This window comes from Natronohydrobacter thiooxidans (assembly GCF_001884735.1).
Classification (GTDB): domain Bacteria; phylum Pseudomonadota; class Alphaproteobacteria; order Rhodobacterales; family Rhodobacteraceae; genus Roseinatronobacter; species Roseinatronobacter thiooxidans_A.
In genome coordinates, this window is record NZ_MJAP01000010.1 from 1 (window position 1) to 108,262 (window position 108,262).

A 108,262-nucleotide genomic window follows, 5' to 3' on the forward strand; every position below is an offset into this window, starting at 1 on the left:
TCAGCAGCGACACGCTCTAGCCCCATAATCTCAGGGCATAGTGAACTTGGTCTATCTCGGGCGGAACCGGCACAACGCACGACGTCTTTTTGACCGCAACTCACTGAAAACTCGCTTGAAATGTCGTCGCAGTCAGTGAGACATGGGCATCAAGGGGCGGGTGCAGTTCGAACGCCTTCGGCTCGCGTGAGAAATTCCACAGCCGGAACAGCCGCCAATCCGACCGGCGCTCCTCTGCCACGGCCAGCTCGTTGCGTGTGATGTGGAAGGGTGTGCGCTCCCAACCGTTCGTCGTCTTGACCTCGATAAGCCGAGGCAGACCGTCCGGGGCGAAACTCGCAATGTCATAACCCGCGCCGTCGCCATCCTCCTCCGACACCCAGCGCACTTTGCGCGCCAGATCGTCACGCCCCGCCGCCCGCAGCGTGGACCGTTCATGCGCCAGCACGCGTTCCTCACCTGCACGGCCGAGGGCTCGGTTGCGCTCGTCTCGCCCAGCGACATCGAACTTTCGGGCGATGTGCAGCATCTGCTCCAGCTCCTGAGGCGGCGGCTGGTTCGAAAGTGTTGGCGGCGGCCCGGTCCAGATCTGCGCCGCTTCGCTGAAGCCATATGCTGGACGCAGACCGGGCTGACGGCTTAGCCAGCCCGGGTTCAGCGCCAGCCAGCGGGCCACGGCATCGACAAGCGCCATCTGGAAATTGAAGGCGGGCTTGTATCCGGGGATCCAGTCCTCGCCGAGACCCTTCAGAACCGCGCTGATGTTCTGGTGCTTAAACTCGATGGAGCCCTCGGACCGCTTGTTCAGCCGCGGCAGCAGCGCGCGGCGGTGCTCGGCCTTGTTGTAGGGACGCCCAGAGATGTCGTCGGCCAGCATCGCGAAGTAATCCGCGACGATCAGATCGTTTTCTTTATCCGTCCATGCACCGTTCGTCATGGCACCAGGCTATGTGCCTCGACGCTGTTTGTCACCTACGGTTTGGCGCAGCTTGACGGTACTTTACGCTGGAAACCGCTGCCTTGAGGTGGCCCATTCTTTCAACATCGAAGAAGAAGTGTCATTCATCATGCTTGTAAACAGGTTGTTTCTCAGGCGTGTCACGATTTCTTTGCTGTTGGCCACATCGACGCTTGCGGTGTCGATCAGTGTATCGTGTCCGGTGATCCTGAACTGCGTCTGAACGCCCTCTTTTCTGCCGAGTCCTACATGATGGGGGTAGAGAAGAGTTAGCCTCGGGGGCTTATAGAGATGAGCATAGGCCATCATCTGATAAATGTCGCTCTGTGACACGCCCTGTTTCGGATCATCGATCCGCGCTGATATCCGTTTCCATTTCGTGTCGATGACATGCACCACCTGACTGTCGCGCCTGATCAGGATGTCCGGCTTGGTCTGGAACATGTCACGGTTGTCCTCAATCGCTGTCAGGCAGAACAGTCGTCCCCCCTGCAGCGACACGCGGAACTCCGTTCCGGCAAGGGCCCGCACGACAAGGCGGCCAACATATTCCTCGAAAAGCGCATTCATCTCGAAGAGGAGCGCCGTGCCTTGCCCTGCGCCGCTGCTCGTTGTCTGATATCTGCTGCGCAAGAACAGTTGAGCCATGCCGAACAGATCCTGCCAGGCACGGTTCGTTCGGTCGATTATGACGTCCTCCCACTTCAACGCGGGCACGGCAATGTCGGTGATGTCGCCATAGACAAAGGCCAGTTCGCGAAGGCGTTTCTGGTTGGCGGCGCTTCTACTCATTCTGAACAGATGCGCAACGGCGGCTTTCATGATGCGGTTCAGCGCGATATCTTGCGACAGGTCATCGAAACGGCAGGCCAGTCGGCCGGGGTTGGCGGCATGGCGGGTGAATTGGCGCGGCACATCCAGCGTGCCGCGCAGTGCCGGAAGATCATCCTCATGACCCAGATAGCGACGTGGCAAGCCACGGCGCACGGCTTCGGTCAACTTGTCACAGAATAACCGGATCAGGATTTCCAGAAGCGTTTCGCGCTGCCAGTCAAGTTCTGTCACCTGGCCCATATCGATTTTCAGGTTCAGGGCGACCGCGAGCATATGCACCAAGCGTTTGCGGATCGCAGCGTTCTGTTGATCTTCCTCTGCCGCCGGGAGGATGTCAATTTTCGGTAGAATTTCGAGACTGCACCCCTGCGCAGCGATCACGCCCACAACGCCGCGCGCGCGCAACTCGGTGCGCCGATCCTCCAGCACACCGCCCCCACCTTGCCCAGCAAAGGACGATGCCTTCGCCACATCAGCCAGGCGCTTTGCCAGATGCTCCGGGATTTCGCCATCGTCGTCGCCCAGGGGGAGTCTCGCCCATTCCCGCAATGTGTAGGCAGGCATCAGACCTCGAACTCCGAGAAATCGAACTGGTCCTTTACCCGCCAGCGTAGCCTTTCACCCGAAAAATCGTCCTCTGCCATGCCGTCAGGACGCTTGAGAGGCTCGGACGCTATAAACCGTGCTTCACCTTTTCCGGTTTCGCCCAACACGACAGCGACCTTCGACCAGTCCTCATAAAAATACTCGGCCAGCAGCGGAATGACCTTGTAGCGCATCACATCCGCAATAGCGCTGCGGGTCTTGCACCCTGTGAAATAGGCGTGCCCGATCTGATGCTCGCGGTCAAAAAGATACTCGATCCGATCGTTTATCGTGGTCAGAAGCGCCCGCAGGTTGATCCCCTCGATATTTGTCGAGAGGACAGTTGGATCAGGCATTAGTTCACGGAACGTAAAGCGGCGGCGCAGGGCCGTGTCGAGAAGTGCGATTGAGCGGTCGGCGGTATTCATTGTCCCGATGATGTGCAGGTTCGCGGGCACGCCAAAAGGTTTTTTGGAATAGGGCAGGACAAGGCGTATCTCGTTTTCCATGCCCAGCCGCTTGTCGGGTTCGAGCAGTGTGATGAGTTCGCCGAAGACCTTCGAGATGTTCGCACGGTTGATTTCGTCGATGATCAGGACATGGTCGCGCGCCGACCTGCTAGCGTTCGGTGTCATATTCCCGAAAACAATCGCCTCCAATGCATCCCAGTCGATGATTGACTGGTTTAACTTGTAAACTGAATGGCGTCTGAAACCATTCGGGTAGAAACGACTTCTTTCCGTTCCAGTGTCATCCCGCCACAACCATTCTACCTGACGACGATGCGGGTGGTATGTTGCTTCAGAATCGTAGAAATATTCGCCGCTCACTCGTCCAACAGCCTGAATCCGGTCCCGACCATCGGACACGACAACATAATCCCCAACCTGCATATCGGCCCTGAAGGAGTAGGTGACCACGATGTTGCCATCGTGGCCGGTAGCATCGGCATCCTTTTTTGCGCGCCACTCCGAAAAGATTTCGTTGAAATCGTCGAAGCGTTCGGCTGACCAGTCAATATCCCCGCCCCAGCCCACATGGATTAAACCATGGTCAAGGCCATGGCGAATACGATCATCTTCAACCTGACGTCGCCCCAACGCAACCTTGAACACGCGCGCTGAGCGATCAAGCCTCGCAGACGAACCGCTGTCCGCCCGATCCAGTCTGGCACGTTCGCTGATGCGTTTGAAAACGCCGTCATGGGGCTTCAGACGAAACCCGCCGGTGCTTGTTGTAACGTCTTCCGGCCCCTCGGCGACATCGTCACCAGTGCTCGGTCGCAAACCTTCGACGAATTCCTCGTAGGATATGGACTGGTGAAACGTCGTGAATTCGATCAGGCCCTCGCTGACGAGGCGTCGATACTCTGCCATCAACGCATCACGCTTGTCGTTGCCCTTGAGTTCAGCCGCCCTCTGCTCCCCCAGACATAGCCGGACCGCCTCCCATGCTGTGCGGTAGGTCTTGCCAGTGCCGGGAGGGCCGTAGAGGATAAGGTTTGTGGCCGACCGGGGTGAAGGCGTCGTTTCGTCTGTCATGCTTTGGGCCTCTGCCTGTGTTGCAAGCGTGTAAGTGAAGATGGTCGAGCTGCTCGGGTTTGGCCCGGTATGGGTCGGTGGCGGCACTTGCGCCAGTTGCTGAAATATCTTCCCACCTAGGGCCTGACAGATATTGGGAAAGGCGTCTTGCAGCCCCATTGCCGTAGCAAGATCGCTTGCTCGGATTGACACTTCTGCCTCGCCTTGTTCGCGTGCTGGTTCGATGAAGTAATTCAGCGCGCAGAGGCGAATGCGATCAGCGTCGCGGATCAGGTGGTCGTATTTCTCTGGTGGCGCGACAGGTGCATCATCCTCGCCTACGATAATGAAACCAGCGTTGTGCAATCGTGCAGCGGCGTCTGACTTTTGTCCCCAGCCACCGTTGAGCTCTGTCTTGTTCAGGATGAACCCGACAATCGGCTTTGTGGGGTAAACACGGTTGTCACGGTTTCGGCTGGAGCGCACCCAATAGTCCCGCGGATCACCGAAATGGCGGAATATTTCGCTTTCCTTGCCGTTCTTTTTGTAGCGGTCAAAGGCATCCATCGCCTCTTCGATCTCTCGCCTAGTGAAACGGCCTCGCGTTTCGACCTGTGTGGGAAGGCTCATCGTTGCGGGTTGCCAATGACTACCATTGCTATTTCCGTCGATAACCACGCCCGCTGCACGGCTCTGACTGTTGAACACATGATCTACGCTGAAACGGAAGAGTGCCGGATTCCCATCGGGGACGAGAATACCCTGCTCAACCAAACGGTCTCGTTCGGGCCTGTCGCGTTTCTTGTTTGGGGAGCCTTCCCGCATCGCGGTTGACCCTTGGCGAACAACGAAGCCAGATGGCACTGGCTTGCCGAAGGCTAGTGCCTGCTCTTTCTTGATTTGAAGCCAGTCATCTTCAGATTGTGTCATCTTTTTTCTTAAGTCCTGAAATCCATAACATTCAATGCACACAGCGTGTTCACCAGGCGCATCTGCTCGACCGTCTCACATTTCGCCTCACGCAGACGCGGGGCGCCGAAGACCAAGGCCAGCCCCTTGGCGCGGGACACGGCCACGTTGATGCGGTTGAGCGAGAACAGGAATTCCATGCCGCGCGGGCTTTCCTCGGCTGATGACGCGGTCATCGAGACGATGCAGACCGGCGCTTCCTGTCCCTGGAATTTGTCGACCGTGCCGACCCTGATCTCGTCCGGCAGGGCTGCGCGCAGCGCGTTGACCTGCAGGTTGTAGGGCGCGACCACGATGATGTCTTCCCGGCGCAGGCGACGCGTCTGCCCGTCCTTGCCCGTCCAGTGGCCTTTCAGCAGATCGTCGCAGGCGCGACGGATCGCCTCGACCTCCTCCGGCGCCATCTGGGCGTTGCCCTCATGCGCGACAGGAACCCAGAACGCCCCGGCTTCGGGGAAGGATGTGCCCGTGACGCGCTGCCTTGCCGTGTCTTCATGGCTGGCAAGCCGCCCTTCATAGACCTGTTCCGAGATGAAGTGGTTCACATCCGGGTGCATCCGCCGCGTGACGCCCAAGAATATTCCCCGATCCGGCGGGATGGTCGCATGATCGCCCAGCATCCATTCCAAGCAGGACAGGTTCGCGGGCGCTGGATGCGCGCCTTGGATGACCTGCGGCAGTTGCTGCGGATCGCCTACCAGCACGATGTTGCGGGCGGCCCGGCCCATCGCGACCATGTTGGCCAGCCCCACCTGACCGGCCTCATCCACAAACAGCCAGTCATAGGCCTGCACATTCTCGTCGCGCGCGAAGAAGAAGGCGGTGCCGCCTACGACATGACCGGATGCAGCGGCAGTTGCGTTGTCATTGGTTCGGGTCACGGCGCAGCCCTCAGGATAGCCGTCCTGATCCCCTGAAACCTTGTGAACAAGCTCCAGGTCAATCGGCAGGTCCTGATCCTCCAACGCCAACAAGCAGCCCATTAGGACATTGCGGATTGCCTCATGGCTGTTCGATGCCACGCCCACACGATACCCCTTGCGCACCAGCGCGAGGATCGCCCGCGCTGTTACATAGGTCTTGCCGGTTCCGGGCGGCCCTTGCACGGGCAAAACCGTTTCATCCATGCGCGAAACCGCGTCGATCATGCCCGCGACAAGGTCATCACCTTGCAGGATGTCCCGTTGCGGCCCGGTCAGACGCGGCGCTGTGCGCGACAACAGGTCATCCACAGCGCGGAATGCAGGGCCTTCGCACTGATCGCGGATCACATCGGCAATGGCCGCGCGCAGCACCTTGGTGTCCAGAGGCTTGTTCGGGTGCAGGTTCAGGTGTCGCTGCAAGATATCGGCGCGCGCATTGCCGACCTTCAGCGTCACCTCGCCCGCCTCCATGTCCAGCTCTTCAACCGTGATGGTATCGAACCCCTCGGGCGTGGGCACGCTTGCCGAACTGCCGCTGCGCAGTTTCGTCTGCTGAGGCGGAAAGCGGTAGCGTTGCGCCGTGGAGCGTTTGATGGCAAACGGCTTGCCCGTGGCGACCAACCCGCCCAAGGCATCCAGATCGTCGATCAGCTCCTCGTCATCCTTGCCCAGACTGTCGAAGATCGCCCACCAGGCGGGCTTCGCTTCGCGCGCGTGGAATTGGGCAAGGTTGAACAGCATGTCCTGCCGTTCCTCGGGTAGTCCAGAGCGCGCCAGCGCCTGCCGCAGGGCCGTGGTTGCCTCGTCCTCCTCGACCTCCTGTTCGCGGGCGTCCTTCTCAAACACCGGCCAGGGGCCGTCAGGGCGGATACCGACCAGCCAGTCGCGCAGTTTCTCGGTCGAGATACAGTCGATCCGGTTATAGTCCTCGATCTCGTCCAGAATGCGCTGCTCGCGGGTTTCGCGCCATTCCTCATAGGCCACGACCGACCCTCCGCCGCTTTTCACATCGCCGTCGCGGGTGATGTCATAAAACACCTCCATCGACTTGATCGAATAATTCCGCTCCGACGCGATCACTCCGCCGCGCACCACGGCGTAAAGGTCCACGAAGCGCCGCTCGCGCAACAGCCGATCGAGGAACGCCTCGCCGATGCCGTATTTCGTGGTCAGGCGGCGCAGGGCGGTGATCTCATAGGGGGCGTAGTGATAGATGCGCGCCTCGGGGAACGCATCGAGCCGGTCGCGGAAGAACTCCAGCAGGGCGGCCAGCGACTGCGCCTCCTCGGCATGGTCATGCGCCCAGAAGGCGCGGAACCGTTCATCGAACCAGACGCCATGTAGGTATTCCAGCCCGCCCTCGTAATGCGGGTCGCCCTCGATATCGTAGAAGAGATCGCCCGGTTGCGGCTGCGGCAGCAGGTCGAAGCCCTTGCCGGGGAGCGCCGGGCGCAAATCATATGTCGGCGGCCCGGATTTGCGGGCATGTTGCAGCCGGGCCTGCGCGCGCAGCTTGTCGAGGGTAGGCGCGGCCATGCCCCGGATGGGGGCGACATGACTGGCCAGCGCCTCCATAGTGATGATCCCCGCGCCCTCCAGCTTCTTGACCTGTCCGCGCGCGATACCGGCGATGTTGAACAGGCTGTCCTGACCGTCCCAGACGCTCTGGCAATGATCGGCCCAGCGGCAGAGCGCGCAATCGGCGCAGGGGACGGGGCGGGTGTCCGGCGGGTTTGCGACGAAGGCTTCCAGCCGTGCGCGGGCCATGCGGGCATAGGCAGCATAATCGGCCAGTCGCAGCGTCGTGCGCGTGCCATCGCCCAACTCGACATGAGCGAATTCCGGCGCGACGCCCTGAACCTCTGCCAGCAGGTCTGAATAGAGCACCAGTTGCAAGACATGCTTGGGGTGTGGACGGCGTTTCAGCTTTGTGTCAGCCACTTCATAACTGAATGAGCCTAGCACTGAGGGGCGCTCCACCCGCTCCAAAAAATCCGACCACCCACCCCAGTTACCAGACAGAAAAGCGCCCTGAAAGACAACCTCAGCCCCTTGCCTCAGCATATCGCGCGTTGTTGCAGCATCCGTAGGCAGATCGCTGCGCTCAATCTCAACCACAGAACGACCCGAGGATTTCAGCCGGTTCAGATGTGCAATTTCATGCGCATCGCCTTGTTTCTGCAAGAGAGCTGCATCTTCGCTATCGGCGCGTGGTTCTGGCCCCTCGCCACGCAGGCGCATCAGGTCCAGCGTGGTTGCATGAGCGCAGCCCATGAACCGCATCAAATCGGTCGCTGAAAAAAGAATGCTGCCATTCAGGTTACGCATGGAGGCCTTTTCAAATAAGAGCGCAACCCAGAGAAGAGTCGCTTCGCAATATCATCAAGTTGCTCAGTTATCTTTGTGGGTGTCAATTGCTGTCAGACAGGGCTGGTCATCGCCACAACCCGCCCTGTCCAGAGCTTTCGACGATCAGTTCGCCTGAAGTACGTTCTCTCGAATGATGCGCAGGCTCTTGGGCGCGATCAGGGAAGCCGGCTTGCCCTGCGCACCCATGCGCAAAGAGAAACCACGCGCGATCAAGGCAGCGGCTTCATCCAGCGACTGCACATAGGTCGCATGTTGGGCATGATGCTTGTGTTTGCCGTGGGCGGGATCCGCGAGCTGATAGCCTTTGGCTGTGAATACGGGTTCTTCGGTGACGCCGCTGCGCGAGGTAATTCGCTCAATTCTGATGACACGTCCGCTCATTGTCAGTCCTCTTGCTGATATGGTGCGCCTGCCGGGCCAAGAAACTGGTCCTGAAAATCACTTGGGAATCGGCTCGACAGGACGCATTTCTGTTTTTAACCTGTCAGGGTGACAAAAGCTGGCAGGTTTGCGGGGCGCGCATGTCTTTTTCCAAGGCTCAGGATCTGATCCGCCTCGCACAGATGGCAGCATCCCGGCGCGGGGGCATCAGCCTCGAGGAGATTTGCGAGGAATTCGCTGTTTCACATCGTACGGCGCAGCGTATGACCGATGCATTGCATGAGAGCTTCGCGAATGTGCAGGCTGAAGATGGCGAAGACCGCAAGCGCCGCTGGCGCCTGATTGATCCCGGTCTTGCGCGACTGCAACTTCGTCAGGAAACCGGTGTCGAAGCGCTGGAGATCGCGGCGCGCACCGCGGCCGCCGATGGGCGTTTGCGTCATGCGCAGGCCCTGAATGATCTGCGCGAGGGTTTGCTGATGAAAAGCCCGGCACGGGCGCGGGTCGAGGCGGATGCAGAGGCCGTTCTGGCCGCGATGGGCCAAGTGACACGGCCCGGTCCCAAGGTCAGCGTCGCGCCGGACATTCTCGATGCGATCATTGAAGCCTTGCGTGGGCCATTCCGGCTGCGGGTTCGTTACAATCATGATAGCCGGATGCGCATTCTGGAACCGCATGGGGTACTTTTGGGTCATCGCACTTATCTTGCCGCCCGCGACCCAGCGAAGGCCGACGAGGTGCGCAATTTCCGCATTGATCTGATCCATGAGGCCGAAACACTGAACGAGAGCTTTTCGTTGCAGGAGGGGTTCACGATTCAGGATTACGCAGCGCAAGCTTTCGGCGTCTGGCAGGACCCCGCGCAATATGGCGAGGTGATCTGGCGTTTCACCCCGGAGGCAGCCGATCGCGCGGCGGGTTTCCGTTTCCATCCCCAGCAGGTGTTGGAGCCGCAGGAGGATGGTAGCCTGATCGTGCGATTTCATGCCGCGGGTTGGCTGGAAATGACCTGGCATCTGTATCAATGGGGCGACAAGGTCGAAGTGATTGCACCGAAGGCATTGCATGACATGGTGGCCCGGCACCGCCGCTCAGATTTTGCGGCCATGCCGTAACCACAGAACGAAGGGAATTTTCAATGGTCGCGCAGCTGACATTCGACGCTCTGAAAAACAAGCAGCGCGCCATTCGTGCGGATTTCCCTGCCACGATGGGCTTACGGGTGCATCGGTCCATCAGCTGGATCGGCCGCTCTGAGGCCTGCGGCGAGGATCACGACGCACGGTTCATCTTCCTGTGGATCGCCTTCAATGCCGCCTATGCCGATGAGCGGGACTTCCAGTCAATATCACTCGGTGAACGCGCGGCGTTTGCCGAATATTTCGGAAAGCTGGTCGCGCGTGATGCGGATCAGCGCATCTACAAGGCGCTCTGGCAGCGCTTTTCCGGCCCGGTTCGGGCGCTCATGGAGAACCATTTCGTCTTCAACCCGTTCTGGCAGCATACCAACGGGATCGAGGGGTTCGCGGATTGGGAGGACAAGTTCCGGCAGTCCTCGCGCAGTTTCGCACAAGCCTTTCAAAGTGGCGACGGTGTGAAGGTGCTCAGCTTCGTTTTCGACCGGCTCTATGTGCTGCGCAACCAGCTTGTGCATGGCGGAGCGACCTGGAACAGCAGTGTGAACCGTTCGCAGGTGCGTGATGGTGCTGCAATTCTGGGGTTCTTACTGCCGGTCTTCGTTGATCTGATGATGGATCACCCGCAGGAAGATTGGGGACGCCCATTCTATCCGGTGGTCGCATGAGCAGAGGATAAAAAGAGATGGCCTTTCGATTCTGGCGCCGCATCCGTCTGGCCCCCGGTGTCACGCTGAACCTGTCGAAATCGACGGCCTCGCTGTCGCTGGGCCCGCGCGGCGCGAAATACACGATTAGCCCGCGCGGCAATCGCGCGACGGCAGGTTTGCCGGGGACGGGCCTGTTCTACACAGTTCATGATCGCAACCGCGCCGGGCGCGGTGGGGCGGCGCCCGCACCATCCGTGCCGCAGCGCGACCGGCTGGGGCTGGGGTTCTTCCAGCGGCTGATGACACCGGCCGAGGAAAAGCGCTTCATCGACGGAATTCGAGCGCTGAATGACGGCGATCAGGACGCGGCATTGGCTGCTCTGGAAGATGCCGGTGATCTGCCTGATGCCGCCTGGATGGCGGGGATGATCCGGCTGCGTCGCGAGGAACTTGACCGCGCAAAAGCACATTTCGAGCACGCTCTGGCCAGATTAGTTGATTTGGGCACGCTGTTCAGCAAATACGAGATCGCCGCGCAGGCCAGCCTGCCGATCACGAGCGACATCTTCGCCCATGTCTTCCCGCGCGAGCGTGGCACGCGTCTGGCGCTGGTGGAGATCGCACAGCTTCAGGGCCGCCACGCCGATGCCATGGGCCACATCGAGCGGCTGCTGGAGATTGATACCTCCGATCCGGTGGTGCTGTTGTCTTTCGCAGAGCTGGCGCTCGACACCCCGGATGACCGTGCGCTGATGGACCTCGTGGTGCGCGCCACAGTGCATGTCGAAAACGAAACCCCGGTCGACACCGCTATTCTGCTCTATCGCGGCCGAGCGCTGGCCGCTCTTGGCATGCCCGACGCGGCTATCGACGTATTCACACTCGCCAACCGCCGCCGCAAGGATCGACCTACGAGCTTGTTGCATCAGATCCGCTATGATCGTGCGGTGCTTCATGAAGCAGGCCAGCCCGCCCGCGCCCGGAGCGAATTCGAGCGAATCTATGCCGCCGATCCGGAGTTTGAAGATGTGTCGAAGATCTTGGAGGTCTGACTATGGGCAAGGCGATCGGGAACGTGCCAGCGATGAAGATTGCCAGCGCGATGGCCAAAAGGCGCGGCTGGGATCATGACGTCATGTCAACCCACCAGATGTTCCTGGTTCTTCCGTCGGAGCAAACCAGCCGCGGTTATTATGCCGAGTTCATGTTCGCTCCGGATTATTCTGCCTGTACGATAACTTTGCGTCTTCACAACGAACTGATTGCCGAACGAATTGGCGAAGTACAGAAAGTCATCGAGAGTACGAACAAAGTTGCGGTACCTGCCAGATTTAGCCTGATCGACGAATATGGACATTTCCTGCTTTACCAGGTGGAGATCGTGTTTTCCGAAACAGGCGTTTCCGCAGATTTGCTTGAGGCAAAAGCCAACGAAGCGGTTTCGCGTTTCGATTGTTGCGCGTTGGCCGTCATGCTTGCAAACTTGGGCGACAAATCTGCAGAAGAAGCTCTTGCCTGCGTGGAAGACAAACTCGGGCGTAATTGCTGACTATCTTTGACGACACTCAGTCCGTTGGGGGCCATAAACCAGAGTGGCGCATGATCCTGGGATCGACCTCCGGCGCGTCCCATTTTGAAGCAGCAACCATCCATCGCTCAATCTGTGCCTGAAGTCCGGGGTCGTCCGCGTGCAGGTGAAACGTGTAGAGGCGATTGACGATGTCGCGCATCAGATCACGCATCTCATCTTCGTCGACATGCGAGACATCCGTCCAGGGGATGCGTCGACCGTCTGCATCTGTGACAAAGACATCCGAATAGTCGCCGATCCGGGTGACAGGGGTCAGTCCGGAATGCAGTGTTTCCAGCTGGGTATTGCGCACGCACAGCATCGCCATGATCTTTGCGAGATTCGCAGCGACGCGTTTTTCATCTTCGGGTTTCATGCGGTCAGATTAGCGGGGTTGCGGGGCGCACGCCATCAATTTGGCGGATGATCTGTCCTTTCACTCGCAAGCTCGCGCCTGCTCTCTCAACACCGCATAATCCGCCAGCCATTCAGCAATCAAGGTGCCTCCTGGCAGTGCTGCCAGCTCCTCGGCCACGCGCGCCTGCGCGGCCTGGCTATACTCGACCACGGGCGGGCAGGCGCTGCGCGCCGTGTCAGAACTCACCCCCGCGCAGGCGGTCAAGAAGATCATCGCGGCTGCGAGGGCGGTTTGAGGCCGCTTCCAGCATCTGACGTTGAATTGCATGTGTACGCTCCAAAGTTTCGAGTCGCTCGGTGGCGCGGCCTGCGCGCTCGGCCGTGCGGCGAAGGTTGATCAAAAACAACGCGATGGTGAGCAGGGCGAGGGCGAGAGCCGCCACTCGCCACGCCCATGGCCGGGCGAGCAGCATGACCACGAGGCTGGACCACATCAACGCAGGCCCTTCTTCCAGTCGTCGAGCCGCGCCCAGACGGCAACCGCGATCCCGCCCAGCGCCAGCGCGATGAACAGCCAGCGTAGCGTGTCGAGATGCGGCACCAGTGGCAGAACGACCCCTTGCGCCTCGGCCAGAACCTCCTGCGCCACCTCGACCCCGGCGGCACCTACTGTCGCAACCCCGGCTGCGCCAGTCCCTTTCAGCGTGCGGCTTTGCGCGATGGTTTCGCGCGCGGGCGGCGTTTCTGCCGCAAACGCCACCGCGCGCACCGGAAACCGCTCGCCCCAGACCCGAGCCGGTCCGAGGTCGATATGGATGAAGCCCGAGCGGGGATAGAAGCCAAAACCCAGAAACCCCACCTCGCGTGCAGCAGCTTCAAACGCCACCGGATCATGGTTCGACATGGCGATATCAAACGCCGTGCCATCCATGTGCTTCGAGCGCGCCGCGCCCCCGACATTGCGGTTATGCTCGGGCGAGCGATAGGCCGAGCGGACGATCAGCGGCTTGCCCAGCCGGTCGCGGAGCGCCTGCAGCTTGTCGAGCGCCTCGGGGTGCAGCTTCAGCTGGCCGGTGCCACGACAGGCGATCTCGGCTGGCGAGAAATTGCGCCAGCGCCAGAGGCTGTCGGGCACATCGCGGAAATGGCGGAAACTGCGGATGGGGTCAGACATGGGGTTGCTCCTGTGGGTGATGGGCATGCGAAATGGGCCGCAGCCCGAGAGGGCAGCGGTGGGGATGTGTCGGGCGTCCGGGGTCGTCAGCGTGCCAGAATGCTCTTGCGCGCTGGTGTCTTGAGCGCGCGCTGGGCGCTGCTGTCAGATGGCAACAGCCAGCAGCTGTCAGTCGCCATCCCGGCGCTGGAAGGCCGCAAAGATCAGATTGCGCATGTCATGGATGTCGCGCTCGATCCGGGCAAGGCGGTCATGATCGACGCGCCGGTCCTCGTCACGCCGCTTCTCGATGCGGGCGCGCTCCTCGGCCAGCTCCTGCTCGAGCTTGTGCAGCAGCGCCTCATTGGTGAATGCCTTTCTCGTCACGGCCGTCGCCAGCCCGGCAATGAAAGTGAACCAGACTCCGATGGCGGCTGCGATGCCATGGTCGCGAAACGCCTGCAGGATCTGGTCGGTCAGTGAAGAGTGCTGGCTCATCCGAGTTTCGCCCCCCAGAAGCTGGTCTGCTCGGCCGCGAAGAAGCCGTCATGGGCGCGGAAGAAGCCCTGCAATTCGACCGTGTCGCCCGCTTCCAGCACGGCCATGCTTTGGAGCCAGAGCGCTGTGGCCTCGGAGCGATGCGTGGCCGAGCTTTCGCCGTAGCTGCCGCGCAGCACGTCGGTCCCGTTGATCACCAGCCGCCCGCTCATGCGCGCGGAGGTGCTCGCATTGACCTTGAACATCAGCGTGGCCCCAAAAAGATAGGTGCCATCCACCGGGGCTATGAACTGGTTGTTCGCGGCATCAAACGCGCCCTGATCATTGTACTCGATGACATTGATGCCGATCTTCGTCCAGGAACCGACGCCCACGTAGTTGTCGTAATTGGTATAGCCCTTGAAGCGCGGCAGGCGGGGCTGATCGAGAATGCCGCTGGCCGGGTCAGCGCGCAACGCATCAAAAAAGGTGCTGCCATCGGGTGAAACTGCGAGCCGGAACGTGTCCGAGCCAAACAGCCCCAGAAGCGCGCGGGTCGAGAAGCCGGTCTGGAACAGGAAGCCCAGATCATTCGCGCTGGCCTCCTTGTTCAGGCTCTGGATCAGGCTGCCAGTGCCGCCGGCACCTGTGGCCAGCGCTGTCCACAGCGCCGCATTGATCTGTGCAAGGAAGGGGTTGTTGGCATCGGCCGTCGCGCCAAGCCCGATACGCGTCAGATCCTGCAGCGCGCTGGGCGTGGTGCCGATCCAGCCTGCACCGTCATAGACGAGCAGCACGGCTTCAGCTTCGACCCAAGCCCGCCATCCCACGCGCGGTGGCAGGCGTAGCCAGGCCCCGTCGGTCCAGAGCGCGACATTCAGATCCCAACCCGCCCAGTCGCCTGTGGCCCCCGAGGCCACGATATACCGATCTCCCTCGCTTGGGCTCGCCGGAGGGGCTGTCAGATCGCGCGCAAGCACCGCAAGCTGGACCAGCCCGTCCAGCAGGCGCAGCGCCTCGTTATGGGTGACGTGCTTCTGGGCCTGCGCGGCCAGAATATAGGGCAGCAGCAGGTTGCTGGTGGTGTCGGACATGGAAAATCCTGTGGTTTTGGTCAGAAGAAGAGCGTGACGGTCCGCGCGGCCCCGCGTCCGATCAGGGCGGAGAGCTGTGCGATACGGATGCTCAGCGGGTCGCCGGGGCCGAGCAGCGCGCCCCAGTCGGCGATCTGGTCAGTGCTGGAATAGAGCGCGCTCGTCGTGTTTGTACTGATCGTGCGTTTCACCGATGCGCCATCGAGGATATCGACTTCGTAAGCCTCAAGCTCTTCCCCGAGCGGCACATCGCCTGCGCCCCAGTTATCTGCCGAGAGTGCGCGCGAGCGGCGCACCCATCGGATTGTCAGATCGCCGGGGCTCCGCGCTCTGCGCCAGGGCTGCTGGACATGGGCCACCGAGAAAGGCCGCAGCCCGGCGCCTTCCGGCGTGAAACTGGCCGCCACATAGCTGTCATCACTGGGCGGGCGCGCGGCGGGTCCGATGCGCCAGTTCCATGGCAGGCCCAGATCGGCCTCGGAAATCGGCAGTGGTGTGAGGCTGTCATCAAGGACGACCACGCGCGCACCTTCCGGCGTGGGATCGCCCATGGCGCTTTCCGTGCCACGCTGGCCGCGCAACAACCGCGTCAGTCGATAGCGCCCCGGCGCGATCAGCTCGGCCGTGCCTGCCTGCACGATCTCCCACTGGCCAACGCCCGTTTCCACTGCCAGCGCATTGGCCCCGCCATAAAGGGCAATGTCCGTGACACTTTCCAGCGTGCCTGCGAACAGGTCGATGATCAGGTCATTGCCCAGATCGAAGCGGGAGGTGGGCCCAGCATGGAAATCTGCGACCAGCAGGCCCATCCGTGCCCGACTGCTGAATATGGTCAGCAGCTCGAACCCGTCGCTCGCGGGGCTGCGATAGACGGCCATCTCGCCGGGCCATGGCCGCGCATGGGCGGCGATCAGCGGGCGGTGCGGGGCAATCTCCTCGCGCAGCTGGGGCAGGTCGAGAAACAGCAGATCGGGTGTGCCAAACACCATGGGCGTGGCCAGTGTCGCGGGCCGAGGATTGCCGGGGGGCAGATCGTAGATCGCACGGTCCTGCCGCAGGGCCTCAACGCTGCGAAACGTGGAATCTGCCAGTGAGACGAGCCGCAAATCGACCTGCCGTCCGTCATGGTCGAGCGCGATCACATCGCAGGGATCAAGCGCAAGGCGCGACGGCGGCAGCCGAAACACGGCTGTTTCGCGCCCTGACCAGGCTTCCATCAGCGCGCGGCGACAGCGGCGCTCGGCCTCTTCGGGCGGCACGGCCATGGGGAAGCTCTCAAGCGCAATGCGGGATGTGTCCACAGTGATGCGCTGCGCCTCAACCTGTGCGGCGTCATAATCCTCATCGGCGCGCGCGACCTGCCATTTGAGGGCTTGCGGCAGCTCGGTTTCCTGCGCGCGGGTGAGTTCCAGAACTTCTGCTCCGGAGGCACCATCGGCGCCTGCGCCGGTTCCCGCAGCGACCATATCGTCACTGCTGATCACGGTGACGGCAGCGCGACCACGCATGACAAAGCGGATCACACCGCCCGTCTCGACGGCATCAAAGCCGAAATGCCGCGCGAGGGTCGCGATGGAACTGCGCGGGCTTTCCAGTGCTGCGATCACATAGCCCTCGACAGCGCCCCAAAGGCCCGAGACATCGATGCGGTCCTCGGGCAGCCCAGCGCGCAGGCAAAGCTGGCGGACGAGGGCGGCCAGCGACACAGAACCCAGCCGCCCGGTCAGCCAGTGCCCGAGCCGCCAGTTCGGGCCATCGGTCCAGACACCGGTGAGCGCGGGGAAAAACGGATAGGGCCGGGCATCCCATGTCCAAGCGGCGCATTCGGGGACATGCACCATCCGGTCGCCATAGACGGTGGACACCGGGTTGTTGTCTGCCTCGCCCCACCAGAGATAGCTTGCCTCCAGATAGGCGCGCTGGATCGCATCATCGCGCCAGCCGCGCGAGAAATAGGGGACAAAGCTCTCCGAGGATTTCGGGTCGAAGAAGACATTCGGCTGGTTGGTGCCGCGATCGACAGCAGGACAGCCCAGCTCGGTGAACCAGACAGGTTTCGACTGCGGCAGCCATGCGGTGGGTGTGCCGCTTTCGACCCCGCCGGGGCGGTTGAAATGCGGTTCGGACCACCAGCTGTGCAGATCCTTGTAGCGAAACACCCATGACTTGCCATGTGCGCCGTCAGCAATGGCCGTGCGTAGTTGCGCCGCGCGATCACCGGCGCTGGCATAGAACCACTCAAACCCTTCACCGCCTGCGATATTGGATTGCAGATAGGCGCGGTCATGGATGGCAGGCCAGCCAGTAAGCGCGTCGGCATGCGCAAACCCGTCGCGCCAGTCCGAGAGTGGCATATAGTTGTCGATGCCGATGAAATCGATGTTCGTGTCGGCCCAGAGCGGGTCGAGGTGGAAAAACACATCATTGCTGCCATCATCAGGCTGATGGCCGAAATATTCCGACCAGTCGGCGGCATAACTGATCTTCGTCCCGGACCCGAGAATGGCGCGGATATCTGCGGCCAGATCGCGAAACGCCTGCACCGCCGGATAGGTGGACGCGCCCGAGCGGATTTGCGTGAGGCCGCGCATCTCGGTGCCGATCAGGAAGGCGTCGACGCCCCCGGCCACAGCACAGAGATGCGCATAATGCAGGATCATCCGGCGCAGACCCCAGTCATTGGCAGGGCCGGTCCAGATCACACTCTCGCCCAGAATGGCGAAACTGCCCGGCGTCGCACTGCCGAAGAAACTCGCGACCTGCGCGGCGGCATTCGCAGTCTGATCGGCGCTGCCTGCAAAACCTGCCGCTGGCGAGCAGGTGATCCGCCCGCGCCATGGGAATTTGGGCTGACCGATATCGCTCGCATTGTCGCTATAGGGATCGGGCAGCGTGTTGCCTGGCGGCACATCCATCATCAGGAAGGGATAGAAGGTCACGCGCAGCCCGCGCGCTTTCAGCTCCCGGATCGCCTGCACGACGGCGAAATCCGCAGGCGTGCCACCATAGACCGGACGATCTTCGGAATCACGGCTCACCAGCTGCGCCGTCAGCCGCGTCACGCCATTCACGGTCCAGCTTGCATTTGGCGTGGATTTGTCGATGAATTCGACCTTGGGCCGGATCGTGCAGTTGCCTGCGCGCAGATCATCGCCGAACCAGGACACCACGAGGCTGACGCTTTCGACGCTCGGCACAATCGCCTGCAAGCGGTCCAGCGCCACGACCATATCGGCGGTGTCGGCGACTGCATTGGAATTCTCGGCGCTGCTGGTGCCGCCAAGTGTCATGCCGAACAGACCGGAACCGATATTTCGCCCACCCTCCACCTTGCGCACGACATCTGTCGCATAGGTGAACTCGCCTGCCGAAGGAATCAGCGTCACCGCGCGGGTCAGCCCTTCGGCCGTGTCGGGATCCGCGAGCGGGCGGAACACTTCAAAGGTCAGCTGCGGGATGCGGTTTCCATAATCGCCGAGCGGCAGGTCTTCGAACATGACATAGGCTGTGCCGCGATAGGCGGGCGTGTTGGCGGCCCCCATCCGGGCCACAATATAGGGATCAGGCTGCTGCGCGTCATCGCCTGTATACCAGCGCCTGGTGATGCCAGAGAGATCGAGCGGCTTGCCATCGGCCCAGATGCGCCCGATGCCGGTGATCTCGCCCTCACAGAGTGCAGCGGCGAATGACGCGTAATAGAGATACTCTGTCGTCCTGACCCGTGGCCCGCCGCCCTTGCCACCGCCGCGCTGCGTGGTCGTACGCGTCTCCTCCCGAAAATCCGTGGCCCAGATGATATTGCCGCCGATCCGCATGCGCCCATAAACACGCGGGACGACCGCCCCTTCGGTTGAGGAGGTGATCCGCAAGCTGTCGAGCCGCGCGCCCTCGATCCGTTGCGCAGGTGCCAGCGAGGAAATCAGCCAGCTGTCGATGGCCGAACCCACTGTCGCGCCGATCATCCCGCCGATCGCGGCACCCGACAGGCCAAGGAAGGCTCCACCAAAGCCCAGACCTATGCTGGAGCCGACAGCGCCGAGGACAAGGGTTGCCATTTGTGGAGCTCACTCAGGATTGGGGTGATCGGACGCGATAACCGGAAACAGGAAGGCAAAGGCGATGCGCCGTTGCCAGGCAGGGCTGAGCGGCTGCTCGATCACGCCGAGCCGCTCATAGGCATGGATGAAACTGTCAGGTCCGGTGAGGATGCCGACATGTTTGGCAATCGCGCGCGGCATCATGCAAAACAGGAGCAACGCGCCGGGTGGGGCATCAACCACCGGCACCTCGATCATCATCCTGCGCGCGCCCTCGGCCAGCACCTCACGTGACCCGGTTTCGCCCCAGTCCCTGCTATAGGGCGGGATCGGGAAAGGTTCGGGCCCCACAACCTCGCGCCAGACCCCGCGCGCCAGCCCGAGACAGTCACAGCCGACCCCGCGCAGGCTCGCCTGATCATGGTAGGGTGTGCCGAGCCATCTTCGCGCAGCCGCAATGACGCGGTCGGGATCAGCCGGTGTCACAGTACACCACCCTCATGCCCACCATCGCGCGAAGCGTAGCGCAGAATGGTGTCCTGACCCGGAATGTGGGGAAAGCCCCGGAAATTCGCGACATTCCCGAATTTGGCGCTGCAAGTCTCGATCCGCTTGTCGCAGCCAGCGTGGATGATGAAACCGTCGCCCTCGGTGACAGCGCGCACAGGTGCTTCCAGCAGGGTGAGAACGGCCACGCCATCCACCAGATCATGCGCCAGCACCTCCGCCCGCCGCCCGGCATTGGCACCGCTGGTCCAGTCAATCGTGCCGAAACTGAACCAGCCCGCGCTGAACCCCGCCAGCCCCGCCGCCGTGAAGGCCCGGTCACGCAGCAGGTCGATGACAGCGCCGCTTGCCTCGTAGGCCGGGTTCTCCAGATCGACGCCGCAGCGCGTATCGCCCAAGCCCGCATCGCAGCCCGCCTGAAACGTCCGCCCGACTGTCTGGCCCAGAACATGCGCGAGGCTGCGGACTTCGGCCACAAAGGCCATGCGCCCGCGCCGGATTTGCCCGACTGCGCCTCTGCGCATCAGCACCCGCTGGCTGGTATCGGCCCAGTCCACGCGCCAGAGCTCGACTTCGGCATTGTCCCAGCGCCCGTCGAGAATATCCGTCTCGGTGATCCGGTCAGAGGACAGCACGCCCTCGGCATCCTGCGCATCAACCGACAGGTCCGACCCGGCGCGGATTTCCGAGGCGGCAAAGCCGCTCTCGGGTTCAAACTCGGTGTCCTCGAACACCAATGTGCAATCATGATCAGTGAAGCCAAAGCTGACGCCATCGGCGCGGGTGATGCGCCAGCACCAGGCGAGCGTCGTCGTGCCATCATCAAGATGCGCCTGCAGCGCAGGGTCGATCTGTTTCATCGGTTTACCTTGCTTTTCTATGGCTATTTCGGCAGGTTTGGGGCCGTGACGTCGTGCAGCGAGAGTGCATTGCCATGCGGGAAGTTCCGGATACTGAGCCACGCTCGATGGCCAAACCTGCGGATGATCCGGGCATCAAGCGCGTGGACGTGCTTCAGCTTGAGCGGTTTCTGGCGGTCCTGCAGCGCGCGACACAGGCGCAGGACGGAAAGATCATCACATTCCCTGCGCGCAGTGCTGACGGCAAGTGACGCACGCGCTCGGCCTGTCTTGCGCGTCTATCGCCGGATCTCCAGCAGGGGAATGGAGGTGATCGAGCCGAGCCGTTCGATATCGAGGGTGACGTCCAGCGTGTCGCTGTCGAAGCGGACGGGCACGTCGAACTCGAAGCCTGCGGTGATGCTGACACCTGCGCCGGGCGCGGTCCCGAATGTCACCACGCCGGTCGTGGCATCCACTGACCAGCCAGTGGCCTGTTCAACCCCGCCCAGCGCGATGCGGACGGTTCCCGCGACCGGCTTGGTGATGGCGCGGGTCCAGATCGCGCTGCCGGACGTGTAGCGTTTCATGAGCGCGAAACTGGTCACGCTGCCATTGCCGGTGCCGATGGGCTGGTCCAGCGGCCCGGGGGTTTGCGAGGGCGCGCAGGATTTGTAATCCGACCAGTCCTTGAAGCGAAACCCGTGCAGCCGGCCATTGCGCGCCTCGAAGAAAGCCACGACAGCGGCCAGATCATCGGCGCGTCGAATGCCATAGGCGACATCATAGCGCCGTCGCGAATTGGCCCAGCTGGCATTGCGCTCCTCGTCACCGCTCGCCAACTCCACCACCTGCGTGCGCCGCTCGGGACCACCCCGCGCACCACGGCTGATCGCGTCCGGAAACCGGACCTCGTGAAAGGACATCTGATCCTCGTCTCAGGAAGTAGGGGTTTGCTCAGGAACCGGCTCGACTGCGGGGCGGCTATGCGGGACCTTGCGGTCATTCGCGAAAGGCGTCACCTGCTCGAATTTCGTCCAGCAACGAAATAACAGCCTTTGCCCCGCCGTGGCGGTCAATCCAATCAATCACCAGACAGGCTGAAGCCGTATAAATCGCCTCCGCCTCGGTAGCGCCAAAGCGTCGGAATGCTCGCTGATCGGAAGGCGGTTGCGGCCAATTCCCGGCTTTGCAGCCCGTGACCACGCCATTTTCTACGTCCAGATAGCGGGTGTCATGGGAGATATAGACGGCGAGGCCCTCGTCAAACCATGTTGGAACAGCTTGCGAGAAGAACCGACGATTGCTGCCGACCCTTTGGTGCAATTCCGTATGCGCAAGCTCATGCGCCAATATGGTCGTGGTTGCCCCTTCAGGATATACGAATACGAACAGGTTCATATAGGCCATCGCAAGCGGCATGGGCGATGTGCGCACTCCACATTCACCGGACAGGCAAAGTAGCCAAACAGCGTCTGACCTACGCTCTGGATAGAAATCGAGGACCAACCCTTCCGCCGTCGCAAGGTCCTGCAACGCTGCGCCTATTTGTGCATCAGTCGCCTGCTGATCGACATAAATGCGTGGCGCAACTTGGCGAAACCCCGAACATGCCGGGCAAAGATACGTCCTTACATGCGGTTCGGAATACAGGAACCATGCCAGCGCAATGCTTAAAAATACGAAAACAAATGCAGTCAGGCGGCGTAGTTTCATTGATGGCACATCAGACATTGCGCTTCCTGCGTCGGTTTCTGCGCCAGACCAGGATCAGAATACCGATGACCGACACGAAAAGCAAAACATCGACAGCAAACGACAAGATTTTCATGAGACGAGCCCGACAAACAAGCACAGCAAGGGTAGCTGCCGGTTCTATCTGGGCACGCTCAGCTCTTTCGTCAACTTCAGGGGCGACTGACCGCTTTGGGCTCCTTGTGACAATACTGCGCCGCCTCACCTTGCACCTACATCCCCCGCCGCCCGAGATTGACCGCACGGGCAATGTCTGCTGCCACTTGTGTGCGCGACTGCCGGAAGCTTTCCGCATCGCGCGCCATGATCGTGACATTCACGGTCGTGCCGCCATCGCCACCGCGACCCCCATAGCCCGCAGCCTCTCTCCGCGAGAGCACGCGCTCCCCGCGCTGCAGGATCGCGGGCACTTCGTCTGGCTTGAGCCCGGCCCAGCCGCCGGAATGCATCCGAGGCGCAGCTGCGAAGGCCATGGCAGGCACCATGCGCCCCGGGGCAGGACCGCCGACCACACCGCCTGCATGGAAGATATTGGCGAAGAGCCCGCCTGCGCCGCCCAGCACGCCAGAGAGCAGCCCTGCCAGTGGCCCAAGGATAAAGCGCCGCGCGGCGAGCCGGGCGAGATCAGCGATCATCGAGGTCACCAGATCGCGGAAGTCCAGCTTCCCCTTGCGCACGAAATCTGCCACCGCGTTCTCGGCAGCCCCGAACGCGCCCACCAGCGCCTGACCGATATCCGCAACGATATCGCGGGCCTTGTCGGCATACTCGGCGAGCGCCGCCGTCACCGCTTGCCAACCGGTCAGCGCCTCACTCGCACCGCTGGCCGTATCCGATCCGGCCTGCCGCCCCGCAGCGCCTGCGCGTCCCGCTGCTGCTTCGGCCTGATCGAGCGCGTCACTCATGCGCTGCGCCCCAGCCGTGGCCGTATCCAGCGCATCTGCGCTTTCCTCGCCCGACCCGCGCACTGCTGCGAGAAGCGCGGCCATGGCGTCGCGCGCGCCGTCAAAGGTGCTGGCAAGTGTCGCATCCGCCCGCGCGCGAAATCCCTCGGCGGAGCGCTCTGCGCGCATGATGCCTGCGTCGAAACTCGACACCCATGCCTGCACGCCCAGCGCGTCGATCTGGAAACCGGCGCCGATCACATCTGCGATCTGGTTGAAGCCCGGCGCGATCCGGCTCAGGAAATCCGCCCATGTCTGGCCCAAAAACCGCATCAGCCGCAGCCAGAGCGCCTCGATATCCGCGCGCATGGCGCGAAACCGGTCGCCAAAGGCCGACATCGAGGCCGCCATGCCATCCCAGACCGCGCGCGCGACATTTCCCATCAGCTCCAGCGCGGCCCCGAAGCCACCGGCGCCAGACACCAAGCGCCCGAACTGATAGACCAGCTCGCCAGCGCCGACGATCAGCGCACCGATGCCGGTGCGGATCAGTGCCCCGCGCAGGACGACCAGAGCGGTGGCCAGCCCGCGCACCGAGAGCGCGGCGGCGGCCAGCCCGGCCACCCAGCGCCCGGCCATGAAGGCGGCGAATGTCCCTGCGATGCTGACGAGGCGTCCGAGATTGTCAAAGAGGCCTCGGATTGCCTGACCGAGCGGGCCCGTGGTGCGGGCGACAGCGGCCATGGCATCGGCGATAGCTTCGAGCGCAGGCGCTGCGGCCACCGCCAGCTGGTTCGAGAGCCCCCGCCAGATAAGCCCCAGCCGCGAGATCGCATCATTGGTGCGCTCGATCTGCGCTGCGTCCTGATCAGACACCACCACACCGAAATCGCGCACGTCCTGTGTGGCCTGGCGCAGCGTCGCGCTGTCGATGCGCCCGAAGACCAGTGCGGCGCGATCCCCAAACAGCTGCGAGGCGACAGCGGCCCGCTCGGCCTCAGGCACAAACTGGCCCAGTGCCGCCTGAATGGTGGCAATGCGCGCATCCAGCGGCAGGCGTTGCAGCTCCTCGGCAGACAAGCGCAGCCGACGCAGCGCCTCGACGGCAGGCCCAGTGCCAGAGGCCGCCTGCGACAGACGCCGCGTCAGCTGGATCGTGGCCTGTTCGACTTGACCCATGGACACACCTGCCAGATCGCCTGCGCGTTCCAGCACCTGAATGCTGGCCACAGTGGTGTCGAGCGATGCCGCAAGCTTCGCCTGCGCGTCGACCGTTTGCAGGCCGGAGCGGATCATCGCGACGCCCGCAGCTGTGGCGGCTGCGACTGCCGCAGCTGCCGCCACCTTTACCCGACGCGCAAACCCCGCAAGCCGCCGGTTTGCCACCTCCATCTCCTGGCTCAGCCGCCCGAAGCCGCGCTTGCCAGCTTCGCCGACGCCCTCCAGTTCCGAGCGCACCTGACGCCCGCCCACAGCCGCAAGGCGGACGCTAACCCGTTTTTCCGCCATGATCTGCTTCCATCTGTTGGTTGAGTTTGGTGACCATCACGGCTTCAATGCCGGGCAGGAGTTCCGCCAGGACCAGCGTTGACACGCCCAGCGCCTGGCCCAGTGCGAGTGCCGCGCCCATGTCCCAGCCGATCACGGCACCCGGCGCGATACGCAGCTGGCCGCCAAGGCGGCCCACCAGATCCCGGACCTGCCAGCCTTCCTGCGTGAGGGGACGGTTCAGCCGCGCGGGGCAGTCCGGGCACGATCTTTCGCGGCCCTCGCAGGGTTCGCAGGCGTCGCAGTAGCACGCGCCCCCGCCGAATTCCCACTCGGCAAGGGCGCAGAGGCGTTTTTTTCCTGTTCCAGCAGCAGACCTTTCGAGACATAGGTCAGCTGGAACGCCTCGAAGATGGGCCAGATATCGAGCAGGGCGTCGATGGCCTCGGGGCTGGGGTCTATGGGCACACCATCGGCATCACCGATGCCCTCCCAATCGAGCACGGCCCGCCTTGCGAGGGCCTTCGCGAAAGCCATGGCGCGGGTCTCATCTGTGGCCTCGTCGGGCACTGCCTCGACCTCCGGATCGGCGCGTGTGGCGACCATCAGTGCGGTGGTCAGGGGGCGCAGCTGCACCCGCACGCCGGGGGCGAGATCATGCCAGCGGGGCGCGTTGGTCAGATCGAGGGTCAGCATCGGGTAACCTCATGGAAAGATACTTGTGTCATCATGGCCTCAGACAAAGAGGATCGGGTGTGTCGAGCGGGTACGAGAAGGCCGGGTGGGAGACTGTCCCAGAGCTGGGACAGTCTTCGCTGGTCTGGGACACCTTCGTGCCACCTGCCGTTGACTGGATCATGCTCACCTGCGGCTACGCGCTGAGTGGCGTCATTGTCCTGACCAGCGCGCAGTTTCTGCTTGGCTGAAACCCCTGTTGCGGTGGGTCAGTAGGCATCGATGCTGTTGACCAGCGTTGCAGTGCACATTCGGCCGACAGTCGGATCCCGCGCCGCCTGCCAGTCGAATGTCGCCTGCACGCCTTGCGGTCCCGCAATCTCGATACGCGGGCGGGGCAGATAGACCGCGTGCACGGTGAAGGTGAAGCTCTCGCCCGAGGGCAGGACATAGGCGAATTCCATGGCGCAGGGATCGCCATTGATGGCTTGCGTCACCAGCGTCTGATCGGCGAAGCGCACCTCGATGCGCCCCGTCAGCGCGGCGATGCTGGGATCGGCCCCGTCGATGCGCCCATCGGCACGGATGGTCTCGATCCGGTCGAGGTTGTTGGCATAGGTGATCTCGGCCGAGACGACATTGCCTAGATCCACGCCATTGCGCTTGATCGATCCGTTGAAATGGCCGAAGCGCTGCAGGTCCAGCGTGGCGGCTGTGCCAGCGGCGGTGGCGGCACCGACAGTTTCACCCTGTGCCACCAGTCGTGCCGTCGCGGTCAGCAGGCCCGAGCGCTGCATCTGCCATGAGAGCTGGTCCAGCACGCAGCCGGAATACATCGCATAGCGCGGTACCTCGGGCATGCCGGTCTCGATCGACATGCTGGGCAGCGCCCATGCGCCGGACTGGAATTGGTGGGTGTAGGGCACTGATGACCCTGTTGTCGTCGGGTTGCCAAAGGCGGCCTTCAGCCAGAAGCCGAAGGCCTGCGCGTCAATCGGCACCACCACATCGCCATCCGAGGTCACCGCATCCTTGATCGGCGGTAGCGGATCGCGGCCATAGCCCAGAAGCTCGCTGTTCAGGAGCGGCTGCTCAACCCCCAGCGTGGCGCTGGCGAACGGCATCCGCACAAAATCGCTCGCGGGCGGCGTGCCATAGGTCGACTCGAACGCCAGCGCCATCTGCGCCCGCGCCCCTTGGGCTCGTGCCATCGTCTCGTCTCCTGTGATGTTGGGGGTCAGGCCAGCGGGTCGACCGTGGTGTAGTGGAGGATCACCTGGATCACGGCGGCCTTCAGACTCGCCGCGCCCTCGACGGGCAGATCGGCGGGCCGTGGCGCTTCCGCCTCGATCCAGTCGCAGAGGCCGCCCAGAGTGCGGTCGGCGGCGAGCGCCGTGCCGATGCTGGCGCAAAGCGTGGCAAAGGCAGTGTCGCGATCACTGCCCTGAACCACAGCCTCGATCTCGGCGCGGTGCTGGTAGTGGTACCGCAGCGGCGACAACGTCATCTCCGGCTCCCCCGGCTCGCCGTCGCGCAGGATCAAGAGGCCAGCGGCGGGGACGCGCTCGGGCAGCACCTCACCGCGCAGCACCGGCACATGCGGCACCGCGCGCAACAGGTCCGCTAGGGCTGTGAGGATGGTTTCGCGGGGGCTGGGCACTTGCTTCTTCTCCGACGGTACAGGTCGTGCTTGCGAGTAGGTTCCGCCTCTTCTACCTTCTGGCGAAGAGTTAGTTCTGGATTGGCTTCACATGAGCAACGGTGACGAAAAAGTCTGCGAAACTGTAAGAAGTGCGCTGGTTGCGCACAAAATGGACTTTCAGGAGGGCGACATTCAACACGCAACGAAATTTACCCTGAAGTCCGGTGCCCTCTCAGCCTCGGTCAACGTCTTCAATTCTGGAAAAATTCATGTAGAAGGCAAAGCTTCAGAACTCAAGACTTGGCTGGAACAGCTCAAAGAGAGCATCGAAAAAGGCTCTGGCGGGCCCATCGCTTTGCTCCCAGCTGAAATTGAAAAATTTCCACAGACTCTCCGGGAGAGAGTCCCAGACTGTGATGACGTGGTTTTGTGGTTCTTCCAGGAGGCACTGAAATGCTACAAGGCTGATAGCCCCGCCGGTGCGGCTTTTATGCTCGGTGCCGCAAGCGAGAAGGCAATTCTCTTGCTGATAGAGGCTTATGGCAACGCCATTATTGACGAGGGGCACCGAAGCAGCTTCTTCTCGCGTGTCAATCAAAGGATGATCTCCAAGAAGTATGACGAGTTCAAGGCCTCCTACAATGGCTGCAAGAGCAAGCCTGCAGATCAAACCCTTGCGCAGGACCTCACTCAGCTACTGGACGGTGCCTTTAACTTTTACCGACACACTCGAAATGCAGTCGGCCACCCACAGATAATTCCTGACCTCGAAAAAGGTGTCATTTTGGCCAATCTTGGACAGTTCATTGTATACGTGGAACGGATCTACAACCTGATTCGGCACTTCGAAAAGAATGGCGTCGTTGTTTAGCCTTTATAATCCGCCCGCCCATCAAGTAGGAAATTTCAGGCCGCTCGGACGACACCTAATTTCCTTCGACGCAGCAATACGGCGTCTATCTCAGCCTCTCCATCACCCACTTCGCCACGATCAGCCCCGGCAGCGCGTCATGCGCCCGCTCGGCATCCCGCGCCAGGTCCAACCGCTTCGGCAGCTTGACCTGCGGCACCAGCAGGAAAATCGGCACGGTAGTCACGCCGCGCCCGGTTCTTGACCGTGACGCTACAGCGCGGCCGCGCGCGTTCAGCCGGCCCTCAGCCACCAGCAGGCTCGGACCTGTCCTGCGATAGACAAAGCGCAGCCGCAGGCCCGTCCGGCGTTCCCATTCGCCGGGTGTGATGCGCCCGCCCCGCGCGGATTTCCCGGCGGCTGGTGTCGGGATCGTCAGCCAGAAGCCGGACCTCGAGCGGATCAGTGGTCCTGTGTCATGCGCACCGACGATGACAGACGCTTTCGACCAGACCAGTGCCGCGGCATTCAGGCTCGGTTTGCGCTTCGGATACTGCTCCGAGCGGATGGTGCGCGCGAGACGCTGGCCGAGACCCGCGCCGGTGATTTGTGCGCGCCAGGCGGACTTAAGGCCGTTGCCTGCCTCGCGCGTGGCAGTGGAAACTGCACGCTCGCCCGCCTTGATTTCAGCGGCCATCATAGCGACGAGGTCCGGGGTGATATCGAGTTTCAGCTTCATGCTGGCCTCAGATTGACAGTCCAGACCAACCGCTCGCGGTCGCGCATTGGCTCACCCTGAATGTTGAAGGCTTCGCCCTCGATCTCGATCCGGTCCCCGGGCCGGGGCTCAAGCACCTCAGCCACGCGCAGGTCGATGCGGGTGGTCTCGGACCAGATCCGTGCGTCGCCGAAGCTGGCGACCTCGTCCGCGCGGCGGCTGACCACGCGGACGAGCTGGGGCGCGCCGCCCTCGGCGATGTAAACAGCGTCCCGCGCGATGTTGCCGTCAGCAAACAGACCGTCGATGGCCGCAGCAAAGGCGTTCATCAGGTCCGCCTTGCCGAGCGCAGCACCTGCGGCCGGGTGCAGATCGGCAGCGGGTTGCTTTCGATCTCCAGCCGCACCCATTCGTCGCGGTCGCGGTCGGGGATCATGCGCGCATAAAGCGGAAGGCCCACGGTGTTGACCGTTTCAAACGTATCGGCGGGGGCGTAGTAAATCTCGAACAGACCCTCGACCCCCTCGGGGTAGAAATAGGCCTTGTCGGTCGGCACGCCGAAACCGAGACCGCCCCGGTAGCGGCGGAAGGTGATGCCGCCGAAGCTGACCTCCTCGCCCACGCGCCCGCGCAGGTCGGCCGCCGCGGCCGTGTTGAGATAGGTCTCGCGCACCTCCTTATGGGCGACCAGATCGGCGAAGAAGGCCGAGCCACATTCGGCGCGCAGCTGCACCTGACCGGCGGCCAGCCCGCCAAGGCTGTCCTCGACGCTTTCGATCATCGCCTGGCAGCGCTTGCGCAGCGCCCCCGACGCGGGCGTGGCATTGTCGAGGTCGAAATCCACCTCCGCCGCCGGGGTGATGTTGAACTCGGTGTAGTAGTTGATCACCGTCGCCCCGTCCTTGGGGTCCTTCACCACGCCTTGAATGCCGTTGAAGAGGTGGAACTCGAAGGTCGCCTCGGCGTCATTGCGCAGGCGGCCCATCTTGCGCGCGACCTCGGTCTGGACCTGCTGCACGGCAGTTTCCGAGCCAAAATCGCGGATGCCCTGAATTTCCGAAGCCCAGAGCACGTCCTGCTTCTTGAACTGACGCACGACAAAAGCGCGCATTTCGCGGCGCTCGGGGATCTGGGACTCATAAGCCGAGCCGCGTTCCGAGAACGGGATCAGCTGCAGCGTGCCGTCACGGCTTTCGATCATGACGGTGCGGGTGCGCACGCCGCGCGATCCAAACAGCCCCGCGCCAGACAGGATCGCGGGCTTGAAGGGGATGTTCTCGAGCGCGCGGGTCAGCTCGATGATGGAGAAGGCATCGCCTTCAAAGATGTCCATGGTGGCCATGGGGATGTCCTTTCTTCTGAAGGGTCAGCGCTGGAGGATGCCAAGCGCCATGAGCGCCGCGATGGCGGTGTTGGTCTGGCCCTCGGTGATGCCCTCGGGCCAGATGATCTCATGGCGGTTGACGATGGCGGGGCCGCGAACCAGCACCACAGCGGGCGCGTCAGCATCCGTGGCATCGGCCTGACCCCAGAGGATGCCAGCGGCGTTCTGGCTGCCGTTGGAGGCGCCTGGTGTGAGCACAGTGTATTTGCCGCCCGAGGTGATCTTGCCCAGAACGGTGCCGGGGGCGAGCTTGCCCGCTCCGGAGGCGATGGTAACAGTTTCGCGGGTATAATCGCGCAGGACTTCCCAGACGAGGAAGCCACCGGGATATTGGCCTTTCACAAGCGTGGTCATGGGGTCTTACCCTTTCAGTTTGAAGGTGCGGGCGATGACATCGCCCCAGGGGCGCGCGGTCGGGTTTGGCCCGGGTTGCGGGTGATGGGAGGTGATTGGCGGGGATGCCTCGGCCTTGGCGGCCAGCAGTTTGGCGCGCACGGCATCCAGGCCGACGTCCTCTTCCAGAAACTTGCCTGCCATCTGCGGTTGGCCTGCCAAACGGCAGAGGTCGATCACGGCGCGGGCATGCGCCATGGCCTCAGCGCGGATTGCGCTGGCGTCAGGGGCTGCGCTGGCGCTTGCACCGCAGCTTTCCGTCGGAGCGCCCGATGGGAGGGTGTCGGCATCTGCAACACCCCCGCCGCGCGCGTTGGAACCAGATGGGGCGTCGGCTGCTGCCATCGGATCAACGTTCCCGGTGGGAACCTTGGTCGCGGGATCGGGTGCAGTGGGCGGATCGTCCCCCGCCGCGCCATCGCCCGCAACTGCGCTGCCTTCAGGCTCTGCTGGCCCGCCTTCTTGCTCAGCAACCGCCTCGACCAGTTCGGGCGGCGCATTGCGAAACCGGGCAATGTCGAAACTTGCGGCAATGCGCACGGGCTTTTCCATGCGCGTGGCGAGGCCCAGTTCCAGCGCTTCCTTCGCGTCAAACCATGTCTCCGCCGCCATGAGCGCGGCAATCTCCGCCTCGGGCTTGCCCGCTTTGGCCGCATAGCCACGCGTCATGCTGGCGGCCATCTTGTCGAGCGCACCGGCCATGTCGCGCATGTCGTCAGCCGTGCCCATGACGATGCCAGAGGGATCATGGATCATCAGAAAGGCATTTTCCGGCATGACGATCTCGTCGCCCGCCATGGCGACATAGCTGGCGGCCGAGGCCGCGATGCCATCGATCCACACAGTGACAGCCCCTGCATGCCGGGTCAGCGCATTGTAGATCGCCACGGCATCGAAGACTGACCCACCGGGGCTGTTGAGGCGCAGATCGATGGGCGCATCATCCGGCAGCGCGCCGAGTTCCGCCAGAAACCCCTTGGCGCTGACGCCATAAGCGCCGATTTCGTCATAGATCAGCACTTCCGCCCCGGAGGCCCGGGCGCGGATCGTGTACCAGCTATTCATGGTGTTACTCCTGTGAGGTCGGCTGTTCCGAGCCGTCGCCGGGATCCGGCCGTTTTGCGGGCGTCGCCCGCGCGCCTTGGGTCTCGCCGGGGCTGGTGCGGTAGTGCAGCCCCAGATCGGCGGCGCGTCTGGCGTCCACCGCATTCTCGCGGTCGACTTCCTCGACATCATAGCCTGTGCCCTCGACCACCTTGCGCCGCGAGGTGATGCCCGCTTCCATGGCGAGGATTTGCGCCTGAATGTCTTTCAGCGGATCGACCCAATCCCAGCGCGGCGGGATCCATTGCACTGCGCGCGCGCCAACCGGATCGGCGAGGTCCAACCGGCCTGCCAGCTGCGCCATCTCCAGCCAGCGCGCCCAGACAGGGCGGCAGAGCTGATGCGCGATGACTCCATGCTGCAGTTGCTGCACGCGACGGCGGAATTCGACGAGTTCGGCGCGCAAGCTCGAATAGTTGGCCTGGCGCACATCGCCCGTGACCAGATGGTATGGCAGCCCCAAGGATGCCGACACGGCCAGCAAGGTCCGGTACTGGAACGCTTCATACGCGCCGCCCACATCCGCTGGCGACGAGAATTTCACATCCTCGCCCGGCAGCAGCACCTGCATCGTGCCGGGCTCGAGGCTCGCGATGGCGGCACCGTCTGGGTCCGCCTCGCTTTCACCCAGCATCGGCTCTTCCGGCGCTGTCTTGGTGATGAAGCCTGCGAACATTGCCGCAGTCTTCTTCCGGTCGAGTTCCGCATCATCGTACTGATCGAGCAGGAACAGCCGCACCATGGCAGGTGCCACATGCGGCAAGCCCCTGATCTGGCCTGCATCCAGCGGACGAAAGATATGAAGCACATCCTCTGCTGGCACGCGCACGGTTTCAGGCACGGCCACACGGCGATCCGTGCTGTCGCCGGGATGGCTGCGGCGGAAGTGATACGCGACACGCCGCCCGATCTGGTCAAACTCGATGCCACAGCGGATGCGGTTGCCGTTGGCTGCCGTCTCGGTCTTCTCGAAGGGCAGCATCTCCGATTGCAGAAGCTGTAGCTGGAGCGGCACTAGCAGCCCGTCCTCCGCGCGGCGGGGCCGCATCCGCACAAAACACTCGCCCGCCACAAACATCTCCCGCGCGACCATGGCCTGCAGGCCGTAGAAATCGGTCAGCCCGTCCGCATCCGCCTCGTCGGTCCAAGCGAGCCAGAGCTTCTGGACACGGTCGCGCAGGGTCGTATCGTCGATCAGCGACGAGGGCTTGATCCCGTCGCCCACGAGGTTCGCGGCAAAGGCCTCGCAGGCATTGGCGGCATAGCCATTGGTGACCACCAGTTCCCGCGCGCGGGCCAGCAGGCGCGGGCCGCCCGAGGCCACCAGCGCGTTGATATTCTCCAAGGGCGGGTTCCAGCCGCGCAAGCGACGGCGGGACATTGCGCCTTCCAGCCGGGCGCGCACCGCATTGGCACCGCCCGACACCGGGCGGCGAAACCTGTCGAACAGCCCCATGGATTACAGTCCCTTGCTGGTCGTCACGCGGACCTGCCGCACCATCCGCCGCCCCTCGGCTGCGGCGATCTCGCGATCCAGCGCCTCGAGCGCACGGTCAATCTCCGCCACAGAGCGATAGTCGACCATCTTGCCGTCATAACTGACGCGGGCCACGCCCGAGGACCGCTGCGCAGACAGGGCGTCGCGGCGGGCGCGAAGGTCAGAGATTGTCGGCATGTGGGGTTTTCCGTTAAAGTGCGGCGATTGCAGCAGGACTATTGCCAGAGCCCATGATCGAACCCATCGCCCGTATCAGGATCGAAATCGAAGACACGAACCCGCTGGTCTGGCGGGAACTGGATGTGCCGCTCTCGACCACCATGGCCATGATGCACGACATCATTCAGGTCGTGATGCGCTGGTGGGATTACCACCTGTACGAATTCGAGATCGGGAACAGGATTTACGGCGTGCCATCGTCTGATGACGCTCTCTATGAGCGCAAGGTCTACAAGGCGAGCGGGCTGCGTCTTGCGACCGTGCTTAATCGGGGCATTCGGGAATTCCTCTATGTTTATGACTTCGACGACAACTGGCGTCACCGGATCACGGTCCTCGACGTCCGGCAGGGGGAAGCCGATGTCGAATATCCACGTTTCATCGCCGGTGCGCGCCGCGCGCCCCCCGAAGATGTCGGCAGCATCAGCGGTTTCGAGGAATTTCTTGATGCGGTCACAGATCCAGAGCACGAACAGCACAAGCGGATGCTGGAATGGTACGATGGGCCATTCGATCCCGAAGACATTGATGAACAGCGCCTGCATATGATCATCGGCGATTTCGCAGCGCGGCGACGTGGGCCCTTGATGAGCCATCGCGGCACAGGTCGCAAAAAACCGTCGTGACCGGGTTCGTCTATGTCCTCGGCAGCCAGACCTCCTGCGGCTATCGCACCTATGTCGGATGGACCCTCGATCTTGACCGCCGCCTGGCCGAGCATAATTCGGGCACCGGCGCAAAATCGACGCGTGGCAATGCATGGTCCCTCCTCTATGCCGAACGCCTGCCAAGCCGGATCGAGGCGATGCGTCGCGAATGGTATCTCAAGCGGGATCGCCGTCTGCGCCGCCAATTGGCATCATCGGCGCAAGGATTTGATCACCCCATGTAACTCGACCGCACGGTCCGCCGCCGCGCGGATGGGCGTGCCGACGCTGCAGCAGCCGTAACCGCGTCGGGCGCGGATGGGCCCGTGTTCACGGCCAAGGACCTCGCCAACTCTGTCCACCGTGCTTCCGGCCAGCGATCTGCCCCGGCGATCCAAGCTGCCGCGCGTGCATAGACCCGGCAGTCCAGCGCCTCGTTGCGCTCGCGCAGTTTCTGCCATTCAAGCTTCGAGAACCCGCGCTTGCTCTTCACGGTGATCAGCTGCTCTGCCGTCAGCTGCTTCAGCCATTCCCCGTCGGCCCATGATGGCAAATGCACTGTTCCCGCCGGGAACGCGGCACCGGCAGTGATTTCTTCCGGCGTTGGCCGGTCCTGGCGCAGAAAGCGATAGGTCTCAGTCTTGAAGGTCGCCGTGGCAACGGACCAAAGCCGCGCCCCGCGTCGCAGCCGCTTGCCGCCGATGGTGGCGTCGACATAGGTCGGGCCAGTGACAGGACTCGCCCGATTGAACCCTTCCAGACCCTTGACCGGGGCCACCTGCGCAAACCCCACCTGCCGCGCCCATGCGTAAACTGCGCTGGTCTCATAGCCGGTGTCGATGGCCAGCTTTGCGATGGTCAGGTGCTGGCCGCTCTCATGCTGCCATGTCCGGCCCAGCAGATCGGTCAGCTTCTGCCAGCATCCTGGATCGCCGGGGCCGCCCTCGATCACGATATGGTCAATCAGCCAGCTTTCCAGTCCGCGACCCCACGCCCAGACATCAATCTCGATCCGGTCCTTCTGCACATCAGCGCCAGCGGTCAGAAACAGCCCGCCTGCAGGCACAGTACCCGGTGTCCATGTCTCGCGCCGCTCTGCCAGTCGCTGCCAGTCCGGGGCTTCGCCGGTTTCGAACCAGGTCTCACCCAGAATGGTGTTGCGAAACGCGCGCATGGCCTCGTCATTGCCTTGTGCTGCCTCCCACGCCCGCGCGATCCGCGCCCAGCTGAGCCAGCCGATGGGCGAATAAAGCGCCGAGAGGTGATAGCCGACCGTGTGCGGGTCCGCGGATTGTGCTGTTGCGCGCCATTCGCCCGCCGCCAGCATGGCTGTCTTGTGGTGCTCTGCGATGGGAGTGTCGCAACCCTCGCAATGGTATTCTGCCGTCTCGGGGCGGCCCTTGTCCCAGCGCAGCCGCTCGAAGCGCAGCCATTGGCGATGGCCGCAATGTGGGCATGGCACGACATAGCGCCGCTGGTCGCTCGCTTCGAATTCCCGCTCGATGCGGCTCAGGCCCCGGATGGTCGGCGTCGAGATCAGAAGCGCCTTGCGGCGGTGCGCGAAGGTCAGCGACCGTGCCTCTGCCAGGGACACTGGATCGCCTTCCTCATCCGCAGAGGCCGGATAGGCATCGACCTCATCGAGAAACAGATAGCGCGCTGGCGTCGAGCGCAGACCCACTGCCGAATTGGCCCCGGTCATGATCAGAATGCCGCCTGCGAACTCTTTTGAGAGCATCGTGTTGCCTGCATCCCGCGAGCGCGCAGGCTTGATCCGCTCGCGTAGTTCCGGGCTTTCCTCGATCAGCGGGTCGATCCGCTGGCGCGAATTGCGCTTGGCCAGTTCCACTGTCGGCTGAACCGCCAGCATCGGGCCTGGCGCGTGGTGCATGACAAAGCCGATGAAGCAGTTGCCCGCTTCTGTCGCGCCCACCTGCGCGGCTTTCATGAACACGACGCGCTGCACCGGGCTCGCGGGCGAAAGTGCATCCATGATCTCGCGCATATAGGGCGTGCGCGCCGTGCGGTACCGCCCCGGCTCTGCCGAAGCGCGCGAGGACAGCCAGCGATGCCGGTCCGCCCATTCCGACACGGTCAGGTCCGGATCAGGCCGGATCCCGCGCGACCAGGCGCGCAGCAGGTCTTTTGCGCCATCGAACCCCGCAACATCGTCATCCAAGACCAGTTCTGATCTCGGCAAGGCTGTCGAGTTGCGCGCGGACATGGGCTTCCAGAACTTTCTGCATCAGCGCCGCCTCCACTGTGACCTCTTCTCTCAAAGCAGCGGCCAGTTCCGAGGCCATCAACGCGGCCACTCTGGCAGGCCATGTCACCCAGGCATCGCGTTCCTCGCGCGCCAGCCGAAACATCAAGGTTTCCGCCCGCGCGCGATCCACCAGCTCACCTTTAAGCTTTTGCAGCCGAATGCGGCGTTCCTGCGCTTTCAGCACCTCATTGGCGGTCTTGGCCTGCAGGAAGGTCGTGCCGCCGCTGGTCACAGGGGCGGCGAGTCCTTCTTCGCGTAGTGTCTCGCCGACAGAGGCGACGGCCGCCTCAGGGACGGGTTTCAGTTTGGGCTTTGACGCCGATGTTGATTTCGGCGCTGCACGAGATTTGGCCGGGTCGGTCATCGCGGCGCGGCGCTTGTCGGACGCCTCAGCGTCGATGCTGCCATCTGCATGCAGGACCAGCCGCCCGGCTTCCTTGGCCTTCTGGATCGCTCCGCGCGACAGGCCCACGCGGGCGGCATACTGGCGTTCGCTCAGGCCCTGCATTGCGCGCTCTCGCCCTCGATAAAGCAATGAAATTGCTGCGATTTCAGTTGATTACACTCTGCCCAAGAGCGATTCTGTGGATGACGCAAACGGGTGCATCGCGCCGCCCCAAACCACCGCAAGGAAACACAGCCATGACCATCGCCATCCCCTCCGACACGACGCGCATTTTCATCGACCGCAGCCGCTTTGTGCAGGCCATGACCACGGCTGCGCTGCAGCGCCATCTCAATGACCAGAGCCTGAACGCCGAGGTCTTCGAGATGGCAGGCCGGGTCGGGATCGATTGCCTGACCATCGAGCTGGCCGATGTTGTTCCGGTCCTGAAACAGCACGGGCTGATCTGAGCACGCGCGAAACCACCCACATTCACCCCTGAAAGGCCAGCATCATGACCGCCATCTCCACCATCCGGATCGACTGCGACGCACTGCCGGACCCGCTGAACCTGAAAGCCCCGGACGCAGCCGCCCGCATGATCGCCGCCGCATTGCGCGATGAGGGGGTGGAGGCGGAAGCCTCACACGTCACCTCGCAGATCAGGATCGAACTGCCGACCTCCCAGCTTGTCGCTGCCAGCACCATGCTGGCCAGTCTGCAGATGATCTGAGGAAGTCATCCATGACCTTATCTTTCAACTGCCTCTCCGAAGGCGAGACCCTCGACGATGTGATCCGCCGCAACTGTGCCATTGGCTTCGATCTGCGCTTCTGCCGCAGTGTGGCTGTATCCGAGCATGACCGTGACACCGAAACTTGCGATCCGTCCGAGGCGGAGTTCGCGACGCTCTATGCGCTGACCGATCTGGGTGAGGCGATTGCCATCCACGATGCCAATCTGACCAGCGCCGGGGCGGATGAGGTCGCCGCCGTCGCGCGCGCGCTGTTTGTCGCGCTCGTCAATGCGCGGCGCGACCCGCCCGATGCCGCCCAGCGCCATGAGGCGGAACAGGCCGCGCTGATCGATCCGGACCGGATCGAATGATCAGATAGCAACATTATGGCTTTGATTTACCTACACTTTCCGGCGCGCTCGAGCGATTCTGATTACACAAGGACGATGCAACTCACCCCACGGAGCCTCCGCCATGACCACGCCCGCCATCCTGCCCAGCCGCAACCCTGACCACGGGTTTTTCGGGACTCTGACGACTTGCCCCGAGCGCGACCGGCGCAGCGTGGAGGTCTGGGCTCTGGCCTCGACCCTGATCGCCAAGGCGATCCGCGCCTCCACCGAGGAAGAGATGATCGGCATCCGCGACTTTCTGGACAGCCGCATGGGCCGCCATTTCGCCGATGATGTCGTGGGCAACATGGTGGGTTGCAAGATCGACAGCGAGACCGCGATCAGATCCGCGATCCGCCGCTGGCAGGACTGGCGCATCTCGCGCCAGCTTGAGCGCGACGAGGGCATCCCCGCAGGGCTGCCCTACCTGACCGGCTGGGTTCAGCATTTCGCCATCGCGGCAAGCATGGCTGAAAGCGACTGATCCCTCACCGCCCGGTCAGGACGGCCCGCCCTTTGGCGGGCTTCACCCGGTAGAAGCCTGCGCATGTCGCGCGAGCCGAAACCGGAGACCAACCATGACCCAGATCCAGCTATCCGACGCCCAAGCCGTCATCCTGTCTGCCGCCTGCGCGCGCGAGGACGGAGCAGTGTTTCCCGTCACGGCCAGCCTCAAGGGCGGTGCTGTTGGCAATGTCTGCAAGAGCCTTCTCAAGCGCGGGCTGATCGAGGAAACCTCCGCCAGCGACCAGACCACTGTCTGGCGGCATGACGAAGAGCGCGGACCGCTGACTTTACGCGCCACGGCACTGGCCTGTGCCGCCCTCGGGATCACCGATGCTCCGGAGGAACAAACGAACAGCCAGCCCGGGACCGAAGCAGTGCCACAGCCCGCCCGCCGTCGCAGCGGCACCAAGCAGGAGGCCCTGATCGCCATGCTCCGCACTGAGGGCGGCGCGACCATCGAGGAAATCGCCGCGGCCCTTGAGTGGCAACCGCATACCGCGAGGGGGGCCATGTCCGGCGCGCTGAAAAAGAAGCTTGGCCTGATTATCACCTCCGAGAAAGTCGAGGGTCGAGGGCGCGTCTATCGCGCCTCAACACCAGATTAAGATGCTCTGCGGCCCAAGGACACAAAATATAGTTGTTTCCGTATTGCAGAATCGGTGGCGCTCTGCAAATCTTCACCGAAGATCAGGCATTCGCTGTCGATCTGCTCTCAGTCGGCACTTGCCTGCGCCGACTTGACTGCCTCAAACTGGGCCAGCCATGTGCTGGCCCGTTTTTCATTTGCCGATCTGGCGCTGCTCAAGGTTCTCGTCATCGCCGTCGGATTTCATGACATTGGCGATGAGATGGTTCAGGGTCTCATTGAAATAGCTGGTCAGCTCGCGATGCAGGGTCTGGAACTCGCGCGCGATGGTCTGCTCGAAGCGCGTCTGCTGGACACGCACCATGACCGTCGTGCGGCGCTGGCGCGGATAGCGATAGGGTTTGACGTCATGCTTGCGGCACAAGGCAACGAACAGCCGCACAGCCCAGAGATCGGGCAACGAGTATTGCAACTCGATGACCGGCTCATCCTGTGACGGGGCATCAATATCCAGCCGGGATTGCAGCCGTTCAAGCGCAGCGCCTGCGGCGGCACGTTCACCTGCTGTCGCCCCTCTGGAAAACAGCGCTTCCAGCTTCGCAAGTTTTTCCCTGATGTCGTCCTGGTCGCGCATCCCGTCCGTCCGCCTGATCCGATCTGCGGCGGCGTAGACCATCCTGCCCGCGCGGGGTCAAGCAATCCGGCCTCAGCGCAGGCCCTCGAACAGGCGTCGCAAGGCATAGCCACGTGCAATCGACACGACAGTGAAAACCAAGCCCATCTTCAGGTTCTGCGCCAGCGTGGCGTGCAGCCCGAAGACGGGGAAGATCAGGATCTGCGTGATCACCGCCAGCGTGTAGCCCACGATCACGTTGGCAATAGCCTCGATCAGTGACATTTTGCGTGTCTGTTTCATCACACGCCCTCATCCATCGGCCAGCAATTCAGCCGCGAGAGTTCGCAGCGCATGCGCTGCAACCAGGGGGACCACGCCGTTGCCACAGAGGCGAAGCCGGTCCACCCGGTGGGCCAGCCCATCAGCGCCTCGACGAACAGCGGGTTCAAGGTCCGGCGCACATCGAAGGTACCGCTCCCAGCCATCGGCGTCACCAGGACCTGGCGGCCAAGCAGGCCGTTCACCGGGGTGTTTGCAAGTCTCGTGGCTCCGTCCTTGTGATCGCGAGCCGTCGGGGTCATCCATAGCCCCGCCGAATGGGTCAGGTCGGCCGTGCGGCGGTTGCCCGCGCTCGGCTTGCATCCGTCGTTGGCCATCGGCGTCGGCCACATCGCGGCCGTCGTTGCGAGATTCATCCCGTGCTGCCCCGCTGCCTGCGACGGCGTCGGCTTCGTCTGTCGGTTCTCGTTGGCGCTTGCCCTCGGCGTCGGCCAGAGCCGCAGCAGCTCCGTCCGGTTCCCGCCACTCGACCGGGTGCCAGAGCAGGCGCGCGGGGTCGGCCAGCTCGTCGCCCTCGCGGATGGCGAGGATGAAGAGCCGCTCACGCTTGTGGGGTGCGCCGACTTCCGCCGCTGTGAAGAGGCCTGCCGCAAGGCGGTAGCCCATGCCGACCAGTCCGCTGGCGACGTCGGGGAAGCCGAGGCGGAGATGATGGGCGACATTCTCGAGGAAGACGAAAGGGGGCTCGACCTCACCGATGATGCGCGCGACATGCGGCCAGAGGTGCCGCGGGTCGTCCGCGCCCCGGCGCTTGCCCGCGACGGAGAACGGCTGGCACGGATAGCCCGCAGTGATGATATCCACCGCGCCGCGCCATGGGCGGCCGTCGAAGGTTCCAACGTCGTCCCAGACAATAGCCTGATCCATGGACGCGTCTTCCATCCGCGCCACGAGAGTGGCTGCGGCGTAGGTTTCCCGTTCGACATGGCCCACAGCACGATATCTGGGGATGGCGATGGCGAGCCCGAGGTCGAGCCCGCCCGCGCCAGAGCAGAGGGAGAGGCCGAAGAGGCATGCGTCTCCGGCCCCGGAAGCGTCTCCGGAGGAAGGTAAAGCCAGGTCATGCATGTCACGCGGCGGCTTCGGGGAGGGTTTCAGGTTCGGCCGGGGCTTCGCCCAGCCGCTCGGCTCTCACCTGCGCGAAGGTGCGACCGTCGCCATCGAGGATCGCTTCCTTGCCGGTCTCGGCCTGCCAGCGCTCGACGGCGACGTCGACATAGGCCGGGCTGATTTCCATCGCGAAGACGCGGCGGCCGTTGGCTTCGCCCGCCATGATCTGCGAACCCGAGCCCGAGAAGGGCTCGTAGCAGAGGCCGCCCCGCGCCACATGCTGGCGCATCGGGATCCCGAACGCGTCCAGCGGTTTCGGGGTCGGGTGATCGGGGCGCTCGTCCTTGGCGAAGGACGGCATCTCCCAGGTCGATGGCAGCGTCTGCTCGGCCACCTTCGGCGGGCGGTTCGGGCGGCGCCAGCCCATGAAACAGGGTTCGTGCTTCCAGAGGTAGTGGGACCGGGTCAGCACGCCGCGGTCCTTCACCCAGATGATCTGTTGGTGGACGAAGGCGCCCACCTTCTCCCAGCAAGCCTCCAGCATCGCCTGGCGGCGCGAGGCGTGCCAGCAGTACCAGGCGGCGTTCTCTGCGATCGCCTCGGCGACGGCGGCGGCAATGAAGCCGTCGTAGAGTTCCGCCCCCTGCGAACTGTCGTCCCAGGTCGTGCCGTAGGACGCGGACCAGTCCTTGTTGCGGGTCGGATGGTTCGAGCCGTCGTAATCGACGAGATACGGCGGGTCGGTGGCGAACAGGATCGCGCGCTCACCATTCATCAGGCGGCGCACATCGGCGGCGCTGGTGCTGTCGCCGCAGAGCAGCCGGTGGTCGCCGAGGATCCAGAGATCGCCGGTGCGCGAGGCCGGATTGCGGGGCGGTTCGGGGATGGTCACCGGCGGCACGGAGCCTCCGGCGCCACCTTCTTCCCCGTCCCCTTCCGGCACGAAGGCCAGCAGCTTGTCCAACTCGCCGTCGGAAAACCCGACCAGCGACAGGTCGAAATCGTCCGCCAGCAGGTCGTTCAGTTCCGCCGACAGCAGCGCCTCGTCCCAGGTGCCGAGTTCGGTCAGCTTATTGTCCGCGATCCGGTAGGCCCGGCGCTGCGCCTCGGTGAGGTGACCCAGCACGATCACCGGCGCTTCGTTCAGCCCGAGCTGCGTCGCGGCGAGGACGCGCCCGTGGCCAGCGATCAGCTCACCATCCTCCGCAACGAGGCACGGCACGGTCCAGCCGAACTCGGCCATGCTGGCGGCAATCTTCGCGACCTGATCCGCGCCATGCGCCTTCGCGTTCTTCGCATAGGGCTGCAGGCGCGACAGCGGCCACGTCTCGATCGCGTCCGGGGCGAAGCTCAGCGTCATGGTCGGGTGGTTTCCGATGTGATGGTGGATGCCGGTGGCTTCCGGACTCCGGATGCCGGGCTGGACTCCGCGAGGGGGCCAGCGGCCACTAGCGGTGTCCGGTCGGAAGGCCAGCGTTCATTGGTGTTTGCGCAGGGCGCGCGCGGCTCCGGCTTCCAGGTGGCTTCCCAAAAATCCGGCCCTGTCGCTGGCGATGTCCCGCGCTTCGCCCGCCAGCATAGGAATGTCGCCAGGAAGGAACCGGAAACTCCCCCGGCGTGGACCCCGGCCGGACTCTCGGTGGATACCGGGGTCCAGAAGGCCCCCTTCAACGCAAAGGGGAGAGCGAGCTTTCCAGCGCACTCTCCCCATCTTCCCTTCGGAATAGCACGATCATGTTGCAGATGTCGAAGGAAAAAGTGTTGCAACACATTGGAGTCACTGCGCATTCAGGCGCGCGGCGATCTTGGTCAGTGCCAGCTGCCAGCGCCGCCACGCGGTCGTGCGGTCGCATCCGAGTTCCCCGCTGATCTGCTTCCACGGCACGCGGGCCGCGCGCGACCAGACGAGCTTGCGCTCCGCCTCCTCGATCCAGAGCACCCAGTCGAAGGTCTGCTCGAGCCGGGTGATCGCGGCGGCCGAGGGCCAGACCCGCCTCGGCTGCGGCTCCATCGCCGCGATCTCGCGGCTGGTCCGCACGATGTCGGGCCAGGTGTTGAAGTAGCCCTGTGCCTTCACCGGCGGCAGCCTGCGCAGGGTGCGGAACGCCTCCTCGAAATGATCGGCGACGCAGTCGGCGGTCCATTCGCGATCAGCCATGGCGTGCCTCCCTGTCGGAAGGTCGCGGGCCGTAGAGCTTCTCGCCCAGCTGGCGGACCAGTTCACGCTCGGGCCAGGTGAGGCGGTCGTCATCGGCGGAGACCGCGAGGACGCCCTGTTCCCGCCAGCCCTCGCGCTTGACCTGTTCGGGATCCCGGCGCCGGCCGCCGTAGCCATGGGGGTGCCATCTCATGCGACACCCCCGTTCGTCTCGATCGCCCAGAGCAGGATGGCGATGGCGTCGGCCTCGTTGTCATCGGCCGGGCTGAAGCCGCGGGCGCGGGCGGCGGCGACCATCGCGGCCTTGTCGGCGTTGCCCTTGCCAGCGGCGTGGCGCTTGATCGTGCCGACCGGAACGCCCTCGTAGGGCACACCGCGCAACTCGGCCCATGCCGTCAGCGTGGCCATGAGCCCGCCGTAGATGTGGCTCGCGTCGGTGCCCGCGTGGCGGCGCACCTCCTCGAACCAGATGGCGGCGACGGGCCCCGACAGCCGGTCGATCTCGGTCAGCCAGTTGGTGAAGCGCAGGTAGCGCATGCCGCCGCCGTCGAAGCGGCCCGGGCGGAGCGAGACGGTGCCGCTGGTGATCAGGCCGTCATGGCCGCGGATCGCCCAGCCGGTCGTGGTGCCGAGGTCGAGCGCGAGGATGCAGGGGAGCAGTCCGCCACCGTCCTCTATCCGAACCGGAGGGTTGGTGACGGGTGTGACGGATGTGACGGATAGTTCCCTATCCGCTCCATAGGCGCGCGCATGCGCGCGCGTAACGGCCTTATAGGTATGATCCGTCACATCCGTCACACTCTCTGAATTCATTGGCATTTCCTATTCTCCCGAGAAAAGGTCAGAGTTGCTGTCATCGAGGGCGATGCCCCGGAATCCCTTCGCGGCGCGGGTGTTGTGACGCTCGAATCCCCGGACGATCAGGGCTTCCGAGAAGCGCTTGACCGAGCCTGCGAACTCGCCGTTCGCATCGGCCCACGCCTTCCAGTCGGCGAACATCGCTGAGGTGGTGGCGCTGAGGTGCAACCCGACAGAGCAGCGCTCGTCGATCCAGCGACCGATGGCGTCTTCCGCCTCGAAGTAATCCTCGGTCGCGGCCATCACGGCGGGCGGCGGGCGCAGGCCTGTCCGCTGCCATTCGATGCAGCCCTCGAGCGCCCACGCGAGGATCCCGTCACGTTCGGCCAACAGCCTGTCCGCCAGGTGCTTGTCGCGCCGCGCGGGCGGGATGGTGACTGTGAACGGCACCATGTGCAGGCGCCGCTTCATCGCCTCGTCAACGTTGCGGCTGGAGGGCTTGTGGTTGCCGACGATCAGCAGCTTGAACTGCGGGATGAACTCGAAGAAATCCTGCCGCATGAAGCGGGCCGTGATCTTGTCGCCCCCGGTCAGCGCCTTCAGCTTGCTCTCGGCCCAGCGGCTGCCCTGTTCCGTTTCGATGGACGTGACGATGCGCGCCCCGCGCAGGCCCGCCATGTCGGTCGGGTGGCGATCACCCTGCGTGGCCATGAACATGTCCATCGGCGCGACGGTTGCGTAGTCGCCAAGGATGGCGGTCAGGGTGTTGGCGAAAACGGATTTCCCGTTTGCGCCGGTGCCGTAGAGGAAGAACAGCGCGTGCTCGGTGGTCACGCCCGTCAGGCAGTAGCCCGCCATGCGCTGCAGGTAGGATTGCAGTTCGCCGTCCCCGCCCGTGACGGTTTCGAGAAACCCGAGCCAGACCGGGCAAGCGTCGGCGACCGATGCCCCGGCGATGCGAGTCATGAAGAGGCCGGGGTCGTGCAGCAGCGACGCTCCACTACGCAGGTCGACCACGCCGCCGGGCGTGTTCAATAGCCAGGGATCGCGATCCCACGGCTCGGTCGTGGTTGCGTGGCGACGGTCGGAACGGGCAAGCCGCTCCACGGCGGAGACGGTCGCGGCGCTTGAAAGCTTCGCCTTCAGTCGCGCAGAGCCGGCGCGCGACGCCGCCTCGCGGCAGATCATCCGGGCCAGATCGAAGGCCTGCAGCGTCTCCTCGCGCCGCCAGAGCTTGCCCGACCAGGTCAGCCATTGCCCCCAGCCGGCGACGTAGCGCCATGTCTCGGCATGTCGGGCTGCGAAGGTTGCGGCGAGCGCATCCTCGGTGAAGCTCACCGGCACTGGCCCATCATGCCCGCCGCCAGCAGGGCCGCCGCCATCGGGACTGTCATCCTCGTCACCGATCTCGCCGTTGCGGGCGGCGTCGCGTTTCCAGAGGCGCTCGGCTTCCTCGCGCAGCCGATCCTCCGGCCAGGGAGGGGCAACGCGGGCCGCGTTGTAGGAGACGATTTCCTCCCACGCCTGTTCGCGCGGCACGTGGCCTTCGCGGGCACGGCGGATCCAGTAGCCGATCACGCGCGACAGCGCGTCGAACCGGGTGGTGCCATCCACGCCGCCTTCGCGGACCTGGCGGCCGAACAACTCGGTCACGCTGCCGCGCTCGGTGGCGGCCATGTTGAAATCGAGCCCGTTCTCGCTTTCGAGCGGCGGCATCGCGATGATCGCCTCGAGCAGCTCGCCAAGGTCGTGATCGCGAGGATCGTGGTTCAGGATCTGCACCAACCGCCGAAGGCCCTGTTTGGCGTGGATCGATCCCGCCACGCGGATCGGCTGGTGTGCGGACCGAAAGGAAGGATCACCGCCGACCTTCGCGGCGATCATGTGCCGGGCGCGGCAGACCGTGGCGATGTCGTCGCCTTCGGCAGGCTCGGTCAGACGCCAGTAGAGGTGCAGCTTGCGCTGGCCGTCGGCGGTGACACCACCGGACGCGACTTCGAGTGTCGGGCAACCGAGGTGCTGCACAAGATGGTCGCGCTTCGCGCCGATGTCGCCATGGTCGAGATCGACCAGCACCACCTGCGTCTGGACGATGCTCTCCGCACGCGCGTCGCCGGGAGCCGCGACTGTGCCGGGCGCCACGAACAAGGCCATGCCAGCGTCGCTCGCCCATGTCGCCTGAAGCGCGAGTTTCGCGGCTAGCGTGGCGTCCGCTTCGATGAAGGGCACATGCGGCGGGCCATCGCCCGCGCCTTTCTCTGCGAGCGCACGGACCGGCACCCAGCCGTCGCAGTAGCCGAACACCACGTCGGCATAGATCGCGATCATTTCGGCGTCGGGCGCGACGTCGTCGGGCGCGATGGTGTCGGATGGGACCGTCATGCCCAGCACCGTTCCCGCCATGCACAGAAGCGGCATTCGAAGTGGTCGGGGTCGGCCGTGTGGCGGGGAAGAAGTTCGCCGGCATCACAGGCGCGCAGGATCGTCACCGCCTTGTCGCTGGCGGACTGGGCGAGTGCGGCATCGAACGGCACGAGTTCGTGCCAGATTTCGCACGTGTCCTTGTTGATCGCCGTGAAGAACGCGGGCGCCTCGGTCAGGCCGAGATAGGCCTGATAGAGCGCGATCTGCGCGGCGTAGACCGGCTTGGCCTTCCCGACGCCGTGCTTCGCGATCTCGCGCCAGTTCTTGGCGTTGGCCGACTTGCACTCCCAGAGCGCCGGAACCGTCATGCCGTTCGGCGCGGCGACGACCACACCGTCGGCATGCCCCTGGACGCGCCCACCAACGACCGAAAAGCCGAACTGATCGCCATGGCGATTGCGCGTGCGAAGGTCGAACCCGGCCTTGCGCAGCCAGGTGATGGCCAGGTCCTCGAGAACGTGCCCGAGCGCGAAGATCCGCAGGGACTTGCCCGAGAACCCGGCGCCCGAGTCCTTCGGCGTCTTCAGGTATTCGTATTGCAGCCTGCGCTGGCAGATGTCGCCCAGCCGGCTTCCCCCGAGATAGTCGCGTTGGGGACGTTCGGCCTGTTCTGCCACGAGGGCGGTGTCGATGCAGGCATTTGTGGTGTCCGCGAAACTGGGCGGCTTCTCCCGATGGTTGAAGTCGAAACCGGCGCCCATCAGAAAGGCACCTCCGGATCGGGCCGGGGCGCGCTGGTCTGCATCGCCTCCTGGAACCCATCGACGGCGGCCGTCGCGAGTGCGAGCGCCTGTTCTTCGCTGAGATCGGCGAACCGCGTGGTCCATCCGATCTCTGCCATGAGTTCGGCCATGTTGCGGAGGGCGGCGCGCAGGGCTGCCTGTTCGCGTTCGTCGGGATCGATCATGCGCCCACCCCGAGGGAGGGTGACGCTGGCGTGAGGGAATGCGGGATGGCGCGGCGCGCCGGGTAGATGCTGTTCATGGGAGAGCTCCAGATGCTCTCCTCACCTACCGGCGGGGGTGGCGGGCTGTCGGATGGCGCGCACAGAACCTTACGGGAACACAATCTTGTGGCGAGCGAGATTCCTACCTAATCTTGCTGACCGTAACAATTTCAGGAGCAGCGAGGCGGATGCCAGCATTTAACCCAAGGATTTTCAGCAACCCGGATCGCCTCAAGCAGATCGCGCCCGCGCGACTGAAGGCATTTCTTGAGCCTTGGAAGGACTACTTTCAGTCCCGCAAACTCGACCTCGCCGCATGGTCGACAGATGACATGCCGCTCGAAGCCATCGCGGGTGTCCTGATGAATCCGGACGCGTCGGTGCCCGAGGACATGGTCAACGCGCTCTATTACGTGCACGAAACCGCGTCCCATGAGGCGATGGACGAACTGCTCGACCGTGCCGCAGCTGCCGGAATCGAGATCGACAAGGATCACGAGGTCTCGGTAGCCGATGTCTCGGTCCAGATCTGGCTTGCGCAGCCCATGCTGCTGCAGCGCCAGCATGCCGAAACGGTGGCGTTTCAGCGTTCGAATTTCATGTATTTCGCCGGTTCGCGCCCGAAGAAAAAGGCCGCAGAGCTCCCGTCCATCACGGACGCCATTGCGAAAACCATGCAGGACCGGATGGACAACTGGTTCGAGGTGAAGCGACGCGGCCGGAACAGCCGCATATTCGCGTTTCCGCGAGGCGAGAAGATCTGGCTGCTCGTACGGCACGGCATGCCGATGCGCCGGGAAGGCAAGCACCAGGACGACGGTGAAAGCGGGATCGCGTTCTATCGGCCACAACAACATGACGTGCTGATCTACGACAGCGTGACCGACGAGATCGGCGTAAACGCTGGCACCAAGGGCGAGCGGGAACTTTACCTCAAGGTCTTTGGCGAGGCGTTGTTCGGCAGCGAAGATTACTTCGATCGTTCCGAGCGTTACACGCTGGATCCGCTGCGCGAACTCGGTCCGGATTCGATGGCCCATGGCGATGTCGAGGGTATTGCCGGCGTACGTTTCGTGGAGTTTGGCCGTCGCTGGCCGGGGAAGATCTCCGAAATGGAGATCCGCAAGTGCGAGGATCTGTTCAAGTCGTTTGACGAGAATTGGGAGAAACGGCTTTCTGGCGGCTCGTTCACGCACGCGACTTTCAAGTTTGCGTTCAAGGACAGCAAGAAGGAGCGGTCCGTGACGATCAGGCCGGCGAACATCGCAAGGTATGAACGGGACTCGGACGAAGAAGTCATCGAGGCCTGGCTCAAGGCGCGCGGGTTCTGGGCGATTCCGGCAAGGGCGGATGGCGATGAGGATTTCGAAGTTTTGGAAGACGCTTGACGCGCTGACCGACGCAGCGACCGACCGGCGCGAGTGGGCCAGCCTGTTGGGCGATGAATTCGGCTGCGTGGTTGTCAACGAGCCCGGCTGTCCTCTGCCACTGGTGCGATCGACCGGAACGCCAGCGACGAGCATCGCCTGTCCTTCACCGGGCGGCGAGGGTTGCCCCCGCCGAGTCGTGCACCACGAGGACGGCACCATCCGCGCAGTCTGTGGTGACAGCCCCAAGGCCTGCTCCGATCTCGACCTGAACAAGAACGACATCATGATCTACGGCCTCGACCGTGTCGGGTTGGCGCGCAGCATCGCCGCAGCATTCGACCTGTCCGACCGTCCTGCAAGTTTCGACCGTCGACCGGTCTTCAGGATAGGCTCACATGATGTGTTTGCAGGCCGGGGTTTTCCTGTCTTCCTGACGGTGCCGGGGCCGCTTGCACGCGAGGACGTGGCGCAATTTGACGAGTTGATTGCCCACCCGGGACCCAAACTACTGCTGGCCCCGACCTCGTCATCAATCCCGCCGCAACTTGCCGCCGCTCTGGATCGCGAAGGCGTCGTACGCATGGCGCTTGAGGATCTGGTCCACCTTGATGACCGCGGGCAATTGCAGCCTTGCCAGCCATCGACCGTCGTGTTCGCCGATCTCCGCGCACAGATTGCGAGCGGGATGGATAACGCAGTGTCCAACCTTGCGTGGGCGCTGCCGAAAGACGCGCGATGGGAAGAGATCGGAATCCGCTTCGTTGCGGATGAAGTCGTCAATGTCAGCTTCCGCAGCGAGACCCGAAGGTTCGAGCCTGATGGTCTCGGGATGAAGAGCGCTAAGGACGGCAAGCCCAAAGCGGCGTGGACTTACCTGAAGGCGTTCGCGATGCAGGGCGGCAGGCTCCCCGTCCATCATGCCAAGAGCGCCGAGACCTCGAGGCACCAGAAGCAGAAGCAGGCGCTGTCCAAGGCGCTGCGTGCCGCCTTCGGGATCGCCGACGATCCGCTGCCCACGGTCGGGGCCGAGTATGTCGCCCGTTTCGTGGCGAATGCTGACGACCTCCAGCAAGGCAGACAAGGCCAGTCCCGACGAAAATTCGCTGACTGACCTCAACAATTTCTTCGAAAAAGTTCGCCGCTCAAGCCGCTGAAATCCAACCCGGGTTTCAGCGGCTTCTCTTTGTGCTGAGCCCGCCAAGGCCGCCGCTCCAACGAATTTTCGCCGGTCCCGGTCACTCGGGCCGCGTGCCCGTCCACCTGGACGAAGGCGAAACTTCATGGAGCGTTTCCACCCCATTTGCGACGCGCGCTCGCGCGTCTCCCGCAACATCATCATCCGGGCCGAACGACTTGCTCGATCAGGTTCGGTCCCCGGCATGGACGCCGAGGACATCAAGCAGGACCTGCGTCTGCACCTCTATCGCCGAGATGACAGGTTCGACCCCTCCCGCGGTCAGTACGACACGTTCGCAGACCGCGTTCTGGCGAACCGCATCGCCACGCTGGCCGCGCCGACCGAACGCCTTCGGGCCGAGCGGGCGTGGGTCGACTTCGAGACTCCGTCCGAGGGTCGCGGCGATGACGAGACGCTGCCGCTCGCGGAGACCCTGCCTGACAGTGTGGCGCTGCACGCCGCCGTCGCGCGTGCACCGGACGAGGCGTTGGGGCTGGTCCGCGATGTCCGGCGCCTTCTCGCAGGGCTGACACCGACCTGCAGGGATGTCGCGCTGGCGCTGATCGACATGTCGCCGACGGAGGCAGCCGAGGCCCTCGGGATCCATCGCAGCACAGTCTACGCCCGGCTCGGCACGATCCGGAAGGCGGCCGAGGCGCTTGATCTCGCGGCATATCTCGGTGCCGCCCCGACAGTCTCGGAGGCCCGCCGGTAGGTGACAACAGGACCGGCGATGACCCGGTTCCACCAAGTTTCATGCCGGGCCCTCGGAGGAATGCAACACCCCCACGCGGGGAAACACTCCGACCGCAAGCTCCAGGGCGGCGTCAGGCCCGGCAGCAGTCTTCCCGACGATCCCTGGACACCAACCGACGAAACCACGGAGCACCACCATGTTCACGACTTCCCCCCTGAAACGCCTGCGCCAGTCGAGCTGGATGGAGGCGATCCCCGACACGATCAACGTTCCGGCCCTGTCTGACAGGCCGAATCGCGCGGTGCAGATCGAGCGCGCCACCGTGGACGACATCGAGTTCGCGCTTGTCGCCCTGGCGCGGCAGCAGTCCGAGCTCTACCGGCTGACGAGTGCGCTTGGCGACGTGTTGAAGATGTCGCGCCGCCAGGGCGCCTGTGGCGCGGACATCGCCATTTCGGCCGCAGTGCGGGATCTGGAGGGCGGCAAGTGAGCGCTCCCTTCGGCGGCGGGCCGCTCCGCATCATCACGGCCGACGAACGCCTGCGCGAGGCACGCGGCATCAAGGGGGTGCTCACGGGCACCTCCGGCATCGGCAAGACCACCCAACTGCTGACCCTCGATCCGCAGCGAACGCTTTTCCTGAACCTCGAGGCGGGCGAGCTGGCCGTGCAGGGCTGGCCTGGCGATGAGGTCCGCATCCGCGACTGGGAGGTCGCCCGCGATCTCGCCGCCTGGATCGGCGGCGCCAACCCGGCGATGCGGGACGACCAGTCCTATGGGCCCGGGCACTTCGCGCGGGTCTGCGCGGCCTTCGGTCCCGCTAGCCAGCTCGACAAGTACGACACCGTATTCGTTGACAGCATCTCCGTCGCCTCGCGCATCTGTTTGCAGTGGTGCAAGGGCCAATCCCAGGCGCAGTCCGACCGCACCGGCAAGCCCGATCTCCGCGCGACCTACGGGTTGCTCGGCCAGGAAATGATTGGCTGGCTCACGCATCTGCAACACACACCCGCCAAGAACATCTGGCTGGTCGGTCTGCTCGACCGCAAGCTCGACGACTTCGGCAAGCCTTTCTTCTCGATGCAGATTGAGGGGTCGAAGACCGGCCTCGAATTGCCCGGCATCGTCGACGAAGTCGTGACCCTGACCGAACTGCGCCCCGAGAAGGGTGACCCCTTCAGGGCATTCATCTGCACCACCATCAACGATTTCGGCCTGCCTGCGAAGGACCGCAGCGGCCGATTGTCGATGATCGAGCCTGCCCATCTCGGGCGGCTCATGGCGAAGATCCGTGGTCCGCGCCCCGATGGCGCTGCCCGCCTGAACTTCGATCTGCCCGCGGCCGCCACCGCACCCAATCCCCCGACGACGAAAGGAGCATGACAATGGCGAGCGACATGGATTTCAACGGCGCGGACACTCAGGACGCCGCTTTCGACCTCATCCCGGCCAACACCCTGGTCAAGGTCTGCCTCACCGTCCGCCCGGGCGGCGCGGGCCCTGAAGGCTGGCTTACCCAGAGCAAGACGAGCCCGGCCCTCTACCTCAACACCGAGGCAGTCGTGATGGAGGGGCCGTTCGCGCGGCGTCGCATCTACACGCGCATCGGCTTTCGCGGAAAGGCTGCGGGCGGTCCCGGCGACGACACCTACGGCAACCGCGGGCGCGCCATGATCCGCGGCATCCTCGAATCCGCCCGCGGCGTGCGTGCCGATGACCAGTCTAACGCCGCCCGCGCCGCGCGGATGATCCGCAGCCTCGGCGAGTTGAGCGGGCTGGAGTTCGTGGCGCGCATCGGCATCGAGCGCGACAAGGACAAGCCCGACGACACCGGGCGAAACGTCATCAAGGCCGCGCTCGGCGCCGACCATGCCGAATACGCTCGGGTGATGGGCAGCGTACCCCAGCCGCCGCAGCAGGGTCAGTTCACCGCCTCGGGCCCGCAGCTTGCAGGCAACGGCACGGGTCAGTCGGGCGCGCCGTCCTCCGGCTCCGCGCCCTTCTGGGCACGCTGAGGGGGACGGCCATGATTCCGCGCGACTATCAAAGGGCGGCGGTCGATGCCGCCCGCGACCGCACCGCCGCACATGGCAATACCATGCTGGTGCTGCCCACCGGGGCGGGAAAGACCGCCATCGCCGGTTTCTACATCGGCGAGGAACTGGAGCACCGCAGACACGACCGCGTCCTGGTGCTGCAGCACACCGACGAGTTGATTGATCAGAACCGCAGCGCCATCGGCGCTGTCACCGGACTGGCCACCTCGGTGGTCAAGGCCGAGCAGGACGACTGGGAGGGCCGCATCGTCTTCGGAAGCGTCCAGACCCTGGCGCGCGCCAACCGGCGCGAGCGGATGGCGCCGGTCTCGCATCTCGTCATCGACGAATGCCACCGCTCCGCGGCGCAAAGCTATCAGTCCATCATCGACGAGGCCCGGGCGCTCAATCCGGAGATCAAGCAGCTCGGGCTCTCGGCCACGCCGGGTCGCGGCGATGGCCGCAGCCTGCGCCGCACCTTCAGCAATGTCGGCTATCACCTCAAGATCGGCACGCTGATCGGTCGCGGTCTCCTGGTGCCACCGCGCACCTACACCATCGATCTCGGCGTCGAGGACGAACTGGCGGGGCTGGGCGCCACCGCGGGCGATTTCGACATGCGCGCGGCAGACAAGGTGCTGAACCGCTCGGTGCTGAACGAGGCCGTCGTCGAACACTGGCAGGCGAAGGCAGCGGACCGGCGCACCATCTTCTTCTGTGCGACGGTCGACCATGCCGATGCGGTTGCCGAGGCATTCCGCACGGCCGGCATCACGGCCGAGACGATCTCGGGCGAGATGCCATCGCGGACGCGCGCCGACCTTATCGCCCGGTTCGACCGGGGCGAGGTGCAGGTGCTGACGAACTGCATGGTCCTGACCGAAGGTTTCGACAGCCAGCCTGTCGGCTGCATCGGCATCCTGCGCCCCATGCTGCACAAGGGCACCTTCATCCAGGCAGTCGGTCGCGGCCTGCGGCGGGTCGATCCCGCGCGTTTCCCAGGCATCGTGAAAACCGACTGCATCGTGCTCGACTTCGCGGGCGCAGCGCTCCGGCACGGGTCGCTCGAACAGGAGATCACCCTCGACGAGGACGATCCTGAGCCCGGCCAGGCACCGTGGAAACTGTGCCCGACCTGTGAGGCCGAATTGCCGCTTGGAGCATCGGTCTGTGATTTCTGCGGTCACGTCTTCACGCGGGAACGGGCAGAGGCCCGACTGCTGACCGCCTTCGACATGATGGAGATCGACCTGCTGGAGCGGTCCCCGTTCGCCTGGTGCGATCTGCATGGCGACGGCCAGGCGATGATGGCGAGCGGGTTCAATGGCTGGGCCGGGGTGTTCCATGATGGCGCGCTCTGGCACGCGCTCGGACAGCCGAAAGGCAGGGCGATCCGGCCGCTCGCCATCGGCACCCGGGTGCAGGCGCTCGCCGCCGCCGACGATTTCCTGCGCGCGACCGAGACAGGGACAGCCTCGATCAAGAGCCGTCGCTTGCTGAACGACCCGGCGACGATGAAGCAGATGGACCTGCTGCAGCGCGCGGGGCACGAGGCCAACGGGCTGGATTTCAGCCTGTCGAAATACGCCGCCAACTGCCATCTGAACTTCCGTTGGAACCGCGGCGCGATCACCGCCGCCGTTCTTGGCCGTGCGGATCGGTCAGCCGCATGAAACGCCCCAATCCGCTCCCGCCCGACCAGATGACGCCCGCAGAGCGCCGCACCGAGCTGTGCGGCCTGCTGGCGCTCGGGCTGGTTCGTTTGAGGATGCGGGAGATGGGCAAAGTATCTGACGATACTGGAGAAAGTTGCCTACACTATCCGCCCGACCAATGCCGTCATGCAACTCCAACTCACCGGAGAGATGCATGAACAAGCCCGATCCCATCCCGGCGCGCCTGGCCGCGCTCAAGACCACGCCGACGCCGGCGCTGAAGCAGCAATGGCGCGACCTGTTCGACAGCGAGCCGCCGCCCTTCAACCGGCGCTACTTGGAATCCCGCCTGGCCTACCGCATCCAGGAACTCGCCTATGGCGGGCTGAAACCGGAGACGATCCGGCGGCTGGAAAGATTGGGCGAAGAACTGGACGGCGGCGACAAGAAGAAGCGGGGCATCCGCGCCGATCGCGACCGTCCGATCACCGGCACGCGGCTGCTGCGCGAGTGGCAGGGCGTCGAGCAGATCGTCACCGTCACCGCCGATGGCTTCGAATGGCAGGGGCGGCCGTACAAATCGCTGTCCGCCATCGCACGGGCCATCACCGGCACGCGCTGGAACGGCTGGACCTTCTTCGGGCTCAAGAACCACAGGGGGCGGACATGACGAAGCCGCCCGAAAAATCGAAAGTCGTCAGCAAGCTGCGCTGCGCGGTTTACACCCGGAAATCCTCCGAGGAAGGGCTGGAGCAGGAGTTCAACAGTCTCCACGCTCAACGCGAGGCCTGCGAGGCATACATCGCCAGTCAGCGTTCCGAGGGCTGGGTGCTGGTCCGCGATCAGTATGACGACGGCGGCATCTCGGGCGGGACGCTGGAGCGCCCCGGATTGAAGCGGCTGCTGGAGGATATCGAGGATGGGCTCGTCGACGTGGTTGTCGTCTACAAGATCGACCGACTCAGCCGCTCTCTCGCCGACTTCGCCAAGCTGGTCGAGGTGTTCGACCGAAACGGCGTGACCTTCGTCTCCGTCACCCAGTCCTTCAACACGACCACGTCCATGGGCCGGCTGACGCTGAACATTCTGCTGTCCTTCGCCCAGTTCGAGCGCGAGGTGACGGCTGAGCGAATCCGCGACAAGGTCGCCGCCAGTCGGAAGAAGGGCATGTGGATGGGCGGTGTGCCGCCCTTCGGCTACCGCGTCGAGAACAGGAAGCTGGTGGTGGACGAAGAGCACGCTGAGCACGTTCGCTGGGTCTTCGACCGCTTTCTCGAGATCGGGTCCTGCACGGAACTGGCGCGGGAAGTCGGCACGCGCGGCCTCCGGACGCCGCGCGGCAACCGGATCGACAAGAAATACATCTACCGCATGCTCAGCAACCGCGCCTACATCGGCGAGGCGGTCCACAAGGGCGACAGCTATCCCGGCGAGCACGACGCCATCATCGATCCCGAGATTTGGGACCGCGTCCACGCCATCCTGCAGGAGAGCCCCCGCAAGCGCGCCGCCCGCACCCGCGCCGAGACGCCCGCGCTGCTGAAGGGCCTGCTGTTCGGACCCGACGGCGCGGCATTCTCGCCGACGCATACTCGGAAGGGGGATCGTCTCTACCGATACTATGTCAGTCAAATCGTGCTGAAGCATGGTGCTGGTTCGTGTCCGGTCGGCCGCGTGTCTGCGGGCGAGATCGAGGCCGCCGTGATCGGCCAGCTTCGCGCCGTGTTCCGCCAGCCCGAGATCGTGGCGGGCACATGGAAGGCGGCGCGTGCCCACGCCAACGACATCATCGAGTCCGACGCCCGTGCGGCCCTGCAGCAGCTCGACCCGCTGTGGGACGAACTGTTCCCCGCCGAGCAGGCGCGCATCGTGGCGCTGATGGTCGAGCGCGTGGATATCGGCACGGACGGATTGAACGTCCGGCTGCGCGTCGACGGCCTCGGCGGCCTCGCGCGAGAGATGTTGGCTGGAAACATGGGAGCGGCTGCATGACCTGCGGCACGCCGATCCCCGAGACGGTGACGCTGCACGTCCCGTTCCGCATCGTGAAGCGTGGCGGGCGGAAAGAAATGCAGATGCCCGAGGGCGCCACGCAACCGCGCCGGACCGACAACTCGCTGGTCAAGGCGCTGGCGCGCGCGTTTCGATGGAAGAGGATGCTCGAATCTGGGGAGTTCGCCACCATCGCCGAACTGGCCGAGCGCGAGGGGATCGCACCTTCCTACATGACCCGCCTCCTGCGCCTCACGCTGCTCGCGCCCGACATCGTCGAGGCGATTCTGGACGGCACACAGGGCCCGGAGGTGACACTGGCGCGGGTGCTGGTGCCGGTTCCGGTGGAGTGGTCCGAACAGAGGGGACACCTTCTTTGAGGGACGAACCCAGTTCGGCTACGGTGTGTTGCCTTGCACGCAGGAGCGGTGCAGCCGAGAAACACTCTCAAGAAGAGGATCAGATATCGACAAGCCGACCAACTTGGTGCACTCTGGTGCGAAAGGGTGCGAAATGAGCAGGACCGTTAAAAAGAGACGCTTTTCGATCTCGCTCGAGGTGGATGACTACGATGCTTTGCGCGCACTGGCCGAGGGTCACCGCCCGCCACTTTCACTGCAATACGTAGTGAATGTTGCCGTCAAAGATCTGCTTGAAAAGCACGCTGCGCGCCAACTCACTCTTCCCCTGGACAAATAGGACATGGGAAATCTGAAATTCGCAGATTTGTTTGCAGGCTTGGGTGGGTTCCATCAAGCTCTTGAGGGGCTCGGCCACACATGCGTGTTTGCCTCTGAGCTCAATAGTGGGCTCGCCGACCTTTACGAGAAGAACTTCGGCATTCGTCCTCATGGCGACATCCGCGAAGCGATTGGGGATGTGCCGCCCCACGACATTCTATGCGCTGGGTTCCCGTGTCAGCCGTTTTCGAAGGCAGGCGATCAACTAGGTTTTGATTGTCCGCAATGGGGCGACTTGTTCAACTATGTCCTAGAGATTCTCGACACTCACAAGCCTGCCTACTTGCTTATCGAGAACGTGCCTAACCTATTGCGGCACGATGGAGGTAAGACATGGGAAAAAATCAAGGCACGACTTGAGGAATTGGGGTACACGGTCGACAAGCAAAAGCTCTCACCCTTCATGTTTGGCGTGCCGCAGGTGCGAGAGCGCGCAATAATCGTTGGGGCGAGGGCGGGCTTAGACCACTTTTCTTGGCCTGAGCCAACTCACCAACTCGATCAAGTCACAATCCGGAGCGTCCTTGACGAGAATCCGAAGGAAGCACGGCCATTAGGTCCTCGATTTATTGAGTACCTTGAGACTTGGCAGGCGCTCATTGATGCGCTGCCGAAAGACGCCCACCTGCCTTCCTTCCCAATATGGGCGATGGAGTTCGGAGCAACTTATCCCTATCATGATCAGACCCCGCACGCGATCGGCTTCGATAACATTACAGCCTTCAATGGTGCACTGGGGCGGTCTCTCAAGGGCATGAACGGCGAAGAGGTAAAAAAGACTCTTCCTGCGTACGCAGTAGATGAGGTCACCAGCTTTCCCGATTGGAAAAAGAATTTCATTCGGCAGAACCGTGAATTCTATATCCGGCACAAGGCCGTAATTGATCCATGGCTTCCAAGTATAACGGATTTCGCTCCGAGCTTCCAAAAGCTTGAGTGGAACTGGAAGGGCGGCCCACGCGATCTTTGGCAAGCAGTCATTCAGTTTCGAGCATCCGGGATTAGGGCAAAGCGTCCGACCGCTGCACCGTCGCTCGTCGCCCTCACAACAAGTCAGGTACCGGTCATTCCTTGGGAACGCCGGTACATGACAATGCGTGAATGCGCACGCCTCCAGAGCATGGGACAGTTGAAGCATCTCCCAGAGAATCAGACTGCGGCGCACAAGGCGCTTGGCAACGCCGTGAATGTCGAAGTCATCGCAGCCGTCGCTGCTGCTTTATTGCCTAGGCCAGAGTTCAGCAGCGAACAGCAGACTCCTCCTCTAGCGCGGAATGTTGGGGACGGGCAAACTGCTCAGGAGCTCATACCGGCGGCCTAAGTGTTTGAACTTTGAAAGAGGGGCCGCCAATTGTCGGTGAACACAGTCGATATTCGTCCTGGGGTTAGCGTCCTCGCAGTACTGCGCCACCTGAACTACAAGCCATGGTATGCGCTTGCTGAGTTCGTTGATAATGCCGTCGAGAGTTTTTCGCGTCATCGTGACACTCTGCGGCAGCATCAGGGCGAAGGCTGCAAGCTCGTGGTCAACATAGACGTCGATACGACATCTCCCGCACGTATCTCTATTCGCGACAACGCAGCGGGCATCGCGATTTCTGAGTTCGGACGCGCCTTTCGCGCTGCAGCGATTCCGGCTGATCGGACTGGCCTGGCGGAATTTGGAATGGGCATGAAAAGTGCTGCCTGCTGGTTTGCACCAAAATGGCAGGTGCGTACGTCAGCCTTCGGAGAGCCACTGGCACGCACAGTGCGTTTCGAGATTGAAAATATTGTTAACGATGAAATCGAAGAACTCGAGATTGAGGAAGAACCGGAGGCGGTCGACCATCACTACACCGAGATAATCTTAGAGAATATTTTCCACATTCCGGTTGGACGCACTGTAGGAAAACTCAAGGAGCACCTGACTGACATCTACCGTGTGTTTATTCGAGACGGAGTTCTGGAACTCCGCTTCAACGGCGATGTGCTTGCTCCCCAGCAGACCCCAATCCTGGAAGCACCGTACTTTCGCGACACGGATGGCCCAGCAAAGCTCTGGCGCAAGGAGATTCAATTCGATTTCGGGGATGGCCTGTCTGTTCATGGCTTCGCAGCTTTGCGCGAGACTGCGAATACCGCCAAGGCTGGCTTCTCGTTGTTCCGGCGTGGACGTGTGATCCAAGGCAGTGGGGACGAGGGGTACCGACCAGCTTACATCTTCGGAAGTTCAAACAGCTATCGTTACCAGCGCCTTTTTGGCGAGCTTCATCTCGACGGATTTGAAGTTAGCCACACCAAAGACGGCTTCCGGTGGGATGACAATGAGCAACCCTTCCTCGAATTGCTTCGTGACCACCTAGACAGTGAAGAATTGCCTTTGCTAAAGCAAGCTGAGGGTTATCGTGTGCGCATCGCTCGCACACAACTGTCCAACTCTGCAACGCTAGCGGTCGACAACACTGCGCGTGCGATCCAAGAACGGCTGCCCACGGCCCTGCCATCGATTTCAGATGCCCCACCGGTCGACACACCGGACGAGGAAGCACCTCACGCCGGTACGCTAGCACGCAAGCAACTTGAGATCCGCTTCCGCGATAAGGATTGGCGCATCAATATCGAGCTGACAGAAGACCCATCTGAGAGTCAGTGGCTTGTTCTGAGCGACGCAGCCGCTTCGACCGAGCAGCCACGGAGCCTCGATATCAGGGTCTCGATGGTGCATCCATTCATGGTGCGCTTTGCTCAGTCTGACAGTGAGGACGTGGAGGCTCTATTGCGAGTGGCAGCAGCGCTTGCGCTGGCCGAGGTGCTAGCCCGAGACTCAGGGGTCCGCCATGCGGGCACGATTCGGCGCAATGTAAATGACCTCATTAGACAAGCGTTCTCCGATGCTTAAGCAAAAGGTGATCCATGAGTGAAGATACGCCAATGATTGTCGAGCCAGTTGGAGATGATGCACGGGGTGGTCGCTGGCAGCCCGTTGTTGGTCCGGAGACACATGAATTTCTTGATCACGTCGTACCGGAGGCCAGTCGCGACAATGTGCGGGATGCTGCTGTCTCGATTCTCGCACACGGGCCGTCTCCGGTAGGTGGTGTCGGCGTCGAGACGGGCCTGGTCGTTGGCTATGTTCAGAGCGGCAAGACGATGTCGTTCGAAGCGGCTGCGACCCTCGCGCGGGACAACGGGTTCCAAATGGTCATTATTGTGGCCGGAACTTCGAATCCACTACTTGAGCAATCGACGGGGCGGGTTCGCCGCGATCTGCGGCTCGACGACCCCGATCGCGCACGTAGTTGGATACATTTCCAGAATCCTGAACGCGACGATTCGACTATTCAAACCTTGCGCGACGTTTTTGAGGATTGGCGAGACCAAGGTACGCCGAACGACTACAAGCTAACAATTTTGGTCACCGTGCTGAAGCATCATCGACGGCTTGGCAACCTGACGGAACTACTGGATGCCGTTGGTATGAATGGTGTGCCAGTGCTTATCATCGACGATGAAGCCGACCAGGCCAGTCTAAACATGGAAGTTGCGCAGGGAGAGGAAAGTACCACATACCAACGGCTTATGGAGCTTCGCGGCGTCCTGCCACTGCACAGTTATCTGCAATACACTGCAACGCCCCAGGCCCCCCTTCTGATCAGTATAGTAGACTCGCTCTCTCCGAATTTTGTCGAAGTGCTTACGCCGGGCGAAGCTTATGTGGGAGGACGTGATTTCTTTGGGAACAATCAAAGCCTCGTACGCACGATCCCTCCTGCCGATGTGCCGACCAATGCCAATCCGCTGCCGGAGCCGCCCGAGTCGCTGCTTGAAGCGCTCCGGATCTTCATGGTTGGGGTCGCGGTTGGTCTTATGCAGGGCGGAAATCGCGGGAACCGTTCGATGCTTGTGCATCCGTCGCACCGAACGGCACAGCATCAGGAATACTACAACTGGGTCCGGGATATCTTCGATGAGTGGAAGCGCGTTCTTGGCTTACAGGACGCCGATCCTGACAAGCAGGAACTCATCGAGGAACTGCGTCTAGCTTATGAGGATTTGGCGCAAACTGTTGAAGGCGATCTTCCGCCATTTGCTGAATTGGCCGCAACGTTCCGTTTTGCCTTTCGGCGCACGAGACTCCTGGAAGTTAACGCGAGGGGCGGACGTACACCGGACGTCGACTGGGGTAGCGCCTATGGTTGGATCCTTGTCGGCGGACAAGCGATGGATCGTGGCTTTACGGTCGAAGGTCTTACAGTCACCTACATGCCGCGCGGGATTGGGGTCGGCAATGCTGACACGGTTCAGCAGCGGGCACGCTTTTTTGGCTACAAGCGTAGCTATCTTGGATTTTGTCGTGTTTATCTAGAACAGGGTACGCACCGCGCCTTCGAGCGATACGTTCAGCACGAAGAGGATATGCGGCGTCAGCTCGAAGGGATTCGGGACCAAGGGCGCTCGCTCAATGAATGGAAGCGCGCATTTCTGCTAGATAGGGCTCTTCGGCCCTGCCGCCAAAACGTACTTGAGTTCGACTATATCCGCGGGCGGTTTTCTGACGACTGGGTTGCACCACGCGTAGTTCTCGCGAGCGACTCTGTCATTCAGGCTAACCGCCAGACGGTCGCGGAATTTCTCGCAGCGACTCAGTTTCTACCGGATGCCGGTCATCCGGACCGGACGGACACACAGCGCCATGAAGTCTCAACCAACCTGTCGCTTCGCGGCGTTATGGAGCAGTTGCTGATCCCAATGCGGATTACCAGCTCGAGGGACTCTCAGCAGATCACCGGCCTTCTTTTGCAGCTTAGTCGTGCATTAGAAAATGATCCGGATGAACGCTGTACAGTCTACAGAATGAGTCCAGGCACCGGGCGCGAGCGTGGTGTCGATGGTGGAGGTGAAGTTACCAACCTGTTCCAAGGCCAGGCACCGGTGCACCCGATTGAGCGGCGTGGGGAGGTATATCCGGGCGACCGTGCCATTAGAGGAGATGGTGAGGTGTCAGTACAGATTCACACGCTTGATCTGACGCGAGGCGGGGCGGTTGTGCAGCGCGACGTTCCAGTGTTGGCTGTTTGGGTTCCTGCCCGCCTGGCTGTTGGCTGGATCAATCAGGACCAGCCCGCGCAGGTCCTATGACAGGCGGGACGCTGTTCACGATGTTTGAGGGGGTGACGGTCCCTCACAGCGAGAATTCGGAAACCCCGATCTTTGCAGTCAGGTGTGCACCCGGTCATGATGGCTACTTCGTCGGAAGGGATGTCATCGGCCAAGCTTGTTTGCTTGTGGAGACGCAAGATGAACCGGGGCGCAAGCCTCCGCCGATCCGGCTGGAAAGTCTCGATGCGCAGTTCGAACTCGAATGCCAGGTTTCAAATGCCGACAGTACTACAAGGTTAGGACTGTTCACGGTCATAAGGTGCCGGTCGCCTGAAACTGAGACCATTCGGTATTTTCTATCTGTTTGCAGCGTCATTATGCGGCATTTGGGCTCTGAACCTTCGCGAGCCAACTTGGCGGCAGCGGTTCGCCGGATAGCCTCTATCTTTCAGAGCATCAAAAAGCCGCCAGTACGTTCGCTCACTGGCCTATTCGGCGAACTGTTTGTAATTTCACGAAGCCGTTCGCCAATGCGGACCGTTTCTGCATGGCGAGTGGATGAGATGTCGCGTTTCGACTTTTCTGTAGGAGATATCCGCATCGATGTGAAGACTAGCGCGGGCCGGGCCCGCAAGCACATCTTTGCGTACGACCAGTGCAACCCTCCGAGGAACACTCATGCGGTCGTCGCGTCACTCATGGTTGAGCGCGTTCCTCGCGGGGTGTCCATCGACGATCTTGTTGGGTCTATTGAAGCACGCCTCGCTGGAGATCCAGAGTTGGTTCTAAAGCTGCATGATATCGTGGCCTCCACACTCGGTGCGGAACTCACGACGTCATTGCGTGTGACATTCGACAACCGTCTCGCCGAAAGCTCTCTACAGTTTTTCGACCTTCGGACGATCCCAGCGGTGCGAGACCCAATTCAACCGAGAGTATCGGACGTTCGCTTCGCAGTCGATCTTTCAGGACTTCCGCCACTGAGTTTTCAGGAATTGACCGATCAGGATCCCTACTTCTGGGACTTTCTTCCAGCTGAGTGAATGTTGGAGAATGTTTTGTGGCATCTTTTGGCCGATGGAACTGGGATCGGACTTCATACCGCCGCCGGGGGAAAGCATCTTAAAAACAGCCACTTAAAGGCTATTCACCAAATCGGCGCAGTCATGAGGTCCGGAGAATATCGACCGAGAGAGACCGCTTCCGAGCCGCTTGGCGCGGGGGGCCAGTGCTCAGCCCCACCCTCATAACCCTCGAAAACCACGAAAAAATCCGGCCGCAGCCAGATCGGGAGAACGCTTTCGCAAGGGCAAGTGGCGGATGGGGTGGGATTCGAACCCACGGTAGGCTTTCACCTACGCTGGTTTTCAAGACCAGAGCCTTAAACCACTCGGCCACCCATCCGGCCCGCCCCTGCTAGCGTCATGCCGGAGCAAGTTCAAGCGTCCAGATGCGGGTTGGGGCGAAAGCCGTGGAACTGGGCGGCGGGACGGAACTGGCTGGCACGGCACGGCGGCAGGTCAGCGCTCCCGAGATCGCTCCAGGCGGGGCATGCCAGCAGTTCCGGCGACCAAAGCCATGCTTCCGGGCGGGTCACCCGGCAGGGGCGGTGGTCAGGCCGATGCCAGTTCGCTTACGCGCGCGACAGGCCGTGCGACGGGCTTGCGCGCGCTGCGTTTCTCGACGGGTTTCAGCACTTGCTTCATGGCTTCCGCTTCGCGTCCGAGGGCTGCCGAATCCTCATGCGGGATGGTTTCTGCCATATTGCCCAGAAACTGCAGGTAGAAGTCCTGTTGCTGCTTCAACAATCGGATCCAGACAAGGCTGCTCTGCATCCAGAGTGTCACGGGGTCAAACATGCTTCTTCCTCCCAGTTTTCTCTGGCGCATCAATCCGCGCCAGTTGCGTTTGTCACGCAGCACCGTCGTTGAGCGCCAGTCTGCTACATGGTTCAAGACGGAACCTTGATCTCGCGCAACTGCATCAGAATTATGACAGGGTCAACACAACCCATAGGTGAGGGACATATCAAATCCTAGCGAGGGGCACAGGGCTTTGTCAAAGACCCATGCGGCTAATCGGAGGATGTTCGCGCAAACGCTATCGCCTTGCGCAGTCATGGCGCCGAATTCATCAGTCTCGGGGTATATCGGCCCATGCGCGCGGCGCTGTCCCGCCGCAGGGTGCGGGCAGCGCTCGCTCAGGCCCTTCGCGGGTCTTCAGCGGAGCACGATCTCATCCGGGCGGGCCATGCCCAGCACGTCGCGGGCGCGTTCGTCGAGCAGATCCAGATCGAGAAAGTCATCGGAAAGCCTGCGCGTGCGGTTTTCCAGCCGTGCGAGTTCCACCTGTCTGCGGTCGCGCTGCGCCTTGAGCGTCGTGATTTCGGCTTCGATCTGGACGCGGTTGAACAATCCGAAATCGCCCTGAACCGCGGCGAAGACGAAATAGAGCCCCAGCACCATGGCGGTGCCGAAATAAAAGAGCGGGCCGATCGACGGACGCGAACGCTTCATGGAAAATGCCTGTCACTGCTGCCGTTTGCGGCTGTTTCTTGACAGGACTATCGCATAACCTGCGGGCTTTGTGAATCCCTGCGCGGCGGTTTTCGCAGCTAGCGCAGCACGATACCCATGATCACCATCATCAGCCCCAGCGTGGAGATGGCAAGCGCTGCGAAATTGACCAGAACGGCCTTTTGCATCCGCGCGCGCATCTCGGCATCTTCGAGTTCCGCCCGGCGCAGGCGCATCACATAGATGACGCACCAGGCAAGCCCGATCACCCCGAGCAGCGAGACCATGGCACCGATCCAGACCAGCATTCCCATGCGCGCTTACTCCTGTTCCAGCGCGGCGACGCCGGGCAGGGTCTTGCCTTCCATCCATTCCAGAAAGGCGCCGCCCGCAGTCGAGATATAGCTGAACTGATCGCCCACCCCGGCCTTGTTCAGGGCCGCGACCGTATCGCCCCCGCCTGCGACCGAGACAAGCGCGCCCTCTTGCGTCAGGCGTGCGGCTGCCTGTGCTGCGGCGACAGTTGCGGTGTCGAAAGGGGCGATCTCGAACGCGCCCAAGGGGCCGTTCCAGACCAGCGTCTTGCACTGGCCGAAAATCTCGGTGATCGCGGCCACGGTTTGCGGGCCGGCATCGAGGATCATGGCGTCCGCAGGGCAGGCGTCAACCGGCAGGGTTTCGCTGGCGGCCCCGGCGGCAAATTCACGCGCCACGACGATATCGACCGGCAGATGCAGGCTGCAGCCGCCCTCTGCGGCCTTGGCCATGATCTCGCGCGCGGTCTCGGCCATGTCGCGCTCGGCCAGCGATGTGCCGATCTCAACGCCCTGCGCCACCAGAAAGGTATTGGCCATGCCGCCGCCGATGATCAGGTGATCCACCTTGGTGATCAGGTTCGACAAGAGGTCGAGCTTGGTCGAGACTTTTGCTCCGCCCACCACAGCGGCCACCGGGCGCTCGGGCGTGCCGAGGGCGGCCTGAAGCGCCTTGAGTTCCGCTTCCATCAGCCGCCCGGCGCAGCAGGGCAGCAGATGCGCCAGCCCTTCGGTCGAGGAATGTGCCCGATGCGCGGCGGAGAAGGCGTCATTGACATAGATATCGCCCAGAGCGGCCAGAGAGGCCGAGAACAGCTTGTCGTTCTTCTCTTCACCCTCGTGGAAGCGGGTGTTTTCCAGCAGAACGACATCGCCCGCAGTCATTGCCGCCACGGCCTTTTTCGCAGGTCCGCCGATGCAGTTCTCGGCGAAAGCGACAGGCTGGCCAAGTGCTGCTTCCAGCGCGGGGACAAGCTGGCCCAGCGACATCTCGGGCACCGGCTGGCCCTTGGGACGGCCGAAATGTGCCAGCAGCGCGACCTTGCCGCCCGCCTGGGTGATATGCGTGATCGTGGGCAGGATGCGTTCGATTCGGGTGGCATCGGTGACCTGCCCCTTCTCGACGGGCACATTGATATCCACCCGGACAAGTGCCGTCTTGCCGTTGAACGCCATGTCGTCGAGCGTCTTGAAGGTCATCTGCATACCCCTTTGGTCACTTTAGCGCTATCTGGCGTGAAAGCGGGGGCAGGGTCAATGGTCGAAGCCCGCGAATGGGGTTTTCCTGCCGGTCCGGCTCAAGTAGGGTGACGCGGAATTCAGTTGGAAGGAGCGCCTTATGGCCGAGATCAAAGACCCCGAGAACACCATCCTGATGGAGCTGAAATCCGGCACTGTCGTCATCGAATTGCTGCCCGATGTGGCCCCCGGCCATGCAGCGCGGATGAAGGAGCTGGCGCGCGCCGGGGCTTATGACAATGTGGTGTTTCACCGCGTGATCGAGGGTTTCATGGCCCAGACCGGCGATGTTGCCAATGGCAACACGGAAGTGAATTACAATCCGGGCCGCGCAGGCACCGGTGGCTCGGACCTGCCGAACCTGAAGGCCGAGTTTTCCGGTGTTCCGCATGATCGCGGCACGCTGGGCGCGGCACGCTCGCAGAACCCCGACAGCGCGAACAGCCAGTTCTTCATCAATTTCAAGGACAATCACTTCCTGAACCGCCAGTATACGGTCTATGGCCGGGTGATTTCCGGCATGGAGCATGTGGATGCGATCACCCGTGGCGAGCCGCCTGCGAACCCCGACAAGATGCTGAGCGTCAAGGTGGCCGCCGATGCGTGATCGTGTGATCTTCGGCGGGCTGTTTGCGCTGGGGGTCGCGATCCTTGGCGCAAGCTGGCTGAATATTGCCGGGGCCAATGCCGATACCGAGGTGCCCGCCAATCACAGCGGTCCGGTCATGGTGATCGAGGTCGCGGGCGAGGCCAATGGCGCGATGCGCATCGCGCTGCGCGACGATCTGGCACCGCAGCATGTCGAGCGGATCGTGACGCTGGCGGAACGCGGCGATTATGACGGGGTGGTGTTTCACCGCGTGATCGACGGGTTCATGGCGCAGACCGGGGATGTCGCCAATGGCCGTGCGGGGGGCAATCCGCGCATGTGGGGGACGGGCGGATCGGATCTGCCGAACCTGCCTGCCGAGTTTTCGGCGCAATCCTTCGAGCGCGGGGTGGTCGGCATGGCCCGGTCGCAGAGCCCCGACAGCGCCAACAGCCAGTTCTTCATCATGTTCGCACCTGCGCCGCATCTGGACGGGCAATATACCGTGGTCGGACAGTTGACCGATGGCTATGAGGTGCTGGACGCGATCAAGCGTGGCACAGGCGGCAATGGCGCGGTTGTGGGCGAGCCCGATCGCATGGAGCGCGTCACCATCGAGTAACCGTCTGGGCGGTACAGAATAAAGCCGGGGCAGCGCAGGCTGCCCCGGCTTTTGCCTTGGCTGATGAGGGAGGGTCAGCCGTCGGCGTGGGCTTCAGCAAAGCGCGCGTCGATCCGCGCGGCCAGTTCCGCGTCGGTGGTGGCGGCTTCACCGATGGCGATATACTCTTCCACGGTAATGCCCTCTGCGGCCTCGACCACTTCAAGGATCGCGGCATCTGCGGCCTGCACGATGGCCATTTGCTCGGCCTCGTCAGTCGTGGCCTCTAGCTGTGCCACATAGCCCTGACGGGTTTCGGCTACGGCCAGCGCTGCTTCGATGAAGGCATCGATCTTGCTGTCATCCGCCGCGATTGCAGCCCCGTCGATCTGGGTACCGGGTTGGACTCCGGTCTGGGCATCGGTCTGGGCCTGAAGCTCGGCCTCGCTCTGGGCCTCGGTCTCGGCCCCGATCTGGGCCTGAACCTCGGCCTCGGTCTGGACTTCGGCCCCTACCTGAGCCTGAGCCTGCCCGGCGAGGAAGGGGCTCACGGCGAGCGCGGCCATGAGGGCGGTGGTGGTCAGCAGGCGGTTGAGTGTCATAGTCATCTCCTGTTTGCACTCACGCAGCGGGCCAGGGGCCCTGCGCTTGGCACAAGACCTAAGGGCCATGGCGCAGTGGTGCAAACAGGGTCGGCATAAATCCGCTTTTATTGCTATGGCTTAGGGGGCGAATCTTATGCGCTTAACGCCCCAGCGCCTTGATTCCGCGCGATATTCCTTCCAGCGTCATCGGCACCATGCGCCCGTCGAGAATCTGGCTGATCATCTGGATGGACTGGGTGTGGCGCCAGTGGCTTTCGGGGGTGGGGTTGATCCAGAGATGGTCGGGCCATTGCGAGCAGGCGCGGCGCAACCATGTCTCGCCGGATTCCTCGTTCCAGTGCTCATTGGCGCCGCCGGGATAGAGCACTTCATAGGGCGACATGGCGGCGTCGCCGACAAAAATGCATTTCCAGTCGCTGCCATAATGGCGCAGCACGTCCCATGTCGGCATGCGTTCGGTCCAGCGCCGGGCATTGTCGCGCCAGACGAATTCATAGAGGCAGTTGTGAAAGTAATAATGCTCGAAATGCTTGAACTCGGCCTTGGCGGCGCTGAAGAGTTCCTCGACGGCGCGCACATGGTCATCCATTGATCCGCCGATATCGAGGAGCAGCAAGACCTTGACCGCGTTGCGCCGTTCGGGCCGCGTGCGCACATCCAGCCAGCCCTGTTCGGCGGTCGAGCGGATCGTGCCATCGAGATCAAGCTCCTGTTCGGCCCCGTCGCGCGCCCATTTGCGCAGGCGTTTGAGGGCGACCTTGATATTTCGCGTGCCCAGTTCCACCGTGTCATCAAGGTTGCGGAATTCGCGCTTGTCCCAGACCTTGACCGCCCGCCTGTGGCGCGATCCGTCCTGCCCGATGCGCACGCCTTCGGGATTGTAGCCATAGGCGCCGAAAGGCGAGGTGCCTGCCGTCCCGATCCATTTATTGCCGCCCTGATGGCGGCCCTTCTGTTCCTCAAGCCGCTTGCGCAGCGTCTCCATCAGCTTGTCGAACCCGCCCAGCGCTTCGATCTCGGCGCGTTCTTCGGGCGTCAGGTGCTTTTCGGCCAGTTTCTCCAGCCAGTCGCGGGGCAGGTCCACGGCGTCCAGCACCTGATCGAGGCTGATCGCCTCGATCCCTGAGAAACTGGCGGCAAAGGCGCGGTCGAAACGGTCGAGATGGCGCTCATCCTTCACCATCGCGGTGCGGGCGAGGTAATAGAAGCCGTCAATGTCATAGGTGACAAGCCCGGCCTGCACCGCTTCCAGAAAGCTCAGATATTCGCGCAGCGAGACGGGCACCGCATGTTCGCGCAGGCTTTGGAAGAATGGCAGGAACATTACACCCTCAGAGCAGTTTCTCCAGCCCGATCGTCGCGAAAAGCCCCACGAGTGCGCCGATGATCGCGCCCACAGCGGCATATTGCGCGCGGTCTTTCAGGTCGCCTTGCGCCTTGCGCGCGTTTTGCAGGCCAATCAGCGCCCCAATGATGGCTCCAACAATCACGATCATCTGCATATTCCTCGTTTACTGCCGGATCAGCGCCGCGATTTCCTCGCGCCGGTTTGTGGCCGCTTCCACCGATCCGAACCCATAGACGGCAAAGGGCACGGCCTCGCGCCGCAGCCGTTCTGCCTCGGCCTGCCGTCCCATACGTTCCAATGCCTGCGCGCGCAACAGCATCAACGAGGACAGGAGCGCCCCGTTTTCCGAGCGCCGCGCAGGGCCCATGGCCGAATCGCTCAGCCGCAGCACCAGCGGGTATTGCCCGGCGCCAAGCGCCTGCGCGGCCAGATGCAATTCGACATGCGCGCGCGGCACCTGCCCGCCGGGGCGGCTGGCATAGATGCCTGCCGCCGCGATCAGCGCGTCCAGTGCCTGTTCGCCGTCGCGGGGCGGCGCGAAGCGCGCGGCGAGAAACAGGCTGAAAGCAAGGCGTTCGTCCTGCCAGCCCTGCAGGAGCGCGATGCGCAAGGCGTTTTGGGCATGGGCGAAGCTGCGTCGGCGTGTCGGGCTGGCAAGCGCGCCTTCGATGGCCATGGTCCAGGCTGCGGGCGTCGGGATCGGGTCCAGCGGCAGGGTGCCGCGCCGCGCGCCCTGCGGGTTGAGCCGCGCAAGGAGGGCGGGCAGGCGTGCGCCGACCTCTTCGCGGGTCATGCCGGGGCGCAGGTCCGGGTGGTTCCAGACGCGCAGCACCAGCATGTCGAAGCCGGTCAGCGAGGTCTGGAAATTATCGTCATTCCAGACGGTTTCGCCGATCCGGTAGAGGTCATTCAGCGGCCCCAGCGCCTGCGCGACTTCCTCATGCAGGCAGTCGCGCATTTCCTGCACGGTGCTGTCGGCAGGGGTGACGACGAGGACTTTCTCGCGCTGCACGATGCGCGTCCAGTCCAGATGCGCGCCGCGCGGATTGGCGCGGAACTCTTCCCAGCTGGCGACATTCGGGACCACGAAACAGGCCGCATCGGGCACTATGCGGCGCATCTGCGGGCGGGGCACGAATTCGACGGTGATCTGCGCCGCGCCCTCGGTCTGGCGGATATCGAGCCGCGCCTCGCTGCGCAGCCGTGCGATCAGACGCTCGGTCTCGGTCGCGGCGAGGGGCGGCACGGCCCCGGCCAGCCGCAGCGCGACAGGGCCTTCAAAGCGCGAGAAATAGGGGATCGCGCGCCCCGATTCCAAGCGGAAGCCCAGTTCCAGAATATCCTGCGCGATCTGGGCATTGCTGCGCTCGGGCGCAAAGGGGCGGGGCGTGCCGAAAAGCGCTGCCGAACTGATCGCGCGTGTCTGCACATCCAGCGGCGGGGCGGAACTGCCGGGATCCTGCTGCGGTGCGCCACAGGCCGCAAGCGTGAGGGCCAGCAGAAAGGGGCCCATGCGCCTCATGCCGGGCGCACATATTTGATGAAGGGGGTTTCGCGCCCGATCTGGTCATAGAGCTTGCGGGCGGTGGCGTTGAAATCCTGCGTCATCCAGTAGACATCGGGCACGCCGCGCGCATCCGCGGCAGCATAGACCGCCTTGATCAACGCGCGGCCCACGCCCTGCGCGCGGGCCTGCTCGCTGACATAGAGATCCTGCAGATAGCACACCCCCGCCGGTTTCCAGCAATGGGCGTGAAACAGGTAATGCACCAGCCCGACGGGCCGCCCATCGAGCCGCGCCAGCAGGCCGGAGGGGCTGTAGGGGGCGTCCGACAGAAGCGCGTCGAAGGTCGCGCTATAGACATCGAGCGGCAGCGTGGTCTGGTAGAAATCGAGATAGGCATACCAGAGCTGCGCCCATTGCGGCTTGTCCTCGGGCGTGAGCGGGGAAATCGTCACAGTCATGTCAGCGCCCCTGTCTGCGGGCCATGAAGGCCAGCCGCTCGAACAAATGCACGTCCTGTTCGTTCTTGAGAAGCGCGCCATGCAGTTTCGGCAGGGCAGTGGTGCCGTCGCGCCTCAGATCCTCGGGTGCCAGATCCTCGGCCAGCAGCAGTTTCAGCCAGTCCAGCACTTCCGAGGTGGAGGGTTTCTTCTTCAGCCCCGGTGTTTCGCGGATCTCGTAGAATTGCGTCAGTGCCGTGGTCAGAAGCGCGGGCTTGATGTCCGGAAAATGCACATCGACGATGGCGCGCAAGGTCTCGATCTCGGGGAAGCGGATGTAATGGAAGAAGCAGCGTCGCAGAAAGGCGTCGGGCAGGTCTTTTTCATTGTTTGAGGTGATGATCACGATGGGGCGCTGGCGGGCCTTGATCGTCTCACCCGTCTCATAGACGAAGAACTGCATCTGGTCGAGTTCCTGCAGCAGATCATTCGGGAACTCGATATCGGCCTTGTCGATCTCGTCGATCAGAAGCACCACGCGCCCCTCGGCCTCAAACGCCTGCCAGAGCTTGCCCTTGCGGATGTAATTCTTCACGTCATTGACGCGCGCATCGCCCAATTGGCTGTCGCGCAGCCGCGACACCGCGTCATATTCGTAAAGCCCCTGCTGCGCGCGGGTGGTGGATTTGATCGACCATTCAATGATCGGCAGGCCGAGCGAGGCCGCCACCTGCCGCGCGAGTTCCGTCTTGCCGGTTCCGGGCTCGCCCTTGACCAGGAGCGGGCGCTCCAATGTCACCGCCGCATTCACTGCGATCTGCAGGTCGGTACTGGCAATATAGCTGTCGGTTGACGTGAAACGCATCCTGCTCTGCTCTCGCCTCTGGCTTGCACTATCTGACGTTGCAAACTTCCCTTTTCCGGCAACTTAGCCCGAGCACAGGCGCGCGACAAGTCAGCTTGCACGGGTGACACAACAGTTGATCAAATGACGGGCCGAAAGCGCGTGACAATTCCGGGCGCATCCGGTATCCGACGCGGCAGGGACGGGATGTAGGTGAGTCCAGGATGAAGAACCTCAACACTTATGTTTCGGATGAAACCGAGGAGCGGGGCATGAAACCAGAAATTTTCCTGCCGGAAGACTACCAGCCGGCAGAGGATGAACCCTTTATGAATGAACGCCAGCTTGAGTATTTCCGCCGCAAGCTGATCATCTGGAAAGAAGATATTCTCAAAGGCTCGCAGGAGACGCTTGCGGAACTGGCCAATTCCAGCCGCAATATTCCCGATGTGGCGGATCGCGCCTCGGAAGAGACCGACCGCGCGCTGGAACTGCGTACCCGCGACCGTCAGCGCAAGCTGATTTCCAAGATCGACGCCGCGCTGCGCCGGATCGAGAATGGCGAATTCGGCTATTGCGAGGCGACGGGAGAGCGCATCTCGCTCAAGCGTCTGGATGCCCGCCCGATTGCCACGATGACGCTGCAGGCGCAGGAAGCGCATGAGCGCAATGAGCGCGTGCATCGCGACGACTGAGCGCCGGGGCGGAATGAGACTTGTTTCAACACCGGGCGCGGATCAGCGCCCGGTGTTTTTCGTTTGGGGGCACTGATGAGTGTGAAGGGTCTGGACGTGCTGGTCGTGGGCGGCGGTGTCGCGGGCATTGCGGCGGCGGGCGCGCTGGCGCAGCGGGGCGCGCGCGTCACGCTGCTGGAACAGGCGGCGGGGTTTCTGGAGCATGGGGCCGGGCTGCAGATCAGCCCCAATGGCGCGCGGGTGATCGCGGCGCTGGGGCAGGGGGGCGCGCTGGAGCGGCTGGGCACGCGCAGCCGCGCTGTTGTCCTGCGCAAAGGGGCAAGTGGCGCGCAGGTGCTGCGGCTTGAGATGCCGCAAGACGGCGCGGGGTTTCATCTGATTCACCGTGCCGATCTGATCGAGGTCTTGCGCGGCGCGCTGGACGGGGTGGAGACGCGGATGGTGGCGCGCGTGACCGCTGTGGCGACGGAGGGCCCGCGCCCCTCGGTCACGCTGGAAGATGGTGCGCAGATCAGCGCCGATCTGGTGCTGGGCGCGGATGGGCTGCATTCGGTGATCCGCCCGGTGCTGAACCCGAATGGCGCAAAGGCGCCTTTCTTCACCGGGCAGGTGGCCTGGCGCGCGCTGATCCCCTGCAGCCCGGAGGAGCCCCCCGAGGCGCAGGTCTTCATGGGGCCGGGGCGGCATCTGGTCAGCTATCCTTTGCGCGGCGGAAGGTTGCGCAATATTGTGGCGGTCGAGGAACGCCGCGACTGGGCCGCCGAGGGCTGGAGCCATCCCGGAAGCAAATCCGAGCTATGCGCGGCCTTCGCGGGGTTTGGCGGCCCGGTGCCGGGCTGGCTGGCGCAGGTGGAAACACTCTGGCTCTGGGGGTTGTTCCGCCATCCGGTGGCAGAGCGCTGGCATCGTGGACAGGCGGCGATCCTGGGCGATGCGGCGCATCCGACGCTGCCTTTCATGGCGCAGGGCGCGAATATGGCGCTGGAGGATGCCTGGTCGCTGGCGCGGATGCTGGATGCGGCCCCCGGACTCGCGGCGGGACTGGCCGACTGGCAGGACGCGCGCCGGGGCCGCGTGCTGCGCGTGGTCGAGGCCGCCAATCGCAATGCGCGCAACTACCATCTGCGCGCGCCGCTGGCCCCGCTCGCGCATCTGGTGCTGCGGGCCTCAGGCCGGATCGTGCCCGATGCGGCCCTGCGCCAGTTTGGCTGGATTTATGATTACGATGTCACGGCTGCGTGAGGGCAGATGACTTTGCCCCCGCGCGGGCACAGATAGACAGGGCATGATTTCAGGAGAGCGCTATGGAGATCGACAGCGACCAGATCGCGCGGCTTGTCTATCTGGGCATCTGGGGAACGGTGCTGATCAGCTATTTCCTGATCTCGCGCACGCAGGGGATCGGGCAGAGCCTGCGCCATCTGCTGTTATGGGGGCTGATCTTCGTGGGCGTCGCGGCGGGCTATGGGCTGTGGCAGGATCTGAGCCAGCAAAACCGTATCACGGTGGTCAGCGAGGGCGGTGTGGCGCTGCGCGCCGACCGCAACGGGCATTTTCACCTGACGCTGGGGGTGAATGGCACGCCGATCAATTTCCTTGTCGATACCGGGGCGAGCGATCTGGTGCTGTCGCGTCAGGATGCGGAACGCGCGGGCATTGATCCGGCGGGGCTGAATTTTCTGGGGCAGGCGATGACGGCGAATGGCGTGGTGCGCACGGCCCGCGTGACGCTGGACGAGGTGGTGCTGGCCACCGGCGATCTGAATATCCGCGACCGGGATGTGGTGGCCTCGGTCAATGAAGGCGAGTTGCATATCTCGCTTCTGGGCATGACCTATCTGCGCCGCTTCGCCCGGATCTCGATCGAAGGGGACCGGCTGATCCTGGAACGCTGATCCGGGGCGCGCGGTCCGGCAAAATTCATGGGGGTTCGGGGGCACAGCCGCCAGCCTTTCGCTTGCCGCGCAGGGGCGCGGGCGCTAGGAAAGGCCGATACGCAAACACGAGGGGCGCGCGCCATGCCAGATGATCTGATCAACTCTTTCCTGACCGTCCCCGATGAGAATGGCCGTTTCGGCATTTATGGCGGGCGCTTCGTGTCGGAAACGCTGATGCCGCTGATCCTGGATCTGGAAGCCGAATACGAGCATGCCAAGACAGATGACAGTTTCTGGGCGCAGATGGATGATCTGTGGACGCATTATGTGGGTCGTCCCTCGCCGCTCTATTTTGCCGAGCGGCTGACCGAGCATTGCGGGGGCGCGAAGATCTATCTCAAGCGCGACGAGCTGAACCATACCGGCGCGCATAAGATCAACAATGTGCTGGGCCAGATCCTGCTGGCGATGCGCATGGGCAAGTCCCGCATCATCGCCGAGACCGGGGCCGGGCAGCACGGTGTGGCGACAGCCACGGTCTGCGCGCGTTTCGGGCTGAAATGCGTGGTCTATATGGGCGCGCATGATGTCGAGCGGCAGGCGCCCAATGTGTTCCGCATGAAACTGCTGGGGGCCGAGGTGGTGCCGGTCAGATCCGGGCGGGGCACGCTGAAGGATGCGATGAATGATGCGCTGCGCGACTGGGTGACGAATGTGCGCGACACATTCTACTGCATCGGCACGGTGGCCGGACCGCACCCCTATCCGGCGATGGTGCGCGATTTCCAGTCGATCATCGGCAAGGAGGTCAAGGAGCAGATCATGGCGCGCGAGGGGCGTCTGCCCGATACGGTCATTGCTGCGATTGGTGGCGGCTCGAATGCGATGGGGCTGTTTCATCCCTTCCTTGACGACAAGGATGTGGCCATCATCGGGGTCGAGGCCGGGGGCCGCGGTGTCGATGACCGGATGGAGCATTGCGCCAGCCTGACCGGCGGGCGTCCGGGCGTGCTGCATGGCAACCGCACTTATCTCTTGCAGGACGCGGATGGCCAGATCCTTGAGGGGCATTCGATCTCAGCCGGGCTGGATTATCCCGGTATCGGGCCCGAACATGCCTGGCTGAAGGATATGGGGCGTGCCGAATATGTCTCGATCACCGATGACGAGGCGCTGGCCGCGTTCCAGACTTGCTGCGCGCTGGAGGGAATCATCCCCGCACTGGAGCCGAGCCACGCGCTGGCGCATGTGCTGAAGATCGCCCCGAGCCTGCCTGCGGATCATCTGCTGGTGATGAATATGTGCGGACGCGGTGACAAGGACATCTTTACGGTCGCAAAGCATCTGGGCGTTGAAATGAAGGCATAAACTTTGGTTTATTGCCGGAATATAAACCCTTTCCCGATAGATTATGCCGGCGGCTCTGCGTATCACCCGAGCAGATCGGCGCGGTTCTTCAAGCATCGCGCCGGTGTTGTGTAAGTGGTGACTTTGGGGCTTGTCAGCGTGCTGGCAGGAGGGACTCGGACGAGAGTTTTGAATGTACGTATTTTGCGTGACTCGGCGAGATCCGCGCGGAATGGTTTATGGAGCAGGTCTGCTCCCGTGACCCCGCGCCCCATGCAGTTGTACAGAAGTAACGAGTGCCAGGAGTTGGCCGCATCCCGTGCATGTGTCACGGGGTGCGGTTCATGCTTTCTGTGCTAGATATGACAGCACAATGCGTTTTCGGCTGACCCTCTTGCAGCGCTGGATGCGACTGCTGCTTGTGCTGCTAGTCTTCGCGGCCAGCCCGGCTGCGGCCACGGAAACGCGTATTACACCGGAAATGGTCAGTGCCGCGCTTGAAGCGCAGGGCTATACGATCGCCTCAAACACGCGCACGCTGCTTGGGCGGGTGCGTTTCGTGGCCTCGAAAGGACTGATCTGGCGCGAGGTGGTGCTGGATCTCTCGACCGGACAGATATTGCGGGATTATGCCGTTGAATTTAGCCCCGCCGAGGCCCCGCGGGCCGACAGCACCGACATGCCGCGCGGCGGCAGGGTCATTGAAGACACAGTTTCACCGGGCGCGGGAGGCTGATAATGCAGATTTCCCGTTTCAGACGATTTTCAGAGCCGCACGAAAGGGGAGTCTCGTGAAGCTCAAGCTATTGATATTGCTTATGGTGCTTGTGCAGGCCGTGGGGGGGCTGTTCTTCATCAGCGATATTGCAATGTCGGTCATGGGGATCGAGCGCCAGCCGATTGACTGGCAGATCCGCGAATTCATGGAGATCGGCGCGGCGGTCGCGCTGCTGATCGGGCTTCTCATGTCAGGGGTGCTGCTGGCGCAGTCGCAGGCGCGGCTGGTCCGGGCCGAGGCGCAGTTGCGCCGGGCCTCCAGCGCTTTCATGGAAGTGCTGGAAAGCCATTTTGCCCAATGGGGGCTGACGCCCGCCGAGCGTGATGTGGCGTTTTTCGTGCTCAAGGGGTTCTCGACCGCCGAGGTTGCGGCTTTTCGCAGAACTTCGGAAGGCACGGTCAAGGCGCAGACCAATGCCATCTATCGCAAGGCGGGTGTCAGCGGGCGGGGGCAGTTGATGAGTGTCTTTATCGACGATCTGCTGGCCGATGATCTGCGCAACGGGCGCAGCCCGGCGCCGCGCGAGGATGTTGATTAGCCCTTGTCGCAGGCATAGAGTTTGAGCAGGTCCAGCGGCACGATATCCAGCGCGCGCTGATGGGTCGCAGACAGCCTGACCTCAGGCGCGACGCCTTCGTGATGGGCTTGCAGGAAACGCGCGGCGCAGAGGCACCAGTGATCACCGGCTTTCAGCCCCGGAAAGCGGAATTCGGGATGCGGCGTGCTGAGATCATTGCCCAGATATTTGGAATAGGCCAGAAATTCGGCGGTCATGACGGCGCAGACCGTATGGCTGCCCTGATCCTGCGCGCAGGTGTCGCACTGCCCGTTGCGGAAAAAACCCGTCATCGGATCGGTTGAACAGGGCTGCAGGCTGCCGCCCAGAACATTGACCGAAGGTGCTGGTCTGACTGTCATCCATTCGCTCCTTCATTGCCCGAAAGCAGGTAATCCGGCGCGGCCCCAGAACCAGCCTGTCACAGTTCAGGGGCCTGCCAGTCGATCCAGCGCCCGTGGAAATCCGCGCGCCCCAGCACGATCCGGTCATTGCCGGGCCACAGATGCACCACCAGCGCAGCACCGGGGCCTGCATCATCGGCTTCCATCGACAGATGTGCAAGCGGCTCGTCCATCCGCACCCGCCCGCCCGCGCGCGCGAGCATGGCCCGCCCGCGCGCCTGATCGGCCTCGGGGAAATATTGCCATGCAACCGTGTGACAGACCAGATGCACGGCCTGCGGGACGGGGCGCGAGAGGCGTCCCTCCAGCCAGTCGATGGCGTTGCCGCGCGTGATCTCGGGGCGTTTCTCGGTCGCAAGGTCGAGGGCAGCCTGCATGCGCGCCATGCGCGCGCGCTGATCGGCCCAGATATAGGACAGAAGCCGCGTGCGGTCTGCCACCGGGTCGAGCGGGTTCAGATCAACCCCTGCGCGCGCGCGGATCAGCGGCGGTGCCATCGGGGGCAGAGCGCCGGTCCAGTCGGGGGTCAGGCGGATGGCCGCGTCAGCCGGGCCCCATATCTGATCATCGATCTCCAGCGCATATTGATCCCAGAGCAGGTTCAGCCCCGCCGCGCTGCCCAGTTCCGAGATGACCAGAGGCAGGCGATAGGCGGCACTCAGCCAATGCGCGGCGGCGATATAGACGGACGCGCGCCCGACCTCATTGGTTTGCGGGGCCAGCGCCAGTGTGTCGAGGATCGGGGCCGCCTTGAGCCGCAGCGCTGCATCCAGTGCGTGCCAGAACTGTGCATCAGCGACATTGCCACCGTTGGCATAGAGCCGCGCCAGAACCTGCGCCTGCCCGGTCAGGACCAGATGATGCAGCGCGCCTGCCAGCCGCAGCGCGACGGCATCGGGCCGCAACCGCTCTGCGGGCCAGTTCAGCAATCTGTCCGCGACCGGGGTTCCGGGGCGCAAGCGGTCCGCGACCAGTGAGAGCAGGCGCGCGGTGAAGGGCGATCCCAGCGACAGGCAGGTTTCGGCCTGCGCGCGGGCATGGGCGCGGAAATTCACCGGAACCGGTCCATCAGCTTTTGCAATGGGCTGCGCGTGTCCTCGGCTTCGGGGGCCGCGTCAGTGGCCGGGGCCGTGCGGGGCGCGGCGGGTTTGGGGGGCTTGGCGGGCGGCGTCTTGCGCTGCGCGACCTGATTGGAGAAACGCGCGCCGTCCCCGGCGGCAAGCGCCGGGGCGCCGTCGGCCAGACCGCGCATCAGATCGTCCAGCCAGCCCTGATCGGCTTTGGCGAAATCCGACAGCACATAGGGCGAAACCCGGTCCTTATGGCCGGGATGGCCGATCCCAAGCCGCACACGGGCATAATCCGGGCCGATATGCTCATGGATCGAGCGCAGCCCGTTATGGCCCGCATGCCCGCCGCCCTGTTTCAGCCGCAGCTTGCCGGGGGCGAGATCCAGCTCGTCATGGAATACCACCAGATCAGCGGAGGACAGCTTGTAAAAGCGCATGGCGGCGCTGACCGACTGGCCGGACAGGTTCATATAGGTCAGGGGCTTGAGCAGGATCACCTTCTCGCCGCCCAGCATACCCTCGCTTATCTCGGCCTGAAATTTCGCCCGCCATGGGGTGAAGCCATGGGCGCGCTGAATCGCATCAAGGGCCATGAAGCCGATATTGTGGCGGTTGCCCGCATATTTCGCGCCCGGATTGCCCAGACCTGCAAAGAGTTTCATCGCGCTGTGCCCTTATCGTTGCGGCGCAGCATAGAGAAGCGCGCGCCGGGTGAAAAGCACTGGCTTGCACTTGGAGGCCATGACGCTAGGCTGTGGGCCAGAGTGAAGGACATAGCCCATGTATCTGACAATCAATCGTTTTCGCGTGCGCCCCGGTCAGGAATCGGCCTTTGAGGAGATCTGGACCTCGCGCGAAAGTAAGTTGCCCGAGCTGGAGGGTTTCATCGAGTTCCACCTGTTTCGTGGCGCCAGCACGCAAGAAGCGACGGTCTATCTGTCGCATACGATCTGGCGCGACAAGGCGGCCTTCGAGGGATGGGCCAGATCGCAGAATTTCCGCGGGTCGCACAAGGGCGTGAAATCGCATGCGGAGATCTACCTTGGGCCGCCGGAACTGGAATTCTACGACTCAGTCCAGCGGATCACGCCTGCGGGCTGAGCCATGAAAAAAGGGCACCCGCAAGCGGATGCCCTGATCTTCTGCCGAGGCGCGATGATCACGCTTCGGCTTCGGCCTCGTCTTCGTCATCCGCTGCGGCCAGTGCGCGCGGTGCGGCGATATTGGCAATCACGAAATTCCGGTCGATCGTGGGCTTGGTGCCCTCGGGCAGTGCCACTTCGGAAATGGTGATCGTGTCGCCGATCTTGTGACCTTCGAGATCGACGATCAGTTTCTCGGGGATATCGCCCGCGAGCACGTTCAGTTCGACCTCGGGGCGGACCACGGTCAGCGTACCGCCGCGCTTCAGACCCACGCATTTGTCGCGGTTGATGAATTCAACCGGGATAAAGAGGTTGATGCGGCTGGTACGACGCAGGCGCATCAGGTCGACATGGGTCGGCAGATCCTTGACCACATCGCGCTGCACCGAGCGGCAGATCACGCGCACATCTTCCTGACCTTCAACCTTGAGGTTGAAAAGCGTGGACAGGAAACGGCCCGCTTTCAGCTTTGCCAGCAGGTAGTTATAGTTGAAGTTGATCGCCAGAGGCTCTGCGCCCCCGCCATAGACGATACCGGGTACTTTTTGCTCACGACGAGCTTGACGAGCGGCCCCCTTGCCTGTCCCCGTCCGTACCTCGGCTTGAAGATCCGGAATCTCACCAGCCATAGTTTTGGTCCTTTGCATAAAGTGAACAGCCCGCCTCCAAGGGTGCGGGCTGTGAGTGAGGGGGCTATAGGTCAGGTTCGGGGAAAAGAAAAGGGGCTTTCCGCCCCCTTTCCGGTCTTTGGCGCAATTCCTCGCGAAGGGTTTCCGCCAAGGCTGCACTTACAGGGGGCTGCACTCACAAAAGGACCGTCGGATCGCCGAAGCCCTGCGGGACATAGAGGTTATGGGCCCCGAGGCGGTTCACATCGGTTTCACCGCAAAGCCCCATGGTGACATCAAGCTCCTTATGGATGATCTCCAGTGCTTTGGTCACGCCCTTCTCGCCCATCGCGCCCAGGCCATAGGTGAAGGCGCGTCCGATATAGGTGCCTTTGGCGCCGAGTGCGACCGCCTTGAGCACGTCCTGACCCGAGCGGATGCCGCTGTCGAGATGCACTTCCACCTTGTCGCCCACCGCGTCAAGGATCGCGGGCAGCATGCGGATCGAGGACACCGCCCCGTCAAGCTGACGCCCGCCATGATTCGAGACGATGATCGCATCCGCGCCGATCTCGGCGGCGCGGCGGGCATCTTCGGGTTCCATGATACCCTTGATGATGACCTTGCCGCCCCACCATTCCTTGAACTGGGCGATTCGCTTCCAGTCCAGCGCGGGATCGAAGGCTTCGGCAGTCCAGGTCGAGAGCGAGGAAGGGTCGGTCACGCCCTTGGCATGGCCCACGATATTGCCGAAGAAGCGCCGTTTCGTGCCCAGCATTTCCAGACCCCAGGGAACCTTCGTCATCATATTGGCGATGGATTTCACGGTCAGTTTGGGCGGCGCGGAGAGGCCGTTTTTAAGATCGCGGTGGCGCTGGCCCAGAAGCTGCAGATCGACGGTGATGACGATGGCCGAGCAATTGGCGGCATGGGCGCGCTCGAAGAGGCGGCGCATGAAGTCATCATCCTTCAGCGTATAGACCTGAAACCAGAAGGGGTTTTTCGTATGTGCGGCCACATCCTCGATCGAGCAGATCGACATGGTGGAGAGCGTGAAGGGCACGCCGAAGGCTTCGGCGGCGCGCGCGGCCTTGATTTCGCCATCGGCGCATTGCATGCCGGTCAGCCCCACCGGGGCCAGCGCGACCGGCATGGCGACATCCTCGCCGATCATGGTCGTGCGCGTGCTGCGCCCGGACATATCCACGGCGACGCGCTGTTTCAGCCGGATATGCCGGAAATCCGAGGTGTTCTCGCGAAAGGTCTGTTCGGTCCAGCTGCCGGATTCGGCATAGTCATAGAACATGCGCGGCGTGCGCCGCTCATAGATGCGACGCAGATCCTCGATATTCGTGATGACCGGCATTTCTGGCTCCCTCGCTGAATTGGTAAAAAAACTTTACCGAAATCGCGGGGAAATGCAAGCCTCAGCCGAAGACGCGCTTGATCCAGCCTTTCTTTTCCGGGGTGGGGGGGCTGGATTCGGCCTCTGGGGCGGTCTTTGGCGCTGCGGCGTCTGCCTCTGGCCCCTCCAGTTCCGCCTGAAAGCGAGTGAAGAAATCCGCAGCCATGCGCCGGGCGAAGCCGTCAACGATTCGGCTGCCAAGCTGGGCGAGCTTGCCGCCGACCTTGGCATCGACCTCGTAGCTGAGAAGGGTGCCACCCTCGGCGGGGTCGAGCCGTACCTTTGCTTCGCCCTTGGCGAAGCCCGCCGCGCCGCCCTTGCCCTCGCCGGTCAGGGTGCAGCTTTCCCCCGCGACCACATCCGAGATGGTGACAGTGCCTTTGAACGTGGCTTTGACCGGGCCGACTTTCTGCACCACGGTTGCTTCATAGCCCTCGGACGCCGAACCGGTCAGCTCCGTGCAGCCCGGCACGCAGGCTTTCAGCGTCTCGGCGTCGAACAGCGCGGCCCAGACCGAGGCGGGCGGGGCGGCGATCTGGCGGGTATCGGACATTTGCATTGCGAAGACCTCCCTTATGGCGTGATCGCGCAAGCTTAGGTGATCAGGGGCCGTCACGAAAGAAGGCTTTGGTCGCATGGACAATGGTCTTAGATCATTGACCAGCGGGCGGGTTTGTGATCACATTTGGCATGGTAGAAACGCTTGTCCGCACTGTCACCGCTTCCGAGCCCCCGGCGCATGACCGGGTGTATCGCGGTTTGCGCCAGCAGGTGATGCATGGCGAACTGGTCCCCGGACAGGCGCTGACGCTGCGCGGGATCGGCAAGCAATATGGCGTGTCGATGACGCCCGCGCGCGAGGCGCTACGGCGGCTGACGGCGGAAGGGGCGCTGACGCTTTCGGCCTCGGGGCGGGTGACGACGCCGGAACTGTCGAATGACCGGATCGAGGAACTGGCGCAGATCCGCGCGCTGCTGGAGCCGGAACTGGGCAGCCGTGCGCTGCGCCGCGCGCATCTGGCGCTGATCGACCGGATGGAGGTGATCAACGAGGCCAATGCCCGTGCGATCCATTTGCAGGATCCGGTGGAATATATCCGCACCAATCTGGAATTTCACCGCACGCTGTATCTGCGCGCGCAAAGCCCGGCGATGCTGGGGCTCTTGGAAACGGTCTGGCTGCAGCTTGGGCCGACGATGCGCGCGCTTTATACCAAGCTGCGCCGCACGACCGCGCCGCCGCATCACCGGCTGATTCTGGAAGCGCTGCGCGCAGGGGATGACGCGGCCTTGCGGCTGGCCTTGCGGACCGATGTGACACAGGGGTTGCGCCATTTGCAGGGGTGAGGAAAATGAAACGGTTTTTCATTCTGGCACTACTGGCCGCACCGGCGCAGGCGCAGAATTTCACCACGCAGGCCGAGGTCCAGCCGATCATCGAGATGACCCGCGCGCATTGGGTGGGGATCGGCACGGCGACCGGGCGCGATCTGCTCTATTTCACGCATCTGTTGAGCTGGCGCTGCGGGGTCGAAGAAATCCGCTACGGGCTGAACGGGGCCGCGCCCGAGACTGTCCTGGAGATGGAACCCTGCCACCGGGACACGAACCAGCCAAATGCGATCCGTGACCTGCCCTTCGTCGGCTATGCGCTGGAGGAGATCACCGCGGTCACGGTGCGCGTCATCTTTCCTGACGGGACGGAGATGGTGCAGGAGTATTCCCGCGCGGAGATCCGCATCGACTGAGGGGCCGCGCGGCATGGGAGAGCGGCGCAAATGAAAACAGCCCCGGAACCGGTCCGGGGCTGTTTTGCGTTTTGGGGGTCGCGCTCAGGACGAAGGTTCCGGCTCCATGCTGCCATCATCGTCGCCGCGTTTGCGCCCGCGCGTCTTGGGGATGGCCGCGACCGACGGGGTATTGGCGATCTGGCCATCGTCATCGTCATCGCCGCGCCCGATGGGTTCGCCGCGCATGACGCGACCGATTTCCGGGCCGGTCAGGGTCTCGTATTCCAGCAGACCCTGGGCGAGGTTTTCCAGATCCTCGCGATGCTCGGTCAGGATGCGTTTGGCGGTTTCATAGCCTTCATTGACCAGTTCGCGCACCTTGTCGTCGATCATCTTCTGGGTGATGCCGGAATGGTTCGATCCGCCGCCATAAGTGCCCAGATAGCTTTGCTGTTCATTGGCGTAATCGACATAGCCAAGTTCCGGGTCAAAGCCGAATTGCGTGACCATCGCGCGGGCGATTTTCGTGACCTGCTGGATGTCGCTGGCCGCGCCAGAGGTGACGGCATCCTCGCCAAAGACCAGTTCCTCGGCCACGCGCCCGCCCATCGCCATGGCGATCTTGGACTTGTATTTGCGGTAGCTGACCGAGAGCTGGTCGCGTTCGGGCAGCGACAGGACCAGCCCCAGCGCGCGCCCGCGCGGGATGATGGTGGCCTTGTGGATCGGGTCATGCTCGGGGACATGCAGCCCGACAACCGCGTGCCCGGCCTCGTGATAGGCGGTCAGTTTCTTCTCGTCCTCGGTCATGACCATGGAGCGGCGCTCCGCGCCCATCATCACCTTGTCCTTGGCATTCTCGAAATCCTCCATCGTCACGAAACGACGGTTCGAGCGTGCGGCCATCAGCGCGGCCTCATTCACGAGGTTGGCGAGATCGGCGCCAGAGAAGCCCGGCGTGCCGCGGGCAATGATGCGCAGATCGACATTCGGCCCCAGCGGCACCTTGCGCGCATGCACACCCAGAATACGCTCGCGGCCCTTGATATCGGGGTTCGGCACCTGAACCTGACGGTCGAAACGACCGGGGCGCAGGAGCGCGGGGTCAAGCACATCGGGGCGGTTGGTGGCCGCGACGATGATGATGCCTTCATTGGCCTCGAACCCGTCCATTTCGACCAGCAACTGGTTCAGCGTCTGCTCGCGCTCGTCATTGCCGCCGCCATAGCCGACGCCACGCGAGCGGCCCACAGCGTCGATCTCGTCGATAAAGACGATGCAGGGGGCGTTTTTCTTGGCCTGCTCGAACATGTCGCGCACGCGCGAGGCACCCACACCCACGAACATTTCCACGAAATCCGAGCCCGAGATGGTGAAGAAGGGCACGCCCGCTTCGCCCGCAATCGCGCGCGCCAGCAGCGTCTTACCGGTGCCCGGAGGGCCGACCAGCAGCGCGCCTTTGGGGATTTTCCCGCCGAGGCGCGAGAATTTCTGCGGGTTGCGCAGGAACTCGACGATCTCTTCCAACTCGTCCTTGGCTTCGTCAATGCCTGCCACATCATCGAATGTGACGCGGCCATGCTTCTCGGTCAGGAGTTTCGCCTTGGACTTGCCAAAGCCCATCGCGCCACCGCGCCCGCCGCCCTGCATGCGGTTCATGAAGAAGATCCACACACCGATCAAGAGAAGGAAGGGCAGCCAGAGCATCAGCGTGGACAGGAAGCCCGATTGTTGCTGCGGACGCGCCTCGACCGGGATTTCGGCGGCCAGAAGGCGCTCGGTCAGGCCCGGATCATCTGGGCGGACGGTCGAATATTGCTGCCCGTCGCTGCCCGTGAAGATCACGCGCTCGCCATCGATTGTGACGCGGCTGACCTGATTGGACTCGACGCGGGCAATGAAGTCGGAATAGGCGATATTGCGCGCAGATGACGTGGACTGCCCGGTGCTGAACATATTGAACAGCATGATCATCAGCAAAAACAGCACGATCCAGAAGGCGAAATTCCGTGCGTTACCCAAGGGGCTCTCCTCTCGTCAGCGTATTTCGGCGCGGTGCGCGCAGACTTGTCTCTTAAATAGCGATTATGGCCGCGCGTTCAATGCGAATTGGCCAATTCTGCCAGAACGCCGGTGAAGGGGCGGGGCTGCACCTGCCAGTCCCGGCCCAGCCCGGCCAGCGGCGCGGCAATCAGCCGCGCACCGTCCCAGATCGCCGGACTGGCCAGAAGCGAGGCGCGGGGCAGATGCCAGAAAACCCGATCCGGGCAAAGCGCCAGACCTGTGGGTCCGAGCGCGCGGATCTCCGGATCGCCCATGCTTTGTTGGCCTTGGGGTGGGGTGAGGGACCAGCGCCGGTCCCAGTCGGTACCAAGGGGGGCGATCACGCCCCGGACGGCCTGCGCCTCGCGGGTGATGCGCATTTCCTTCGCGTTGCGGGTGATCAGGCAGCCATGCAGCGTCGCGCGGGGGGCGGCAAGCGCGGCTTGCAGCGCGCTCAGGCGCGGGCGGTAGGGGCTTGAGGCGATCTGTCGCATCGCCTCTGCCAGCAGGCGCTGGCGCGTATCGGCGGGAAGCGCGTCGAAGCCGCTGCGGTCAAAGACGATATCGCCTGCCTCGCTGCGGCCGATAGCGCGGGCGGCCGCTTGCGCGGTCTGGTCGAGCACTGCGCGCGCCTCGGCCATGCGGGCGGCGGTCTCTGACAGGCGCGCGGGGTCCAGATCCAGCGTGGCCAGTGCCTGCCGGATTTTCACGCGCTCAAAGCGCGGATCGTCATTGCTGGGGTCATCGACCCAGGGCAGGGATTTCCGGCGCAATGCGTCGCGCAACTCTGCGCGGCCAAAGCCCAGAAGCGGGCGCAGCCAGAGAATGCCGTCCGTTTCGCGCCGCGCCGCCATCGCCGCCAGCCCGTCCACGCCCGAGCCGCGCGCAAGGCGCATCAGCAGCGTTTCGGCCTGATCATCGCTTGTATGGCCCAGCGCCACTGCGCCCAGTCCTGCGCCTGCGGCCCAGTCCTGCAGCAGTGCGCGCCGGGCCTGTCGTGCCTGATCCTGCAGATTGCCGCGCCCGTCCCAGCCCTGCCAGCGCAGCGTGACATGGCGCAGGCCAAGGCGCTGCGCTTCCTGCGCGACGAGTTTGGCCTCGGCGGCGGCTTCGGGGCGCAGGCCGTGATCCACTGTGGCGACATGCAGGTCTGCGCCGCCCCACTGCTGGGCCAGATGCAGCAGCGCCATCGAATCGCCGCCGCCGGAGACCGCAAGACCAAGCCGCGCCGGTGGGTCCAGCGCGGCCATGGCGGTCGCAAAACGCTCTGTCAGATCCGGCGTGTTCAAGGGCAGGAAAGGGCAGGCCGCAACTCTTCGGCCTCTTGCGCCTCGGAGCTGGTGCCGAAACGGTTGCGCAATTCGTCAAACATCACGCAAGCCTCTTCGCGCTGGCCCAGCCGGCCCAGACTGTCGCCAAGCGCCAAGAGCGCGCGCGGGGCAGAGGCGCCGTCAGGATCGGCCAGATAGAGGTTGAGATAGGCGCGCGCGGCTTCCGGCTCGGCCCCGCGCGCGCGATGGGTGTCGCCCAGCAGAAGGCTCGCCTCGGCGCCCAGCGGGCTGCCGGGATAGAGGTCGAGAAATTCCTGCAGGGCCTGCGCAGCGGCGTCGTGATCCCCGGCTTCGGCCAGTGATTTCGCGCCCTCGAAGGCCACGCTTTCGCCTGCGGCCATTTCCGGCCCCTCGGCGGGGGCAGAGGGGGCAGCGGGGTCTGCGGCGCGCGGGGCTTCACCGCCCAGCGGGCGCTGGCTGAGGGCGCTGGTATCGCCGCCTTCGAGTTCGGTCAGACGGAACTCCAGATCGCCCAGCCGGTTCGAGGCTTCGTCGATCACCTGCCGGATGCGGTATTCCAGTTCTTCCGTGCGCCCGGTCAGGCGTGCAAGCTCGGTGCGGATCTGTTCAACCCGGTCGATCAGCGCCCCGTCGAAGCCCGGCTGGCTGGCCCCTTCGCCCGAGGATAATTCGCGCGCGAGATCGGCCACGACGGAACTGAGCGCGTTGAGCTCAGAGCGGATTTCCGCGACAGTCTCGGCCTGAGCCGGAACAAATGTTCCGGCCCAGATCAGACAGCCCAAGGATGCAGCGCGCAGGGTTTTCATGCGGGTCAGCCCGTCACACCGGCAATTGCGGTGACGGCGCGGCGGTTGATATCCCAGCAGCGCTGTGCGGCGCAGGCCTCGACCGGGCGGTCCTTGCCGTAGCTGACAACGCGCATCCGGTTCGCGCTGACGCCCTGACCGATCAGATATTGCATGGCGGCATTGGCGCGGCGCTCGCCCAGCGCGATGTTATAGTCGCGGGTGCCGCGTTCATCGGCATGGCCTTCCATGACGATGGAATACTGGGTGTTTGCGTTCAGCCAGCGCGCCTGCGCGTCCAGCGTCGCGCGCCCTTCAGCCGACAGGCTGGAACTGTCCACGGTGAAGAACACTCGGTCGCCGATACGCTGCTGGAAATGCGCAACCGAGCGCGGATCATTCGGATCGCCCAGATTGCCGGTCGAGATGCCGCCATCGTAGAAGCCGTCATTGGCACCGCCGAACCCATCGGAGCCGCCACCGCCGAAGCCGCCGCCGCGCGGGTTGTTGCAGGCGGCAAGCGCGAGGCCAGCCAGCACGAGAAGAGCTTTTGAAGTCAGGGTCATGTCTGTTTATCCCTCAGGAAGTTGTTTTTCGTGTGTGTTATTGCAGCAGCGGGCCCCAGGACGGGTCAGAGGCCGGTCCGGGTGTCGGAATGCGGCGCAGGTTGCGCCCGGTGATATCGACAGAAAACAGGGATGGATCGCCCCCCTGAGCCTCGCGCGTGAACATGATGACGCGGCCATTTGGGGCCCAGGTCGGGCTCTCGTCAAGGAACGAGGCCGTGAGCAGGCGCTCTTCCGACCCGTCTGTGCGCATCACGCCGATATGGAAGCGCCCGGCATTCTGCTTGGTAAAGGCGATCAGATCGCCGCGTGGCGACCAGACCGGGGTGTTGTAGCGGCCCTGCCCGAAGCTGATGCGCCGTGCCTCGCCGCCCGAGGCGGGCATGACATAGATCTGGGTCGTGCCGGAGCGGTCGGATTCGAAGGCGATGAAGCGCCCGTCGGGGGAGAAGCTGGGTGCTGTCGTGATCGAGGGCGAAGAGGTCAGTTGCTGGATCTGCCCCGAGGACAGCGCCATGCGGTAGAGATCGGTATTACCGCCGCGCGCGGCGGAAAACACCAGCCCGCCGCCATCCGGTGAGAAGCGGGGCGAAAACACCTGTGCGCCGGGAATATCGCCGACAAGCTGGCGCTGGCCGGTCTGGGTGTTCATCAGCGCAAGGCGCGGCGTGCCGGTCTCGTAAGTTGTGTAGAGGATGCGCTCGCCCGAGAGCGACATGCGCGGCCCGATCACCATCGCCCGCCCATCGGTCAGGAACTGCACATTCTCGCCATCCTGATCCATGATCGCCAGCCGCCTTGTGCGGCTGGTGCGCGGCCCGGATTCGCTGACGAAGACCACACGACTGTCGAAATAGCCGCCTTCGCCGGTGATCCGGCTATAGACCGCATCCGAGACCTTATGCGCCATGCGCCGCCAGCTGTCGGTCGTGCCTGCAAATTGCAGCCCGTCGCCCACCTGCTGCCCGGTGAGCACGTCGAACAGGCGGAACTTGACCGTCATGCGGTTGCCCTGCACCGACACAGCGCCAGTGATCAGCGCCTGCACATTGACCGCGCGCCAGTCGGAATAGCTGACCGAGGCGTCAAAGCTGGAAATCCGCGCGATATGGGCCTGTGGCGGCACTTCGCGGAAAAGGCCGGTATTGGTCAGGTTCGCCGCCACAACCCGCGACAGGCGCTCGGCATATTGGCCGCCCGCGCTGTTCTCGGGCACAAAGGCCGGAACGGCGAAGGGCATGGGTTCGATCACCCCTTCGGTAATCTGCAGTCGCAAGGGCTGGGCCTGTGCGGGCAACAGGGGTGCAATACTGGTCAGGACCAGCACGGCAAACGCGGTCAGGGAGTGGAAAAGCCGGGTCATCTGAGCCTCATGCCTTCAGGGTTGAAAGTGATTTCGATATCGCGCCAGGCGTCGTATTTCTCGGAGGGCAGGCCGTAGCCATCGGGGCCTTCGCAGCGGATGATGGCGCGGCGTGCGGCTTCAAAAGCCTGTTGCACGGCGGTTTCGGTCCCCCCGGATGCGCCCATCATGCGGATCGAGCCCTGTTCATGCCGTGCCGAAGGGGTCATGGAAAAGGCCACAGTAACAGTCACCTGCTGCGCATCGGTCGAGAGCACGCCGATATTCCAGCAGGCCTGGATCGCGAGCCGCAGGGCATCGGCCTCGGACGCGCTCAGGCCGCCCGCGCTGGACGATGGAGAGGGCGCGTTGCTGCCGCCCGACAACTGCTCGGAGAGCGCTGCCGCCAGCGCCTCGGCAATGGCGTCGCTGGGCGGTGCGGCTGGTTCCGGGGCGGGCGTGGGTGTGGGCGCAGGCGCAGGTTCGGGGGCCGGTGCCGGAGTGGGCGTCGGAGTGGGTGTTGGTGCGGGGGTCGGCGTGGGCGCCGGGGCGGGTGCGGCGGCGGTCCGGGTATCCTCTGCCGGGGCTGGTGCGGGTGCGGGCCGCTCGGGGCGGGTGCGTGGGCGCTGGCTGATGGTCGGGGCCATGGCCGCGCGCTCGGTCGAGGCCGTATCGGTTTCCGTGGCCTCGGTCACAATCTCGGTCGTGGCCTCGGGCGGGGCGGTTTCCGCCTGTTCCTGTTCGGGCATCGGCGTTTCGGCCACCGGGTCGGGCTGCGCAGCGGGCTGGGCGGCGATATCGACCTGTGCCGTCTCTGGCGGGGCCTCGGACGGGGTGGGGGCGACGCGATCCACCGGGCGCGGACGCGGGCGTTGACTGGCACCGGGGGCGGGCGCGGGCGAGAAGATCACGCCGGTTGAGGGCTCGGCGGGCGCCGGGGCCGGTTCTGGCGTCGGTGCGGGCGCAGGTTCGGGTTGCGGGGCCGGTTCCGGCTGCGGCGCAGGTGCAGGCACCGGCTCCGGTTCTGGCGCAGGCTGCGGTGCGGGTTCGGGGGCCAGCGGTTCGGGGGCCTGAATTTCGGGCTCTGGGGCAGGGGCAGGAGGGGCAGGCTCGGGCGCGGGCGCGCTGGGTTCAGGCCGCGCCTCGCTCAGGGCGGCGAAATCCTCGGCAGAGATGATCGAGACATCCGCCACCGGGATTTTGAGCGAGGAATCGGGGGCCTGAAACAGGTCAAACAGCATGACCCAGGCGATCAGCCCAAGATGCGCCACACCCGAGACTTTCTGCCCCGTGTCCATACGTCCCCAGATGCCCGCCACCATGGCCATGCGACTCAGATGCCCTTTACTGCGCGCTTAATTGACCGTGCCGTCAAAACGCGGCCCGCCCTGATCGGTCACAAGCCCGATATTGTTGAACCCGCCCGTATTCAGCGCCCCCATCACCTGCACCACACGCGCATAGGGGATCGTCCCGTCCGCGCGCAGGAACACTTTGTTGTCGCGCCGCTGCTCGGCAATGGCGCGCAGTTGCGGGATCAGACTATCCGGATCGACCTCGGAGGACATAATCAAGACTGCGCCATCGGCCGTGAGTGTGACCGACAAGGGCTCTTCCTGCTCGGCGGGCAAGGCGCCTGCCGCAGTGCGCGGCAATTCCACCGGTACGCCCACGGTCAGCATGGGCGCGGCCACCATGAAGATGATCAGAAGCACCAGCATCACATCCACGAAGGGCGTGACGTTGATTTCCGACATCTTGCCTGCGCCACCGCGCCGCCTGCGCCGTCCTGTGCCGCCGCCTTTCTTGATGAATTGCGCGCCCATGGCTCAGGCCGCGTCCAGCTGGCGCGACAGGATGGTGTTGAACTCGTCGGCGAAGGCTTCATAGCCCGAGATGATCGCGTCGCTGTCATCGGTGAGCTTGTTGTAGAAGATCGTCGCCGGGATCGCGGCCAGCAGCCCCAGACCGGTTGCGAGCAGCGCCTCGGCGATACCGGGGGCCACGACCGCAAGATTGGTGGATTGCGCCAGCGCGATTTCCTCGAAGGCGTGTTTGATCCCCCAGACCGTGCCGAAAAGCCCGATAAAGGGCGAGGCGGAACCGACCGAGGCCAGAAAGGTCAGCCCGCCGGTCAGATCATGCGATTCCTTGGTGATGGCCACATCCATTGACCGGTCGATCCGGGCCACGGCACCGGGGATCAGCCGCCCGTCGGCGCGGTGCGAGCGCCGCCATTCGGTCATGCCGGCAGCAAAGACCCGCTCGGGCGAGGTCGCGGGCGCAGGGCCGATCTGGTCATAAAGCTCGTCCAGCGGCTCCCCGGACCAGAAGGCCGCCTCGAACTCTTCGGCCTCGGCGCGGGCGCGTCGGTAGCGGATATGTTTCTGGACGATGATCGCCCAAGACCAGAAGGAGGCGACGATCAGCATGATCATCACCAACTGCACCGTCACTGTGGCGCGCGCGAAAAGGGCGACCAGCGAGAAATCAATCTCCTGCGTCGAAGTCAGGGTCGTGGGATCCATGGGCCTCTGCTCACTCACAATCTGCCGCTCTCATTGGGCGGCTTTGCGCCAGAGCATACAACAAGACAAGCGCCTTACCAACACAAGCGTGTTATACCTGCGGTTTATTCGGCGGGTTTTTGACTGATTTCGCGCAAAACGGGAGCTGGCAGCGGTTTCGGGCGCCCTGTATCCGCCAGACAGACCAGCGTGACCTCGGCCTGAAACAGCGTCTTGCCCTCGCGCCGGACAGATTGGTGCAGCACCAGCCGGGCGGGTTTGTGGCTGGCATAGGCGGTGGTGACGTGTAGCAGATCGTCGAATCTGGCGGGGGCGAGGTAATCCGCCACCACCCGGCGCACGGCGAAGACGCCTTGGCCCGCGGATTTCATCGCGGCCTGATCGAAGCCCAGCGCCCGCAGCCATTCCGACCGGCCGCGTTCGATGAATTTCAGGTAATTGGCGTAATAGACGATGCCTGCGAGGTCGGTATCCTCGTAATAGACGCGGATTTTGTGGGTATGGGTCATATTATCAGCTCATCTGTGCTAGGCGCGCCGCCAGCCGCAGCGCATGCACCGGGTCCGTCGCCACCGCAGGCAGCACCGGGTCATAAGCTGCGCGGATCAACGCGCCGATCTCTGGCCGCAGCACCACTGTCTCGCCCGCCACCGCCAGCGCGGACCGGCTCGCAAAAGCCGTGTCAGACCAGGACAGGATCACCTGCACCGCCTGCGACAGCGCCAGGGTCTCGGCGGGGGTGTCGGCGAGCACCGCGTCCATGCGGATGAAGACAAACGCCGCCTTGATCGCGCCGGTCGCATCAAAGCGGAACACCCGGTACTGGTTCGCCCCCGCCGCCTGCAGCCGCGCCACCAGCGGCCCCAGCCCCTCGATCATCCGCTCCAGATCGGGCAGGTCCAGCAACTCGCCCCAGTCGCGGAAGAAGAACACCATCAGATTCGCGCCCAGTTCCGGGTCGGTCTCGGCCATCTTGTGCCCGGCAAGCGTCACCACCGCCTCGATCGCGCCCTTGACGGTCGCGAGCGTCGCGTCATCCACGCCGAAGACCACCGGCACAATGGGCCGACCCCAGCGCGCGCAGAGGAATTGCCCGTCGGTGCGGGTGAACAGCGTTTCGATCTCGGCTATCTGCATGGGCGGTCCTTTCGCCCCTCGTGCATAATTCTGCAACAGCCGCGACGCAAGCGCGCAGCCCGCGTCACAGAAGCGTGACACTGCCGCCAAACCCGCGTAGAGGTGACTGAAATCGCGTGGAAAAATGGGTGGACCGTGGTGGTCAAGGCGATCCTTCTGGGCTTGGCGCTGGCGTTAGCGCAACCGGCATCGGCGCAGATCCGCGCCGCAGACGGGCTGGCGGCGCTGGATGCGGGCGACGCGGGAGCTGCGCGCGCGATCTGGGCGGCACTGGCGGCGCGGGGCGATGTGCTGGCGCAGCATAATCTGGCGGTGCTGAAGCTGACCGGGCAGGGCGGCGCGCAGGATATGGATGGCGCGCTGATCTGGTTCGAGGCCGCAGCGCTGCAGGGTCACTTGCCTGCGCAACAGGTGTTGGCCGGCCTCGCGCTGGAACGCGGTGACCACGATGTGGCACAGCGCTGGTATCTGGCGGCGGCCGAAGCGGGAGACGGGGTGGCACAACTGGCGCTGGCGCAATTGCTGGAGCGCGGCGGGCAAGACCCGGAGGGTGCGCTGCACTGGTACGGGGCGGCTGCGGAACAGGGGCTGGCGGCGGCACAATTCGCGCTTGCTGCGGCCTTGGCCGAGCAGGGGGATCATGCCGGGGCCGCCGGTTGGTTCGAGGCTGCCGCTGGTCAGGGCGATCCGCGCGCGATGCATAATCTGGCCGTGGCGCTGGCGCAGGGTCTGGGGCTTGAACAGGACGAGACCGCAGCGCGGGCGCTCTACCTGCAGGCGGCGCAGGCAGGATATGCGCCCGCGATGCGCAATCTCGCGCTGATGCAGGCGCGGGGGCGGGGCGGGGCGCAGTCCTTCCGCTTCGCACTGGTCTGGGCTCTGGCGGCGACGGATCTGGGCGAGCCGGGGGCGGATGATCTGGTCGCGGCGCTGCGCGAGGTCATGTCGGCCGCCGCGATTGCCGAGGCCGGGGCGCTGGCCGAGGATTGCCTGCGCGGCGTGGCGGAATGCGGATGATCCCACGTCGCAGCTTTGGCAATTCTTGACAGGCTTTGCCAATCTCTGGCATCCTGCGCGCAAAGGAGATCCGACATGGCCACGATGAATGTTTCGCTGCCCGATCAGATGAAAGCCTGGGTTGAGGCCCAGACCCGTGACGGGCGTTACAGCAATGCAAGTGACTATGTGCGCGACCTGATCCGCCGCGATCAGGAGCGCCGCGCGGCGATTGCCGAAGTGCAGCAGCTGGTGGATGAAGCGCTGGCGAGTGGCCCTGCTGCGCCTTTCGACCTTGAGACGTTTCTAGCCAGCAAGCGCGATCAGAATGCCAAAGCCGGCAGTCACTGAGTTCCGCCTCAGCCCCGCCGCGCTGCGCGATCTGGATGCGATCTGGGACTATACCGCGCAAAACTGGTCCGTCGCGCAGGCGGAAACCTATATCCGCGGACTGACGGCGGATATGGATCTTCTGGTTCACAACCCGAAGCTGGCGCGCGAAAGCCACCTGACCCGCCCACCCGTGCGCATGTATCGTTCAGGGTCGCATCTGATCGTCTATCGCATTGCAGCGGGCTGGTTGGAGGTCTTACGGATTGTGCATGTGCGGCAGAATTGGACGGACCTGCTGGACGTATGAAAGATGGGTTGTCGCGCCCATGGCGCGACGCAAGCTTTTGAAATGGCAGGTGCTGCCCGGCGGGGTCGCCAAGCGGTGCGTCAATCGCTCCATTCCGCCCCCCGATCCCTTCACCCCGCTGCCTTCAATTCCAGCCGCCGCGCATGCAGGACAGGTTCGGTATAGCCCGAAGGCTGCACCCGCCCTCTGAACACCAGATCGCAGGCAGCCTGAAACGCCACCCCATCGAACCCCGGTGCCATGGGCCGGTAGGCCGCGTCGCCTGCATTCTGGCGGTCCACCACTGCGGCCATGCGCTTCATCGCCTCCATGACCTCACTCTCGCTGACAACGCCATGATGCAGCCAGTTGGCGATATGCTGGCTGGAAATGCGGCAGGTCGCGCGGTCCTCCATCAGGCCCACATCATTGATATCCGGCACTTTCGAGCAGCCCACGCCCTGATCGACCCAGCGCACGACATAGCCCAAGATGCCTTGCGCATTGTTCTCGACCTCGCGCAGGATCTGCTCCTTCGACCATTTGCGGAAACTTGCGAGCGGGATGTCCAGCAGCGCCTCGACATGGGCGCGGCGACCGCCCTTGGCGAGCTTCTCCTGCACGCTGCGCACATTGACCTGATGGTAATGCAGCGCATGCAGGGTGGCGGCGGTGGGCGAGGGCACCCAGGCGGTGTTCGCCCCCGATTTGGGGTGCTCGATCTTGGCCTCCAGCATCGCGGCCATCTGGTCGGGCATGGCCCACATGCCCTTGCCGATCTGCGCGCGTCCCATCAGCCCGCATTCCAGGCCGATATCGACATTGCGATCCTCATAGGCCTTGATCCAGCCCTTGCGCTTGATGAAATCCTTGCGCGAGAACGGCCCTGCTTCCATCGAAGTGTGAATTTCGTCGCCGGTGCGGTCCAGAAAGCCTGTATTGATGAAGGCGATCCGGTGGCGGGCCGCATGGATGCATTGCTGCAGATTGACCGAAGTGCGGCGTTCCTCATCCATTACGCCGATCTTGATCGTATTCGGCGCAAGGCCGAGGATCTGCTCGACGCGCGAGAAAATCTCATCGGCGAAAGCAACTTCTTCTGGCCCGTGCATCTTGGGCTTCACGATATAGATCGAGCCCTGTTCCGAATTGCGCGGACCGGCGGTTTTTTTCAGGTCATGCAAAGCCGCCGTGACGGTCATCATCGCATCCATCAGCCCTTCGAAGACCTCGTTGCCCTCGGCATCAAGGATCGCGGGATTGGTCATCAGATGGCCGACATTGCGCACCCAGAGAAGTGCGCGGCCCTTCAGCGTCTTCGGGCTGCCATCGGGGGCGGTGATCTCAAGATCAGGGGCAAGCGCGCGGGTGACGGACTTGCCGCCTTTGTCCAGCTCTGCCGTCAGATCACCCTTCATCAGCCCCAGCCAGTTGGAATAGGCCAGTACCTTGTCCTCGGCATCGACACAGGCGACGGAATCTTCGCAATCCATGATGGCAGAGAGCGCGGATTCAACCCGCACATCGGCGAGCGCCGCCTGATCGCGCCCACCGATCAGATGCGCGCGGTTGAACACCAGTTCCACATGCAGCCCGTTACTGACCAGAAAAACGCTGTCCGGCGCACGCGGATCGCCCCGGTAGCCCGCGAATTTTTCCGGGTTTTCCAGTGGCTTGCCGTCGACCAGTAGCGCACCACCACGCACATGATAAAGCCGCGCATCCGCATGGCTGTGACTGTCCAGCGGGAAGGCGCTGTCCAGAAACACCCGCACGCGCGCGACCACCCGCGCGCCGCGCCCCTGCTCATAGCCACCGGCAGGGGGCTGGCTGCCCATCGCATCGGTGCCGTAGAGCGCATCATAGAGGCTGCCCCAGCGCGCATTCGCGGCGTTGAGCGCATAGCGCGCATTGGTGATCGGCACGACAAGCTGCGGCCCGGCGATGGTCGCGATTTCGGCATCCACATTGGTGGTGTCGATCCGGAACGGGGCGAGTTCGGGCAGCAGATAACCGATCTCTTCGAGAAATGCCTTGTAGGCTTCGCGGTCATGCGGCTGGTTCGCGCGCGCCTTGTGCCAGTCATCAATCTGGGTTTGCAGGGTCGCGCGCTGCTCCAGAAGCGCACGGTTCTTCGGGCTGAGATCGCGCAGCAAGCCCGCGAAACCCTGCCAGAATGCTTCCGCCGTCACTCCGGTGCCGGGCAGCATTGTGTCCTCGACAAAGGCGGCAAGTGTCGGGTCGATCTTCAGATCCGCGCGGGCGGTCATTGCTGTCATTCTGGTCCTCGTCGTGCTGAACAGTCCGGTTTGTGTGCAATCGTGTACAATAAGCCCTGTCCGTCTGCGGGCAAGGTTCAATTGGCACTAAGGCCAGTGAAATCTGCAGCAGCAGCGCTCCTTTGTTTCGGACTGTCACATTTGCGACGTGATTAGGGGTGGAAAATGATCATCTTGACATGAACTCTACTTATGCTTGTGCTTCGGGGGGCAAATATTGTATCGTTCTGATACTAAATCTGCGTGGCGGCACGGGACAGGTGCCTGTGACGGCTTTCGGGCTGGCCGCGCGCTTTCGTCTCCGGTTTGCGCCGGATCATGTGCAGTTGCGTGTTTTCCCGAGTTCCATCGACTCACCTTTTGACTGATGACTGCCCTGCAGTCATCATGACCTGTCCGCTTACCGGTTGGAGCAAGGCATGGATATTTTGCGTTACGCGCGCGACATCGGGCTTCGCCATCCAAGCGAAACCGATGTGGTTGCGCGGCTGCAGACGGCTTGCGCAGAACTGGAGGTCGAGCATGCCTGTTTCGCCAGCAAGGTTCCCGGCAATGACACGCTTGTAGGTTTTGCGACCTATTCAGAGCAATGGCGCAAGCATTATATCGACAAGGAATTCCACCTGATCGACCCGACCTTGCAGAAGATGATGCATGCCATGGGGCCGGTGGACTGGGAAAGGCTGCGTCATTTCGAAGGCTATGATCCGGTTTTTCGCGAGGCGCATGACTTCCAGATCCCCGAGATCGGCATGAGCATCCCGATCCGCGGCCCGTTTGGCGAAAGAAGTGTGCTGACGCTGGCAACACGGACGACACCTCAGCTCTGGGCCGCGCAGAAGCGCAGCATCATGCAAGAGGTGCAGCGGGTTGCTGCCCGGATCCATGATGAGGTGATGCTCAGCGGCCAGATCATGCTCAGCCTTGATCTGCCGAGCCTGTCGACGCGCGAGATCGAGATATTGCAGTGGATCGCGGCGGGAAAGGCGCAACAGGATGTCGCGGATATCCTGAATATTTCGAACCGCACTGTTGAAGTGCATCTGCGCTCTGTCCGCAACAAGCTGGGTGCGGTCAGCACGGCACAGGCGGTCGCGCGGGCCATCGGGATGCACCTGATTTACCCGCTCTGAGGGGGGCAAAGCGGGACTACGGGTTTTCCACAATATCCATTCTGTCAGAAAGATGGTTCCATATCCTTGGCATTTCCAAGGAGACAACGAAAATGATTCTGATAGTGGATGCGCTGAACAAGCACCAATATACGGACATTCTGGACCAGATGTTCCGCCTGCGCGCGCGTGTCTTCGGGGCACGTCTGGGCTGGAAGGTCGAAGTCACGGACGGACAGGAGCGGGATCGGTTCGATGATCTCGATCCGGTCTATTTCATCGGCCTGGATGAGGAAGACAGGGTAATTTCCTGCGTCAGAGGTCTTCAGACCACGGGCCCGCACATGCTCGCAGATGTGTTCTGCGACATTCTTGGCGGAGAGCCGCCGCTGCGTTCGCCCAACGTCTGGGAGGCTACGCGCTTTTGTGTCGATACCGAGCGTCTTGCGCAGAAAGGCGAGATCAACGGCGCCTCGAAGGCGACCTGCGAGATGATGATCGCGTCGATTGAATATCTGCGCGATGCCGGGATCACCGACGCGATTGCGGTTATCGATCCGGTTTTCGACCGCGTGATGCGGCGTGTGGGCAACGGCGCCTATGATTATCTGGGCAAGACTGTCCAGATGGGCAAGGTGCGCGCGATGGCCGGGCTGCTGGACTGCACTGACGAGCGTGTCGCACGTCTGCGCGAGTTTGCCGGTATCGATTATGATGTCGTGGTCGATGAAGCGGCGCTTCTGGAGCGTCTTGCTGCCAAAGCCGCGAAGCCGGCTGTGCTGACCGATGCGCTGGCGCAGTATTTCATCGAGCAACTCGATGCTGCGCAGGATGCCGATGAGCTGGAAGCCACTCTGGCGCTGGCCGATACGGTTCTGGGCAAGGCGAAGCCCGCACAGCCTGCACCGGTGTCCGATAGTGTCAGCCTGTCGGGATACTGACCGGTCAGGCCGGTAGCCGCGTGATTGGAAGTGCCGCAAGACGCGCGGCTACCGCTGCTGCGGCTGCGGAATGCAGCTCAGTTCCCGGCGCAGGCGGTCGCAAACGCATCGAGCTGGCGCAAGAGCCGGGTCGCATCTCCCGCTTCCGCTTCCCGCAAGGCGTCGGGCAGGGCGCTCAGATGTGGTGAGACACCGGCTGCGGTGCCGTCAATGATCTTCATAGACCAATGCTCGAATCGGCGTTGGGTGAGTGGGCGTTCGCGCAGGATCAGCATGCCGACATGGCGCCGGTCGCGACGCAGGATCGCGAGCAAGCGGTGCAGGGTCGGAAGGGGCCCCTCCAGAAGCTGCGCGAAGAAGGTGGAATCGACATAGAGGCAGCCGGAAATGCCATGCTGCGGATTGTTCCGCAGCGCTGCGCGCCCGATGTCGAGCAGATCCACGGAATGCGGCGCGATCAGGGATCGGCTGAGATAGATGCATTCGGAAAGCTGCGCCATTCCCAACTACCCTCATCACTGCCGGCGACGGTGCCGCCCGCGCCTATGCTCACGGAAAGCAGACATATAATGCGCATGAATTCGTCGGCAACAGCAGTAGGACGTTTTGCCTATACGCCAGATGCCGCGATTGCGCTTCGATGCGCCGCCGGCGAGTCGGACAGAGCGCCGCGCTCTGCCATCAGCCTGGGGTGATCTGGCCATCCTCCATGCGCACCACACGGTCCATGCGGCGCGCCAGATCAAGGTTATGCGTGGCGATCAGCGCGGAAAGTCCGGTATCGCGCACCAGCGCCATCAGCGTGCCAAAGACCTGATCCGACGTCGCAGGGTCCAGATTTCCCGTCGGTTCATCGGCCAGCAGCAGGCTTGGCGCATTGGCCAGCGCGCGGCAGAAGGCCACGCGCTGTTGCTCGCCACCCGAAAGCGCCGCCGGTCGGTGATCGGCGCGTTTCTCGACGCCGACGCGGGCCAGAAGATCGCGCGCGCGGGCCTCGGCCTCGCGCGCGGGCACGCCATTGGCTAGCTGCGGCAGCACCACGTTTTCCTGCGCCGAGAATTCGGGCAGCAGATGGTGAAACTGGTAGATGAACCCCACCTGACTGCGCCGCGCGGCGGTGCGCGTACCGTCGCCCAGCCGCGTCATGTCGCGCCCGTCGATCAGCACCGCGCCGCTATCGGGCGTGTCCAGCAGCCCCGCAATATGCAGCAATGTCGATTTGCCCGCCCCTGACGGGGCCACCAGCGCCACGACCTCGCCATGGCTGATTTCCAGCGAGGCGCCGCGCAGAACCTGCACCTCGTTGGGCTTGCTCGCATTGTAGGTTTTCGAGATCGCCTGAAGCGAGAGTACATTCTCATTCATAGCGCAGCGCCTCGACCGGGTTCATGCGCGCGGCCCGACGCGCGGGGAAGATTGTCACGATAAATGAGAGCGACAGCGACAGCCCCACTGCCTTGAGCACATCGACCAGCCGTAACTGGGCGGGCAGGTCATAGATGCCCCGGATTGACGGATCCCAGACCCCGCCGCCCGAGATGTAATTCACGAAGCTGAACACCTGATCGATATAGATCGCGAACAGGCAGCCCAGAATGACGCCCGCAATCGTGCCCAGCACGCCCACGCTCGCCCCGCAGATGAAAAACACCCGCAGGACCGACCCTTCCGACAGGCCCATGGTGCGCAGGATGCCGATATCGCGGCCCTTGTTCTTCACCAGCATGATCAGCCCCGAGATGATGTTCATCGCCGCGATCAGCACAAGGATCGAGAGGATCACGAACATCACATTATCCTCGACATCGAGCGCGCGCAGGAACGCGCCCGCGCTGTCACGCCAGGTCCAGAGCATCGCCCGCTCGCCACCTGCGCGCAAGAGATCGGTGCGCATCGCGTCGATCTGGTCGGGATTGGCGACCATGACTTCCATCTCATCGGCCACCCCGTCGCGGTTGAAGAAGATCTGCGCTTCCTCGAAGGGCATGTAAATCCGCGTGCGGTCGATATCATAGCGCCCGGCGGTGAAGATATAGACCACCTCATAGGCTGAAATGCGCGGGCTGGTGCCGAAAGCCGTGCGTGCCCCGTCCGGCGAGATCACGCGTATCGAATCCCCCAGCGACAGGTTCAATTCGCGCGCGACCCCCGATCCGATGGCGATCCCCTCATTGAAGCGCATGATATCGCCCAGAGCATGTTCGGGACTGGCCACGCGCGGCACGGTCAGCAAATCCGCGTGATGGATGCCGAACACCTCGACCCCGGTATTGCGCCCATGCGCCGAGGCCATGACCTGCCCCTTGATCAAGGGGGCCACGCGCGTCACCCCGCGCACTTGGGCCAGACGCTCTGCCATTTCCTCGAAATTGTCGATCACGCGGCTGGTGCGTCCGGCCTCGTCGACATGCACCGAGGAATAGACCGTGACATGGGCATTGGCGCCCAGAATGGTATCGACGAATTCCGCCCGGAAGCCCGAGCGCACCGAAAGCGTCGCGATCAGCGCGAAGACCGCCAGCATGATCCCCAGAAAAGAGATCACCGTCATCGCGCTGACCCCGCCCTCGGCGCGCCTTGCGCGCAGGTAGCGCCATGCGATCATCCATTCAAAGGGCGCAAAAGGGGGTGTCCGGCCTGTCATGCAGCAGTCCTGCCTTTGTGTTTGGACGCAAACTCATCGGATTGGCCTGCGAGGTCAAGCGCAAAGCGGCGCGCGTGCGGATGCGAGAGCACACAATCCGGAGATAGTCGGCAGAGAGGTACGGGTTTCCTGCGCGGGCAGGGCAGGGGGCTTACCAGCGCCTTGTGGGCCCGGTGTCGATATGCACGAAGGTGCGGTAGCGCCCCAGCCCGCCGCGGCCAAGCGCTGCCGCATGGCGATGCAACTCGCCCGCGCGCAGCCGGGGATGGGCCAGATCCAGCGCCTGTCCATGATGGTGGCGCGAATTCGCAGCCCCACGCCGCACCCCCCGCGCGGAGGAGCGGAAGCCATGCGTCAGGATCAGCGGCTCCTGCGCCCCGATCAGATGTTGCAACTCATGGGCCATATCCATCAGATGCGGATCCATTGCGCCCATCTCGCCGGTGCGCATGTCGCGGGCGAAGGCTGCGAAACGGTCGAGCGGCTCCTGCAGATAGGTCTCGCCGTTGAAATACACTTCCTCGAACACCTCTCCGGTGCGCTGATGCACCATGAACAGGCTGCGCTGGGCACGGGTCTCGGGTTCGGCGGTGCGGCGCAGGAAGGGCAGCGCCTGTGCGGGCGCGGCGCCGAGCGCGGTCAGCGTGGCGGCGGCCCCGGTCAGAAAGCGACGGCGGTTCAGAAAAGCGGGCGTATCGAGGGCGGGCATTCAGGTCTCCGGCGGTAGTGATGACGCCGGGCGCTCTACCGGGGCGGGACGGATTCTCCCACCCTGCCGGGGCTCACCTTTCCGTGTCGGCGGAAACGCACTCATGCGCCTCAGGCGGGCGTGGCCAGCGCTACCAGAGCCTGACCAAAGGCCAGAGAGCCGTCATTGGCGGGCAGGCTCTGATGCGCCATCACCCGATGCCCCGCCAGCGCCCGCAAAGTGCAATCCAGCAGCAGCGCGTTCTGAAAACACCCGCCCGCGAGCACCACCGCCTCTGCCGCGCCCTGCGCGATCAGATCCCGCGCGCGGGCCGCGAGGCTTTCGGCCAGTGTCACATGGAAGCGCGCGGCGATCTCCGCCACGGAACGACCCGCCGCCAGATCGGCGCAAATGCCCTGAAAAAGCGGCGCGGTCGCGATCTGCGCCCCGTCCCCGATCGGATAGGGGGGCGCGCGCCCCGCGCGGCATGCTTGCGCTTCAAGCGCCATCGCGGCTTCCGCCTCATGGCTGATCCGCGCCGGGCAGAGGCCGAGGACCGCCGCCACTGCATCGAACAGCCGCCCGGCGGAACTGGAGCGCGGCGCATTGATCCCCGCCGCCACGGCCTGCCGCACCAGCGCGCGCGGGGCCTCCGCGAAAAGCCGGTCCGCAACAGCGCCCAGCCCCGCCGCGTCCAGCCGCATCAGCGCATTGCGCCAGGGCTCGCGCTGGGCCAGATCGCCGCCGGGCAGGGGGGCGGGTTCCAGCCAGGCGATCCGCTCGAAACCCGCGTAATCGGCCAGGAGCAGCTCGCCGCCCCAGATCGTGCCATCCGGCCCCAGCCCCAGCCCGTCCAGTATGATCGCCGCGACCCGGCCCCCGTCGCGCGGCCAGAGATGTTCGCCCAGACAGGCGGCCAGATGTGCATGATGGTGATAAACCGCGCGCAGCGGCAGGCCCAAGGCGCGCCCGGCCTGCGTGGCGCGAAACCCTTCATGCGCATCCACCACAACAAGGGCCGGGGCATGGTCGAAAAGCGCAGTGTAATCTGTGAGCGCCTTTTCATATTCCTCCCATGTCAGCGGATCCTCCAGATCGCCCAGATGATGCGACAGAAGCGCCTCGCCCTCGCGCGTCAGGCAGAAGGCGGCTTTCATCTGCCCGCCCATGGCCAGCACCTGCGGCGCATCCTCAAAGCCCGGCGGCATGGGGTGCGTGCTGGGCGCCCGCCCGCGCGCATGGCGCAGCACCATCGGGCCATGGGGTGTGATCCGCTCGACGGAATCATCCAGCCTGCGGGCGATATCGCGGTCATGCATGAGAAACCCGTCGGCGAAAGCGGCCAGTTTCAATCGGGCCTCGTCATTGCCGATAACCTGCGGCTCGCCCGAGAGATTGCCCGAGGTCATCACCAGGGGCGCGTCGAAGCCGTCGATCAGAAGATGATGCAGCGGGGTATAGGGCAGCATCCAGCCCAGAGTATTCTGGCCCGGCGCGATGGCGGGGGCGAGCGTATCGCTGTGACGCGCCAGCAGCAGGATCGGGGCCGCCGCATTCTGCAACCGCGCGGCTTCCGCGTCGGAGAGCGCGCAGCTTGCGCGGATCATCTCCAGCCTGCCCATCAGTGCGAAAGGCTTGCTCGGGCGGCGCTTGCGCGCGCGCAAGAGTGCGACCGCCGTTTCCGAGCGCGCATCGCAGGCCAGATGGAACCCGCCCAAGCCCTTGATGGCGAGGATCTGCCCCTTGGCCAGCGCCGCCACCGCCAGCGAGAGCGCGTCGCCCGCGATTTCAACGCCGCCCTGTTCGAACCACAGGCGCGGGCCACAGGCGGGGCAGGCGATCGGCTGGGCATGGAAGCGGCGATCCGCCGGGTCGGCATATTCCGCGCCACATGCGGCGCAGAGCGTGAACCCTGCCATGGTGGTCTGCGCGCGATCATAGGGCAGATGTTTCAGGATCGAGAAACGTGGCCCGCAATGGGTGCAATTGGTGAAGGCATAGCCCGCGCGCCGCGCCGCCGGGTCGCGGATTTCGGCCAGACAGGCCGGGCAGGTCGCGGCATCGGGGGTGACGCGGGTGCGCACTGCGCCCCCGGCACTGGCGATGATCTCGAAGCCCTCGGGCAAGTCCTCTGGACCAAGCGGCGTGACCTCGATCGCATCGACCCGCGCCAAGGGCGGGGCCTCAAGGCGCAGGCCCTCGATAAACGCCTCCAGCGCGGCCCCTTCGGCTGCAATCAGCACGCCGCCCGCGTCATTCAGCACCCAACCGCGCAAGTCCAATCGACGCGCCAGCGCCCAGACGAAAGGCCGGAATCCCACGCCCTGCACCTGTCCCCTGACCCTGATCCGCAAAGCTTGGTCCATCATCCCATTTTCTTGCTGAAAATACTCCGGGGGGGTGCAGGGGGGGCAGCGCCCCCCCTGCCTTCTTTCAATGCACTGTGCAGACCATGCAGGGATCGAAACTGCGCACGATATGCTGCACGGCGAGCGGCGTGTCCTCACCTGTCCGCACCTTGGCCCCCACCAATGCCGCCTCCAGCGGTCCCGGCTGGCCGCCTTCGTCGCGCGGGCTGAAATTCCAGGTCGTTGGCGCGATGATCTGATAGGAGGCGATCCGCCCCCCCTCGATGCGTAGCCAATGGCCCAGCGCGCCGCGCGCGGCTTCGACCAGCCCCACACCCGCGCCCTCGGCCGGGATATTGCCCTGCGCCATGAAGCGCGCCGCCGGGTCGATCTCCTGCGCCAGTCTTTCCATCAGGATTTGCGTGCGCGCGATTTCCAGCAGCCGCGCGCCCACACGCGCCAGCACCCCGCCGCCCTGTGCCGCCAGATCGCGGGCCAGCGGATGGCCGTCGATCACCTGCCGCGCCAGCGCCCCGCATTCTACCGGTAGCCCCGCCAGACGCGGCGCCTTGCACCAGCTATAGGCCTGGTCGCGCATCTCATGGTCCGGCTCGGTCAGCCCTTCCGCCGGGTGCAGCGCCGTGCCCAGCATCCAGGCATGGCTCACATCCTCGGCAATCGCGTCCAGCGGCACCTCCCCAAGCGCGCCCTCCTGCCACAGCCCGCGCGCGAAGCCGAAACCGTGGTCCAGCGGATAGGCGCCAAAGCTCAGATAGCGCCCCGCGCCGCGCCCCATGTCCGCCAGATCGAGGCTGACGGCAGCGCGCAGGAACAGCCCTGCATCACCCCTGTCCCAGCTTAGCAGCGCATCTTGCGAGGGCAGGGTCATGAACTCTTCCAGGCTCGCGCCGAAGAGGTCCGCCTCCAGAAAGCGCCGGAACCCGCGCAGGGTCGCGATGATGCGCATGCGTTCCGCGCCCGTGGGGGTGCGCGTCACCCCGCCGGGCTGGATCGCCAGCACATGCGGCCATTTCCCCGCCATCAGCCCCAGAATATGGATGAGCTGAGCCCGCGCCTCGACCGCGCGCCGCGCGCCAGAGCCTTCCATCGCCGTGAAGCGCTGGATGACTGCATCGTGCCAGTCATGGCCTGCATAGGCGGGGCGGGTGAAATCTGGCATGAAGAACAGGTAGAAATGCGTCAGGTGATCGCTGACATTCTCGACCGCGTGAATGAGCGCCGCCATCTGCGCGCCCTGCGGCGTGGGCGCAAGCCCCATCGCATCGCCCAGCGCGCGCGCCGCTGCGGCGGATTGGCTGATCGAGCAGATCCCGCAGATGCGCGGGGTGATCGTCAGCGCATCGCGCGGGTCGCGCCCGGTCAGCATGCGTTCAAACCCGCGATAGAGCGGTGCATTGACCCGCGCTTTCGCCACCGACCCGTCGGTGATCTCCAGATGCACTTCCAGATCGCCCTCGACCCGGTTGAACGGGCCGACCACCAGTTTGGCCGCGCTCATGGGCGCGGCTTTCGCAGAGTGGGCGGCACATCCACCCGGTCCGAGACCGCATTGCGCGCGATCCGCTCGGGCGTTGCGGCTTTCGAGAGCGAGGCCAGCGCCATGAACCAGGCTTTCGGCATATCCGTGGGCAGGCCCACCGGGATGCCCGCGAGTTTCGGCGTCTGGGTGAAAGCATGGCGCGGGTTCTCGAATTCGGGCGCGGTGCAGTTGATGCAAGGGTATCCCCCCGAGGTGCAGGATCCCGACCCGTTCCAGGGCCGGATATTGCAATCGCCCACTGCCTGCGTGCCGATACAGCCCAGATGCTCCATCATGCAGCCCATATCCGACAGACTGCGCGCACTGGCCTTGTATTCGTAAAATTCGTTTTTCGGGCAGCCATGATGCACCAGATGATCGGCAAAGAAGCGCGGGCGGGCATAGCCATCCAGATCCGGCGCGCGCATAGCGCCTGCGGCCAGCAGCATCAGCGTCTCCAGCACCCAGCCCGGATGCGTGGGGCAGCCTGCGACATTGATCACCGGCAGCCCGGTCGGATCGCGGAAACCCGGCGGCAGCAAGCCGCCAAGATGGCTGCCCTCATATTGCAGGCCCACTGCATCGGAGGGGTTGTCACCTGCCGATGTCACCCCACCAAAGGCTGCGCAGCTTCCCACCGCGATGACATGGCGCGCGCGGGGGGCCAGATCCTGCACCCAGTCCATCATCGACCGGCCCGTGCCGGTCAGCATCTGGAACCGTCCGCTATTCTTCGGCCCGCGCGCGATCGCCCCCTCGATGCACAAAAGATCAAGCGCGATCTCGCCCGCCGCGATCCGGTCCAGCAGCCTGCGCACTTCCGCGCCGCTGTCCAGACTCAGCGCCGGATGCCACAGCACCCGGATGCCCGCGCCCGTCAGCGTGTCGAATACATTGGGGTTTTCAGCGCAGAGCAGCGACATGGTGCAGCCGCCACAGCCCGAAGCCTGAAGCCAGAGCAGGTTCATGCCGCGCCCCCTGCATCCGCCGTCAGCGGCAATTCCAGCCGGAAACAGGCCCCGGTCCTCGCGTCCGGGCACAGGATCAGCCTGCCGCCATGTTCCTGCGCGATCTTGTGGCTGATCGACAGGCCCAGCCCCGTGCCCTTGCCCACGGGCTTGGTGGTGAAGAACGGATCGAAGATCATCGCCTGCAGCTCGGGCGCGATGCCGGGGCCATTATCGGCCACCTGCAACACCGCCTGCGTGCCTTCCTTGCCGCAGGTCAGCACCACGCGCCCGCCGGGCTGGTCTTCGAGCACATCAAGCGCATTCTGCACCAGATTCATCACCACCTGCTGAATATGCCCCGCGCGCCCCTGCAGGATCAGACTGTCACAGCCTGCATGTTCCAGCACCACATCGCCCGCGCGCTCGCGCAGCACCCATTTCGCGGCGACGCGGGCGATCTCGACCAGATCGAACTGTGCGATCTCGCCCGCGCCATCCGCCGACAGGCGGCGCAGATCGGCCACGATATCGCGCACCCGCTCGGCGCCCTCGCGCGCGCCGCGCACCGCGTCGCGCAGGTTGCGCAACTCGCGGTCGAGGCGCAATTCCTCGCGCAGCGCGATCAGCTCGTCACGGCTCGCGCCTTCGGTCACGCGGTCGAAATAGGTCTCGAATTTGGTGGCATAGCGTTCCAGCGCATGGGCATTGGCATAGACAAAGCTGATCGGGTTGTTCAATTCATGCGCCACCCCCGCCAGCAGCCGCCCCAGCGAGGCAAGTTTCTCATTGCGCACCAATTGCCCCTGCATCGCCTTCAGCTCGTCATGGCTCTGCGCCAGCGCCTGATAGGCCTGCCGCAATTCGCCGACCGAGCGCCCGGTCAGCACGAAGCCCGCAACCCGGCCCCGGTCGTCGCGGCGGGGGGCGATCACCAGTTCATGGGGCATGGGCTCGGGCAGGGCGGCCAGTTCCAGTTCGACCGAGATCGGCGCGCGCCCGACGCGGCAGTCATCCAGCGCGCGCTGCAGCGCGGGCGCATCGGTAAAGAGCCCCGCCACCTCGCGCCCCTGCAGGCTGGCCGCATCCTGCCCCATCCGCGCACTGAGCGAGGCTGAAACCTGCTCGATCCGCCCGAGGCGCGAGGCCACGATCAGCACATCCGAGACCGAGGCCAGCACCGATTCCAGAAAGCCGCGCATGGATTGCAATTCGGTATTCTGCGCCTCCAGCCGTTCCTGATAGGCCACCAGTTCGGCATAGTTGCGATC

120 protein-coding genes, 1 tRNA gene and 1 pseudogene (1 of these 122 cut by a window edge) are annotated in these 108,262 nt (G+C 63.7%); 46 read left to right on the plus strand and 76 right to left on the minus strand.

All coding sequences use genetic code 11. The features are described 5' to 3' along the window. Positions 1–100 precede the first annotated feature (100 nt). From BG457_RS06700 to BG457_RS06715, 4 genes are all read right to left on the minus strand, one after another. A complete protein-coding gene (locus tag BG457_RS06700; protein ID WP_071796258.1) occupies positions 101–937 on the minus strand; it encodes a protein NO VEIN domain-containing protein in 837 nt (278 codons plus the stop codon). Between the two features lie 63 nt (positions 938–1,000). Beyond that, a complete protein-coding gene (locus tag BG457_RS06705; RefSeq protein ID WP_084657519.1) occupies positions 1,001–2,356 on the minus strand; it encodes an McrC family protein in 1,356 nt (451 codons plus the stop codon). Then, positions 2,356–4,827 carry an AAA family ATPase gene (locus tag BG457_RS06710; protein WP_139257595.1) on the minus strand — a complete coding sequence of 824 codons (2,472 nt, stop codon included), beginning with the start codon at positions 4,825–4,827 and terminating at the stop codon, positions 2,356–2,358. Before BG457_RS06710 ends, BG457_RS06705 begins: the two co-directional genes overlap by 1 nt. Positions 4,828–4,835: 8 nt before the next feature. Beyond that, positions 4,836–8,117: a TM0106 family RecB-like putative nuclease gene (locus BG457_RS06715; protein ID WP_071796259.1), complete on the minus strand. Its 3,282-nt coding sequence runs from the start codon at positions 8,115–8,117 to the stop codon at positions 4,836–4,838. Here BG457_RS06715 and BG457_RS20175 point away from each other — a divergent pair. Then, on the plus strand, positions 8,062–8,274 hold the full coding sequence (locus BG457_RS20175; protein WP_175546752.1) for a hypothetical protein: 213 nt from the start codon (positions 8,062–8,064) through the stop codon (positions 8,272–8,274). The genes BG457_RS06715 and BG457_RS20175 overlap by 56 nt on opposite strands. Here the strand turns inward: BG457_RS20175 and BG457_RS06720 are convergent. Then, positions 8,262–8,540 (minus strand): hypothetical protein, encoded by a 279-nt coding sequence (locus BG457_RS06720; protein WP_071796260.1) that lies wholly within the window; start codon positions 8,538–8,540, stop codon positions 8,262–8,264. The two genes, BG457_RS20175 and BG457_RS06720, sit on opposite strands and share 13 nt — an antisense overlap. Positions 8,541–8,803: 263 nt before the next feature. Between BG457_RS06720 and BG457_RS06725 the strand changes: the two genes are divergently transcribed. From BG457_RS06725 to BG457_RS06740, 4 genes are read left to right on the plus strand one after another with little or no spacing between them, the layout of a single operon-like run. Then, positions 8,804–9,655, plus strand: a complete 852-nt coding sequence (locus BG457_RS06725; RefSeq protein WP_245770946.1) for a helix-turn-helix transcriptional regulator — start codon at positions 8,804–8,806, stop codon at positions 9,653–9,655. Positions 9,656–9,678: 23 nt separating this feature from the next. After that, positions 9,679–10,344, plus strand: a complete 666-nt coding sequence (locus tag BG457_RS06730; RefSeq protein ID WP_071796262.1) for a HEPN domain-containing protein — start codon at positions 9,679–9,681, stop codon at positions 10,342–10,344. Positions 10,345–10,361: 17 nt separating this feature from the next. After that, a complete protein-coding gene (locus BG457_RS06735) occupies positions 10,362–11,378 on the plus strand; it encodes a DUF4236 domain-containing protein (protein ID WP_071796263.1) in 1,017 nt (338 codons plus the stop codon). A gap of 2 nt (positions 11,379–11,380) precedes the next feature. Further along, a complete protein-coding gene (locus BG457_RS06740; protein WP_071796264.1) occupies positions 11,381–11,875 on the plus strand; it encodes a hypothetical protein in 495 nt (164 codons plus the stop codon). 16 nt (positions 11,876–11,891) lie between these two features. Here the strand turns inward: BG457_RS06740 and BG457_RS06745 are convergent, their stop codons facing one another. The 8 genes from BG457_RS06745 to BG457_RS06785 all read right to left on the minus strand — a co-directional run bounded on the left by BG457_RS06745 (position 11,892) and on the right by BG457_RS06785 (position 20,381). After that, a complete protein-coding gene (locus BG457_RS06745; RefSeq protein WP_071796265.1) occupies positions 11,892–12,272 on the minus strand; it encodes a hypothetical protein in 381 nt (126 codons plus the stop codon). A gap of 217 nt (positions 12,273–12,489) precedes the next feature. Further along, positions 12,490–12,747, minus strand: a complete 258-nt coding sequence (locus BG457_RS06755; RefSeq protein WP_071796267.1) for a hypothetical protein — start codon at positions 12,745–12,747, stop codon at positions 12,490–12,492. Continuing rightward, positions 12,747–13,427 carry a YcbK family protein gene (locus BG457_RS06760; RefSeq protein WP_071796268.1) on the minus strand — a complete coding sequence of 227 codons (681 nt, stop codon included), beginning with the start codon at positions 13,425–13,427 and terminating at the stop codon, positions 12,747–12,749. The genes BG457_RS06755 and BG457_RS06760 overlap by 1 nt, the downstream gene beginning before the upstream one ends. Positions 13,428–13,595: 168 nt before the next feature. Continuing rightward, a complete protein-coding gene (locus BG457_RS06765; protein WP_071796269.1) occupies positions 13,596–13,904 on the minus strand; it encodes a hypothetical protein in 309 nt (102 codons plus the stop codon). Continuing rightward, positions 13,901–14,977 (minus strand): DUF2793 domain-containing protein, encoded by a 1,077-nt coding sequence (locus BG457_RS06770; RefSeq protein WP_071796270.1) that lies wholly within the window; start codon positions 14,975–14,977, stop codon positions 13,901–13,903. Before BG457_RS06770 ends, BG457_RS06765 begins: the two co-directional genes overlap by 4 nt. A 20-nt stretch (positions 14,978–14,997) precedes the next feature. Continuing rightward, complete coding sequence (locus BG457_RS06775) at positions 14,998–19,032, minus strand: baseplate multidomain protein megatron (protein ID WP_071796271.1); 4,035 nt, start codon at positions 19,030–19,032, stop codon at positions 14,998–15,000. Between the two features lie 9 nt (positions 19,033–19,041). Further along, positions 19,042–19,500 (minus strand): NlpC/P60 family protein, encoded by a 459-nt coding sequence (locus BG457_RS06780; protein ID WP_071796272.1) that lies wholly within the window; start codon positions 19,498–19,500, stop codon positions 19,042–19,044. After that, the gene (locus BG457_RS06785) at positions 19,497–20,381 is read right to left on the minus strand and encodes a DUF2163 domain-containing protein (protein WP_071796273.1); all 885 of its coding nucleotides are present in this window, start codon (positions 20,379–20,381) and stop codon (positions 19,497–19,499) included. The genes BG457_RS06780 and BG457_RS06785 overlap by 4 nt, the downstream gene beginning before the upstream one ends. Before the next feature lie 74 nt (positions 20,382–20,455). Here BG457_RS06785 and BG457_RS20180 point away from each other — a divergent pair, with 74 nt between their 5' ends. Next, entirely contained in the window at positions 20,456–20,632 is a 177-nt protein-coding gene (locus BG457_RS20180) for a hypothetical protein (RefSeq protein ID WP_175546753.1), read from the plus strand. Positions 20,633–20,659: 27 nt separating this feature from the next. Here BG457_RS20180 and BG457_RS06790 read toward each other — a convergent pair whose 3' ends face one another. The 5 genes from BG457_RS06790 to BG457_RS06810 form a co-directional block, all read right to left on the minus strand. Then, on the minus strand, positions 20,660–21,286 hold the full coding sequence (locus tag BG457_RS06790) for a DUF2460 domain-containing protein (protein WP_071796274.1): 627 nt from the start codon (positions 21,284–21,286) through the stop codon (positions 20,660–20,662). A gap of 76 nt (positions 21,287–21,362) precedes the next feature. Then, on the minus strand, positions 21,363–22,094 hold the full coding sequence (locus tag BG457_RS19915; protein ID WP_139257597.1) for a hypothetical protein: 732 nt from the start codon (positions 22,092–22,094) through the stop codon (positions 21,363–21,365). A gap of 233 nt (positions 22,095–22,327) precedes the next feature. Next, positions 22,328–24,508, minus strand: coding sequence for a phage tail tape measure C-terminal domain-containing protein (locus tag BG457_RS06800; RefSeq protein WP_071796276.1), 2,181 nt, complete (start codon positions 24,506–24,508; stop codon positions 22,328–22,330). Next, the gene (locus BG457_RS06805; RefSeq protein WP_071796277.1) at positions 24,489–24,686 is read right to left on the minus strand and encodes a DUF7697 family protein; all 198 of its coding nucleotides are present in this window, start codon (positions 24,684–24,686) and stop codon (positions 24,489–24,491) included. Before BG457_RS06805 ends, BG457_RS06800 begins: the two co-directional genes overlap by 20 nt. A gap of 41 nt (positions 24,687–24,727) precedes the next feature. Beyond that, a complete protein-coding gene (locus tag BG457_RS06810; protein WP_071796278.1) occupies positions 24,728–25,183 on the minus strand; it encodes a hypothetical protein in 456 nt (151 codons plus the stop codon). 59 nt (positions 25,184–25,242) lie between these two features. Between BG457_RS06810 and BG457_RS20185 the strand changes: the two genes are divergently transcribed. Next, a complete protein-coding gene (locus BG457_RS20185) occupies positions 25,243–25,413 on the plus strand; it encodes a hypothetical protein (RefSeq protein ID WP_175546754.1) in 171 nt (56 codons plus the stop codon). 18 nt (positions 25,414–25,431) lie between these two features. Here BG457_RS20185 and BG457_RS06815 read toward each other — a convergent pair whose 3' ends face one another. Further along, positions 25,432–26,373 carry a phage tail tube protein gene (locus BG457_RS06815; RefSeq protein WP_071796279.1) on the minus strand — a complete coding sequence of 314 codons (942 nt, stop codon included), beginning with the start codon at positions 26,371–26,373 and terminating at the stop codon, positions 25,432–25,434. A gap of 26 nt (positions 26,374–26,399) precedes the next feature. After that, on the minus strand, positions 26,400–26,822 hold the full coding sequence (locus BG457_RS06820) for an acyl-CoA transferase (protein ID WP_071796280.1): 423 nt from the start codon (positions 26,820–26,822) through the stop codon (positions 26,400–26,402). A gap of 91 nt (positions 26,823–26,913) precedes the next feature. Between BG457_RS06820 and BG457_RS06825 the strand changes: the two genes are divergently transcribed. Continuing rightward, positions 26,914–27,675: a hypothetical protein gene (locus tag BG457_RS06825; protein ID WP_071796281.1), complete on the plus strand. Its 762-nt coding sequence runs from the start codon at positions 26,914–26,916 to the stop codon at positions 27,673–27,675. 85 nt (positions 27,676–27,760) lie between these two features. On the opposite strand, the gene BG457_RS06830 is transcribed toward BG457_RS06825, so the two are convergent. The 7 genes from BG457_RS06830 to BG457_RS06860 are packed head-to-tail and all read right to left on the minus strand — an operon-like array spanning position 27,761 to position 32,928. Beyond that, complete coding sequence (locus BG457_RS06830) at positions 27,761–28,393, minus strand: DUF6441 family protein (protein WP_071796282.1); 633 nt, start codon at positions 28,391–28,393, stop codon at positions 27,761–27,763. Further along, on the minus strand, positions 28,390–28,701 hold the full coding sequence (locus BG457_RS06835) for a head-tail joining protein (protein WP_071796283.1): 312 nt from the start codon (positions 28,699–28,701) through the stop codon (positions 28,390–28,392). Before BG457_RS06835 ends, BG457_RS06830 begins: the two co-directional genes overlap by 4 nt. After that, positions 28,701–29,714, minus strand: coding sequence for a major capsid protein (locus tag BG457_RS06840; protein ID WP_071796284.1), 1,014 nt, complete (start codon positions 29,712–29,714; stop codon positions 28,701–28,703). The genes BG457_RS06835 and BG457_RS06840 overlap by 1 nt, the downstream gene beginning before the upstream one ends. Positions 29,715–29,738: 24 nt before the next feature. Beyond that, positions 29,739–30,110 (minus strand): head decoration protein, encoded by a 372-nt coding sequence (locus tag BG457_RS06845; RefSeq protein ID WP_071796285.1) that lies wholly within the window; start codon positions 30,108–30,110, stop codon positions 29,739–29,741. 6 nt (positions 30,111–30,116) lie between these two features. Beyond that, complete coding sequence (locus BG457_RS06850; protein WP_071796286.1) at positions 30,117–31,214, minus strand: head maturation protease, ClpP-related; 1,098 nt, start codon at positions 31,212–31,214, stop codon at positions 30,117–30,119. A gap of 4 nt (positions 31,215–31,218) precedes the next feature. Further along, positions 31,219–32,709: a phage portal protein gene (locus tag BG457_RS06855; protein ID WP_245770947.1), complete on the minus strand. Its 1,491-nt coding sequence runs from the start codon at positions 32,707–32,709 to the stop codon at positions 31,219–31,221. A gap of 3 nt (positions 32,710–32,712) precedes the next feature. Further along, positions 32,713–32,928: a phage head-tail joining protein gene (locus tag BG457_RS06860; protein ID WP_071796287.1), complete on the minus strand. Its 216-nt coding sequence runs from the start codon at positions 32,926–32,928 to the stop codon at positions 32,713–32,715. 53 nt (positions 32,929–32,981) lie between these two features. On the opposite strand from BG457_RS06860, the gene BG457_RS06865 reads away from it, so the two are divergent. Together BG457_RS06865 and BG457_RS06870 are read left to right on the plus strand one after the other, a co-directional pair. Further along, complete coding sequence (locus tag BG457_RS06865; RefSeq protein WP_071796288.1) at positions 32,982–33,596, plus strand: plasmid pRiA4b ORF-3 family protein; 615 nt, start codon at positions 32,982–32,984, stop codon at positions 33,594–33,596. Continuing rightward, a complete protein-coding gene (locus tag BG457_RS06870; RefSeq protein ID WP_071796289.1) occupies positions 33,593–33,862 on the plus strand; it encodes a GIY-YIG nuclease family protein in 270 nt (89 codons plus the stop codon). The genes BG457_RS06865 and BG457_RS06870 overlap by 4 nt, the downstream gene beginning before the upstream one ends. On the opposite strand, the gene BG457_RS06875 is transcribed toward BG457_RS06870, so the two are convergent. Beyond that, complete coding sequence (locus BG457_RS06875) at positions 33,850–35,841, minus strand: phage terminase large subunit family protein (protein WP_175546755.1); 1,992 nt, start codon at positions 35,839–35,841, stop codon at positions 33,850–33,852. The two genes, BG457_RS06870 and BG457_RS06875, sit on opposite strands and share 13 nt — an antisense overlap. Further along, positions 35,789–36,391: a hypothetical protein gene (locus tag BG457_RS06880; RefSeq protein ID WP_071796291.1), complete on the minus strand. Its 603-nt coding sequence runs from the start codon at positions 36,389–36,391 to the stop codon at positions 35,789–35,791. The genes BG457_RS06875 and BG457_RS06880 overlap by 53 nt, the downstream gene beginning before the upstream one ends. Before the next feature lie 134 nt (positions 36,392–36,525). Between BG457_RS06880 and BG457_RS06885 the strand changes: the two genes are divergently transcribed. From BG457_RS06885 to BG457_RS06905, 5 genes are all read left to right on the plus strand, one after another. Beyond that, a complete protein-coding gene (locus BG457_RS06885) occupies positions 36,526–36,738 on the plus strand; it encodes a hypothetical protein (RefSeq protein ID WP_071796292.1) in 213 nt (70 codons plus the stop codon). A 44-nt stretch (positions 36,739–36,782) separates the two neighbouring features. Continuing rightward, positions 36,783–37,001 (plus strand): hypothetical protein, encoded by a 219-nt coding sequence (locus tag BG457_RS06890; protein ID WP_071796293.1) that lies wholly within the window; start codon positions 36,783–36,785, stop codon positions 36,999–37,001. An 11-nt stretch (positions 37,002–37,012) separates the two neighbouring features. Next, entirely contained in the window at positions 37,013–37,375 is a 363-nt protein-coding gene (locus tag BG457_RS06895) for a hypothetical protein (RefSeq protein ID WP_071796294.1), read from the plus strand. A gap of 103 nt (positions 37,376–37,478) precedes the next feature. After that, on the plus strand, positions 37,479–37,880 hold the full coding sequence (locus BG457_RS06900; RefSeq protein ID WP_071796295.1) for a hypothetical protein: 402 nt from the start codon (positions 37,479–37,481) through the stop codon (positions 37,878–37,880). A gap of 94 nt (positions 37,881–37,974) precedes the next feature. Continuing rightward, positions 37,975–38,508, plus strand: a complete 534-nt coding sequence (locus BG457_RS06905; RefSeq protein ID WP_071796296.1) for a DUF3489 domain-containing protein — start codon at positions 37,975–37,977, stop codon at positions 38,506–38,508. A 174-nt stretch (positions 38,509–38,682) separates the two neighbouring features. Here the strand turns inward: BG457_RS06905 and BG457_RS06910 are convergent, their stop codons facing one another. From BG457_RS06910 to BG457_RS06955, 11 genes and pseudogenes are all read right to left on the minus strand, one after another. Further along, positions 38,683–39,123, minus strand: coding sequence for a hypothetical protein (locus tag BG457_RS06910; protein ID WP_071796399.1), 441 nt, complete (start codon positions 39,121–39,123; stop codon positions 38,683–38,685). 72 nt (positions 39,124–39,195) lie between these two features. Next, positions 39,196–39,405, minus strand: a complete 210-nt coding sequence (locus tag BG457_RS06915; protein WP_071796297.1) for a DUF7220 family protein — start codon at positions 39,403–39,405, stop codon at positions 39,196–39,198. Next, positions 39,405–39,590, minus strand: coding sequence for a hypothetical protein (locus BG457_RS20540; protein WP_245770953.1), 186 nt, complete (start codon positions 39,588–39,590; stop codon positions 39,405–39,407). The genes BG457_RS06915 and BG457_RS20540 overlap by 1 nt, the downstream gene beginning before the upstream one ends. A gap of 412 nt (positions 39,591–40,002) precedes the next feature. Next, positions 40,003–40,512 (minus strand): annotated as a pseudogene (locus BG457_RS20545) (DNA cytosine methyltransferase); the annotation flags it as partial. A 1-nt stretch (position 40,513) separates the two neighbouring features. Further along, the gene (locus BG457_RS06925) at positions 40,514–41,854 is read right to left on the minus strand and encodes a site-specific DNA-methyltransferase (protein ID WP_071796299.1); all 1,341 of its coding nucleotides are present in this window, start codon (positions 41,852–41,854) and stop codon (positions 40,514–40,516) included. 417 nt (positions 41,855–42,271) lie between these two features. Beyond that, positions 42,272–42,652, minus strand: coding sequence for a DUF6362 family protein (locus BG457_RS06930; RefSeq protein ID WP_071796300.1), 381 nt, complete (start codon positions 42,650–42,652; stop codon positions 42,272–42,274). Further along, complete coding sequence (locus BG457_RS06935; protein WP_071796301.1) at positions 42,645–42,845, minus strand: hypothetical protein; 201 nt, start codon at positions 42,843–42,845, stop codon at positions 42,645–42,647. Before BG457_RS06935 ends, BG457_RS06930 begins: the two co-directional genes overlap by 8 nt. Beyond that, entirely contained in the window at positions 42,842–43,465 is a 624-nt protein-coding gene (locus BG457_RS06940) for a hypothetical protein (protein ID WP_425434915.1), read from the minus strand. The genes BG457_RS06935 and BG457_RS06940 overlap by 4 nt, the downstream gene beginning before the upstream one ends. A 9-nt stretch (positions 43,466–43,474) precedes the next feature. Further along, on the minus strand, positions 43,475–45,832 hold the full coding sequence (locus BG457_RS06945) for a phage/plasmid primase, P4 family (RefSeq protein WP_217649498.1): 2,358 nt from the start codon (positions 45,830–45,832) through the stop codon (positions 43,475–43,477). Further along, positions 45,829–46,575, minus strand: coding sequence for a hypothetical protein (locus BG457_RS06950; protein WP_071796303.1), 747 nt, complete (start codon positions 46,573–46,575; stop codon positions 45,829–45,831). The genes BG457_RS06945 and BG457_RS06950 overlap by 4 nt, the downstream gene beginning before the upstream one ends. Continuing rightward, complete coding sequence (locus BG457_RS06955; protein WP_071796304.1) at positions 46,575–46,781, minus strand: DUF6511 domain-containing protein; 207 nt, start codon at positions 46,779–46,781, stop codon at positions 46,575–46,577. The genes BG457_RS06950 and BG457_RS06955 overlap by 1 nt, the downstream gene beginning before the upstream one ends. 227 nt (positions 46,782–47,008) lie before the next feature. Between BG457_RS06955 and BG457_RS06960 the strand changes: the two genes are divergently transcribed. The 15 genes from BG457_RS06960 to BG457_RS07030 all read left to right on the plus strand — a co-directional run bounded on the left by BG457_RS06960 (position 47,009) and on the right by BG457_RS07030 (position 62,612). After that, positions 47,009–48,208: a hypothetical protein gene (locus BG457_RS06960; protein ID WP_071796305.1), complete on the plus strand. Its 1,200-nt coding sequence runs from the start codon at positions 47,009–47,011 to the stop codon at positions 48,206–48,208. Further along, positions 48,177–49,301, plus strand: a complete 1,125-nt coding sequence (locus BG457_RS06965; RefSeq protein WP_139257598.1) for a hypothetical protein — start codon at positions 48,177–48,179, stop codon at positions 49,299–49,301. Before BG457_RS06960 ends, BG457_RS06965 begins: the two co-directional genes overlap by 32 nt. Positions 49,302–49,470: 169 nt before the next feature. Continuing rightward, entirely contained in the window at positions 49,471–50,082 is a 612-nt protein-coding gene (locus tag BG457_RS06970) for a sigma-70 family RNA polymerase sigma factor (RefSeq protein WP_084657520.1), read from the plus strand. 178 nt (positions 50,083–50,260) lie between these two features. Further along, positions 50,261–50,554 (plus strand): hypothetical protein, encoded by a 294-nt coding sequence (locus tag BG457_RS06975; RefSeq protein WP_071796308.1) that lies wholly within the window; start codon positions 50,261–50,263, stop codon positions 50,552–50,554. Beyond that, entirely contained in the window at positions 50,551–51,447 is an 897-nt protein-coding gene (locus tag BG457_RS06980; RefSeq protein ID WP_071796309.1) for an ATP-binding protein, read from the plus strand. Before BG457_RS06975 ends, BG457_RS06980 begins: the two co-directional genes overlap by 4 nt. A gap of 2 nt (positions 51,448–51,449) precedes the next feature. Continuing rightward, the gene (locus BG457_RS06985) at positions 51,450–52,079 is read left to right on the plus strand and encodes a hypothetical protein (protein ID WP_071796310.1); all 630 of its coding nucleotides are present in this window, start codon (positions 51,450–51,452) and stop codon (positions 52,077–52,079) included. Positions 52,080–52,090: 11 nt separating this feature from the next. Further along, positions 52,091–53,773, plus strand: coding sequence for a DEAD/DEAH box helicase (locus tag BG457_RS06990; RefSeq protein ID WP_071796311.1), 1,683 nt, complete (start codon positions 52,091–52,093; stop codon positions 53,771–53,773). Between the two features lie 196 nt (positions 53,774–53,969). Further along, complete coding sequence (locus BG457_RS07000; RefSeq protein ID WP_071796313.1) at positions 53,970–54,425, plus strand: DUF2924 domain-containing protein; 456 nt, start codon at positions 53,970–53,972, stop codon at positions 54,423–54,425. Continuing rightward, positions 54,422–55,747, plus strand: a complete 1,326-nt coding sequence (locus tag BG457_RS07005; protein ID WP_071796314.1) for a recombinase family protein — start codon at positions 54,422–54,424, stop codon at positions 55,745–55,747. The genes BG457_RS07000 and BG457_RS07005 overlap by 4 nt, the downstream gene beginning before the upstream one ends. Continuing rightward, positions 55,744–56,127, plus strand: coding sequence for a hypothetical protein (locus BG457_RS07010; RefSeq protein ID WP_071796315.1), 384 nt, complete (start codon positions 55,744–55,746; stop codon positions 56,125–56,127). The genes BG457_RS07005 and BG457_RS07010 overlap by 4 nt, the downstream gene beginning before the upstream one ends. Positions 56,128–56,260: 133 nt before the next feature. Next, positions 56,261–56,446 (plus strand): hypothetical protein, encoded by a 186-nt coding sequence (locus BG457_RS19920; protein ID WP_139257599.1) that lies wholly within the window; start codon positions 56,261–56,263, stop codon positions 56,444–56,446. 3 nt (positions 56,447–56,449) lie between these two features. Beyond that, entirely contained in the window at positions 56,450–57,808 is a 1,359-nt protein-coding gene (locus BG457_RS07015) for a DNA cytosine methyltransferase (protein WP_071796316.1), read from the plus strand. Between the two features lie 36 nt (positions 57,809–57,844). Further along, a complete protein-coding gene (locus tag BG457_RS07020) occupies positions 57,845–59,368 on the plus strand; it encodes an ATP-binding protein (RefSeq protein WP_245770950.1) in 1,524 nt (507 codons plus the stop codon). 14 nt (positions 59,369–59,382) lie between these two features. Next, positions 59,383–61,608, plus strand: a complete 2,226-nt coding sequence (locus tag BG457_RS07025) for a Z1 domain-containing protein (protein WP_071796318.1) — start codon at positions 59,383–59,385, stop codon at positions 61,606–61,608. Then, the gene (locus BG457_RS07030; RefSeq protein WP_071796319.1) at positions 61,605–62,612 is read left to right on the plus strand and encodes a PD-(D/E)XK motif protein; all 1,008 of its coding nucleotides are present in this window, start codon (positions 61,605–61,607) and stop codon (positions 62,610–62,612) included. The genes BG457_RS07025 and BG457_RS07030 overlap by 4 nt, the downstream gene beginning before the upstream one ends. A gap of 271 nt (positions 62,613–62,883) precedes the next feature. On the opposite strand, the gene BG457_RS07035 is transcribed toward BG457_RS07030, so the two are convergent. From BG457_RS07035 to BG457_RS07055, 5 genes are all read right to left on the minus strand, one after another. Then, a tRNA-Ser gene (locus BG457_RS07035) sits at positions 62,884–62,973 on the minus strand. 209 nt (positions 62,974–63,182) lie between these two features. Next, complete coding sequence (locus BG457_RS07040; protein ID WP_071796320.1) at positions 63,183–63,428, minus strand: hypothetical protein; 246 nt, start codon at positions 63,426–63,428, stop codon at positions 63,183–63,185. A 360-nt stretch (positions 63,429–63,788) separates the two neighbouring features. Then, positions 63,789–64,085: an FtsB family cell division protein gene (locus tag BG457_RS07045; protein ID WP_071796321.1), complete on the minus strand. Its 297-nt coding sequence runs from the start codon at positions 64,083–64,085 to the stop codon at positions 63,789–63,791. Between the two features lie 98 nt (positions 64,086–64,183). After that, positions 64,184–64,399, minus strand: a complete 216-nt coding sequence (locus BG457_RS07050; protein WP_071796322.1) for a hypothetical protein — start codon at positions 64,397–64,399, stop codon at positions 64,184–64,186. A gap of 6 nt (positions 64,400–64,405) precedes the next feature. Next, positions 64,406–65,599, minus strand: a complete 1,194-nt coding sequence (locus BG457_RS07055; protein WP_071796401.1) for a phosphoglycerate kinase — start codon at positions 65,597–65,599, stop codon at positions 64,406–64,408. Positions 65,600–65,738: 139 nt separating this feature from the next. Between BG457_RS07055 and BG457_RS07060 the strand changes: the two genes are divergently transcribed. Both BG457_RS07060 and BG457_RS07065 read left to right on the plus strand, forming a co-directional pair. After that, positions 65,739–66,245 carry a peptidylprolyl isomerase gene (locus BG457_RS07060; protein WP_071796323.1) on the plus strand — a complete coding sequence of 169 codons (507 nt, stop codon included), beginning with the start codon at positions 65,739–65,741 and terminating at the stop codon, positions 66,243–66,245. Then, on the plus strand, positions 66,238–66,849 hold the full coding sequence (locus BG457_RS07065) for a peptidylprolyl isomerase (RefSeq protein ID WP_084657522.1): 612 nt from the start codon (positions 66,238–66,240) through the stop codon (positions 66,847–66,849). The genes BG457_RS07060 and BG457_RS07065 overlap by 8 nt, the downstream gene beginning before the upstream one ends. 74 nt (positions 66,850–66,923) lie before the next feature. Here the strand turns inward: BG457_RS07065 and BG457_RS07070 are convergent, their stop codons facing one another. The 6 genes from BG457_RS07070 to BG457_RS07090 all read right to left on the minus strand — a co-directional run bounded on the left by BG457_RS07070 (position 66,924) and on the right by BG457_RS07090 (position 71,590). Continuing rightward, positions 66,924–67,430: a DUF4168 domain-containing protein gene (locus tag BG457_RS07070; RefSeq protein WP_139257600.1), complete on the minus strand. Its 507-nt coding sequence runs from the start codon at positions 67,428–67,430 to the stop codon at positions 66,924–66,926. Between the two features lie 142 nt (positions 67,431–67,572). Beyond that, positions 67,573–68,757: a vWA domain-containing protein gene (locus BG457_RS07075; protein ID WP_071796325.1), complete on the minus strand. Its 1,185-nt coding sequence runs from the start codon at positions 68,755–68,757 to the stop codon at positions 67,573–67,575. A gap of 7 nt (positions 68,758–68,764) precedes the next feature. Next, positions 68,765–68,929, minus strand: coding sequence for a glycine zipper domain-containing protein (locus BG457_RS20190; RefSeq protein WP_175546756.1), 165 nt, complete (start codon positions 68,927–68,929; stop codon positions 68,765–68,767). A 15-nt stretch (positions 68,930–68,944) separates the two neighbouring features. Continuing rightward, a complete protein-coding gene (locus BG457_RS07080; RefSeq protein WP_175546757.1) occupies positions 68,945–70,294 on the minus strand; it encodes a DUF2927 domain-containing protein in 1,350 nt (449 codons plus the stop codon). 5 nt (positions 70,295–70,299) lie between these two features. Continuing rightward, positions 70,300–70,746: a GNAT family N-acetyltransferase gene (locus BG457_RS07085; RefSeq protein ID WP_071796327.1), complete on the minus strand. Its 447-nt coding sequence runs from the start codon at positions 70,744–70,746 to the stop codon at positions 70,300–70,302. Position 70,747: 1 nt separating this feature from the next. Continuing rightward, positions 70,748–71,590, minus strand: a complete 843-nt coding sequence (locus BG457_RS07090; protein WP_071796328.1) for an AAA family ATPase — start codon at positions 71,588–71,590, stop codon at positions 70,748–70,750. Between the two features lie 251 nt (positions 71,591–71,841). On the opposite strand from BG457_RS07090, the gene dksA reads away from it, so the two are divergent. From dksA to BG457_RS07120, 6 genes are all read left to right on the plus strand, one after another. Then, on the plus strand, positions 71,842–72,264 hold the full coding sequence (dksA, locus tag BG457_RS07095; RefSeq protein ID WP_071796403.1) for an RNA polymerase-binding protein DksA: 423 nt from the start codon (positions 71,842–71,844) through the stop codon (positions 72,262–72,264). Positions 72,265–72,339: 75 nt separating this feature from the next. Further along, entirely contained in the window at positions 72,340–73,506 is a 1,167-nt protein-coding gene (locus tag BG457_RS07100) for an FAD-dependent monooxygenase (protein ID WP_071796329.1), read from the plus strand. A gap of 62 nt (positions 73,507–73,568) precedes the next feature. Continuing rightward, positions 73,569–74,159: a retropepsin-like aspartic protease family protein gene (locus tag BG457_RS07105; RefSeq protein WP_071796330.1), complete on the plus strand. Its 591-nt coding sequence runs from the start codon at positions 73,569–73,571 to the stop codon at positions 74,157–74,159. A 123-nt stretch (positions 74,160–74,282) separates the two neighbouring features. Further along, entirely contained in the window at positions 74,283–75,509 is a 1,227-nt protein-coding gene (gene trpB, locus BG457_RS07110; protein WP_071796331.1) for a tryptophan synthase subunit beta, read from the plus strand. A 352-nt stretch (positions 75,510–75,861) separates the two neighbouring features. Next, a complete protein-coding gene (locus BG457_RS07115) occupies positions 75,862–76,224 on the plus strand; it encodes a hypothetical protein (protein ID WP_071796332.1) in 363 nt (120 codons plus the stop codon). A gap of 55 nt (positions 76,225–76,279) precedes the next feature. Continuing rightward, a complete protein-coding gene (locus BG457_RS07120) occupies positions 76,280–76,804 on the plus strand; it encodes a helix-turn-helix transcriptional regulator (protein WP_071796333.1) in 525 nt (174 codons plus the stop codon). On the opposite strand, the gene BG457_RS07125 is transcribed toward BG457_RS07120, so the two are convergent. The 3 genes from BG457_RS07125 to pth are packed head-to-tail and all read right to left on the minus strand — an operon-like array spanning position 76,801 to position 78,958. Next, positions 76,801–77,184 (minus strand): DUF2237 family protein, encoded by a 384-nt coding sequence (locus tag BG457_RS07125; RefSeq protein WP_071796334.1) that lies wholly within the window; start codon positions 77,182–77,184, stop codon positions 76,801–76,803. The two genes, BG457_RS07120 and BG457_RS07125, sit on opposite strands and share 4 nt — an antisense overlap. Positions 77,185–77,243: 59 nt before the next feature. After that, positions 77,244–78,281 (minus strand): DUF2332 domain-containing protein, encoded by a 1,038-nt coding sequence (locus BG457_RS07130; protein WP_084657523.1) that lies wholly within the window; start codon positions 78,279–78,281, stop codon positions 77,244–77,246. Then, complete coding sequence (gene pth, locus BG457_RS07135; protein WP_071796336.1) at positions 78,278–78,958, minus strand: aminoacyl-tRNA hydrolase; 681 nt, start codon at positions 78,956–78,958, stop codon at positions 78,278–78,280. The genes BG457_RS07130 and pth overlap by 4 nt, the downstream gene beginning before the upstream one ends. A gap of 118 nt (positions 78,959–79,076) precedes the next feature. On the opposite strand from pth, the gene hmuQ reads away from it, so the two are divergent. Further along, positions 79,077–79,397 (plus strand): heme-degrading protein HmuQ, encoded by a 321-nt coding sequence (hmuQ, locus tag BG457_RS07140; RefSeq protein WP_071796337.1) that lies wholly within the window; start codon positions 79,077–79,079, stop codon positions 79,395–79,397. Positions 79,398–79,455: 58 nt separating this feature from the next. Here the strand turns inward: hmuQ and BG457_RS07145 are convergent, their stop codons facing one another. From BG457_RS07145 to BG457_RS07155, 3 genes are all read right to left on the minus strand, one after another. Continuing rightward, entirely contained in the window at positions 79,456–80,070 is a 615-nt protein-coding gene (locus BG457_RS07145; protein ID WP_071796338.1) for a 50S ribosomal protein L25/general stress protein Ctc, read from the minus strand. Positions 80,071–80,245: 175 nt separating this feature from the next. After that, complete coding sequence (locus BG457_RS07150) at positions 80,246–81,415, minus strand: alpha-hydroxy acid oxidase (RefSeq protein ID WP_071796339.1); 1,170 nt, start codon at positions 81,413–81,415, stop codon at positions 80,246–80,248. Between the two features lie 61 nt (positions 81,416–81,476). Further along, positions 81,477–82,013: an SRPBCC family protein gene (locus BG457_RS07155; protein ID WP_071796340.1), complete on the minus strand. Its 537-nt coding sequence runs from the start codon at positions 82,011–82,013 to the stop codon at positions 81,477–81,479. Between the two features lie 131 nt (positions 82,014–82,144). On the opposite strand from BG457_RS07155, the gene BG457_RS07160 reads away from it, so the two are divergent. Then, positions 82,145–82,801, plus strand: a complete 657-nt coding sequence (locus tag BG457_RS07160) for a GntR family transcriptional regulator (protein ID WP_071796341.1) — start codon at positions 82,145–82,147, stop codon at positions 82,799–82,801. A 5-nt stretch (positions 82,802–82,806) separates the two neighbouring features. Further along, complete coding sequence (locus BG457_RS07165) at positions 82,807–83,202, plus strand: hypothetical protein (protein ID WP_071796342.1); 396 nt, start codon at positions 82,807–82,809, stop codon at positions 83,200–83,202. A gap of 84 nt (positions 83,203–83,286) precedes the next feature. Here BG457_RS07165 and ftsH read toward each other — a convergent pair whose 3' ends face one another. The 10 genes from ftsH to BG457_RS07215 all read right to left on the minus strand — a co-directional run bounded on the left by ftsH (position 83,287) and on the right by BG457_RS07215 (position 92,877). Continuing rightward, the gene (gene ftsH, locus BG457_RS07170; RefSeq protein ID WP_071796343.1) at positions 83,287–85,206 is read right to left on the minus strand and encodes an ATP-dependent zinc metalloprotease FtsH; all 1,920 of its coding nucleotides are present in this window, start codon (positions 85,204–85,206) and stop codon (positions 83,287–83,289) included. Positions 85,207–85,283: 77 nt separating this feature from the next. Then, positions 85,284–86,477: a tRNA lysidine(34) synthetase TilS gene (gene tilS, locus BG457_RS07175; RefSeq protein WP_245770948.1), complete on the minus strand. Its 1,194-nt coding sequence runs from the start codon at positions 86,475–86,477 to the stop codon at positions 85,284–85,286. A gap of 35 nt (positions 86,478–86,512) precedes the next feature. After that, positions 86,513–87,325: a tetratricopeptide repeat protein gene (locus BG457_RS07180; protein ID WP_071796344.1), complete on the minus strand. Its 813-nt coding sequence runs from the start codon at positions 87,323–87,325 to the stop codon at positions 86,513–86,515. 5 nt (positions 87,326–87,330) lie between these two features. Continuing rightward, positions 87,331–87,870, minus strand: a complete 540-nt coding sequence (gene pal, locus BG457_RS07185) for a peptidoglycan-associated lipoprotein Pal (RefSeq protein ID WP_071796345.1) — start codon at positions 87,868–87,870, stop codon at positions 87,331–87,333. A 37-nt stretch (positions 87,871–87,907) separates the two neighbouring features. Further along, complete coding sequence (gene tolB / locus BG457_RS07190) at positions 87,908–89,233, minus strand: Tol-Pal system beta propeller repeat protein TolB (RefSeq protein ID WP_071796346.1); 1,326 nt, start codon at positions 89,231–89,233, stop codon at positions 87,908–87,910. Continuing rightward, positions 89,230–90,540: a cell envelope biogenesis protein TolA gene (locus tag BG457_RS20195; protein WP_342715422.1), complete on the minus strand. Its 1,311-nt coding sequence runs from the start codon at positions 90,538–90,540 to the stop codon at positions 89,230–89,232. The genes tolB and BG457_RS20195 overlap by 4 nt, the downstream gene beginning before the upstream one ends. A gap of 27 nt (positions 90,541–90,567) precedes the next feature. Then, the gene (gene tolR / locus BG457_RS07200) at positions 90,568–91,038 is read right to left on the minus strand and encodes a protein TolR (RefSeq protein WP_071796347.1); all 471 of its coding nucleotides are present in this window, start codon (positions 91,036–91,038) and stop codon (positions 90,568–90,570) included. A 3-nt stretch (positions 91,039–91,041) separates the two neighbouring features. Further along, positions 91,042–91,740, minus strand: a complete 699-nt coding sequence (gene tolQ / locus BG457_RS07205; RefSeq protein WP_071796348.1) for a protein TolQ — start codon at positions 91,738–91,740, stop codon at positions 91,042–91,044. A 104-nt stretch (positions 91,741–91,844) separates the two neighbouring features. After that, on the minus strand, positions 91,845–92,249 hold the full coding sequence (gene ybgC / locus BG457_RS07210; RefSeq protein WP_071796349.1) for a tol-pal system-associated acyl-CoA thioesterase: 405 nt from the start codon (positions 92,247–92,249) through the stop codon (positions 91,845–91,847). Between the two features lie 4 nt (positions 92,250–92,253). Further along, entirely contained in the window at positions 92,254–92,877 is a 624-nt protein-coding gene (locus BG457_RS07215; RefSeq protein WP_071796406.1) for a hypothetical protein, read from the minus strand. A 135-nt stretch (positions 92,878–93,012) separates the two neighbouring features. On the opposite strand from BG457_RS07215, the gene BG457_RS07220 reads away from it, so the two are divergent. The 3 genes from BG457_RS07220 (at position 93,013) to BG457_RS07230 (ending at position 94,513) form a co-directional block, all read left to right on the plus strand. Further along, on the plus strand, positions 93,013–93,894 hold the full coding sequence (locus tag BG457_RS07220) for a tetratricopeptide repeat protein (protein ID WP_175546758.1): 882 nt from the start codon (positions 93,013–93,015) through the stop codon (positions 93,892–93,894). Positions 93,895–93,969: 75 nt separating this feature from the next. After that, on the plus strand, positions 93,970–94,224 hold the full coding sequence (locus BG457_RS07225) for a type II toxin-antitoxin system ParD family antitoxin (protein WP_071796351.1): 255 nt from the start codon (positions 93,970–93,972) through the stop codon (positions 94,222–94,224). Continuing rightward, entirely contained in the window at positions 94,202–94,513 is a 312-nt protein-coding gene (locus tag BG457_RS07230; protein ID WP_071796352.1) for a type II toxin-antitoxin system RelE/ParE family toxin, read from the plus strand. The genes BG457_RS07225 and BG457_RS07230 overlap by 23 nt, the downstream gene beginning before the upstream one ends. A gap of 110 nt (positions 94,514–94,623) precedes the next feature. On the opposite strand, the gene BG457_RS07235 is transcribed toward BG457_RS07230, so the two are convergent. Next, positions 94,624–96,771, minus strand: a complete 2,148-nt coding sequence (locus tag BG457_RS07235; RefSeq protein ID WP_071796353.1) for a malate synthase G — start codon at positions 96,769–96,771, stop codon at positions 94,624–94,626. Between the two features lie 419 nt (positions 96,772–97,190). On the opposite strand from BG457_RS07235, the gene BG457_RS07240 reads away from it, so the two are divergent. Next, a complete protein-coding gene (locus tag BG457_RS07240) occupies positions 97,191–97,904 on the plus strand; it encodes an autoinducer binding domain-containing protein (RefSeq protein ID WP_071796354.1) in 714 nt (237 codons plus the stop codon). Positions 97,905–97,996: 92 nt separating this feature from the next. Beyond that, positions 97,997–98,824, plus strand: a complete 828-nt coding sequence (locus BG457_RS07245) for an acyl-homoserine-lactone synthase (RefSeq protein WP_071796355.1) — start codon at positions 97,997–97,999, stop codon at positions 98,822–98,824. Between the two features lie 77 nt (positions 98,825–98,901). Here the strand turns inward: BG457_RS07245 and BG457_RS07250 are convergent, their stop codons facing one another. From BG457_RS07250 to BG457_RS07285, 8 genes are all read right to left on the minus strand, one after another. Next, positions 98,902–99,324, minus strand: a complete 423-nt coding sequence (locus BG457_RS07250; RefSeq protein WP_071796356.1) for a BLUF domain-containing protein — start codon at positions 99,322–99,324, stop codon at positions 98,902–98,904. Positions 99,325–99,505: 181 nt separating this feature from the next. Beyond that, entirely contained in the window at positions 99,506–100,189 is a 684-nt protein-coding gene (locus BG457_RS07255) for an ABC transporter ATP-binding protein (RefSeq protein WP_071796357.1), read from the minus strand. Next, complete coding sequence (locus tag BG457_RS07260; protein WP_071796358.1) at positions 100,182–101,468, minus strand: lipoprotein-releasing ABC transporter permease subunit; 1,287 nt, start codon at positions 101,466–101,468, stop codon at positions 100,182–100,184. Before BG457_RS07260 ends, BG457_RS07255 begins: the two co-directional genes overlap by 8 nt. Positions 101,469–101,619: 151 nt before the next feature. After that, positions 101,620–102,177 (minus strand): YcbK family protein, encoded by a 558-nt coding sequence (locus BG457_RS07265; RefSeq protein WP_084657524.1) that lies wholly within the window; start codon positions 102,175–102,177, stop codon positions 101,620–101,622. 110 nt (positions 102,178–102,287) lie between these two features. After that, on the minus strand, positions 102,288–104,522 hold the full coding sequence (gene hypF / locus BG457_RS07270; protein ID WP_071796408.1) for a carbamoyltransferase HypF: 2,235 nt from the start codon (positions 104,520–104,522) through the stop codon (positions 102,288–102,290). Positions 104,523–104,589: 67 nt separating this feature from the next. Beyond that, on the minus strand, positions 104,590–106,023 hold the full coding sequence (locus tag BG457_RS07275; RefSeq protein WP_071796359.1) for a nickel-dependent hydrogenase large subunit: 1,434 nt from the start codon (positions 106,021–106,023) through the stop codon (positions 104,590–104,592). Further along, positions 106,020–107,012, minus strand: coding sequence for an NADH-quinone oxidoreductase subunit B family protein (locus BG457_RS07280; protein ID WP_071796360.1), 993 nt, complete (start codon positions 107,010–107,012; stop codon positions 106,020–106,022). Before BG457_RS07280 ends, BG457_RS07275 begins: the two co-directional genes overlap by 4 nt. Further along, positions 107,009–108,262 carry the 3' portion of a sensor histidine kinase gene (locus BG457_RS07285; protein WP_245770951.1) on the minus strand. Its footprint extends 3 nt past the window's final position, so 1,254 of the gene's 1,257 nt are visible here — the last part of the coding sequence; its start codon lies off the right edge, out of view; its stop codon occupies positions 107,009–107,011. The genes BG457_RS07280 and BG457_RS07285 overlap by 4 nt, the downstream gene beginning before the upstream one ends.

What these genes read in the sequence shown, in the direction of transcription:
- trpB (WP_071796331.1), top strand. Translation starts at nt 74,283, where the DNA reads ATGCCAGATGATCTGATCAACTCTTTCCTGACCGTCCCCGATGAGAAT.
- BG457_RS06770 (WP_071796270.1), bottom strand. Translation starts at nt 14,977, where the DNA reads ATGTCCGACACCACCAGCAACCTGCTGCTGCCCTATATTCTGGCCGCG.
- BG457_RS06925 (WP_071796299.1), bottom strand. Translation starts at nt 41,854, where the DNA reads ATGACGCTGAGCTTCGCCCCGGACGCGATCGAGACGTGGCCGCTGTCG.
- BG457_RS07145 (WP_071796338.1), bottom strand. Translation starts at nt 80,070, where the DNA reads ATGGCTGGTGAGATTCCGGATCTTCAAGCCGAGGTACGGACGGGGACA.
- BG457_RS06705 (WP_084657519.1), bottom strand. Translation starts at nt 2,356, where the DNA reads ATGCCTGCCTACACATTGCGGGAATGGGCGAGACTCCCCCTGGGCGAC.
- BG457_RS06905 (WP_071796296.1), top strand. Translation starts at nt 37,975, where the DNA reads ATGACCCAGATCCAGCTATCCGACGCCCAAGCCGTCATCCTGTCTGCC.
- BG457_RS07065 (WP_084657522.1), top strand. Translation starts at nt 66,238, where the DNA reads ATGCGTGATCGTGTGATCTTCGGCGGGCTGTTTGCGCTGGGGGTCGCG.
- BG457_RS06915 (WP_071796297.1), bottom strand. Translation starts at nt 39,405, where the DNA reads ATGAAACAGACACGCAAAATGTCACTGATCGAGGCTATTGCCAACGTG.
- BG457_RS06755 (WP_071796267.1), bottom strand. Translation starts at nt 12,747, where the DNA reads ATGTGGTCCAGCCTCGTGGTCATGCTGCTCGCCCGGCCATGGGCGTGG.
- BG457_RS07125 (WP_071796334.1), bottom strand. Translation starts at nt 77,184, where the DNA reads ATGACAGTCAGACCAGCACCTTCGGTCAATGTTCTGGGCGGCAGCCTG.
- BG457_RS06785 (WP_071796273.1), bottom strand. Translation starts at nt 20,381, where the DNA reads ATGAAACAGATCGACCCTGCGCTGCAGGCGCATCTTGATGATGGCACG.
- BG457_RS07155 (WP_071796340.1), bottom strand. Translation starts at nt 82,013, where the DNA reads ATGCAAATGTCCGATACCCGCCAGATCGCCGCCCCGCCCGCCTCGGTC.
- BG457_RS06745 (WP_071796265.1), bottom strand. Translation starts at nt 12,272, where the DNA reads ATGAAACCCGAAGATGAAAAACGCGTCGCTGCGAATCTCGCAAAGATC.
- BG457_RS06825 (WP_071796281.1), top strand. Translation starts at nt 26,914, where the DNA reads ATGAGCAACGGTGACGAAAAAGTCTGCGAAACTGTAAGAAGTGCGCTG.
- BG457_RS06885 (WP_071796292.1), top strand. Translation starts at nt 36,526, where the DNA reads ATGACCATCGCCATCCCCTCCGACACGACGCGCATTTTCATCGACCGC.
- pal (WP_071796345.1), bottom strand. Translation starts at nt 87,870, where the DNA reads ATGACCCTGACTTCAAAAGCTCTTCTCGTGCTGGCTGGCCTCGCGCTT.
- BG457_RS07075 (WP_071796325.1), bottom strand. Translation starts at nt 68,757, where the DNA reads ATGTTCCTGCCATTCTTCCAAAGCCTGCGCGAACATGCGGTGCCCGTC.
- BG457_RS06955 (WP_071796304.1), bottom strand. Translation starts at nt 46,781, where the DNA reads ATGATCGATCCCGACGAACGCGAACAGGCAGCCCTGCGCGCCGCCCTC.
- hmuQ (WP_071796337.1), top strand. Translation starts at nt 79,077, where the DNA reads ATGTATCTGACAATCAATCGTTTTCGCGTGCGCCCCGGTCAGGAATCG.
- BG457_RS07040 (WP_071796320.1), bottom strand. Translation starts at nt 63,428, where the DNA reads ATGTTTGACCCCGTGACACTCTGGATGCAGAGCAGCCTTGTCTGGATC.
- BG457_RS07250 (WP_071796356.1), bottom strand. Translation starts at nt 99,324, where the DNA reads ATGGCGCAGCTTTCCGAATGCATCTATCTCAGCCGATCCCTGATCGCG.
- BG457_RS06850 (WP_071796286.1), bottom strand. Translation starts at nt 31,214, where the DNA reads ATGAATAGCTGGTACACGATCCGCGCCCGGGCCTCCGGGGCGGAAGTG.
- BG457_RS07025 (WP_071796318.1), top strand. Translation starts at nt 59,383, where the DNA reads ATGAGTGAAGATACGCCAATGATTGTCGAGCCAGTTGGAGATGATGCA.
- BG457_RS06910 (WP_071796399.1), bottom strand. Translation starts at nt 39,123, where the DNA reads ATGCGCGACCAGGACGACATCAGGGAAAAACTTGCGAAGCTGGAAGCG.
- BG457_RS06735 (WP_071796263.1), top strand. Translation starts at nt 10,362, where the DNA reads ATGGCCTTTCGATTCTGGCGCCGCATCCGTCTGGCCCCCGGTGTCACG.
- hypF (WP_071796408.1), bottom strand. Translation starts at nt 104,522, where the DNA reads ATGGACCAAGCTTTGCGGATCAGGGTCAGGGGACAGGTGCAGGGCGTG.
- BG457_RS07050 (WP_071796322.1), bottom strand. Translation starts at nt 64,399, where the DNA reads ATGGGAATGCTGGTCTGGATCGGTGCCATGGTCTCGCTGCTCGGGGTG.
- BG457_RS06765 (WP_071796269.1), bottom strand. Translation starts at nt 13,904, where the DNA reads ATGAGCCAGCACTCTTCACTGACCGACCAGATCCTGCAGGCGTTTCGC.
- BG457_RS06830 (WP_071796282.1), bottom strand. Translation starts at nt 28,393, where the DNA reads ATGAAGCTGAAACTCGATATCACCCCGGACCTCGTCGCTATGATGGCC.
- BG457_RS07230 (WP_071796352.1), top strand. Translation starts at nt 94,202, where the DNA reads ATGCCAAAGCCGGCAGTCACTGAGTTCCGCCTCAGCCCCGCCGCGCTG.
- BG457_RS06710 (WP_139257595.1), bottom strand. Translation starts at nt 4,827, where the DNA reads ATGACACAATCTGAAGATGACTGGCTTCAAATCAAGAAAGAGCAGGCA.
- BG457_RS06880 (WP_071796291.1), bottom strand. Translation starts at nt 36,391, where the DNA reads ATGCAGGGCCTGAGCGAACGCCAGTATGCCGCCCGCGTGGGCCTGTCG.
- BG457_RS06800 (WP_071796276.1), bottom strand. Translation starts at nt 24,508, where the DNA reads ATGGCGGAAAAACGGGTTAGCGTCCGCCTTGCGGCTGTGGGCGGGCGT.
- BG457_RS20175 (WP_175546752.1), top strand. Translation starts at nt 8,062, where the DNA reads ATGAACCGCATCAAATCGGTCGCTGAAAAAAGAATGCTGCCATTCAGG.
- BG457_RS07000 (WP_071796313.1), top strand. Translation starts at nt 53,970, where the DNA reads ATGAACAAGCCCGATCCCATCCCGGCGCGCCTGGCCGCGCTCAAGACC.
- BG457_RS07105 (WP_071796330.1), top strand. Translation starts at nt 73,569, where the DNA reads ATGGAGATCGACAGCGACCAGATCGCGCGGCTTGTCTATCTGGGCATC.
- BG457_RS07030 (WP_071796319.1), top strand. Translation starts at nt 61,605, where the DNA reads ATGACAGGCGGGACGCTGTTCACGATGTTTGAGGGGGTGACGGTCCCT.
- BG457_RS19915 (WP_139257597.1), bottom strand. Translation starts at nt 22,094, where the DNA reads ATGTCTGATGTGCCATCAATGAAACTACGCCGCCTGACTGCATTTGTT.
- BG457_RS06845 (WP_071796285.1), bottom strand. Translation starts at nt 30,110, where the DNA reads ATGACCACGCTTGTGAAAGGCCAATATCCCGGTGGCTTCCTCGTCTGG.
- pth (WP_071796336.1), bottom strand. Translation starts at nt 78,958, where the DNA reads ATGAAACTCTTTGCAGGTCTGGGCAATCCGGGCGCGAAATATGCGGGC.
- BG457_RS06895 (WP_071796294.1), top strand. Translation starts at nt 37,013, where the DNA reads ATGACCTTATCTTTCAACTGCCTCTCCGAAGGCGAGACCCTCGACGAT.
- BG457_RS06860 (WP_071796287.1), bottom strand. Translation starts at nt 32,928, where the DNA reads ATGCCGACAATCTCTGACCTTCGCGCCCGCCGCGACGCCCTGTCTGCG.
- BG457_RS06730 (WP_071796262.1), top strand. Translation starts at nt 9,679, where the DNA reads ATGGTCGCGCAGCTGACATTCGACGCTCTGAAAAACAAGCAGCGCGCC.
- BG457_RS07080 (WP_175546757.1), bottom strand. Translation starts at nt 70,294, where the DNA reads ATGGGCCCCTTTCTGCTGGCCCTCACGCTTGCGGCCTGTGGCGCACCG.
- BG457_RS07235 (WP_071796353.1), bottom strand. Translation starts at nt 96,771, where the DNA reads ATGACAGCAATGACCGCCCGCGCGGATCTGAAGATCGACCCGACACTT.
- BG457_RS20540 (WP_245770953.1), bottom strand. Translation starts at nt 39,590, where the DNA reads ATGGCTGGGAGCGGTACCTTCGATGTGCGCCGGACCTTGAACCCGCTG.
- BG457_RS07150 (WP_071796339.1), bottom strand. Translation starts at nt 81,415, where the DNA reads ATGCCGGTCATCACGAATATCGAGGATCTGCGTCGCATCTATGAGCGG.
- BG457_RS07240 (WP_071796354.1), top strand. Translation starts at nt 97,191, where the DNA reads ATGGATATTTTGCGTTACGCGCGCGACATCGGGCTTCGCCATCCAAGC.
- BG457_RS06815 (WP_071796279.1), bottom strand. Translation starts at nt 26,373, where the DNA reads ATGGCACGAGCCCAAGGGGCGCGGGCGCAGATGGCGCTGGCGTTCGAG.
- BG457_RS06930 (WP_071796300.1), bottom strand. Translation starts at nt 42,652, where the DNA reads ATGGCTGATCGCGAATGGACCGCCGACTGCGTCGCCGATCATTTCGAG.
- dksA (WP_071796403.1), top strand. Translation starts at nt 71,842, where the DNA reads ATGAAACCAGAAATTTTCCTGCCGGAAGACTACCAGCCGGCAGAGGAT.
- BG457_RS06970 (WP_084657520.1), top strand. Translation starts at nt 49,471, where the DNA reads ATGGAGCGTTTCCACCCCATTTGCGACGCGCGCTCGCGCGTCTCCCGC.
- BG457_RS07255 (WP_071796357.1), bottom strand. Translation starts at nt 100,189, where the DNA reads ATGAATGAGAATGTACTCTCGCTTCAGGCGATCTCGAAAACCTACAAT.
- BG457_RS06990 (WP_071796311.1), top strand. Translation starts at nt 52,091, where the DNA reads ATGATTCCGCGCGACTATCAAAGGGCGGCGGTCGATGCCGCCCGCGAC.
- BG457_RS06965 (WP_139257598.1), top strand. Translation starts at nt 48,177, where the DNA reads ATGAGGATTTCGAAGTTTTGGAAGACGCTTGACGCGCTGACCGACGCA.
- BG457_RS07070 (WP_139257600.1), bottom strand. Translation starts at nt 67,430, where the DNA reads ATGACACTCAACCGCCTGCTGACCACCACCGCCCTCATGGCCGCGCTC.
- BG457_RS06835 (WP_071796283.1), bottom strand. Translation starts at nt 28,701, where the DNA reads ATGAACGCCTTTGCTGCGGCCATCGACGGTCTGTTTGCTGACGGCAAC.
- BG457_RS06775 (WP_071796271.1), bottom strand. Translation starts at nt 19,032, where the DNA reads ATGGCAACCCTTGTCCTCGGCGCTGTCGGCTCCAGCATAGGTCTGGGC.
- BG457_RS07280 (WP_071796360.1), bottom strand. Translation starts at nt 107,012, where the DNA reads ATGAACCTGCTCTGGCTTCAGGCTTCGGGCTGTGGCGGCTGCACCATG.
- BG457_RS06700 (WP_071796258.1), bottom strand. Translation starts at nt 937, where the DNA reads ATGACGAACGGTGCATGGACGGATAAAGAAAACGATCTGATCGTCGCG.
- BG457_RS06790 (WP_071796274.1), bottom strand. Translation starts at nt 21,286, where the DNA reads ATGTCCTTTCACGAGGTCCGGTTTCCGGACGCGATCAGCCGTGGTGCG.
- BG457_RS07215 (WP_071796406.1), bottom strand. Translation starts at nt 92,877, where the DNA reads ATGCAGATAGCCGAGATCGAAACGCTGTTCACCCGCACCGACGGGCAA.
- BG457_RS07115 (WP_071796332.1), top strand. Translation starts at nt 75,862, where the DNA reads ATGCGTTTTCGGCTGACCCTCTTGCAGCGCTGGATGCGACTGCTGCTT.
- BG457_RS20190 (WP_175546756.1), bottom strand. Translation starts at nt 68,929, where the DNA reads ATGATCGTGATTGTTGGAGCCATCATTGGGGCGCTGATTGGCCTGCAA.
- BG457_RS07045 (WP_071796321.1), bottom strand. Translation starts at nt 64,085, where the DNA reads ATGAAGCGTTCGCGTCCGTCGATCGGCCCGCTCTTTTATTTCGGCACC.
- BG457_RS07010 (WP_071796315.1), top strand. Translation starts at nt 55,744, where the DNA reads ATGACCTGCGGCACGCCGATCCCCGAGACGGTGACGCTGCACGTCCCG.
- BG457_RS07180 (WP_071796344.1), bottom strand. Translation starts at nt 87,325, where the DNA reads ATGAAAACCCTGCGCGCTGCATCCTTGGGCTGTCTGATCTGGGCCGGA.
- BG457_RS20195 (WP_342715422.1), bottom strand. Translation starts at nt 90,540, where the DNA reads ATGGCCATGGTGGCGGGCATCTGGGGACGTATGGACACGGGGCAGAAA.
- BG457_RS06725 (WP_245770946.1), top strand. Translation starts at nt 8,804, where the DNA reads ATGACCGATGCATTGCATGAGAGCTTCGCGAATGTGCAGGCTGAAGAT.
- BG457_RS06960 (WP_071796305.1), top strand. Translation starts at nt 47,009, where the DNA reads ATGCCAGCATTTAACCCAAGGATTTTCAGCAACCCGGATCGCCTCAAG.
- BG457_RS07260 (WP_071796358.1), bottom strand. Translation starts at nt 101,468, where the DNA reads ATGACAGGCCGGACACCCCCTTTTGCGCCCTTTGAATGGATGATCGCA.
- BG457_RS07085 (WP_071796327.1), bottom strand. Translation starts at nt 70,746, where the DNA reads ATGACTGTGACGATTTCCCCGCTCACGCCCGAGGACAAGCCGCAATGG.
- BG457_RS20180 (WP_175546753.1), top strand. Translation starts at nt 20,456, where the DNA reads ATGCGGGAAGTTCCGGATACTGAGCCACGCTCGATGGCCAAACCTGCG.
- BG457_RS07060 (WP_071796323.1), top strand. Translation starts at nt 65,739, where the DNA reads ATGGCCGAGATCAAAGACCCCGAGAACACCATCCTGATGGAGCTGAAA.
- BG457_RS19920 (WP_139257599.1), top strand. Translation starts at nt 56,261, where the DNA reads ATGAGCAGGACCGTTAAAAAGAGACGCTTTTCGATCTCGCTCGAGGTG.
- BG457_RS06810 (WP_071796278.1), bottom strand. Translation starts at nt 25,183, where the DNA reads ATGCTGACCCTCGATCTGACCAACGCGCCCCGCTGGCATGATCTCGCC.
- tilS (WP_245770948.1), bottom strand. Translation starts at nt 86,477, where the DNA reads ATGGCCGCGCTGGACCCACCGGCGCGGCTTGGTCTTGCGGTCTCCGGC.
- BG457_RS07225 (WP_071796351.1), top strand. Translation starts at nt 93,970, where the DNA reads ATGGCCACGATGAATGTTTCGCTGCCCGATCAGATGAAAGCCTGGGTT.
- BG457_RS07015 (WP_071796316.1), top strand. Translation starts at nt 56,450, where the DNA reads ATGGGAAATCTGAAATTCGCAGATTTGTTTGCAGGCTTGGGTGGGTTC.
- BG457_RS07055 (WP_071796401.1), bottom strand. Translation starts at nt 65,599, where the DNA reads ATGACCTTCAAGACGCTCGACGACATGGCGTTCAACGGCAAGACGGCA.
- BG457_RS06900 (WP_071796295.1), top strand. Translation starts at nt 37,479, where the DNA reads ATGACCACGCCCGCCATCCTGCCCAGCCGCAACCCTGACCACGGGTTT.
- BG457_RS07275 (WP_071796359.1), bottom strand. Translation starts at nt 106,023, where the DNA reads ATGAGCGCGGCCAAACTGGTGGTCGGCCCGTTCAACCGGGTCGAGGGC.
- BG457_RS07090 (WP_071796328.1), bottom strand. Translation starts at nt 71,590, where the DNA reads ATGCGTTTCACGTCAACCGACAGCTATATTGCCAGTACCGACCTGCAG.
- BG457_RS06950 (WP_071796303.1), bottom strand. Translation starts at nt 46,575, where the DNA reads ATGGGCGCCGGTTTCGACTTCAACCATCGGGAGAAGCCGCCCAGTTTC.
- BG457_RS06740 (WP_071796264.1), top strand. Translation starts at nt 11,381, where the DNA reads ATGGGCAAGGCGATCGGGAACGTGCCAGCGATGAAGATTGCCAGCGCG.
- BG457_RS06945 (WP_217649498.1), bottom strand. Translation starts at nt 45,832, where the DNA reads ATGACGGTCCCATCCGACACCATCGCGCCCGACGACGTCGCGCCCGAC.
- BG457_RS06940 (WP_425434915.1), bottom strand. Translation starts at nt 43,465, where the DNA reads ATGAATTCAGAGAGTGTGACGGATGTGACGGATCATACCTATAAGGCC.
- BG457_RS06840 (WP_071796284.1), bottom strand. Translation starts at nt 29,714, where the DNA reads ATGGCCACCATGGACATCTTTGAAGGCGATGCCTTCTCCATCATCGAG.
- BG457_RS07160 (WP_071796341.1), top strand. Translation starts at nt 82,145, where the DNA reads ATGGTAGAAACGCTTGTCCGCACTGTCACCGCTTCCGAGCCCCCGGCG.
- BG457_RS06985 (WP_071796310.1), top strand. Translation starts at nt 51,450, where the DNA reads ATGGCGAGCGACATGGATTTCAACGGCGCGGACACTCAGGACGCCGCT.
- BG457_RS07165 (WP_071796342.1), top strand. Translation starts at nt 82,807, where the DNA reads ATGAAACGGTTTTTCATTCTGGCACTACTGGCCGCACCGGCGCAGGCG.
- BG457_RS06855 (WP_245770947.1), bottom strand. Translation starts at nt 32,709, where the DNA reads ATGGGGCTGTTCGACAGGTTTCGCCGCCCGGTGTCGGGCGGTGCCAAT.
- BG457_RS06715 (WP_071796259.1), bottom strand. Translation starts at nt 8,117, where the DNA reads ATGCGTAACCTGAATGGCAGCATTCTTTTTTCAGCGACCGATTTGATG.
- BG457_RS06875 (WP_175546755.1), bottom strand. Translation starts at nt 35,841, where the DNA reads ATGTCCGCGCGCAACTCGACAGCCTTGCCGAGATCAGAACTGGTCTTG.
- tolQ (WP_071796348.1), bottom strand. Translation starts at nt 91,740, where the DNA reads ATGGATCCCACGACCCTGACTTCGACGCAGGAGATTGATTTCTCGCTG.
- BG457_RS06865 (WP_071796288.1), top strand. Translation starts at nt 32,982, where the DNA reads ATGATCGAACCCATCGCCCGTATCAGGATCGAAATCGAAGACACGAAC.
- BG457_RS07005 (WP_071796314.1), top strand. Translation starts at nt 54,422, where the DNA reads ATGACGAAGCCGCCCGAAAAATCGAAAGTCGTCAGCAAGCTGCGCTGC.
- BG457_RS07245 (WP_071796355.1), top strand. Translation starts at nt 97,997, where the DNA reads ATGATTCTGATAGTGGATGCGCTGAACAAGCACCAATATACGGACATT.
- BG457_RS06890 (WP_071796293.1), top strand. Translation starts at nt 36,783, where the DNA reads ATGACCGCCATCTCCACCATCCGGATCGACTGCGACGCACTGCCGGAC.
- ybgC (WP_071796349.1), bottom strand. Translation starts at nt 92,249, where the DNA reads ATGACCCATACCCACAAAATCCGCGTCTATTACGAGGATACCGACCTC.
- BG457_RS07100 (WP_071796329.1), top strand. Translation starts at nt 72,340, where the DNA reads ATGAGTGTGAAGGGTCTGGACGTGCTGGTCGTGGGCGGCGGTGTCGCG.
- BG457_RS06935 (WP_071796301.1), bottom strand. Translation starts at nt 42,845, where the DNA reads ATGAGATGGCACCCCCATGGCTACGGCGGCCGGCGCCGGGATCCCGAA.
- BG457_RS07265 (WP_084657524.1), bottom strand. Translation starts at nt 102,177, where the DNA reads ATGCCCGCCCTCGATACGCCCGCTTTTCTGAACCGCCGTCGCTTTCTG.
- BG457_RS06720 (WP_071796260.1), bottom strand. Translation starts at nt 8,540, where the DNA reads ATGAGCGGACGTGTCATCAGAATTGAGCGAATTACCTCGCGCAGCGGC.
- tolR (WP_071796347.1), bottom strand. Translation starts at nt 91,038, where the DNA reads ATGGGCGCGCAATTCATCAAGAAAGGCGGCGGCACAGGACGGCGCAGG.
- BG457_RS06760 (WP_071796268.1), bottom strand. Translation starts at nt 13,427, where the DNA reads ATGTCTGACCCCATCCGCAGTTTCCGCCATTTCCGCGATGTGCCCGAC.
- BG457_RS06975 (WP_071796308.1), top strand. Translation starts at nt 50,261, where the DNA reads ATGTTCACGACTTCCCCCCTGAAACGCCTGCGCCAGTCGAGCTGGATG.
- tolB (WP_071796346.1), bottom strand. Translation starts at nt 89,233, where the DNA reads ATGACCCGGCTTTTCCACTCCCTGACCGCGTTTGCCGTGCTGGTCCTG.